The sequence below is a fragment of the Embleya sp. NPDC056575 genome (assembly GCF_042793325.1).
GTDB lineage: Bacteria > Actinomycetota > Actinomycetes > Streptomycetales > Streptomycetaceae > Embleya.
Window position 1 is genome coordinate 56,483 of the sequence record NZ_JBHTVA010000002.1, and the last position, 115,343, is coordinate 171,825.

The window sequence follows — 115,343 nt, forward strand, 5'->3', positions numbered from 1 at the left end:
TAGTGTCGCCGTTTTCGTCCAACCAGATGAGCGGACCCTTGACGATGAACATCGTCTTCATCGGTTCGTCGCTCTCGTAGGCCACGAGTGTGTGGCCCTCGCCCGGGGCCTCGTATACGAAGTCGCCGGCGGAGGCGGTCCACGGGCGCTCCAGGTAGCCCCACTTGCCGGAGATGGTGTACGCGAACACCTCGTGCGGGTGATAGTGCCGGTTGATCAGGCCGGCCTCCTTGGCGCGCAGGATGTCGCACCAGGAGTTGTCCTTGACGTTGATCCACAGCGGGCGGGACCCGACCGTCTCGGTGAACGGCGCGTAGTAGCGGTCGTCGTCGGTGGCGACCCGCGGCAGGTAGACCTCGGGAAGGGCGTCCGGCTTGAACGAGTTCTCGAGCGGCCCGAGTTCCTTCCGGAACTCGCCGCGGGGGTCCTCTGGCATCTCGATGTCCAATCGTGGAACGACGCGGTGGCGCGTGGCGCCGGCGAAGCGCCGGACGAGGGTCGAGACCACCCGTCCGGCGCTCGGTCGTGCGGTCGTGCGGTCGATCAGGGGTGCACCGTCCAGTGATGGTTCTGGGCGGCTCGGGTGAAGGTCAGCGACGGGCACAGGTAGTCGCTGCCGCGCGGGTTGGTGCTGGTCCACGGCGAGTCGGTGGGGGTGGCGAGTTGCCACGCGCCGCCCCGGCGGAGCTTGATGTCGGTGCTGTCGAACGTGGTATTGCGGGCCTCGGTGCAGTAGTAGCCCTTACCGGTGGCGGGGTTGACCGTGGCGTAGATCTCGAAGATGTCCCAGCCGTAGTTCAGTGCGCTCTGGTCGGTGCCGGACGAGCGGAACAGCGACTCCCAGGCCTGGGTCTTGTAGTTGTACAGGAACGACGACCACGCGTTGCCCGAGGTCGCGTCCTTGCTCAACTGCACGCTGTAGGACGTGATTCCGTTGACGGTGGTGGTGTACTTCGCCAGGAACGCGGCGTCCACCTTCACGGTCTTGGCGGGGCCGCTGGTGCCGCACCAGTCCCACGCCCAGATCTCGGCGCCCTGGCTCCAGTAGGCGGTGACGACCTCCATGCACGAGTTCAGTGCCTTGGTGGTCGGCGCGTAGGTGAAGTTCTGCGAGTTGCTCACCTTGTACGAGGGATCCACGCTGTGCGTCGCGGTGATGCCGTCGTGGGTGCCGGCCTGCGGGAAGACGCCCCAGAAGTTGTGCGTCGGCGCGAGGCTCGCGCCGGAGGCGGCGGTCGCGGCGTCGTTCGGGGTACTCGCAAAGTCCCCGGACAGGGTCGCGCGCAGCTTGGCGCGCTGCTCGACGAAGGCCTGAACGGCCCGGTCGCGCCCGGGAGTCGGCGTGTCGGAGGAGGTCTGCGCCACGACCCCTCGGTGCGGCGCGGTGGGGGAGGGAACGGCGCCGGACGGCCGCGAGCCGGACGCGCCGGCGGGCCCGGCCGGAGCCAGCGCGAGGAAGGCGACGAGCGCGGCGACCAGAGTGGTCACCAGGCCGATGGGGAAGGGGCGGGGACGTAAGCGTGGCGTGACGCGACGAGACATGCGTCTCCTCGGGAGGGGGGAAGGGGTGTGGAACCGGAGGACGGGCACCGCCGCAGGGTCCGAACCAACCACCGTCGAGCGGGACGTTCTCGTACAGCTCCGGTCGGACGGCCTCAAGGTAGGGGACGGTTCCGCTCCGGGGGTAATCACATCTGCCGATAGCATCACAAGAGCCGCGGGTCGTAGGGCTGTTCGGGACGGTGGCGAGGAGCGGGAGTGGTGGTCGTGGCGCTGCGATACTCGACGAACGGCGAGCAGTACGACTTCCCGGTGTTCGCCGGCCCGCCGCCGGTGCGCTACGTGCTGGCGTCGAGCCCGCGCTGCGGCAGCAACATGCTTGCCCGTGCGCTGTGGCATACCGGGGTGGCCGGCTTTCCCGAGGACTATCTGGCCGACGCCCACGTCCTCGACTACTTCGAACGCTGGGGATTCGACGCCGACGATCCGGACGGGCTGCCCGCCGCCCATGTCCGCGCCCTGACGCGGTGCCGGACCAGCCCCAACGGTGTCTTCGGCATCAAGGTGCACGCCGGCCACCTGGCCGCCCTGGAGGTCGACCCGCACGAACTGCTGTGCGCGCCGCGCTACATCCACATGGTGCGCCGGGACCGCCTGCGGCAGGCGATCTCGTACACCGTGGCCGAGCAGACCGGCGTGTGGATCGTCGACGGGACCTACCTGCCGACGGGGCGGGCGAGTTCGACCCCGCGCTACGACCACGACGGCATCCGCCGGCACCTGCGCATGCTCGATCACGACGCGGCGACCTGGGCGCGGTACTTCGACCGCCACCGCGTCACACCCCACGTCGTCGTCTACGAGGACCTGCTCGCGAAGTACGAGGACGGCGTGCGGGGGTGTCTGGCCTTTCTCGGCGTCGAGGCGCCCGAGCGTATTCCCGCGCCCGGTATCGCGCGCCAGGCCGACGAGACGACGAGCCGCTGGGTCATCCGCTTTCTCGACGAGGCCGACCCCGCCGAGCGCAACTTGCTTTTGCCGTACGGCTGTTGACACACCACCCCACACCGCTACCGTGAAGGCGTCAGCCACCATCGCGCGCCAGGGGAGGGATCATGAGTGTTGCACCGCCCGAGGTGACGGTCGAAACCGCCGCCGACGAGGCAGAGTTCGCCGAACTCGACGACCTCGAAGTGATCGAGACCAGCGAGTTGAAGGTCGGTGGGGCCTACCACTCCTACACCTACATTGCGGCGAACAACGAGGAAGACGTCTCCGTCTGAGACCCCGGACTGCCGAGGTGGGAATGTGCCGTCCGAACGGGCAGGCGGCGGGGATCGGGTCGACGTCCTTTTGATCTTTCCGCCGCAGACCGAGGCCAGGTTCTTCCCGTACCTGAGCCTGCCCTACCTGACCGGCCACCTGCGGCGTCGGGGTCGGCGCGTGCACCAGGCCGATCTCAACATCGGCCTGGTGCACGACGTGCTGCGACACCCGGAGACGTTGAACGCCGCGGTCGCGGCCCGCGGCGGCACCGGTCTGGACGGCTGGTACCGGCAGGCCATGGCCGACGTCGTGGTCCGGCACGCGGGCGAGATCCGCGCCCGGGTCACGAAGCGACCGGCCGACGTGCCGCGCGAGCTTCACGAGCCCCGACTGCCCCACGCGCCCGCCGCGTTCGACGCGCTTCGGCTCGCGCGCAACGCCGTCGAGTTGTTTGTCGGCGACACGCTCCTCACCCGGACCTGGCGCGACCTCGGCCGACTCGACGACGCCGTGCGCGTGGCCGCCGAGGCGCCGCCCGCCGCGTCCGGTGTCGCGGTCGAGCGGCTACACCGTCACGTCGTGGACCTGCTGGCCCGATACCGCCCCCGCGTGGTCGGTCTGTCGGTGGCGTTCTTCAGCCAGTTGGCACCGGCGCTGCTGATCGCCGCCTGGGTGCGGCGGCTGCGACCCGACACACACGTCTGCCTCGGCGGCCAGCAGGTGATGCTCCGTCACCAGGACCTGGCCGCGCTCGCCGGCGTGCGCCACACCGTCGACGCCCTGTGCCACACGGCGGGCGAGGAGCCGCTGGAACGCTGGCTCGACGCGCTGGACGGGACCGGCGCACAGGCCGACGTACCCGGCATGACCTGGCTCTCGCCCGACGGCGCCGCGCAGTGCTCGACACGCCCGGTACGACTGCGGTTCCGCGACCTCGGCCCGCCCGACTTCGCCGATCTGCCGATCCACGCCTACCTCTCGGAGACCACCCAACTGGCCATCGTGTCCTGCGTGGGCTGCTACTGGGGCCGGTGTGCCTTCTGCTCCTACGGCAATCGTTCCCTGGCCCGCGGCGGCTACCAGCAGGGCACCCCCGCGCAACTGGCCGACGCCGTCGAGTCGGTGGTCCGCGACACGGGCGCCGAACTGGTCGCGATCGCCGACGAGAACACCAACCTCCGGTTGATCGCCCGGGCGATGCGGCTGGCCCGGGCCCGCGGCGTTCGGGTGCGCTTCGATGTCCGTGCCCGGCTCGAACCCGGCCTGCTGGACCCGGAGTTCTGCCGCGAGCTGGCCGACCTCGGCTGCGCGCAGATCGCCATCGGCTACGAGGGCACCGCGCAGCGCCTGCTCGACCTGCTGGACCGGGGCGTGCGCGCGGCCGACTACCAGCGCATCGTCGACAACCTCGCCGACGCGGGCATCACCATGCGGCTGTCGGTGATGGGGCACGTCCTCGACGAGACGCCGGGCGAGTTCGAGGAATCCCTGCGTTTCCTGACGGACAACCAGGACCGGATCGGCATCGACGCGCTGGAACTGCTGATCGCCGAGCCCGGCAGTCGGCTCGCCCGGCACCCCGAGCACTTCGGCCTGGCGCTGGACACCTCCGGGCCGCTCACCGGCAATCCGGAACTCAACTACCTCGGCGGCCGGGTCGGTTATCCGATGGCCGTCGGCGGCGGCCCCGCCCGCGCCGAGGCGCTGGATCGACTGGAGCGGGTCTTCCGCACGGTCACCCCGGGCCGGGCCGGCCGGCTCTCGCCCCCGAGCAGCGCGGCGGGGACCGGCCCGCGCGAGGCCGAACTGGTCGGGCCACACCCGTGGGTGCGCATCGTCCCCACCGAACTCGACGGCGTCCACGACCGGATCGCCATCGCCGATCTGGTTCGGGAACGCTTCTACGCGCTGCCGCGCCGCGATGTCGTGCGGCGTGCCGACGGCCTGCTCGCCGCGCGTACCGCACGCGGCCGGCTGCTCCTGGGCCGCCTGGTCGGCGCGCTGGCCGGCCGACCCCATCCGGGCACCACCACCGAGGCGGACGTCGAGTACGCCGGGAGGCCGTCGTGACACCAACGTCAGCCACCACGACCAGGCTGGGTCTGGGCCTGGTCATGGACATGCCGTGGAGCGGAGGCACCCTGGGCAATCGGGGCATCGGCTTCGTCGAAACGCCCGACGGCGGCGACATCTCGCCGCGCGTGCGCGCGTTCCTCCGGCGCCACGGCCACGACTTCGCCTACGCCTGCCCCTCGTTCCAACCGCGTTCGCGAGCCGCCGTACGCATGGCCGACTACGCCCCCGCCTACGACCGCTTCTTCGCCGAACCGCCCGCCGGGACCCGCCGCGCACTGCACCAGACCGAGCTGAACATGGGCTCGCCCGAGCGCTACGACCGCGGCCCCACCATCGAGTTCACCAACGAACTCACCGCCCGCCACGACCTGTCCTGGGTCGTCGAAGACCTCGGGATCTGGAGCCTGCGCGGCTGCCCGCTCCCGTATCCACTGCCGCCGCCGCTGACCGAACGCGGCCTGGAGATCGCCACCGCCAACACGGCGGACACCGCCCGTCGCCTGGTCGCGCCGCTGCACGTGGAGTTCCCCGGCTTCACCGAGGGCGGATCCTTCCACCTCGGCGGCCTCGACGCGTTCGAGTACTTCGCCAGGCTGGCCGACGACGCCGACGTGTGGGTCACCCTCGACGTCGGCCATCTGCTCAGCTACCAGTGGCTGCGCGGGCGCACCGGCCGCCACATGCTCGACGGGATCGAGGCGCTACCCCTCGACCGCTGCCGCGAACTGCACCTGTCCGGCTGCCAGATCGTCGGCGGCAAGTTCCGCGACCTGCACCACGGCGTACTCCTGGACGAGCAACTACAGCTCACCGAATACCTGTTGCCACGCTGCCCGAACCTGCTCGGGGTCAGCTACGAGGACCCGATGTACCGCGAGGACGGCCGCCTGGTCGAGCGGTCCCGGCCCAACTTCGAGCGGCTGCGCGACCTGGCCGACGCATGGCGGCGCGGCGACGACCGCCTCGTCGGCACCTCCGCGCCACCGCGCGAGCCGACCTCCGCCCGGCCGGCGACCGGCACGGGGCTGACCGGCGGGCAACTCGCCGACCTGCTCATGCGTCTCCTGCTCGACCGCGACCTGCGCGCCCGCCTGACCGACGAAGGCGCCGCCGAGGTGGCGACGAATCCGGCCGAGCTGGAGTGTCTGGAGACCGTCGAACTCGACGAACTCGAAGCCGCCGCACGCAGGTTCCGTTCCCGAATCTGGCGGCTCGGTCGCGACGGCGGGCTCGCCGGCTCGTTCGCGCGCAGCCTGCACACGCTCCGCGCGGCCGGCCACGGCGACGCCGACCTGCTCGACGGGTTCCTGACCTCGACCCACTTCGGCGCCTTCCGGCTGGTCCCCCACCTCGGCCCCGGCCTGTCGGTGGAGGAGGCGTTCGCGCGATTCCTGCTCGACCTGCCGGAGGCGACCGCCACGACCGTGCGCGAGACCGTCGATCACGAGCTGATGCTCTCCCTGTTCACCGCGCTCTGCCACGAGCAGCCGCTTTCGTTCCTGATCGGGGTCGAGGGCGTCGTGCGCACCGACCGCGGCCACGCGGCGCTGCGCCGGTATACCCGGGCGGCCATCGCGGGCTGGGGCCCGGGCGTGGCCGGACCCCCGGAAGAAACGACGCTCTACGCGTACTTCGCCACTCCCGCCGGACTCGCGCACGGCCCGGTCTCCGCGCGGGTGGCCGCGGCGTTCGAGACCACCCCGACCCCCGCGGGCGACGCCGCCCGTGCCGCGCTGAGCCGGCGCGGGCGCTGGTGAGCGACATGCGCGTGGTACTCGTGGACATGCCGTGGTCGTCGATCGACATGCCGTCGTTGGCTCTGGGCATCCTGCGGCGCCGCGTCCTCGACGTCTTCCCCGACGCCCACGTCGAGGTCGTGCACGCCAACCTCGACTACGTCGACTGGCTGGTGGCGCACACCGGCTTCACCGCCGAGGAATACGAGTTCTGCGCCAACTCCTACTTCTCCGGGCTCAGCGAATGGATCTTCTCGGCCGCGCTGAACGACCGCCCACGCTGGCAGGTACCGGAGTTCACCGCCCGCCTGGCCGGTCGAGTGCCCGACGGCACGACCGCCAGGGCGCTGGAACTGCACGAACTCGCGCCGGGGTTCGTGCGCGAGACCGCCGCCCGGATCGTCGCCGAGGCGCCGGACGTGGTCGGCTTCACCACCACGTTCGCGCAAAACGCCGCGACGCTGGCGGCGGCGCGTACCGTCAAGGAGCTGGCACCGCACACGCTCACCGTGTTCGGCGGCGCGAACTGCGACGGCCCGCAGGGCGCCGCCCTGCACCGCAACTTCCCGTACGTCGACGCCGTCGTGCGCGGCGAGGGCGAGGCCGCGTTTCCACAACTGCTCGCCGCCACCATCGACGGCGACCGCGACGAGAAGGCACTGGCCGACATCGCGGGCCTGTGCTGGCGCACGTCGGACGGCGCGTGTGTGGTCAACCCGATGGAGGCCGCGCCGCTGCCTCCGGGCGCGCTCGTCGCGCCCGACTACGGCGACTACTTCGAACGACACGCGAGGTCGACCGCGGGCTCCTGGGTCGAACCCCGGCTCGTCGTCGAGAGTTCGCGCGGCTGCTGGTGGGGCGCGAAGCACCACTGCACGTTCTGCGGACTCAACGGCTCGTTCATGGAGTTCCGCAGCAAGGACCCGGGCCGGTTCGTCGCCGAGCTCCTCGCCCTGGTCGAACGACACCGCATCCTCGACGTGTGGGTCACCGACAACATCATCGACATGGCCTACCTCGGCTCGATGGCGCCGCGCCTCGCCGAGTCCGGATACGACCTGCGGATCGGCTACGAGATCAAGTCGAACCTGCGCCGGGACCAACTCGAAACCCTCTACGCGGCCGGGATCAGCCACGTGCAGCCGGGGATCGAGAACCTGAGCAGCAAGGTGCTGCGGCTGATGGACAAGGGCGTGACGGCCTGTCGCAACGTGCGGCTGCTCCGCGACGCGGAGACGGTCGGGATCGAGGTGAGCTGGAACCACCTCTACGGTTTTCCCGGCGAGAGTGACGAGGACTACGACGATGTGATCGAGCAACTGCCCGCGCTGCACCACCTGATGCCGCCCGCCGGTGCCACCCGGGTCAAGGTCGAGCGCTTCAGTCCGTACTTCGACCGGCCCGAACTGGGCTTCGGCCCACCCCGACCGGCCGCGCACTACCGGCACATCTACGACCTGCCCGAGACGGAACTCGCCGATCTCGTCTACATCTTCGATGTGCCCCGGCGCGGGATCTCGGCGGCGTGCCTGGACCGGTTGCGGCCGGCCATCGCCGACTGGATCGCCGCGCGTCCGCGCAGTCGGCTCACCCATCACGACCTCGGGGACCATATCGTCCTGGTCGACACCCGACCCGGCTTCGACTGGCGCCTGCTCGAACTCGTCGACCCGGTTGAGACGACGGTGTTCCGGCTGCTCGACACCCCGCACAGCCCGGCGGCGCTGCTGCGCAAGGCCGCCGCGCGCCTCGACGGCGTCACCGCGGCGGCCGTCGAGGACCTGCTCACCCGATGGCGCTCGCTCGGCGTGGTCTTCGTCGAAGGCGGCGAGGTCGTCCAGGTCGCGCCGGCCGCGCGCAACCCGGCGCCGATCCGGCCTCGGCGGCCGACGGCGCGACGGAGCGCACCGCTCGTGCCCACATCGGCCGCCGATGAGCACTGACCTCCCGCCGGTACGGCTGGCCCTGTGGCGCGACCGCGACCCGGAGGCCATGCGGATCCCGGGGATGTACCTCGGCGAGGCGGACGTCGCCGGCGACCCCCTGGACGAGGTCGCACGGCTCGCCGCGAGCGGTGCGTGCCTGGCCCGGCCGCACGCCGCGATCGACCTGTCCGACGGGGGGACCGGCGCCGCGGCCGTGGCGGGACTCGTGGTCGTCCGCGAACTCACCGCGCACGGCATCGCCGTCGACTGGACGCTCCGCCCGCCCGCCGGGCCCTGGGACTGGCGCCCGCTCGGCCACCTGCACCCGCCGACCACCGTGATCGACGGAGACGGCGACGGCGACCACCTCGCCGCAGCCTGGCGCGCCGACTTCCGCCCCGCGAAGTTCGGCTACCGCCACGGCCCCGGCTTCATCGAGGTCCGCGACCACCGCGCCGACCCGCTCCGCCGCCTGGTCATCCGCAACCCCCGCTACGCACAGGTCATCGAGCCGCTGCTGCGCGGCGTGGCCGCGACGGACCTGACCGAAGCGGTGACCGCGCGCTACCACGACGCGGGCCTGCTGCACCGGGTGGGCCGATACGTGTGGTGGACCCCGTACCGCGTCCGCCACAGCCCCCACGGCACGGGACCGCCGTAACCGGAGCCGTGGCCCCGGGGGCGGGCCCCTGCGCACAGGCCGCGCCCCGCGCCGACTACCGTGGCCGGCGACACCGCCGGGGCAGACACGCCGGTGGTGGTCGTGGCGCCCGGCGTCGGCGGGATGGTGGAGGCGACGGGCCGCAAGGACTGACGGAGTTGTACGTTCGGGTGTCGTCGGGCCTCAGAGCGTGTCGAGGGTGTGTGGGGCGAACACGGCGGCCATCGCGCTGCCGAGGGCTCCGTTGAGGACATGGTTACGGCCCATTCGCGACCCGTAGCCGATCACCCGCCCACGCAGAACGGCGACCTTCAGGTCGCGCATATATCGCCCCCCATCGGTGTCGACGCGCGAGGGCGCGACACGTTCCTGGACGAGCCACCCCCGGCGCGCCGGATCTCGCAGCAGATCCGTCCAGGTGTGCGGGTCCGTGTCGACCCCCATGTGTACGGCCTGGCCGCGGAATCCATAGGGGGCCTTGACGACCAGGTCGACACGACCGGCGATCGCCTCGGCCACGGAGACGCCGTCGCCGAGTTTGCGGCTCCAGGGCACGAGCGCGTGCAGCGCCGTGTGCTGCGCGGGGGTGAACAGGTGCCGGAACCGGGGATCGGACATCACGGCCAGGCATAATTTGTTCTCCGCCACCCAGCGCTCGGCCAACGCATTGGGCGCGACCAGGTCGCCGGCGGTCAACCGTGCGCACAACACGCCCCACCGCTCGACCTCGGCGGCGTCGGCCGGGACGTGCTTGAGGTAGGCCAACGCGAACTTCGACAGGGCGGCGTCGTCGTCGGCGTCCACCGGGATCAACGCACGGCCCCGCGCGGTGAACTGGGCCCGCATCACGTCGACTTCGAACCGCGACTGGCGCCGACCGCGGATCAGCGCGATCCGCCTGGTCCGTTCGTCGGGAACGCCGCGTTCACGACCGTGGGCGAGTACCCAGTCCGCGAACCAGGACGGCTGTTCCATCGGCGCGTCGGGAACGCCCCACTCGGCCAGGACGTCCCCCACGGGCGATCGCCGCCACGTGCGGTTGACCGTGCCCGTCACCATGACACCTCCCGGGCTGCTCGGGTTGAACTCCAACACTCGTACCGAACCCAGATCCGCGCCGACCAGGTCCGGCCGACAGAAGTCCACCCGAGGTCGCTCCCGACGGTCGTGCCGCATGATCCACCGGTGCAACACCGCCGGCACCTCCAGGAAGTCCCGCAGCGGGGGGTCGTCGCGATAACGCTCGACCACACGCTCCAGGCACTGCACCACCGTGAGGATTCGGCGGCGCAGGATTCGCTCCGCCTTGCGCTCCAACACCGAGACCGCAGGCAGCAGGGCCCCCGCTTTCAACGCCCGCTGCGCCCCCAGGCCCGCGTCCACCCTCTCGAAGGCCGCCCCCACCAGCCGTGCGTAAGGCCCTGAAGAGCCGGGCACGCCGGATATGGCCATCAGATCACGCTCGGGATCCCATATGGGAAAGGCATCATTCATTCGGGACATCAACACTCCGGTCGTTACGTCGTGACCGTTTGCCGAAAAGCCGCCGGCGGATGCGACCGGCGCCGATCGGATTTCCCCTTTCGAGGCTCGACATGCCCGGGATCGGTGTCCTACGGTGAAAACCGTCCTGGTATCCGACGGGAAATTCGGAGGTAGATCGTGATCGAAAGTCGACTGAAAGCCGCGGCCGAGCGGATCGCCCGGGAAATACCGACACCTTTTTACGTGGTCGATCCGAACGGGGTCGAGCGGGATTTTTCGGCGATGGGCAGGGCATGGCGCGAGTGGTTTCCGCGGTTCACCCTGGCGTATTCCTACAAGAGCAATCCCCTGACGGCGTTCACACGGCTGTTGTGCGCACTGGGCGCGGCGGCCGAAGTGGTCTCCGGCCCGGAACTCGAAACCGCCCTGAACGACGGTTTCCCGCCCGATCGCATCCTCTTCGACGGACCGGTGAAACAGGCCGCGGAATTGACCCGGGCGCTGAGCCTCGGGGTCGGCGTACAGATCGACTCGGCGGCGGAGATCGAACACGTCGCCGCCTGGATTCCCGAGGGCGGTCCACGACCGCGCGTGTGTTTACGCCTGGCCATCAGGACCGATTCGGGGGAGTGGTCGCGATTCGGGTTGATGCCCGACGAGGTGCCGCGGGCCCGGCACATTCTGGCCGAGGCGGGAGTGCGAGTGCGGGGCGTACATCTGGGCGTGGGAACCCTGGTCGGCGGCCCGCGGACATACCGCGCCGCGATACGACTGTGGCGCCAGACGTTGCCGGAATTGGCCCACGACGCCCCGGAGCCCTTCGTCCTGAATATCGGCGGCGGGTTTCCACCGCGCGCCGACACGGCCGATCCGGCGGCGCCGTGGGCGGAGTTCGCGGCCGAGGTCGCCGAGGAGTGCGAACTGCTCGGGCTGCGGCCCCGGGACGTGCACCTGGTCGTCGAGCCGGGGCGCAGCCTGGCGGAGGAACACGGCGTGCTCGTCGCCCGGGTGGCCGTCCGCAAACGCCGCGCCCAGGGCCCCGACCTGCTGGTGCTGGACGCCGGCACCAATCTCGCCCGGACGGTGAAGTCCCGCAACCACCCGATCGAGTTCGTGCCTTCGGGCCCCGACGACACGGGCGATACGCCGGGCGTGCCCGCCGCCGATTCCGCGCGGGAGCCGTACGCGGTGTACGGCAACAACTGCTACGAGGGCGACGTCTTCGCCCGAGCCGTCGACGGCCCCTCGTCGCTGCGCCCGGGGCAGCTGGTCCTGGTGGGCTCCGTCGGCGCCTACGACATGCCGTTCGCCCACGTGTGGGTCCGGCCGCGTCCCCCGGTGTACGCGGCGGCCGGCACCGGCCACGTCCTGGTGCGCAAGCCGGGGCGGGCCATCCGCTGAGGTGTCCGAGCCCCACCGACCGGTCCCGGGCGGTGGGTGGGGCTCGCACCGGTGTCCCCGGTGGGTCGTCGGGCGCGTCACGAGCGCGTCGACATCCGGTGGTAGTGGACGTAGCGGTCGAACACGTTCGCGTCGATGACGGGCGGTCGCAGGCCGATCCGCCGGGCCAGCCGCTCGGCGCGGGTGACGGAGAACAGCGCCGTGCCGTCCTGGAACACGTCGGCCAGCCGATTTCGGTGCGGTTGCGGATCCCCGTCGGGCGCCGGCAGTACGGCCAGCGCCCCCGCCAGGGTGCGGTCCCCGGGCGCGGCGAGCGAGGCGTCGTGCAGGGCCGCCCAGAACGTCTCGTAACCGACCGGCTCCAGTCCGAAGGCCGAGCCGAACGCGCCCAGCAGTCCGCCGAGTTGCACGGGCGTGGGATGCAGGAGGTGGAACCAGCCGCGTTCGTGGTGCGCCACGGCGGCGGCCAGCAGCGCGCCGACGGTGTCCAGGGGCGTGTAGTCCAGGAGCAGCGCGTTCGTGGGGTACACGCCCACCCGCAGGCACGCCCGGATCAACAGGTCCGTGCGGGAACCGGTGTTCGGGACACCCGTGTCGGTCGCGGGCATGACCTCGCCGAGCCGGTGCACCGCCGTCGGCAGACCGCGCTCCGCCGCCTGGAGGACGAGTTGTTCGGCCACCCATTTGGACCGCCCGTACCCGGTCGTGGCGGCGTCGGCGGCGGGCCACGGCGCCTCGGGCGCCCGGGAACCGGCGCCGTCGGGGACCGGCGCCCGACCGCGCGCGGCCAGGGTGGATACGAAGTGCAGCGCCTTGGGGCGGCTCCGCGTGGCGAACCGCAGGATCTCCACGGTGCCCTCGACGTTCGCCGGGCGATGCGCGGAGTATCCGCGCACGAGGTTGACCAGGGCGCCGGCGTGCACGATCGTGTCGACACGCTCGGCGAGGCGGCGCGCGTCCGCGTCGTCCAGGCCCAGGCCCGGGGCGGACAGGTCGCCGACCACGACGCGCAGGCGCTCGGCGTGCTCGTCGCGCCAGAGGCCGTAGTGGCGCAGGTTGTCCGCCACGCGCCCGCGGGCGGATTCCGCGTCGTCGGCGCGGACCAGGCAGTACGCGGTGACCCCGGGCAGGCGAAGCACGTCGTACAGCAGTTGTGCGCCGACGAAGCCGGTCACCCCGGTGAGCAGCACGTGCTCGACGCGCGGTTCCGTCGGCGCGTACGGGAGTCGGATGTCCGGAGGGAGCACCGGATCGTGGCCGAAGTGCTCGGCGTGACCCGGGCGGGTCCGCCGTGCGGCGGTCGAGGTGCCGGTGCCGGTGCCGGTGTCGTTTTCGCTGTCGTTCGCGCTGCCGTTTCCGTTGCCGTTCGATCCGGTTCGGCCGCGCAGCGCCGCGAGTTGGTCCGTCACGGTGGGGGCCGCGACCACGTCGCGTACGGAGAAGCGGGTCCGGAAGCGGGCCGCGATGGCCAGCGCGAGGCGTTGGGCGCTGAGCGAGTCGCCGCCGCTGTCGAAGAAGTCCCTGTCGGCGTGTATGACGGGTTCCGGGAGCACCTCGGCCCACAGGTCGAGCAGTGCCCGCCGCGCGTGTTCCGCGGTCGGCAGGGGCCGGGTCGGGCCGCCGGGGGCGCCCACCGGGAGCGGGGCGGCGGGGCCTTTGGCCTGCGTCGGGCGGTCGAGCAGTCGTTTCAGGGCGCCGCGATCGGCCTTCCCGTTGCCGTTGAGCGGCATGTTCTCCAGGATCACGAAGCGTTTCGGGGTCAACTCGGCCGGGAGCGTCGCGCGCGCGTGGCGGATCAGGTCGTCGGTCGAGGTGTCGCCGCCGACGGTGACGAAGGCGGCCAGGTACGTGGAGCCGCCGTGTTCGTGCGCCACCACCTTCGCCTCGCGGACGCGGGGGTGCGTGGCGATCGCCTGCTCCACCTCTCCCGATTCGACCCGCACCCCGCCGACCTTGAACTGCTGGTCGCGTCGCCCGCCGAAGAAGAGCACGCCGTCCGCGTCGTGATGCCCGAGATCGCCCGTGCGATACATGCGCGACCCGGGCAGCTCGGCGAACGGATTCGCGACGAACGCCGCGTCGGTGCGCCGCGGATCGCCCAGATAGCCGAGGCCCAGGCACTCGCCGCCGATGTGGATCTCGCCGATCTCACCCGGCGCGACCGGCCGATTGTGCTCGTCCAGGACGATCGCCCACGTGTTGTCGATGGGACGGCCGATCGGCAGCGGACTGCGCCGGTCGCGGGTCACGTCGTGGAAGACCGACCCGATCGCGGCCTCGGTGGGGCCGTACGTGTTGATCAGCGCGACGCCGGGCAACATCTCGTGGAACAGCCGCACGGCGCGTGCGTTGATCTCCTCGCCGCCGATCAGCAGCCGCCGCAGGGAACCGAGTCGTGGCACCAACTCCGGCTGTGAGTACAGCAGTTCGACCAGGCTGTTGAAGATCGTCGGGACGAAGTCGGTCATTGTGATCCGATGCCGCGCGATCACGTCGACGGTGGCGGCGAGGTCGAGCATGCCCCGGGGTTCCGGGATGACGACGCTTCCGCCGTGGGTGAGCGGCCACAGGAGTTGCCACAGCGACGAGTCGAACGTGTGCCGGCTGTTCTGGAGCACCCGCTCCGGGTCTTCGGTCACGAACCGGTGGGTCATGTAGAGGAATCGATTGAGCAGGCCGCGGTGCGTGTTGAGGGCGCACTTGGGTACACCGGTGGACCCGGACGTGTAGAAGCCGTACGCGAGGTCGTCGGGGCGGGCCGGCGGGCCGAAGCGGTCGGCGGTCGGGGCGCCGAGCCGGTCGAGGTCGACCGCGAGGGTCACGGGGGCGTCGCGGTCGCCGCCCCACGCCGGCCGGGCGTCCCGGCTCGTGCCGGCTCCCGCGTCCCGCGCCGCGTCCGGGCCGGCGACGGACAGTACGACCTTCGGGTCGCACGCGCGGATCATGCCGTGCAGCCGCTGCTCCGGCCAGGTCGCGTCCAGGGGCACGAACGCCGCGCCCGTCTTGAGGACGGCCAGCATGGCCACCGGCAGGCCGAGGCCGTTGCGCGCGGCGAGCGGTACGAGGTCGCCGGGTCCGGTGCCGTGTTCGTGCAGGTCACGGGCCAGCGCGCTCGCCATCCGGGTCATGTGCTCGTAGTCGAGGACCCGGCCGGCACATTCCACGGCCGGGACGTGCGGGGCTCGCGATGCCCAATCCTCGACGAGGTCCAGGACGGTCCGGTCGGGCGGGAGGGAGACGGCTCGGCCCAGGAATCGTGCAACCTGTGTCTCGCGCAACCTCTGCATGTCGATGAAGTCCCCTGTCGCATGGGTGCGAACAACTCGTGACAAGCGGCGGCCGCGACGCCGAAAAAGATGGGAAAGCCCTCGCCGATGGGTCGCCGAGGGCTTTCCCGTCAGTGATTTCGAAACGCCGGATCAGACCTCGGTCGCCACCCAGCTGATATACCAGCCGTGACTCACCGCGTATTCCACCGGCAGCGGCCGACCATCCTGCCAACGCACGTAGATGCGGAAGCCCTTGGCGGTCGGCGTGTAAATGGTATTTCCACCGGTGGTGGTCCACATGGAGTCGCGCCCGCACAGATTCGCCGTGTACACCGGGGTTTCCGAGAAGTTGCCCGCGGTGGTGTCCACGTCGATGTAGATCCCGGTGCCGTTGTCCTCCTCCACGTGCTGCTGCCAGTCGTCGATGGCGGTGTTGCCGGCGATAAACCTCGGATTGCTCATGTGATCTCCTCGGTCGCAGCGAAGACGCGTATCCGCACGTCGGCGTCGCGTTCGAGTGTTAGCGATCGGTTCCGTAGATCACAAGGCACCCCGGCAATCTTCATGGAATTCGACAGAATGATCTGTTCCGATTCCGGAGCACCGGAACGGAAGGATCAATTTCTGCTCGATCGATCGGTAGCGAACCTCGCACGGTCGCTTCCCGAACGAATCCTCGACAAGCCTTGACAGTCGCAGGCCCCGGCGTGAAGCATGATTGTTGGCCGATGGCCTGTAAAGATCAACCGGCGGTCGATAAAGATCACTCGGTGGTCGGTCGGCCGTAGGCCGCCGCAATTCGGCAATTCTCCCGTTCGGGTCGTCGCCGACACGTGCACCCCGAACTCTTTCGCATGCCTGCGAGGTGTTTTTGCCTGTGGATCAGAGCCGATCACGTGTCGACGGGTACGATTTTCGTGCGCCGGATTCATGGGACCAATTCGCCGACGTCGTCGCCCTCGCCTACGGCGGATACGACGCGGTTCCGGAATATCGAAAAATCATCGGCGACATATTCGAGCCGAAGCGCTCGCTGCTCGCGCACCGCGCCGGCGAGACCTGCGCCACGCTCGCCCTGTATTCGCTGGACATGAGCGTCCCGGGCGGTCGGCAGCCGATCGCGGGCATCGGCTACGTCACCGTGGACCCCACGCACCGCCGCCGCGGCCTGATGCGCGGCCTGATCAGGCGCACCCTGGCCGGCCTGCACGACCGCGGCGAGGAGGCGGTGGTCGCGCTGCACACCACGGAGCCGGCCATCTACGGACGCTTCGGATTCGGCTCCGCCACCCGCGCCGTCCGGATCCGAATACCCCGCTCCTCGCGCGAGTCGACCGCCCAGGGCGCCGACCCGGCCGCCGACCCGCCGTTGTCCGTGCGCGTCCTGGACCCGGCTCGATGCGGCGCGGACATCACCCGGATCTACGAGCACGCCATCGATGGGCGGCCGGGCATGCCCCGGCGCGACGGCACCTGGATGCGCCGGGCCGTGCTCGACCTGCCGGAGCGGCGCGGCGGCGCGGGACGGCTGTTGTGCATGCTGGCCGGGGCCGACGGCGAGCCGGCGAGGGGATACGCCCTCTACGCGCTGACCGCCCGGTGGGAGAACTCCTACCCGCGCTACGAGGTGCACGTCCGCGAGCTGTTCGCGAACGACCCGGCCGCGTACGCGAGTCTGTGGCGGGCCCTGCTCGACATCGACCTCGGCGGCGCGGTGATCGCCGACCGCCCGGTCGACGACGCGATCCTGGCCCTGCTCGACGACCCGCGCAGCGCCGCGCCCGTCGCGCGCGATCAGCTCTACACCCGCCCGGTGGACGTCGAACGTGCCCTCGCCGGACGCGGATACGGCGCCGAGGTCGATCTGGTGCTGGATGTCGCCGACCCGATCTGCCCGTGGAACGAGGGCCGTTGGCGACTGCGCACCGGCACGCACGAGGCCGAGTGCGCGCGTACCTCGGCCCCGGCCGATCTGGCCCTGACCGTACGCGAGTTGGGTGCCGTGTACCTCGGCGGCACCTCGTTGACGCAACTGGCCGCGGCCGGGCGGGTGGTGGAACACCGGGCGGGTGCGCTCCGGGCCGCGACCCGGGCGTTCCACCACGACCCGGCGCCGTTTTGCCCGACGGTGTTCTGAGTCCACCGCACCGGCCACGAACACGACGTGAGGAGGCGGTCGCATGCCCGGTCCCGGGTACGCGTCCTTCGGTGACGAGGAACGACGCAACATCGCGGAGGTCCTCGACGCCTGGCAGAACACGGTCGGAGTGCACTCCCAACCCGTGGCACAGGACTCGCAGTGCCGCCGGCTCGAACGGGAGGCGGCGAGCCGGCTCGCGTCCCCACACTGCCTGACGGTCAACAGCGGCACGTCGGCGCTGCTGACCGCCTTCGCCGCGCTCGGCATCGGACCCGGGGACGAGGTGATCGTCCCCGGATACATGTACGTCGCCTGCCTGTCCGCCGTGGCCTACAGCGGCGCGACGCCCGTGCTCGCCGAGATCGACGAATCGCTCACCCTCGACCCGGCGGACGTGCTCGCCAGGATCACCCCGCGCACCCGCGCGATCATGCCCGTGCACATGCTGGGCGCCTCCTGCGACATGGACGCCCTCACCCGCATCGCCCGCGAGCACGACCTGCTCCTGATCGAGGACGCGGCCCAGGCGTGCGGCGGCACCCACCGCGGCCGCCCGCTCGGCGGCATCGGCGAGGCCGGGGCCTTCTCGCTCAACGTCTTCAAGGTCGTCACCGGCGGCGACGGCGGTCTCCTGCTGACCCGCGACGCAGCCACGTTCCAGCGGGCCTACTCCTTCCACCACCACGGCTGGTTCCCCTACGCGCGCGAAACCGGTCCCGGCGACGTGCTGTTGGGTCTCAACCTGCGGATGGGCGAGTTCGGCGCGGCGGTGGCGCGCGCGCAACTGGCGCGCCTGGACGACGTCCTGGCCCGCACCCGCGCGCTCAAACGCGACCTCACCGACGCGATCGGCACCCGCGACGGCGTCGCCGAACGGGTCCTGCACGACGCCGAAGGGGACTGCGCCACCGTCGCGGTCTACGTCTTCGACGACTGTGAGGCCGCCGAGGAGGTCGCCTCCGGGCTCGGTTCCAAGACCCTGCTGCACTCGCCCAAACACCACTACGGGGGTCTGCCGGAACTGCGGGCCCTGGCCGATCCCGACCACCCGTCCTGCCCCTTCCGCCCGGTGGAACCCCCGGCCCGCGGACACACCTACCGCCCCGGCGCGCTGCCCCGTACCGACGACGTCCTGAGCAGGTCCCTGGCCCTGACGGTGGGGTTGACCGACACCTACCTGGGAGCCGACTTCGGAGTCGACGTCTTCAGCCGCCCGCACGACGTCGCAGCCGCCGCCGAGAAGTTCCGGGCGACGCGCGACGCCGTCCTGGGCTGAACCGGAAGGAGTCCGCACCGTGTCGCAGCGAAAGGCGGACGGACCCGCGCCGCACACGCCGCTGATCAGCGTGGTGGTGCCGTGCTACAACGAGGGAGAGGTGGTCGTCGAGGCACATCGCCGCATCTCCACCGTCATGCGGGCACTCGACGGATACGACCACGAGATCGTCTTCGTCGACGACGGCAGCCGGGACCACACCTGGGACGTCCTGACCTCCCTGGCCCGCACCGACAACCACGTGCAACTCGTGCAACTCACCCGCAACTTCGGCCACCAGCCCGGCATGATGGCCGGACTGCGCGAGGCCCGCGGGGACGCCGTGGTCACCCTCGACGCCGACCTCCAGGACCCGCCCGAACTGATCCCCGCGATGGTCGAACGCTGGGGCCAGGGCTGGCCCGTCGTCTCCGGTCGCCGCGTCGCGCGGCCCGGCGACACCCGCTTCAAGGTCGCCACCGCCTACGTCTACTACCGACTGCTCAAGTCCCTCGCCGACCACCCCATCGCCCTGGACACCGGCGACTTCCGCCTGCTCGACCGCTCGGTCGTGCAGACCCTGACCGAACTGTCCGCCGACCCGGGCTTCCTGCGCGGACTCGTGGGCTGGGCGGGCTTCGCCGAGACCAGCATCGAATACGGGCGGGCCCCGCGCTCGGCCGGCCGATCCAAGTACACGCTGCGCAAGATGGCGAGCCTGTCCCACCGGGGCGTGATGACCTGCACGGCCACGCCCGCCCGGCTCCCGACCGCCGTCGGCGTCGCCTGGCTCGGCGGCGTCGCGCTCACCTCCGCGGTGCGTCGGCGGCCGATGCCGGTCGCCGCGTGGACCTTCGGCGGCGAAGCGCTGCTCTTGGGCGTGCTGGGCGAATATCTGCGCCTGGTCCACCACGAGACGCGCGGCCGCCCGTCCTACGTGGTCGCCCGGCGCGACCGGCAACACGCGGTCACCCCCGTGACCGCGCTCGCCGAACCCGAGGAGCAGGCGTCGTGAGCCGCGACGACACCCGCTTCGACGTGGTGGTCGTCGGCGCCGGATTCACCGGCCTCGCCGCCGCGCACGAACTGGGACTCGCGGGTCTGAAAACCCTGATCGTCGAGGCGGACGACCGCATCGGCGGCCTGGCCGGCACCTTCGACGTCGGCGACGGACAACTCGAACGTTTCTACCACCACTGGTTCGAGTCCGATCACGACATGTTCCGGCTGTGCGCCGAACTCGGCCGCGGTCACCTGGTGGAGCGCCGGCCGGCCCGCACCGGCTTCTACCACGCAAACACCATCCACCGCCTGTCCAGCCCGCTCGACGTGCTGCGCTTCGCCCCGCTGCCGCCCGCCGACCGGGTGCGCCTGGGACTGATGGTGATGCGCGCCGCGCGGGTACGCCACTGGCGCCAACTCGAAGCGCTCACCGCCGAGGAATGGCTTGTGCGCATCGGCGGACGCCGGGTGTTCGACCTGGTATGGCAACCACTCCTGGAAGGCAAGTTCGGCGCCTACGCCCCCCAGGTCGGGGCCACATGGATGTGGACCAAACTGCACCTTCGCGGCGGCAGCCGCAGCAGATCCGGACGCGAGATGCTGCACTACCTGCGCGGAGGTTGCGGCGCTCTGCTCGACGCCTGGCGGCCCCGACTGTGCGAACTGGGCATCAGACTGCGGCTGCACAGCCCGGTCTCCGCCGTCCTGGTCGACCACGGCGGTGTCACGGGGGTCCGCGTCGGCGACGAAGTGGTCCGCGCCCGACGGGTGCTGGTGACCACCGCGCCGAGCGTGCTCGCCGACATGCTGACCGGTCAGGACGACGAACACCTCGCCGTACCCGCGCTGCGCCGCCAGTTGGGCAGCATCCCCTACCTGGCGAACATCTGCCTGGTGTTGGAGAACACCCACGCGCTCTCCGACACCTACTGGCTCAACGTCACCGACCCCACGTTCCCCTACGTCGGCGTCATCGAGCACACCAATTTCGACGATCCGGGCCACTACGGCGGCCGACACGTCGTCTACCTCTCCAAATACCTCCCCGAGGACTCGGCGCTGTACCGGATGAGCGACGAGGAGGTCCTCCGGTACAGCCTGCCCCACCTGCGCCGGATGTTCCCGCGCTTTCGCGACGAATGGGTGCGCGGCTACCACGTCTGGCGCGCGGATCACGCACAACCGGTGATCACCCGGAACTACTCGAGGATCGTGCCCGGCGTGGAATGCGCGGTACCCGGCCTGTACATGGCCGGCATGGCGCAGGTCTTCCCCGAGGACCGCGGCACCAACTACGCGGTGCGACACGGCAGAAACGCGGGCAGGCTCGTCGCCGATCGGGTGCGGGCCCACGAACGCACCGGTCTGGCCAGTCTACGAACGGGAGACGGGACGTGAGCGAACTGCTCGACGCCGAGGATTGCGAGCACCTGTCGATCGACGAGGTGCACGATCTCCACCGGCGCCACGTCAGCCGCAGCCAGGTCACCCTGATCGGCTCGTTCGGATTCGGCCGCGACCTCGTGGAACACGCGGAAGGCTGCTGGATCACCCTGCGCGACGGCCGCCGCGTCCTCGACTTCACCGGCGGGGTGGGCGTGCTCAACCACGGCCACAACCACCCGCGGATCCTGGCCGCACGCCGCCGCTTCGCCGAGCGCAAGAGCATGGAGGTACACAAGAACTACCTCTCCCCGTACGTCGCCGCGCTCGGCCACAACCTCGCGATGCTCCTGCCGGGCGACCTGAACATCGCCTACTTCCCCAACTCCGGGGCGGAGGCCGTGGAAGGCGCCCTGAAACTGGCGTACAAATACCACCGCGGCCGGCGGGGCACGGTGCTGCACACCGACATCGCCTTCCACGGCAAACTCCTCGGCGCGGGCAGCCTCACCGCGTCGCCGGAGATCCACTTCCCCTTCCCGAGCCTGCCCGGCACCGACCGCTTCGCCTACGACGACGTGGACTCCTTCGTCCTCGCCCTGGACCGACACCGCACCGGCGACGGCGGCAGCGACGTGTACGCGGTGGTGCTCGAACCCTTCAGCGCCTCCGGACTGCGCGAGTGCTCCGAGGAGTTCCTGCGCGCGGTGCGCCGAATGTGCGACGAACTCGACATCGTGCTCGTCTTCGACGAGGTCTTCACCGGATGGGGTCGCACCGGCTCGCTGTTCCACTTCATGCGCCACCGCGACCTGATCCCCGACGTGCTCGTCACCTCCAAGTCCTTCGGCGGCGGCAAGGCGTCCATCTCCGGCTACGTGGCCCGTGAACACGTCTTCCGCAGCGCGTACGACAACCTCGCCGACGCCACCCTGCACAGCACCACCTACCACGGCTTCGGCGAGGAGACCGTCACCGCCCTGGAAGCCGTCGCGATCGCGGTCGAGGACGACTACCCCGCCCGGGCCCGACACATCGGCGAACGCCTCGGAAACGGACTGGCCAAACTCGCCGAGACACACCACCGCCTCGTCGCCGCGACCGCCGGACGCGGCGCGCTGCACGGGGTGTTCCTCAACGCCGGCCCGGCCCGCCTCGACCGCGTCACGCGGCTGCTTCCCGGACCCTTCGCCCGGGACCCGCAACTGCGCGCGAAGCTGGTCACCGGAGCGGTGATCTCGGCGCTCTACCACGACCACGACGTGCTCACCTACTACGGCTCCAACCATGGACTGCCGCTGATCGCCGCACCGCCGCTGATCGCCGAGGACGAGGAGATCGACCTCTTCCTCACCGCCCTGGACCGGGTCCTGGACAAGGGCATCACCCGGCTGGTCACCGCCTTCGTGAAGGACAGGGTGACCGCGTGAGCGGCGGGGACGTCGCCCCCGACCCGGCGGCGGGCCGGCGCGCCCTCGCGCGAACCTCCCGGGCGTTGCGGGCGAGCGGCCTGGCGCGCGTGTGGGCGGTCCGGTATCCGCCGCTGCGCGAGCCAAAGGCCGCCGTGCTCGCCGACGAGCACGTCGCGGGCAGCCTGGCCGCGCTGGCGCCGCCCTATCGGGCCGCGTTCGGCGTGCTGCTGCGCCTGGTGCCGTCCGTCTTCCGGCTCGTGACGGGCCGTCGGCTCGATCTCGCGTCCGCGGAGGTGCTGTCGGTGGGCGCGGCGCGGCTGGAACGGCTGCCGGTGCTGGGCACCGTGATGCGGACCACCGGCGCCCTCGCGTGCTACGGGGCGCTGGACGGCGTGCGGCCGGCGGTGCCGGCGCGAGCCGCACGTACCGAACTCCGGGAGCCGGCATGGCCGAACGACCCGCGGTGATCGACTGCGACGCCCTCGTCATCGGCTCCGGCGCCGGTGGGGCCGTCGCCGCACTGGAACTGGCGCGCGCGGGCCGGCGACCGATCGTGCTGGAGGAGGGGCCCGAGGTGTCCGTCGCGGACATCGCCGCGGCGTCGCCCGCCGAGAACATGCGGCGGCTGTACCGCAACGCGGGGCTGTCCCCGATCCACGGGCGCCCGACGATCGCCTTCGGCGAGGGGCGCTGTGTCGGCGGCACGACCGTCGTCAACGGCGGCCTGCTGTGGCACCCGCCCGCCGACCTGCTCGACCGCTGGGCGCTGCGCTCGGGCATCGACGGATATCGGGCCGAACACCTCGACGCACACCTGCGCGGGATCACCCGCCGGTTGTCGGTGATCACGCACACGCAACGGCCGCCGGCCAACCGGGACTCGCGACTGCTCACGGTCGGCGCGGACGCCCTGGGGTGGCGCCGACAGGACGCCCGCCGCGCGGTGCGCGGATGCCGACACAGCAACCGCTGCGCCACCGGTTGTCCGACCGGGGCGAAGCAGAGCATGGCGCTCACCTACCTCCCGCAGGCCCGGCGGCGGGGCGCGCGCGTCGACGCCGGCATCCGCGCGGTCCGCATCGGGCACGACGGACGCACCGTCACGGCGGTATACGCGGTCGGCCCCGAGGGACGGCGGGCGACCTACCGGCCGAACGTCGTCTTCCTCGCCGCCGGCGCCCTGGGCACACCCGCCCTATTGCAACGCAGCGGCATCCACGCGCGCCGGGCCGGGCGGCACACCGCCATCCACGTCAACCTGCGGGTGAACGCGCGCTTCGCCGATCCCGTCGTGGCCCGGGACGGGACCATCTTCACCACCCAGCTCCACGAGTTCGCCGACCTGGGCATCCTGGTCATGCCCGCCAACCTCACCCCCGGCACCCTGGCCGCGAGCCTCATCGGGCATCCGCCGCACGTGCCGGCCCGGCTGCTCGCGGACATCGACCACGTCGGGACGTACACGGTGCAGGTCCGGGTGTCCGGCGGCGTCCGCGTCACCGCGTTGCCCGGCGGCGGCCTGCTCCTGCGGCATCATCTGCGGGCGGGCGACCGGGAGTTGTTGCGGTACGGACTGCGGCAGGCGGCGCGGGTGCTGTTCGCGGCGGGCGCGGTCGAACTGTACGCACCCGAGCGGCGCGTATTGCGCTCCGTCGCGGAGGCGGAGGCGTTCGTCCGGCGAGCCGACCCGAGGCGCTGGGACCTGGTCTCGGTGCACGCCATGGCGTCGTGCCCGATGGGCCTGCCCGAACGCGGCGGGATGTGCGACGGATACGGCCGACCGTACGGCCTGCGCGGACTGCACCTGTGCGACGCGTCGGTGCTGCCCGGCGCGACCGGGGTGAGCCCGCAGGGGACGATCATGGCGTTCGCCCAGGAGATCACCGCCAGGTATCTGGCACTGCCCGGGCTGCCCTGACCGCCTCCACTGTCCAGATTGCCCCGACGCGGAATCCGGGAAAGGAAATCACCCACGTGTCGAATATCCCTCCCGCACAGCTGCCCGGCCTGCTCGAACCGCGTTCCGAGGAGATTCGGTGCGATATCGCGATCATCGGCTCCGGCATGGGAGGCGCGACACTCGCCTACGCGCTGCGTGATCTCGGGGCCCGGATCACGGTGATCGAGCGGGGGGACTTCCTGCCGCGCGAATACGAGAACTGGTCGCCGAAAGCCGTTTTCACGCAAGGCCGCTATCGCAACGGCGAATGCTGGTACGACGGCAGGAACCGGCCCTTCCGACCCGGCGTGCACTACTACGTGGGCGGAAACACCAAGGTATACGGAGCCACACTGCCGCGATTTCGGGAAACGGACTTCGGTGCGGTCGACCTGCACGAGGGCGTCTCCCCGGCCTGGCCGATCGACTATCGCGACATCGAGCCGCACTACGCCCGCGCGGAGCGGGTCTACCGGGTGCACGGCACGCCGGGGCAGGACCCCACCGAGCCGTGGCGGTCGGGTGACTTCCCGTTTCCCGCGGTGGCCCACGAACCCGCCGTCGCGGAACTGGCCGACTCCCTGCGCGGCCAGGGACTGGCGCCGTTCGACATGCCGATCGGGGTGGATCTGCGTACCGGGGGAGGCTGCGTGCGCTGTGCCACCTGCGACGGGTTCCCGTGCCTGCTCGACGCCAAGAGCGACGCCGACGTGTGCGCGATGCGCCCCGCGCTGGCCGCCGGCAACGTCGAACTCCTGACCCGCACCACGGTCGTACGGCTGCGCACCGACCCGAGCGGCACCCGGGTGACCGAGGCCGTCGCCACCCGGGACGGCCGGGAACTGCGCGTCGTGGCCGAACGGTTCGTGCTGGCGGCCGGGGCGGTCAATACCGCCGCGTTGCTCCTGCGGTCCGGGTCCGGGTCGGGGCGCGGCCTGGCCGACGGCTCGGGGCGGGTGGGCCGCAACTACATGGTGCACAACAGCACGTTCGTGGTCGCGGTCGACCCGCGCCGCCGCAACGACACGGTCTTCCAGAAGACCCTCGGCTGGAACGACTGGTATCGCGACGAGGGTCCGCACGGGCCGCTGGGCAATGTACAAACGCTCGGGAAGCTCCAGGCCCCGATGGCCCGCGTGCTCGGGGATCGGGTACCGGCGCCGATCCTCGGCGCGCTGGCCGCGCACAGCGTCGACCTGTACCTCACCAGCGAGGACCTGCCCACGCCGAACAATCGCATCACCGTCGACGGGGCGGATCGGGTGGTCGTGCACTGGTCGCCGAACAACCTGGCGCCGCATCGGGAACTGGTGCGGCGCACCACGGACGCGATGCGGCGATCGGGGTACCCGATGGTCTTCACCCGACGCATGGGCGTCGCGGTCAACTCCCACCAATGCGGTACGGCGGTGATGGGTGAGGACCCGGCCACCAGCGTCGTCGACCCCTACGGCAAGGCGCACGAGCTGAGCAATCTGTGGGTGGCCGACGGCGCGGTGTTCCCGTCCTCGGCGGCGGTGAACCCGGGCCTGACCATCGCGGCGAACGCCTTCCGGATCGCCGCGGACGGCGAACTCGCCGGGTGAGGGCGGGTATCAGGCGTCGGACGGGGGATCGCCGGCCAGGAGGTCCCAGGCCAGCAGACCGGCGCCCAACGAGCCCGACTCGTCCTCGAAGCGCGCGCCTAGCAGCTGCGGCGGCACCTGGAAGGTCAGCCGCCGTTCGAGTGCCGCGCGCAACGGGCGCAGCAGCAGGTCACCCGAACGCCCGATCCCCCCGCCCAGCACGACGGCGGAGGGATCGAGCATCGTCACGGACGCCAGCAAGGTGTCGGCCAGGCCGTCGATCACCTCGGACCACACCCGGGTGGCGACCGCGTCGCCCTCGGCCGCCAGACGCGCGACGTCGGCGGCATCGACGGCCGACCCGTCGCCGGGGTCCGCGAGCTCGCGATGGCGGCGGGCGATGGCGGGCCCGCCGACCACGGTGCTCACGCATCCGCGCTGACCACAGCCACAGGCGCGGCCGTTCGCCCGCAGGATCGTGTGGCCCATCTCGCCGGCCCGCCAGTGCGCGCCGACGAACGGCCGTCCGCCGATCATGATCGCCGCGCCCACGCCGGTACCGATCGGCACGAACAGGAAGACGTCGTGGCCGACGCCGGCGCCGAGGCGGGCCTCGGCGACACCGCCGGCGCGCACGTCGTGCCCGAGCACCACCGGCAGGCCCAGCCGTTCGGCCACCCGGTCGCGCAGCGGCACGTCCCGCCACCGGAAGGCGGAGGAGAACACGGCCACGCCCGCCGCCTCGTCCACCACCCCGCAGGCGGCGACCCCGACGGCGCGCACCACGGCGCCGCGCCGGGTCGCCTCGGCCACCGAGGCGGCGGCGTGGTCGAGCACGTGGTCCACTACGGCGTCGGGGCCCACTTCGCGCCCGCTGCGGTGCCGGCCGACGAATTCGTGGGTGCCGTCGCGGCCGATCAGCGCCGACTTGAAGGTGGTGCCTCCGAGGTCGAGACCGAGCACGACGTCCTCGCCGGCATACGTCCGCACGACCGCGACTCCTCACTCGGGGCGGCCGTCCCGGCCCACCCGCGCGTCCCCGAGAGCGTCACGATACAAGGCGCCCGAGCCGCCCGGGCGCCCGATTCGTCCGGTTGCTCAGTCGGCGGGTCGCAGCCGCGCGGTGCTGAACGGAATGGTCACGCGGTGACTGACCAGGCCACCGTGTACGGGGTGGCCGTCCGGGTGCAGCAGGGAGTAGGCGTCGACGCGGGCGCGGTACAGCCGATTGGGCGACGCCCCGCGGAAGTCCTCCGCCGGGCGCTCGCGCTTGACCCGCACCTCCGGGTCGGGGTAGCGCCGCTCGTAATAGACGGCGCAGCCCTCGGCGACCTCGTCGTCGGTCAGCAGTCGGGCGGTTCCGCTGCCGAACAGGGCCTGGTCCGTCCCGGTCGTGCCGAGGTCGTAGGCCAGCACCGAAACGGCCGGATTCTCGTCGATGTTGCGCGAGTGCCGGGAGTCGGCGGCCGATATCCAGTAGAAGTGGTCCTCGAAGTCCCAGGCGTGCGCCAATGGGGTCATCCACGATTCACCGCTCCGAGAGGCGGTCCCCAGGGTGAGATAGCGAACAGATCGCAGAACGTCTCCGGCGATGACTCGAAGATCCTCATCGGACAACGACACGTGCACCTCCGTCGGTCGGCTGATCAGGCGAAGAGAATCCCCGCCCGGCTCGCTGCGTTTACCGTGTCACTCTAACAACGGGCGCGTATCGCCATAAGCCTGCCGAGGTCGTGGAATCCGGAACGCTTCCGCTCCGTTCCCGTGCATTGTGCAATCGATCAAGGGGCGGCGGTCGAACGGCCGAATTCCGAGGCGGCGTGTAAAACTCCCACAGGATGGGCGTGGCGTCGGCGACGATCCGTATCAGAGTGACTACTCTGGGTGTCCGGATGTGTCGCGGTGTCGGGGCTCCCGTCGCAGCTCACGTCGCAGCCTTCGTCCCATTTCCCGTAGCGGCTCATGTTGCAGCTCGCGTTGCAGCTCTCGTTGCAGGTTGCGTTGCAGGTTGCGATGCAACTCCCGCCGGGCCCGGTGGTGACGGTCGGCGCCGGACCCGAAGTCCCGGCGCGCAGGCTCACATGTCCATGGCACCGCGTGGGCGGCCGATTGCCAGGCCGGTTCGCAGCGGATTTCGGGCCCGTTCGGCAAGGGGGGCGTTGCCGATCGAACGTTCGCGTCTGTGCGGGGGCGGAGCAGCCGGGGTGGCTCCACCATCGCGCCGTGCGACCGGCGGGGTTCTACTCGTGGGCGCTGATCTCGCCGCCCGCGCTCAGCACGATGTATATGCCGTTGGCGACCGCGCCGGCGTCGTGCTGGTTCGCCTCCAATGTGCCGTAGTCCGCGCCCCCGTTGCCGAGGATCCGCGCACGGAACCGGAGTTCGCCGACCTTGGTGACCTCGGCCGTCCAGCCGCCGGGGAGTTGGAAGGTGCCCGGACCGGTGTGTTCGCCGCCCATCCAGGAGTGGATCGTGCCGTCCATCGAGAGCACGACGAACATGCCGTTGGCGTCGAGCCCGGCGTCCTTGTCATTGGTTTCGAGCGTGGCGAGGACCTGGCCGCCGTTGACGATCTTGGCACGGTAGCGCTGCGCGCCGAGGTTCTCGATCTGGGCGGTGCTACCGTCCACCAGGGTCTTGCCCCCGCTCGAGGAGCCGCCCTTGGGCGCCGTGGCCGGCGGGGTGCCGGTCTTCGGCTTGGTCGTACCGCCCGGCGCGCTCGTGCCGGGCCCGTTGGGTGTGGCGGCCGTCGCGGGCGGGGTGGCCGGGACGGGCGGCGGGGTGTTGTCGCCCGCCTTGGCCGTGGCGGCCGGCGCGGTGGTCTTGTCCTTGTCGTCCGAGTTGCACGCCGTTGCGGTGGGAATCAGCAGAGCCGCCGCCAGCATGGTGCCGGCCAGCGTACGGACGGTGTTCGTACGGCGGGTCGTTACGAGGGACATGCGATTGTTCTCCCGAGCAATTGGTGTCGAGGACGCGCACGTTGCCCACTGCCTCCGGTGTCGGGACGGGAGACGGTGGCGCGCCGTGCAAGATCGACGTTAGTCCGGAACACTCGACGAATCGGGTCCCGCCATGTCACCGGATTGCTACGCCTCGGACCGTGCGGCGGGCCCCACAAGTGACGCCGCACAAGCCCCACGCCCCTCGACCTCCGACGGAACGGTCGCCGTCGGTCGGTGGGCTTTGGTCGGGGGCGGGGCCCGGCCGCCGTAGGGTCTGCGCATGGCGAAGTATTTCGATGTGCATCCCGAGAACCCCCAGCAACGCACCATCGGCAGTGTGGTCGACCTGATCCGCGGAGGGTCGCTCGTCGTGTACCCGACGGATTCCTGTTTCGCACTGGGATGCCAATTGGGCAACCGCGAGGGCATCGCCCGGATTCGCGCGATCCGCGAGTTGGACGACCGGCACCACTTCACCCTGGTGTGCGAGAGCTTCGCCCAGCTGGGCCGGTTCGTGCACCTGGACAACGACGTGTTCCGGGCGATCAAGGCGTCGACTCCCGGCCCCTACACCTTCATCCTCCGTGCGACGTCGGAGGTGCCGAAGCAGCTGTTGCATCCGAAGAAGAAGACGGTCGGCGTGCGGATTCCCGACCACGTCGTCACCCAGGCCCTGCTCGCCGAACTCGGTGAGCCGATCCTGTCCAGCACGCTGCTCCTGCCCGGCGAGGAGGAGCCGCTGACGCAGGGCTGGGAGATTAAGGAACGGCTCGACCACGTGGTGGACGCCGTGGTGGACTCGGGCGACTGCGGCACCCAGCCGACCACCGTCATCGACTTCTCCAGCGACGAGGCCGAGATCGTCCGCCGCGGGGCGGGCGACACCGCGCGCTTCGAGTAGCGGCGCCCCGGCCGCCCCGGCGGCGGACCGGGCGGCACACGGAAAAGCCCCGGACGACTTGACGTCCGGGGCTTTTCGCGAGGTATATTTGGTGGTTCTGAATACCGATTCGGAATGGTATTCGGAAAGCTCAATGACGACATGATATCCGTCCGGGAGTCGAATTGTCAAACGCCGAATTGCGACACGAGCAGGAATTCGTCGATGTGCTGTACGCGCACCTCGCGGACCTGCGTGCCCGGACGGAGGTCGCCGTCAAGAGCGCGCTCGGGCGCGAGCACGACGGCACCCGGCAGGCACGCGTCGAGCGGGACATCGCGGTCTTCGAGCAGTCGGGTCTGCTGGCCGCGTTGGACGCCGGTGCGAACGGCCTGTGTTTCGGCCGATTGTTGTTCCGCGACGGCGCCGACCATCACATCGGACGTATCGGTATCCGCCGCGACGACGCCGAGCACACGCCGTTGGTCATCGACTGGCGTGCCGATGTCGCCCGGCCGTTCTATCTGGCGACCGGGCACACCCCGATGGGGTTGCGGCGCCGGCGGCACATCACCACGTCCGGGCGCCGGATCACCGCGCTGCACGACGAGATCCTGGACCTCACCGACGCCACCCGTACCGGCTTCGAGGGATCCGACGCCGACGCCGTGCTGCTCGCGTCGCTCGACGCGGCCCGCACCGGGCGCATGCACGACATCGTGCAGACGATCCAGGCCGAGCAGGACCGGATCATCCGTGCGCCGCACGGCGGGGTGCTCGTGGTCGAGGGTGGCCCGGGCACCGGCAAGACCGTCGTCGCGCTGCACCGCGCGGCGTACCTGCTGTACGCGAACCGCGAGCAGTTGACCCGCCGCGTCGTGCTCGTGGTCGGCCCCAACCCCGCCTTCCTCGGCTACATCGAGGACGTACTGCCCTCGCTCGGCGAGACGGGCGTGCAATTCGCCACCCCGGGCGAGCTGTTCCCGGGCGTGACCGCCACCGCCGTCGACACCCCGGAGGCGGCCGAGGTCAAGGGCCGCGCCGCGATGGCCGAGGTGCTGCGCCGCTTCGTGGCCGATCGGCAGACCGTGCCCGAGACGCCGTTGTTCATCGAGCACGACGACGGCGACCTGTACCTCGACGCGGCGATCACCGAGGCCGCCCGGAGCAGGGCGCGGGCGACGCCGCTGCCGCACAACCTCGCCCGCCCGGCGTTCGCGTCGCGCGTGATCGACGGCCTGACCGGGCAGTTGGTGGACCGGCTCGGCGCCGACCCGTTCGGCGGGCCGAACTTCCTCGGCTCGGACGAGATCGCGCAGTTGTCGATGTCGGTCGCCGAGAGTCCGGCCGTACAGGCGGCCATCGACGAACTGTGGCCGCGCCTCACGCCGCAGGAACTGGTCGCGGACTACCTCGCCGAACCGGTCTACCTGTCCGACGAGGACGCGGCGGCGATCCGCCGGCCGATCGGATACGACCCGGTCTTCGGGACCCGCGACGCCGTCGAATGGACCGTCGCCGACGTTCCGTTGCTCGACGAGGCCGCCGAACTGCTGGGCGAGGACGACTCGTTGGCGCAGGCCCTGGCGGCGGCCGAACGCCGGCGGCGGATCGCGTACGCGCAGGGCGTGCTCGACCTGTCGTACGGCTCGCGCACCCAGGAGTTCGAGGATCGCGACGACGAGGAGTCCGAGGTGCTGAGCGCCCACGACCTCGTGGACGCCGAACGCCTCGCCGAACGTCAGGAGGAACTCGACCACCGCACCTCCGCCGAACGCGCGGCGGCGGACCGCACCTGGGCGTACGGCCACATCGTGGTCGACGAGGCCCAGGAACTGTCCGCGATGACCTGGCGGTTGCTGATGCGGCGCAGCCCCACCCGGTCGATGACCCTGGTCGGCGATCCCGCGCAGACCTCGGAGCCGGGCGGGTGCGGCTCGTGGGAGCGCATCCTGGTGCCGTTCGTCGAGGGCCGCTGGGAGCGGGTGCGGCTGGGCGTGAACTACCGTACGCCGACCGAGATCATGGAGGTCGCGGCTGACGTCATGCGGGCCGTCGACCCCGCGTTCGAGCCGCCGGACTCGGTGCGCTCGACCGGCGTCAAGCCGTGGTCGCGGCACACCGCGGACCTGCCGGCGGCGGTGGCGTGGGCGGTCGCGCACGAAGGGGTCGCCCCGGAGGCGGGCCAGGGGGACGCGACCGGCGGCGCCGACGCGCGGGTTCCGGTCGACGGCCGCGTCGCCGTGATCGCGCCGCGCGAGTTGATCGACGCGCTGGCGACGGCGATCCCGCACGCAGAGCGAGGCGTCGAGCCGGACCTGACCCGGCCGTTGGTGCTGCTCGACCCCAAGCAGGCCAAGGGCCTGGAGTTCGACGCGGTGATCGTCGTGGAGCCGGCCGCGTTCGCCCTGGCGGACCTGTACGTGGCCCTGACGCGGGCGACGCAACGCCTCGGCGTCGTGCACACCCGCGACCTGCCGCCCGGCCTCACCGGCCTCGCCCAGGCGGGGTGACCGGGGCGGGGCGCCTGCCACGGGCTCGACCGGCGCGTGGCCGGCGCCCCGCCCGGCGCCCTCGGCCGTCAGGTCCGGCGGCGCAGGGTGTGCCGCAGGGGCCGCGGCAGCCGGCGCGGGGCTCGGAGGAGGCGGTCGGTGGGCGCCACCACACGCCGGATGCGCTCGCGCAGGACCGGACCGGGCCGGGCGACCACGGCCCGCAACCGGCGCTCCTCGGCCAGTCGCCGCCGCCGCTCCTCGATGCGCTGCGCCAGGTCGCCCGGAGTGCCCGCCGGGCGGGTCTCGTCGACGAGCTTGTCGACGGCGGTCAGCAGCGTGCCGTACAGCTCCCAGCGATCCGGGTTCTCGATCGAGTCGGCGAGCAGGATCGCCTCGGTGCGCGAGCGGTCCACCAGCGCCTCGGCCAGTCGTTCGCGCAGGGTGTTCTCGGCCCTGGCGGCCTCCTCCGGCAGCGCCCGCCCGTGCAGCACGACCAGATGGCCGTACGCCGCGAACAGCGCCGCGAGCGAGTGGAACAGGCTGCGCAGGGACTGCGCGGTGGCCAACGGGATCTCGGTGTACGCCGGCTCGCCGCGCTCACCCCGCGCGTAGAGCCCGCTCAGCGCCCGACACACCATGCGCAGCGCCACCGCGCTGATCTCGGCGGTGTCCAGGCCGCTGCGCAGCGCCAGCACCCGCACCGTGGCCCGCCTGCCGCGCGGGTTGAGCCGGGTGCCCTCCTCGGCCGTCGACAGCGTGGCGTCCACGCGCACGATGTCCCGGTCGATCCGGCGGGCCTCCTCCAGCCAGCCGTGCGCCCGGTCGTGGCTGACGTCGTCGCCGATCTCCCGGGCCATCGTGTCCAGAAGTCGTGTCAGCGCGTCGAAGGCCGACATCACCGCCTCGTTCGCGGGCCGGACGTGCACCGGCGGCGCCAGGACGAGGGAGAACACCATGCCGACCGCGGCCCCGATCAGGGTCTCCGCGATCCGGTCCCACGCGGTGTCGGCGACCTGGCTGACGCCCAGCACGATCATCGCGCTGATCGCCACCTCGTTGATCGAATCGCCGAGCCGGATCAGGTGCCCCAGACCGAGCGAGGCCAACAGCAGCAGGGTCAGACTCCACCAGTTGAGCCCGACCGCCTCGCTGAACACCACCGCGATCAGCACCCCGGACACCACGCTTGCCACTCGCTGCACACCCGTGGTGAACGTCGCGTACGAGGTGACCTGGACCACCAGGAGCGCGGTGAGCGGGGACAGGATCGGCTGTGGATCGGGGCCGGTCAACAGCAGCGCGGCGACGTACGAGGTCACCGCCGCCACAGTGGTCCGCAGCACCTGCGCGACCAGCGAGGTCTCGCTCTCCTTGACCCTGGACAGCGCCGCCGAGAGATCGACGTCGGACGGCATTCGGCTCCCTTCTCCACGTGCTCCACGCGGTCGGACGGTGATCTTTCGATCCCCCACGTATGCCCTGTCCGCGACCGTCACACCTGTCCCCCGACCCCAGGCGACGGGCGGGTCGCCGGTTCGGTGGGGTGGGTCAGCGGGGGTCTCGGCCGAGGAGTCGGGTCGTGTGGTCGCCGCCGGCTACGACGACGAAGCGGTGGCCGAGGGCGGTCGGCTCGGTGTCGAGGTGCAGGACGCCCTCCACGCCCGCCGCCAGGGCGGGTGGGCCGTCGATGACGGCGGTCCACCTGTGGGGGAGGGTGTCACCGTCGATCGGCCAGTCGTAAAGGTCGAGCGTGACCTCGACGTCGTCGCGGTCGGGGAGCGTCACGTGGCCGTGCGCTTGGTGGATCTCCATTCTTCGAGTCTGCGTCGATCGACGGGATCGCGCCGGCGAGGCGGCCGTCCCGCCCGCCGCCGAGGCCGCCGCCCGCCGCGTACCCGGGTGGGGTACGCGGCGGGAACGTCCCGCGGTCAGGTGTCCCGCGTCGCCGTTGCCGTGGTCAGCCCATGGTCACGACGGCGGGGGAGTTCTGGTACGACGCGAGCAGCCACCTGCCGTCCCGGCGGGTCAGGACCCACGTCGCGATCGCGGCGCGGTCGGCCGGTGCCTCGGTCTCGCCCGGGAAGACGACTTTCGACTCGCTGACCACGAGGGCGACGTCGTCGTTGAGGAAGCGAATGTTCAATACCTTGTTGTCGGTCGTCGAGCCCTTCAGGAAGCCGTCGAAGCTGGCCGCCATGCTCCGGCGGACGTCCTCGCGGGACGGGCGGTAGGAGCCCGGCAGGATCGCGCAGGCGTCCTCGGTGTAGTCGGCCACGAACGCGTCGGCGTCGTGCGCGTCCCAGGCGTCGTACACGCCCTCGAGAACCTGGAGGACGGCGGTCTCGTCCGCGGTTTGCGGGCGGTTTGCGGTCGCGGTCATGGTGTCCCTCGTTCCGGTCGTACTGCCGCGGATCGTCGCGCTCTGCGACGCACGGGGAGTCGTGTGTGGCTCCGCGGATACATACCGGCGGTGGGATCCGAACTCATCGCGCCCGGACGAAGTTTTTTCGGCGGGATCGAGGACAGGCCCTTCCGGCCGTCAGACCTCGAACCGCGGCGCGAGGTCGAACGACGCGAACACCTCGGCGTCCCGGAACACCGTGTTCCTGCCGATGCCGGAGGCGGTGACGGTGAACACCTGGAGCGTGTGCAGCTCGAACACGCCGTCGGCGCCGAGGTTGTAGGCGGCGAACCCCGGCTGGCCGTTGGCCGCGACGGGGACCAGGTGCCATGTGGTGCCCGCCTTGTCGAACACCCAGTCCATGAACCGCCCGTAGTTGTCGCGCCCGACGAACCAATTGAGCATCGGCGGCATCTCCATCAGCACGTCGTCGGTCAGGAGCCGCTTGAGCCCCTCGACGTCGGCGTTCGCGAACGCCGTCATGTAGCGATCGACGCAGGCCCGCTGTTGCGCCTGCGAGGGCTCGCCGACCTGGTCCTCCAGGACACCCGCCTGGTTCAGCCGCGCCCGCGCCCGCTGCAGCGAACTGTTGACCGAGGCGACCGAGGTACCGAGGATGTCCGCGGTCTCGGCGGCGGAGAACGCGAGCACCTCGCGCAGGATCAGCGCGGCACGCTGCCGCGCCGAGAGGTGCTGCAATGCGGCGACGAAGGCCAGTCGCAGGCTGCCGCGATCGACGGCCGCGCCGGCGGGATCCCCCAGGTGCAGCAGCGCGTCGGGCATCGGTTGCAGCCAGGTGACCTCGCCGCCGTGGACCAGCGGATCGAGCGGCCGGCTGTCGGCGACCATTCCCGAGGGCAGCGGTCGGCGACCGCGGCTCTCCAACGCCGTCAGGCAGGCATGCGTCGCGATCCGGTACAGCCAGGTCCGCAGCGAACCGCGGGCCGGGTCGTACCGATCGCGTGCCCGCCAGGCCCGCAGGCAGGTCTCCTGCACCAGGTCCTCGGCGTCGTGGACCGAACCGAGGATGCGGTAGCAGTGGGCGAGCAGTTCCCGCCGATACGGCTCGATCCGCCGGCCGAAGTCCTCCACCATGCTCGCCCCCCGGCCGAAGTCCCCGCTGTTCCCGGCCGCGAACCATATCGCAATCACCCGGCCCTCCCGGCGCCGGCCACCACGCGGGTTCGGGATGGGGGTCGGGGCCCCGGAAGCAGTGTGTGCCTCCGGGGCCCCGGGGGTCAGCGCCGGTTGCCGGCGTCCGGACGGGTCAGTCGGAACCTGGCCGTGTTCTCGTCGGTGGTCCAGTGGCGGAAGCCGGCCTTCTCCAGCACGCGGACCGAGGACGGGTTCGACAGTTCCACGGTGGCGGACACGGTGTGGACGCCGGGTGCTCCGAGGGCGAACTGCGCCAGGGCCGAAGTGGCTTCGGGGGCGTAGCCACGGCCGCGGCGGGAGGGCACGATGCCGTACCCGATTTCGAGCGTTCCCTCGTGGGGCGGCGGGAACAGGCCGATCGAGCCCACCACCAGGCCACCGTCTCGCTCGATGATCAGGCGGTGACCGTATTCGCCGAGCCAGGCGGGGTTGTCGTCGAAGAGGCCCGCGATGACGCGGTCACCGTCGGCGGGGAAGTCGTCGGCCCAGTGGGCCGATCCGGTGCCGTCGAGGACGGCGCCGGCTTCGGCCGCGGTCCAGGGCCGAAGGACGAGGCGGTCGGTGGTCAGCCGCGTGCGGGCCGATGAGGCGGAGGAAGTCACGTGTCACTCCTGGTCGTTGAACGACCCGCCCCGCGCTCTGTCAGTACGCGGGACGGACGAGGGCATGCCGAAGAGAGCCGACGGCGGCCATATTCATCAACCTCCCTGTCCCGCTGATCGCGCGCCTCCCGCGCGGGGGGTGACGGTAGCAACCCTGGCCGGCTCGGGCAAAGGCCTTTCGATCGGAGGCGGCCTTCGGGTGGCGGCGACGGTTGTGTGTCGGGGGTCCCGTGGGGCTGCACGGAACGTCATGATGGACCTTCGTACCGTGATGGAGGGGAAGAGTGCGGAGGCGGCGGGGAACCGCCGTGAGTGGGCGAGTTGTTGTCGTGCTCGATGTGTGGCTCGGATGGTTCGGGCGTTCGGAGGCGATGGTATGAACGGTGATTCCCGCGAGTCGGGTGCGGAGGCCGCGCGGCGCAGTGCCGCCCTTGTCGTCGAGGAGGCCCTGGGGTTCCTGTATCCGGCCGCGTTGCGCGCGGCCGCGGCGGTCGGGGTCGCGGACCATCTGGCCGACGGACCCCTCGGTGTGGCGGAACTGGCGCGACTGACGGGCACTCGGGAACAGAACCTGTATCGGCTGCTGCGACTCCTGGCCACCCGGGGGTTGTTCGAGGAGGACGACCGGGGCCGGTTCCGGCTGACCCCGGCGGGGGACTCGTTGCGTTCGCACGCGCCCGTCTCGGCACGCGCGGCGGTCCTGATGCTGACGGATCGCACGATGTGGCTGCCGAGCGGGGAGATGACCCGCTGCCTGGAAACGGGTTCCTCGGCCTTCGAGGACATCTTCGGCGTGCCGTTCTTCGAGCACTTCGCCCGGGACGAGAAGACCGCCGCCGTCTTCCACGCGGGCATGGACTCCATGTCGGAGGCGGAGAACGTGCCGATCGCCGCCGGCTACGACTTCCCCGAGGCGGCCACGCTCGTGGATGTGGGCGGCGGCTACGGCGGCTTCCTGCTGGCCGCGTTGCGGGCCGGCCCGCGGCTGCGGGGCGTCCTGTACGACCATGCCCACGTCCTGGCCGGCCACCGACTGGACGTCCCGGAACTGGCGGACCGCTGGGCCACGGAGGAGGGCGACTTCTTCGCCTCGGTTCCCGCCGGGGACGTGTACCTGATCAAGCGCATACTGCACGACTGGGACGACGAGCAGTGTGTGCGGATTCTGCGCAACTGCCGCCGGGCGATGGCTCCCGGCGGTCGGGTCCTCGTCGTCGACGCGGTGCTGCCGCAGGGCAACGAACCGCACCAGGGCAAGGCACTGGACCTGATGATGATGGCGTCCCTGGTCGGCCGCGAGCGCACCGAGGCGGACTTCGCCCGACTGTTCGACGCGGCGGGCCTGCGGTTGGTCCGGGTCGTGCCCACCCCGACCGTGCTGTCGATCGTGGAGGGGGCGGCCTCCGAGGGCGCGTAGGCGGCGGCCGGCCATCGACGTGGGCCGGCCGCGAGGGGGACGCCGGTGCGGCGGGACCGGCCGGTGTTGTGACTCGGCGGCCCCGTCGCGCGGTCGCGAGTCCGGGCACAATGTAAGGTCGATGTCGGGTCCGGAGTGTGCTCGTTGATAGATTCACCGGTGGAGGTGGATCATGTCCGAGCCCCAACCGGCGTTGTTCGACGCCGTGGACGCGTTGTTGGCCGAGGCGCCCGGTGACCTCCCGTCGCCGGCCGAGCGGGCGAGGTTGCGCAAGGCCGCCGGGTTCACGCAGCAGCGGGTCGCGGACGCGCTGGGGGTCCAGCGGGTGACGGTCGTGGCCTGGGAGGCCGGGCGCAGTGACCCGCGCCCGCCGCAACGCCAGGCGTACGCCCGCCTGTTGGCGGGACTCGCCGAGCGCTACCCCGCGCCGCGACCTGCCCCGGGCGGGGCCGACGCGGCGGAGGACGCCACCGGGTCGGCCGACGAACTCGACGGGTCCAACGCGGCCGGGCCCGCGGCGGACACCGCCGCCGCCACGCACACCACCTCCACGCCGGCGCACGGCCCGGGCGGGGCCGGGGCGTGGACGGCCGCCGCGCCGTGGGTGCGTAGCGCGCCGCCGTCGCCGGCCGTGCCGCAGACGCCCGCAGCGCAGACGCCCGCAGCGGAGTCGCCCGCCGTCGACAAGCCGCTCGCCGCGTCCGCGCCGCCCGCCGCCCGGCGGCCCTCGCGCTCCGCCCCGCCTGCGGCGGCTCGCTCCGCCCCGGCCCCCTCGGCCGCGTCTCCCAAGTCGCCGCCCCGCACCCGTGCGGTCGCCAAGACCGACACTCCCCCCTCCGACGCGCCGCCCGCCGCCCGGTTCCCCGCCGGCCCCCTCGCCGTCCTCGACGCCGACAAGGGCCGGCTCGTGGCCTACCTGGTCGACGGTCGGGTCCTGCCCGGTCCCGCGAAGTCGCTGCCCGCCGTGTTCGCCTGGGCCCTGGACATCGGCCTCGGCGCCGAGCGCCTGCACCGCGCCGGCCGCGACGCCGACCCGCTCGTGGTGGTCACCGCCGCCGCCGCCGAGCGCCTGGGTGTACCCGCCGACCTGGAGGACCGCCGCAACCTGCGCCTGCCCGACGACCACAAGCTGGTCAAGCAGGTCACCCAGGACGGCCGGCGGCTGACCCGGCGCGGCTTCGGCCCCTGGACCAAGGTCTACCGACCGCCCGCCGACGGTGGCCGCCGGCAGTGCGTGCAGTTCGCCTTCCTCGGCTGGGACGCGCTCGACACCCGTTCCTGGGCCGACGCCGCCGACCTGCCCGCACCGCGACTGGCCGAACTCCTGGGCACCTACGCCACCCGTGTAGTCACCCCCCGCGGCTCCACCGCCGTCGCCGGCCTGACCCTGATGACCGAGCTGCGCCCGCCGACCCAGGCCGTCAAGGACGAGAGCACCGGCAGCTGGCGCTCCGGCCCGGTCGGCGGCTCGCTGACCGAGGCCGTCGACCCGGCGCCGCCGGAGGCCCCGGACGAGCACCCGGTCGCGCAGAACCGGGGCGGCGCCGACGTGCTGGTGGAGGAGGCGTACGACTGGCACCGACCCATCCACCTGGTCGGCGACGACGAGGGCAACCGCGAGTACGCCGTCGGCCTCGACGTCAACACCGCCTTCCTCGCGGCCGCGTCCCGCCTGCCGGTGGGCCTCGGCGCCCCGGTCCACGTCGAGGCCCCCGCCTTCGACCGCAAGCTCCCCGGCTGCTGGTACGTCGACCTCTCCGGCATCGAACTCGACCCCCGCCTGCCCAGCCCGTTCACCCCGACCGGCCTGCCCCCGACCGGCCCCGGCTGGTATGCCACCCCCACCGTCGCCTACGCCGCCGAACTCGGCGCCGAGATCGACCCGTTCGAGGCGTGGATCCGTCCGGAGCACGGCGCCTACCTCGACCCCTGGTACACCCGCCTGCGGGACGCCTACCTGGCCACCATGGCCGACCTCGGCGTCACCCCCGACCTCGACGACACCGCGTTCCTGGCCGCGATGGCCGAGCACAAGCGTGCCGACCCCACCCGCGCGATCGTCCTGGCCGCGATCAAGGCGACCGTCAAGGGCGGCATCGGCAAGCTCCGCGAACGCCCCCAGGGCGCCCGCTACCGCCCCGGCGACCGCTGGCCCGCGCTGGAGCGACCGACCTGGCGTCCCGACATCCGCGCCGCCGTGATCGCCAACGCCCGCGTCGGCATGCACCGCAAGATCCGCAAACTCGCCATCACCGCCGACCTGTACCCCATCGCGGTGCTCTCCGACTGCGTCGTCTACCTCTCCGAGGGGCCCTCCCCCCTGGACGTCCTGCCGCGCACGGCCGACGGCAAGCCGATCCCGGGCGGATTCCGCCTCGGGGTCAGCCCCGGCATGGTCAAACACGAGGGCACCCGCCCCCTCGAATGGGCCCTGCGCATGCTCGTCGAGGGACAAAACCCCGCCCGCCACATCAAGGACGGCGTCGACGCCGTCGCCGAAGGCGAATAGGAACCCGCATGGGCAAGATCGGCGACGGCCTGGACCAGGCCGCCCAACACGTCCTCACCCGCAAACCGCCCCGGTCCACCAAGGCCCGCGTACGGTTCCTGATGAGCAGGAACCACAACCGCACCCGCATCGTCGCCGCGCTCCTGGGCGTCAGCCAACGCACCGTCGAGCGCTACCTCAAGGGCGACCGCAAGAATCCGCCCGCCCCCGTCAACGCCCGGATCGACGCGGAGGTCCGCCGCCTGTGGCAACCCCGCGTCCGCCGCCGCGCCGAACAACGCGCCGCCGCCGCGGGCGCCGTGATCGTCGAGACCAGGGCCCGATTCGGGTTCTCCTCGGCCGTCGGGTCCACCGACGACCCCCGCATGCGCCGCATCACCCAACCCCTTCCCCCCGACCGCGCCCGGGAGTTGTTCGACGCCCACCACGCCGGCGCCCCCGAACGCGACCTGGAGCGCATCGTCGCCGCCGGCCTGCACCAGGCCTACTTCCAGGAGAGCGGCACCCGCGCCCAAGACCTGGAGGTGGTCGAACTCACCGACGTCGACTACTGCGAGTTCGACATCCGAGGCTGACCGAGCCGAACCCGTGCCGAGCCGAACGCCGTCCGCGACCGAGCGCCGTCGCGCCGAGGCACACTCGTGGTCGAGCGTCGGTGGCTCGGCGTACGGTCCGGGCATGGATGATCACCGGAATCCGGCTCGCTCGATCGACGACTTCGCGACCTGGGAGCCCGTGTTGCGCCTCGTGCGGGCGAGCCGGGAGGAGCGCTTCGCCGCCCCGGGCGCCCACGTGGCGGGCCACATCGGACGGGGCGGCTGGAGCGTACCGATCAAGCAAGGGGTGTCGCGGACCCATCGGGACGAGCACGACGCCGTGGAGCGGGTGCGCGACGCCTTGGCGCAGGACGGCATCGACACCGTTTCGTTCACCGTGAAGGTCGATCCGGCGGGACGGGCGCTGCTGCGCATACTCGACTACGGCCCGGCCGTGGAGCCCGGCGTCGGCCCGCATCCGGGAGCGCTCGTCCTGGTCGAGGGCTCGCTGCCGCAGCCCTGGCATCGCCTGCCCGACGCGGTGCCGGGGGCGCTGCCGGCGCCGTCTGCGGACCCCGAGCTGCTGGAGCGCACACTTCGCGAACGACTGCCCGGCGCGGTCGGTGCCACGGAGGCCGAGATCGCCGCCGCCGAGACGCGCCTGGGCATCGCCCTGCCCGACGAACTCAAAGCGCTCTATCGGGTGACGCGGTCGCATTGGGAGGATTGGCAGGACGACGAAGAAGCGGCTCGGCGCCAGGCCGAGGCCGTCCGCTGCGAACTCTTCGGCCTGGCGGACCTGTACGTCGCCGAGGCGGCAACCCGCTACTTCCTGTGGCGGTTCGCGGCGATGGACGCGGTCGACAACCGGCCCGACGCCGCCGTACAGGGGCTGGTCGGTTCCCCGGGCTGGATCGTCTTCGGGGACAACGGCGGCGGCGACCGGTTGGCCGTCGATCTGACCCCCGGCCCCCGCGGCCACACCGGACAGGTCATCATCCTCTCCCACGAGGAGAGCGTGGGCGCCGGGCTCGTCGCCGACTCCCTCACCGACATGATGCTCGATCGACGCCGGCGGGCGGAATCCGGGCTGCGCGGAGCGGGGCGGCAGTCACCGGCGGTGGCATGGGTCAACGCGTCGAGCCTGCGCAGCCTGGAGGCCGCCGCCGATCCCGGCCTGGAAGTCGTGTCCATCGGTGTGTGGAACGACCCGCCGCTCAGCCTCGCACCGCTGATCGGCCTGCCACGGCTGCGGACCCTCACCGCCTACCCAGGCACGATTGCCGACCCACGGGAGATCGCCGAACTCACCGGGCTGGAATACCTCGAACTCGCGCCGCGGGACTGGCGTGTCCTCCTCGACGCCGGAGCCGTCCCGCGTGGTCTGCTGGCGGCCTCGATCAAGGCGGGTCACGACGACGACCCACTACCCGTCGCGGCCTTGGCCGACGAACTCCTCGCCCTGTGGGGCCGCCCGCCGATCACCCGAACCGCCCTCACCGGCGACCTCGGCCCCGTGGCCGACGGCCTCGGCGATCTGTAGCGCCGCCTCGGTGGGGGTGAGGTGTGTGGTGTCGACGACCTCGGCCTCGGCGTGCAGCCAGGTGCGGGCCGCCTCGGCGTAGGGCTCCAGGTACTTGAAACGGAAGGGGGAGGGGCCGAGGAGGGTGTCGCCCTCGATGCGCCGGCGCAGGGTGTCCTGGTCGGCGTGGAGGACGAAGTGCCGTATCGGGACGGCGTGTCGGGCGAGGCCCGTGCTGATCTCGCGCCAATACCGCTCGACCAGGACGGTCATCGGCATGACCAGGGTGCCGCCGGTGTAGTCGAGTATGCGGTAGGCGGTCTCGACGACCAACTCGCGCCACGGCGGCCAGTGTTGGAAGTTGTCCGTTGCCGGCAGCCCGGGCTTGACGTCCATGAGCGTCTCGCCGACCTTCTCGGCGTCGAACACCCGTGAATTCGCGAGAAGTGGTTGCAGGAGCGCACTGGTCGTCGTCTTGCCGGCGCCGTGTGTGCCGTTGAGCCATACGATCATGGGCTCGACGCTATCGAAGTCGGTCGCGCCACCGCGGTTCGCGGATCAGGGCCGCCGCGCTTGTCCGACTCGCGGGCCTCGCGCGACCGGGAGGCCCGGTCGGAGTCGTGCGGTGGAGGAGCGCCGGATGCCGGGTCGGCCGAACCGGCGGGCGTGCCGGCGTGGCCTTCGCCGTGCGGTCCGGTTTGTCCGGCCGCCCCGCGGAATCAGCGCCCTCGCACGGCTCCCGTAGGGTCCAGTACGCCCACCGCGGCGTCGGCGAGTTCGGTCAGCAAGTCCTCGAACGGCAGGGGGAGTTCGGCGCCCCGATCGAGGCGGCGTTCGCTGTCGGCGAGGGTCGCGGTGACCAGGAGCAACATCAGCCGCAGTCGGGTCGCGTGCACGGCGGGCGGGGTGTCCGGCTCGGCCGCGGCGAGGGTGTCCTCGATCAGCGCGGTGACGGCGCGCACGCCGCCGGCGACGTCGGAACCCAGCGGCGGGGACAGCACCTCGCCTTCGAGCGTGAAGCGATGTACGAACCGGGCGTAGTGGCTCTCGCGCGCACCGTCGCGCATGGTCTCCGCGAGCGGTCGCAGGTGGATGTCGACGAGCGCCGAGAGATCGCCGCGGCGTTCGTCCGGGAGGGCGGCGAGCAGGTCGAGGCGGCGCAGGTTGAGCGGCGCGAGGCGGTCCTCGTACAGCGCGCGGACCAGTGCCTCGCGGGTGCCGAAGTGGTACTGCACCGCGGAGTTGTTGCGCTGTCCCGCCGCGGCGCCGATCTCGCGCAGCGACACGGCGGCGATGCCGCGCTCGGCGAACAGACGCTCGGCGGCGTCCAGGATGCGGGCGCGGGTTCGGGTCTTGACATCCACGGGAGGAGTGTAAGACATTCCGTCTCAGTCGTTGATTAAGACAATCTGTCTCACAAGCTCGATCGCATCGATCGCCGAACAACAAGACCCTGGAGTACCCGTGTTCGACATCCGCCCCCTGACACCCGCCATCGGCGCCGAGATCGCCGGGATCGATCTGAGCCGCGATCTCGGCGCGGACGCCTACGCCGGCCTCGCCGACGCGCTGCACACCCACCAGGTGCTGTTCTTCCGCGACCAGGACATCTCCGCGCGCCGCCAGCGCGACTTCGCGGCCGGATTCGGGGCGCTCCAGCGCTTTCCGTTCGGCGAACCGCCCGAGGCCGATCTGCCGGAGGTCATGGTGCTGGCCACCGACGGCGACGCGCCCAAGGTCTCCAACGCCGACATCTGGCACAGCGACGCCACGTTCCTGGCCCGCCCGCCGATGGGCACGATGTTGCGGGCGGTGTCGCTGCCGCCGCTCGGCGGCGACACGCTGTGGGCGGACATGGAGAGCGCGTACGCCGCCCTCTCCGCGCCGATGCGCGCGCTGTTGGACGGCCTCACCGCGGAGCACGACGTCACCAAGTCGCGCTCGCACCGCGGCGGCGACCCGCGGGCGTTGCCGCCGGTCGTGCATCCCGTGGTGCGCACACATCCGGTGACCGGTCGCCGATGCCTGTACGTGAACCGCATCTTCACCACCCGGATCGTCGAACTCGACGAACGTGAGAACGAGTTGCTGCTGCCCCACCTCTTCGAGCACGTGACCCGGCCCGACTTCCAGGTGCGGTTCACGTGGCGGCCGGGCGACATCGCGCTGTGGGACAACCGCAGCACGCAGCACTACGCGGTGTACGACTACCGGGGCCCGCGTGTCATGCACCGCATCGTCATCGAGGGCGACGAGCCGCGCTGAGCCCGGCGGAACGAGGCGTGGTCGGCCGATCCGGTCCGGGCTTGGGGTATCGTCGGCCGGGTACCGCATCGCATGGCGGCTTCTCTGTCGGATCGTCAACGGAGTTCTCCGCATGCCTTCGTCCGCTCCCACGGTGCGCCTCTTTCGTCGCGACGACCGCGACCAGCTCACCGATCTCGTCAACGCCCACGTGGCCGCCGTGGTCCCGGGTGTCTCCGTGTCCGTGAACACGGTGCTCGACTGCCTGACCCGGCGGCCCGCCGAGTTCGTCACCGATCCGTGGGTCGTGGAACGGGTCACGTTGGTGGCCGAACACCACCGGTGCGTGGTGGCCGCGGCGCACCTGCTGCGCTATCGCGACGATGCCGAGGTCGGCGCCGACTACCGGGACGCGAGTGTGGTCGACTGGTTCGTCTGTCGGCCGGCCGGCTCCCTTCGGCCCGATGCCGAGCGGGCCGCCGACCTGCTGATGCAGGCGTGCCTGGCGCAGTCGGCCCGTTGGGGCGTGCGGACGCGGTACGCGGACGGCGCGCTGCCGGCACCGGGCGTGTACGGCCTGCCGCGGCCGTGGCCGCACGTCCGGGCCGTCTTCGAGCGCGCCGGGTTCCACCACACGGGCGACACCGAGGCCGTCCTGATCGCGGAGGTCGCCGATCTCCGCCGAGCCCTCGCCGACCCCTCGGCACGCTTCGTCGTGCGTCGATCCGTCGGCGAGTGCGGTACCCGGCTGACCGCCCGAGACGGCGACCGCGAACTCGGCTTCATCGAGGTCGACACCATGCTCGATCGGCCCGAACGCCGCGCCCGAGGCGGCGGCCTGGCCGACATCGGCAACCTGCACGTCGTGTCGGACGCCGACGCGGACGACCTGACCGCTCACCTGCTCGCCCACGCGGCCGAATGGCTGCACCTCGCCGGTACGGACCGCGTGCTCGACTACGAATCCGCCGCGGACACCACGTCGATCGCCCGGCTGACCGCGGCCGGCTTTCGCGAACTCGCCCGTACCGACCGAGGCTGGGAACACCGGCCACACACCGGCTCGCACACGCACCCGACCTGACCGTCGCCGTACCTCGATACCCCGGTCGCGGCCGGTGGCACGGCTCGTGGCATGCTCGGCTCGTGCTTGTGACCCGGCGGCTGACCATGGACGACGTACCCGCGCTGACCGGGTTGGTGGTCCACAACCGCGAGTTCCTGGCCCCCTGGGAGCCGCTGCGCGCCGACGACTTCTTCACTCCGGACACACAGGCGGCGCAGATCCGCGACGCGTTGGCCGAGGAGTCGGCCGGCCGGGTGCACCTGCGCGTGATCGTGGACGAGGCCGGGGACGTGGTCGGCCGGATGACGCTGAGCGGCATCGTGCGCGGAGCGCTGCAGTCGTGCGCCATGGGCTATTGGGTGAGTGCGCACGCCAACGGCCGCGGCCTCGCCACGGCCGCGGTGCGCGAGACGTTGCGGGTCGCCTTCGACGAGCTGCGGCTGCACCGGGTGCAGGCGGAGACGCTGACGGACAACGTCGGGTCGCAGCGGGTGCTGGAACGCAACGGCTTCACGCGGTACGGCCTGGCGCCGGAATACCTCAGGATCGCCGGACGCTGGCAGGACTTCGTGATGTACCAGGTGATCAACCGCGCGTTCGATCACGACGTGCCCGAGGGCGGGTTCCGTGTCGCCGAGACCACGACCGGGCCGGCGACCGGATCGTCCTGATCGTCGAATCGCGCAGGAGAACCGGTTCGAGGAGACCGTGCACCTGGACCACGCCCCTCGGGACGGCATCCGACGTACCATCGCGTCCCACCGCCTGGAGGGGGGTCGGGTCAGGGGAAGTGTTGGGTGCGGGGGGTGAAGGTGGATTCGGGGCCGGTGGCTCGGCCCGTGGACCAGATGGTCGTGGTGTTGGGGACCGGCGTCAGGTGGAGGGTGGTCGAGGCACCTTCGCCCGGGACGGCGGGTTCTTTGTACTCGGTGAAGGACTGGCCGGTCCAGGCGAGGAAGTCCGGGCCGGGGATCAGGGGTGGGGAGTTGCCCGGTGGGGCCCATTTCTGTGAGCGGATCACCGAGATCCAGGCCAGGGCGCCGGAGGGGGCGGGGGCCAGTGAGGTGATGGCTCCGAAGTCGGTGGGTACGGCGACCCGGTGCCACGTCAGACCGTCCCAGCGGACCAGCAGGGGTGGGATCGGGCGGCCGGGCGGGCCGCCGATGAATCCGGCGGTGCCGCCCGCCCATACCTCCGTCGGCGAGACCGCCAGTACGCTGCCGACGCCCGAGCGGGGGAAGCCGTCCACGATCGTCTGCTGCCACACCCGACCGTTCCAGTGCGACACCGTCGCGCCCGAGGCGCCGGCGCCCGCGGCCCACACGTCGTCGGCCGCCAGGATGTGCAGGCCGTACACGGATCCGGGCGGCACCGGTAGGTCCCGCCACGCGCGCCCGTCCCAACGCAGCAGCGCCTGAGCGTCGCCGCGCGTGCCGATCAGCCAGACCCGGCCGCCGCCGGCGACGACTCGGGTCGGCGCGACACCACGCGGCGACCGGCCCTCGTACCAGGCGGAGCCGTCGGAGCGGAGCACGTGGCCGCCGCCCGCCGTGTCGCGGCCGACCGCCCAGATCGCGGTCGGGGAGGTCGCGGCGATGGACGACAACTCGCCCTGCCAGGTGATCCCGGGCAGGCTGCGGCGCTGCCACGCGGTTCCGTCCCAGCGCAGCACCAGCGGGAAACCGGGCGCCTCACGCCCGACCGCGTCCGCGCCCACGGCCCACACACGATCCGGTCCGAACGCCACGGCCTCGTTCAGGGTGGCCTGCGGGCGTACCTCCGCCGAGACCGGAACGTGCTGCCAGGCCGGGGGTTCCGCCGAGGCCGAGGCCGAGGCCGAGGTCGGCGGGACGAGGGTCATGCCCGTCATGGCGACGGCGACGGCCACGACCACAAGTCGGCGTGTCATGGTCGACCTCCCAGTCGCTCGCTCATCAGGTTCGGTTTCGAGCCGTAGATCTCGACGGTGCCGAAGGACAACAGAGCGGATCCGACGGTCGCCAGTGCGCGCGGTTTCACGTCGATCGCGTTCGTGCGCTCCGGGCCGTAGGAGAACGTGGTGCGGAGGCCGTCGACCCGCGCGTACTTCGACTGGAACGCCCGGTCGCCGCGCACCGGCAACCACAGCGCGCCGTCCGGGCCGCGCACCATGGCCTCCGTGGAGGTGTCCCCCAGTGGGGGGTAACGGGTGTGCCAGGTAAGCCCGTTCCCGGTCGTCAGGTAGGTGCGGGCCACACCGTCGGTGTACCTGCCGCCGCCGATCGTGATCCGGCCGGACGGTTCGAGGACGATCGTGTGCACGTTGCTGTTCGGCGGCAGCGGTACCTTCGCGTCCCGCCACGAAGTGCCGTCCCAGCGCAGGATGGTGGTCCCGTCCGCGGTGTCCGCCCAGGCCCAGACGTCGTCGGCGGTGCGCGCGGTGATCCCCATCACGAACAGCACGCCGTCCGGGGTGGACTGCGTGCTCCAGCCGGAACCGTCGTAGCGCAGCACCTTCGGTCCGGTGTCGTCCTCGCCGACGACCCACGCGGCACCCGGTACGGCGGTGAAGTCCTGGTAGGTCCACAGGGTTTGCGGCAGCGGGACGGCACTCCACCCGACCGCCGACCGGCGCAGGATCTCCGCGATCCCCACGCGGTAGTGGAAGATCCACACCTCGTCGCCGACGAACTGTATCCGGCCGAGCGAGCCCGGCTCGTCGGCGCCGGGAAAGGAGGTGTCCCGGCTCCACGCCGTGCCGTGCCGGTGGTACAACGTCGGCCGGGATCCGTCGGCGGCGTTCTCGGACCCGGTCGCCCACGCGTCCCCCGGTCCGCGGGCGGCGAGATCGGCCACGCTCACCGGCGGGGCCGCCGCCGGCACGGGCAGCGCCGACCATCTCGTCGATGGGGATTCCGATGTCGATGTCGACGCCGGTGCGGCGGGCGACACCACCGCCGTACACACGATCACAAGGCAGACGACGACCGCACGAAGACCGTTCACGAGACCTCCCGAGAACGTGAGGACCGCTCAGCTTATGGGCATGAGCCGGGCCGTGAACAGACGGCATATGGCCGATCCGAGGCATCGTCTCGACGCGGTGGTCGTGGCCGGTCGGTCCCGGTGTTCGGCTTACCCGGCCGCGTCGATCGTGGTGAGTTGGAACCCGTATCCGATCACCACGATGCCCGCCGCGGCGGTCAGGATCGGGCCGGCGCGCTCCCCGGGAGGCCGTACCGGGAACGGGTGTTTCCACCGGGTCGTTCCGGTCGTCGCCTCGACCGCCCACAGTGTTCCGGTGCTGTCCGCGACGTACACGTTGCCGAAGTCGTAGCGGACCATGGGGCCTTGCGTCCCGAACGTGGGTCGACTCGCGGAGCCGCCGGGTATCGAGCTGCGCCAACGCAGCGTGCCCTTCCTCGCGTCGAGGCAGTAGAGCGTGGTCTGCGTGGTGGCGAAAACCGTGTCGCCGTCGGTGTTCGAGGCGCAGTCCGTGAAGGTCTCGCCGGCGCCGGCGGCGGGGAAGTCCCACACCGGCTTTCCCCGGTCCGGTTCGACCAGGTGGACCCGGTCCGCGCAGTAGACGAAGCCGCCGGTGGTCCAACAGACGGGGATCGGGGGCCGGGTCACGGGGACATAGCCCTGCGTCGACACGGGTGGTACGTCGGTGGTCCAGCCGCGGGCGCCTCCGCGCGTCGCGTCGAGCATCACGAGGCGCCCGTCCGAGCCCCGGTCACGGTCGCCGTGCGACAGCAGGTTCGGGCCGCGTGGGGGGACGAACAACCCGTCGACGTCCGCGCCCACGGTCTCCCATACGCCGGTTCGGGTGCGCAGGTCGACGGCCCACACGAACCCGAAGGAGGACGGCGTCGTCGTCGTACCGGTAATCCCGCGGCCGGTGACGAAGGCGATGTCGTCGACGATGCCGGCCACGCCCGTGGGGGTCCACCCGACATGTGGAAGCGGGAGCGTCCACAACTCCCTTCCGGTACCGGGCTGGACCGCGCTCAGCACGTCCTGCCCGACGGCGGCCCCGGTGCCGGTGAGGTAGGCGACCCGGTCGTCCCCGGCGACCGTGCCCGCGTCGTTCCAACCCACGGTCAGGGGCAGCGTCCACCGCGGTCGGCCCGCGCCGGCGTCGAACGCGTCCCGGCCGTTCTTGCCGGTGGCGATGACCGAACCCCCGTACACGGCCACGTCGGTGACGGGTCCACTCGCCTTGGCCGTCCACGACGTCGCGGCCGCGGGGCCGTCGAGGACACCCCTGCGGCCGGTGGGCGCGGGCAGCGGCGCATGCGGGACGACCGGCGGCGGGGTCGGGACGGTGGCCGGGGGCGGGGATCCCGGTACGCCGGCGGGCGGCGTCGCGGCCGCGCCCCGGGCCGAGTCGGCTTCGCCCCGCAGCAGGACCGCCGCCACGCCGCCGGAGACGGCCGCCGCCGCGCCGGCGGCGAGCCCGAGGAACAGCCGCCTGCGCAAGACCTGTTGCCGAGCCTGCCCCGGCGGGCCCGAGTTTGCGGGACGGGCGGACGCGCCGAACGGCGACCCCGCCCCGGGCAGTGCGGACGCCTCGGGCGGCGACCCCGCCCCGGGCAGTGCGGAGCCCCCGGGCGATGCCGACGTCTCGGGCAGCGCCGCGATCCCGGGCGGCGACCCCGCCCCGGGCGGCGCGGCGATCCCGGGTGGTGCCACCGTCTCGGGTGATGCCGATGTCTCGGGCGGTGGCCATGTCCCCGGCGACGCGGCGATCCCGGCCGGCGCGGAGGCTCCAGGCCGCGCGGCGGTCCCGGGCAGCGCCGACGCCTCGGCTGATGCCGAAGTCTCGGGTGTCGTCGACGCCCCGGACCGGGTGGGGGTTCCGGACCCGCCGGACGCCCGCGCCGGCGCCGGCGGCGTGGGCCGGGCGTCCATGCCCGTCGTGGGCGGGGTCTCGTGCCCGCTCGCCGCGTCCCGCGTCGCCGGCAGGCCCGTCAGGACGTCGGCCGCACGGCTCACGTCGCGCGTCACCGCGTCCGGCAGCCAACTTCCCCCGCCCGACCCGTCCTCGTCCCGGCTGACGAAGTCGATCAGCGCTCGCGGGGTCGGACGTCGTACGGGGTCCTTGTGCAGACACGCCGCCACCACGTCCCGGATGGAGGCCGGCAGCGCGCCGACATCGGCCGGTTCGCCGACGACGCGCCCCAGCACGGCGGCGGGCGGCCCGTCCCCGAACGGCCGCCGCCCGGACGCCGCGTACACCATCGTCGAGCCCAGCGCGAACACGTCGCTCGCCGCACTCACCGACCGCCCCAGGGACTGCTCCGGCGACATGTACCCCGGCGACCCCACGACGGTGCCCTCGCGAGTGAAGGACGTGCCGTCCAGCGCGTGGGCGATGCCGAAGTCGATGACGTGGGGACCGTCCAGCGCCAACAGCACGTTGCCCGGCTTGAGATCGCGGTGGATCACCCCCGCCGCGTGGATCCCGACCAGCGCCTCGGACACCCCGGCCAGCAACATCCGCAACGAGGCCTCGGGCAGCGGCCCGTGCCGCCGCACGGCGTCGTACAGCGACAGACCCGAGACGAACGCCGTCGCCATCCACGGCGGATCGCCGTCGGGATCCGCGTCCACGACCGGCGCGGTGAAGGCCCCGGACACCCGCCGCGCGGCCGCGACTTCGGCCCGGAAGCGGTCGCGGAAGTGCTCGTCGGCGGCGAAGTCCGCACGGATGACCTTCACCGCCACGGCGCGTCCGGCGGCGGAGCGGCCGAGGTAGACCTTCCCCATGCCGCCCGAGCCGAGCGGCAGGAGCAGCACGTACGGGCCGACCCGCCGAGGATCCGAGGCGTCGAGCTGTTCCATGGCCTGCCGCCGTCATCCTTTCATTGATGAACGCCCCGACTCGGAGCGGAAGTTCGGACATCGACCGGGCATCGTCCGGGCCGGTCGCGCGTGTCGTGGCGATTGTGTGGGCGGTTCGGCGGCTACGCCCCGCTCGCGGCGACGACCACGAGCGAGGTGCGGTTGGCGCCCCACACCCGACCGCCGCCCACCGCGGTGAGCAGGACGTTAGTCGCGTTCTGGGTGGGGTCGCTGTACTTCCATCGCCCCTTGCCCGTCTCGGCGTCCACCGCCCAGAGGTTCGCCCTGTCGTCCGCGACGTAGACGTTGCCGTCCGCGATCCGGATCCCGGCCGAGTCGGATTCGCGGAGCGAACCCTCCTGCGGCGCGGTGGCCCACTTCGGCGCGCCGGTGGCCGCGTCGAGGGCGATCAGGCCGACGGAGCAGGTGATGTACACCGTCTTTCCGTCCGGGCTCGCGACCGGTTCCCCGAAGCCGTCGCCGCCGTTGCGGCCGGTCCGGAACGTCCAGCGTTGCCGGCCGTCGAGTGGGTCGACCGCGGTGACCGAGGATCCGGCGTACACGTACGCGCCACCCGCGAAGCACGCCCGCGACCGTGCGTAGGAGCCGAAGGAGCCGCCGGGTACCGGATTGCGCCAGCCGCGGTTGCCGGTCGTCGGGTCGAGCACGACGACCTCGCCGTCTCGGCCGATTCCGCCGCCGCCCGCGAGGATCATCGACTCGGTCGTGGGCGGTACCAGCAGCACCGCCGTCACGTCCGTGCCGGTTTCCTGCCACAGCGTGGCGCGCTTTCGGATGTCCACGGCCCACACGAAACCCCGCATGGAGGTGCCACCGAGGAGGTCGCCGGAGACGATCACGGTGTCGCCCAGGATTCCGGCCACGACCCGCAGGAGCCGATCGCCGGGCGGCTCCGCCACCGACCACAGGAGTCTTCCGGTCGAGACGTCCATGGCGTGCAGGCCCCTGACGGAGCCGGCGCCGCCGCAGAAGTAGAGGACGCCGTTGCGCACGATGCCCGGCCGATGCCTGGCCGACGTGGCTTCGATCTGCGCGGTGGTCGGCCCCCAACGGGTCTTGGCGTCCAGGTCCAGGCCGTTCGCGTAGAGCAAGCCGAATGAGACCAGGACGTCGCCGCTCAGGACGAGACCCGCGCACGGTTCGCCGAGGTCGCGCATCCTGCGGACGACGGCGTCGGGAGCGGTCAGGGGCGTGGTCGGGACGGCGGCCGGGGCGGGTGGGGCACCGGTCGGACCGGGGCGGACGGACTCGCCCTCGCGGCCGGCGTTCTCGACGTCGCCCCCGCCCCGGTTCGACAGCGCGACGGCCGCGGTGACGCCGCCGGCCACCGCGACGGTGCCCGCGACGCCGACGAGCAGGGCGCGGCGACCGATCGTCCGGGCGGTGGGCGGTGCCGGCGGCTCGGGCGGGGTTCGCGGGGACGGCGGGGTCGGGGGTATCGACGCGGGCGGGGGAGCGGTGAGGGTCGACGCGCGGACCGCCATGATGTCGGCGGTCAGCGGCCCGGGCAGCCAGCTCCCGGCCGCCACGTCGACGCCCTGGCGTTCGATGTCCTCGACCACCTCGGCCGGTTCGGGCCGCTCGGCGGGGTCCTTGGCGAGGCAGCGCAGGATCAGCGCGCGCAGCGGCTCGTCGAGCCCGGCCAACGGCGCGTGGTCCGGCTCGGTGCCGGCGACGCGGAACATCAGCGCGGCGGCGTTGCCGGTCCCGAACGGCGGCAGCCCGGTGGCGGCGAAATACGCGGTGGCGCCCAGCGAGAACACGTCGCTGATCGGGGTGAGCAGCCGCTCCAGGGCCTGTTCGGGAGACATGTACCCCGGCGAGCCGACCACCGCGCCGCTGCGGGTGTGCGAGGTTCCCTCCACGGCCCGGGAGATCCCGAAGTCGATGACGTGCGGTCCGTCGAGCGCGACCAGGACGTTCGAGGGTTTGAGGTCGCGGTGGATCAGGCCGGCGGCGTGTACGTTGCCGAGCGCCTCCGCCAACCCGGCGACCAGCATGCGCAGCGCCGCCGCGGGCAGCGCCCCGTGCCGGGCGACCGCGGTGGACAGGGGTAGGCCGGGCACGAACGCCGTCGCCATCCAGGGCACCGGAGCGTCGGGGTCGGCGTCCACGACGGGCGCGGTGAAGGCACCGGAGACGCGGCGGGCGGCGGCGACCTCCTGTCCGAAACGAGCCCGGAACACGGGGTCGTCGGCGAGTTCGGGACGGACGACCTTGACCGCGACGGTACGCCCGCCGGGCGAACGACCCAGGAACACCTTGCCCATGCCGCCCGCACCGAGCACGCCGAGCACGGCGTACGGTCCGACCCGCCGCGGATCGGCGGCGCCCGACAACTCCATGGTTCCCCTCTTCTGCGGCGATGGCCAGGATACCGACCACAAGATCACGCCGCGGCGGGCCGTTGGCGGCTCGGGGGAGGGGGTCGGGTCGGGTGCACCGGATATCCCGCGGGTGGGGTGGCGGGGGCGGACGGCTCAGAGGAAGACGCGGGCGTTGTCCAGCCACGCCTGCGCGTCCCCACCGACCGCCGTGAGGTCGGTCGCGGCGGGGGGCCTGCGCCGGGTGACTCGGAGGCAGAAGTCGAGGGCGCCGCCCTCCATGCGCTGCGCCGCATCCGCCGGGCCCCATGTCCAGGCTCGGCCGTCGGGGCCGGCCAGTTCGACCCGGAACGGCTCCGTCGGAAGAGGCAACCCGGCTGCATGGAACGAGAGTTCGCGTCCGATCACGCCCAAGGCGGCGATCTGCCGGAGTCGATCCGTGGGGCGGCGTGCGGCGCCCACCGCATCGAAGACGTCCTGCCCGTGGGCCCACACCTCCATGAGCCGAAGCGGCGCCATGAGCGTCGCGGTCAACTGTGAGCCGTACCAGGGAAATCCGTGCTCCGTCGGTATGTCGCGGAGCGCCGCCGCCACCTCGGCGCGACCGGCGCGCCACTCGTCGAGCAGTACCGATCGTGGTTTGGCGGCTCCCGCGGCGGCTTCGAGATCGGCGTGTCCGCTGCCCGCGGCCTCCGTTTGTTTCAGTACGGCGTCGAACGCCTCCGGGGTTCGTATGGCGATGACGACGTTCGCGTCGGCCGCGGCGAGATGCGCGATCTGGTGGGCGATCGTCCACCCTGCCGCCGGCGTGGGGTCGGCCCAGTCGGCGTGCGCCGATACCAGGGCGTCGAGTTCGTCTCCCTCGGCCACCAGGTCGGACAGGGCGACATCGCGTTCCAGACCGGACACGTCAAGGCCGTAGTTCAGCATCCGACGTCACCTTTCGGTTGTTGGCATGCGTCCACCGAAACATCGTAGATGTCGATCGTTCTCGTCCGGCGGCGACGGTGACAGCGGCGACGGCGCGACGGCGTGTGCGTCCCGCGTCAACCCCGACGGGAGTCGTTTCGGGTGGTTCCGTTCAGCAGGTCGGGTGCATTCGGGGGCGGATCGGCGTGGCGACAGGGACGTCGATGGGAGGCTTTCGGTGCAATCGATTCCCTCGCTCGGAAGGTTGGTGAGCCGTGTCCCCGTCATCCGCGACGTGCGACCGGGACGCCTTAGCGCCCGGCGTCCCGAAGCCCGCCGATGTGGTGGCGCAGGACGCGCAGTTGCGCGCCGCCGTGCCCATCCCCTCGGTCGGCGCCGCGTTTCGGGATTCCGCCGACAGCCTGGTGCGGAGCGTCGCGCTGCTGATGAAAGCCTACGCCCGACGTCCCGCCGTCGGTCGGCGCGCGACACGCACGGTGCTCGATCCGGTGTCGGGCCGCACCACACTGGAGCTGCTGCCGCGGTTCGACACGATCACCTACGCCCAGTTGTGGGAACGGGCCGGCGCGGTCGCGGCCGAGTGGACGCGGGACGCGGGGCGTGCGGTCGGTGCCGGGGATTTCGTGGCGGTGTACGGCTTCGTCGGCGTCGACTACACGGTCCTCGACCTGGCGTGCCTGCGGTCGGCGGCGGTGTCCGTGCCGTTGTCGTCGAGCGCGCCCGTGGCCCGGTTGCGCTCGATCGTGGACGAGGTCGGGCCGCGGGTCCTGGCGGCCGGCGTCGAAGTCCTGGACAGTGCCGTCGAGTTGGTGTTGGCGAGCACGTCGAAGCCCCGGCTCGTGGTGTTCGACCACCACCCGGAGGTCGACGATCAGCGCGAGCGCTTCGAGGCGGCGCGCAGGCGCTTGGCCGAGGCCGGAGTCACCGGGACCGACACCCTTACCGTCGTCACCGAGCGAGGGCGCACGCTCCCACCCGCCGCCCCGGCGCGCCGGCCGGCCGCTGCGGACGAGGACGAGGACACGAACGCGGACGCGGACACGATGCGGCTGCTCGTCCACACCTCCGGCAGCACGGGCGAGCCGAAGGGCGCCATCTACACGGAGCGTATGCTCCGGCGACTGTGGATGGGCAGCATCCCGGCGGATGACGGGCTGCCGTGGATCACCGTCCAGTACCTGCCGCTGAGCCATGTGGCGGGCCGTACCACCCTCTTCCACACCCTGGGCCACGGTGGCACGGCGTACTTCCCCGCGAAGAGCGACACCTCGACCCTCTTCGACGACATCGGGCTCGTCCGCCCGACCCAACTGATGCTGGTGCCGCGCGTCTGCGACACGCTCTATCGGCGCAATCGCCACGAACCGCATGGGCCGAAAGAGGAGTCGGACCGCGAATCCCGCCTCGGCGGCCGGGTGTTGCGGGTGATGTGCGGCAGTGCGCCGTTACCCCCGGAACTCGCCCGCTTCATGGAGTCGTACCTGGGCCGGACCGTGCACGACAGCTACGGGTCGACCGAGGCCGGCGTCGTCTTGTTCGACTCCCGCGTACAGCGGCCCGCGGTGCGCGACCACAAGCTCGTCGACGTACCGGAGTCGGGCTACCGCACCACCGATCAGCCCTACCCGCGCGGTGAGTTGCTGATCAAGTCGGAGTTCGTCACCCCCGGCTACCACAGGCGGCCCGAGACGACCGCCGAGGTCTTCGACGAGGAAGGGTTCTACCGAACCGGCGACATCATGGAGCGGATCGGCCCGGACCGGCTGGTGTACGTGGGCCGCCGCAACGACGTGCTGAAGTTGGCCCAGGGGGAGTTCGTCGCACTCTCGCGGTTGGAGGGCATCTTCGCCACCGCGTCGCTCGTGCGGCAAATCTACGTGTACGGCAACGGCGAACGCGCCCATCTGCTCGCCGTGATCGTGCCCACCGAGGAGGCGATGGCGCGGGCCGAGGGGGACGACCTGCGGCGGGCGCTGGGTGAGTCGCTGCAACGGGTCGCCAGGCGGGCCGAGTTGGAACCCTACGAGATCCCCCGGGACTTCCTGGTGGAGACCGAGCCCTTCGGCATCCGGAACGGCCTGCTGTCGGAGCTGCGCAAGAACGTCCGACCCCGGTTGAAGGAGCACTACGGGGATCGTCTGGAACGGCTGTACGAGCAGACGGTGACGGGGCGGCCGGACGAACTGCGCGCCCTGCGCGAGGCCGGCGCCGATCAACCGGTGCTCGCGGCCGTCCGCCGGGCCGCCGGCGCGTTCCTGGGGCTGTCGGTCGCGGAACCGGGGCCGGCCGCGCGGTTCACCGACCTGGGGATCGACTCGCTGTCCGCGCTGGCGTTCGCCGAACTGCTCCGGGACGTCTTCGGGGTGGAGGTCCCGGTCGCCATGCTGCTCGGCCCGTCGTGCTCGCTGCGAGCGATCGCGGAACACATCGAGGCGGGGCGCGAGTTCGGCGAGGCACGACCCTCGGCGGGCTCCGTGCACGTCGCGGGCGGCGAGGTGGTGCGGGCCGTCGACCTCACGCCGGATCGGTTCATCGACGCCGCCACCCTGGAGGCCGCCCGTTCGCCGGCGGCACCGGCACGGCCGACGGCGACCGGGACCGTGTTGCTGACCGGCGCGAACGGCTACCTCGGCCGGTTCGTATGCCTCGACCTGCTGGAGCGCCTGGCCGGCACCGGCGGCCGGCTGGTCTGCATCGTGCGCGGCCGGGACGACGCGGAGGCCCGCCGCCGGCTCGATGCCGCCTTCGACGACGGTGACGACGGGGAACTCTCGCACCGCTACCGGGACTTGGCCGCCGGGCGGCTCGTCGTGCTCGCCGGGGACATCGGCCGGGAGCGGCTCGGCCTCGACGCGGATACGTGGCGGCGGCTGACCGAGGACGTCGATCGGGTCTTCCACCTGGCCGCGCTGGTCAACCACGTGCTGCCGTACGACCAGCTCTTCGGCCCCAACGTGGCCGGCACCGCCGAGCTGATCAAACTGGCGCTCACCGGGCGGATCAAGCCGTTCACCTACCTGTCCAGCGTCGGCGTGGCCGCCGGAGTCGAACCGGCACGGCTCGACGAGAGCGCCGACATCCGCGAGGCGAGCCCCGAGCGCCGCCTCTCGGACGCGTACGCCACCGGCTACGCGGTCGGCAAGTGGGCCGGTGAGGTGTTGCTGCGCGAGACACACGAGCGGTACGGCCTGCCGGTGACCGTGCTGCGCTCGGACATGATCCTCGCCCACCCCCACCACGCCGGTCAGCTCAACGTGACCGACGTGTTCACCCGGCTGATGCTGAGCCTGCTCGCCACCAAAATCGCGCCGGCCTCCTTCTACCGGAGGCACGTCGGGGCCCCACGGCCGCGCGCGCACTACGACGGTCTGCCCGTCGACTTCGTCGCGCGGGCCGTCGACACCCTCGGCGCCCGCGACGGAGACGGCTTTCGCACGTACAACGTCGTCAACCCCCACGACGACGGCATCTCGCTGGACACCTTCGTCGACCGGCTCGTCGCGATCGGCCACGACATCGAACGCGTCGACGACCACGGCGTCTGGTTCACCCGCTTCGAGGCCGCGCTGCGGGCGCTGCCCAAGACGCGGCGTCGGTACTCCGTACTGCCCGTGCTGCACGTCTTCCGGCAACCGGCCGAACCCGTGGCCGGCTCGTGTCTTTCGGCCGGACGGTTCGCGCGGGCCGTGCGGGCGACGGGGATCGGCGAGCCGGGGATTCCCCATCTGTCCGCCGGGCTGATCGACAAGTATGCGGCGGATCTGCGCCGGCTCGGGCTGATCTGATTTCACGTCGATAATTGTCCGGCCCGGCCGGAACTCAGCCATACGGGCGCCTTTTCACACCCGATACTCTGAATGTGATTCGTGTTCCGCGACATACCGACATGTCCTTGCAGAGCTTTATGGGATCGTGAGTGAATAGCCGCTCCGCAGTTTCATCAATTCCTGTGCAAGGACCGGGAGCGCATCCTGATTATGTCTACCATCGAATTTTCTCCGTCCCGATTCCTCGCGGACATCCAAACCACCGCCGACCTCCTGGGCGCCGACTACTGCGCGGCGATGACCCGCCGGGTGCTGGACGTGTTCGAGGAGAGCTTCCACCGGGGGGCGGTGCTGTGGCGCACCACCGACCGGCCCGGCGGTGCGCTGAACTATCGCTTCTACGAGCGCAGGCCCGTCGACACCGTGCACATCGCCGAGCGGGCCGGATTCATCCCCGCCCGCAGCCCGGCCATCGGCCTGATCCGCGCCTGGAGCGCGCTGTACGCGGGATCGAGGGAGCTGTGCGACTTCGACTCGGCGCAGGGCCTGGTCAAGACCTGGGTGTATCTGAACGGGAGGCGGCCCCTGGGGGAGGTATTGGGGCCGCGCGAGATCCCGGACTCGATCCGCCGGCACGAGAGCCGTTTTTGCGAACTGGGCCTGACGGTGGTGCGGAATGTGGCGGTGGACTATCAACAGGGCACCGCGAACCTGTACTTCCGTACCGGGGAAGGCATCGACGCGAAGTCGACGCAGCGACTGCTCGCGCTGTCCGGGAGCGCCGGGCCGAACGCGCGGACTTTCGCGGACATGCGCGCCTTCACGGCGCCGGGCGGGTATACGTTCTCGGTGACGCTGCGGATCGACACCGGGCGGATCGAGCGCGTCGGCTTCTACGCTCTTCGGCTTCCCGTCGGGCGATTCCCGCACATCGCCGACCGACTGGCCACATTCTTCGAGCGGGTTCCCTCCCACGACGAGGCCGAGATGAATGCCGTGGCCTGGTCGTTCGGCGCGGGAAATCGCCGCTATATGAAGGCCGAGCGCAGCTACTGCGGCCGGCTGGTCGCACTCATGCACGACTGCGACAGCCCGATGACCGTCCCCGTCATCATGGGTGTATGACCGAGCGCGAAACCTCCGGCCGTTCCGCCGCGGCGACGTTGGCCAGGGTGCTGGATCTGATCGACCCCGGGATCATCGACGTCGTGGTGGCGCCGCGTGGGACCGACGTGCCGGTGCGCGGGGTCACCCTGTACGACCCGGGCGACGAGGACGCCGACGGCGCGGCGCTCGCCGGGACGATCCTGCTCGGCGTGGGCGTGGACCCGCGCGGGCGCGACGCGGTGGAGGCCGTGCGGGCGGCCCGCGACGCGGGGGCGAGCGCGCTGGTGCTCCGGCGCGGGGCGGCCGGGGTGGATCCCGCGGTGGTCGAGGCGGCCGAACACGGCGGCACCGCCCTGCTCACCCGGCATCCCCGACGCGGCTGGACCCACGTGCTCGGCCTGCTGCGCAACGCCTGCGCGCAGAGCGGCACCTTCGAACTCGCCGCCGTCGACAGCCTGCGCCCCGGGGACCTGTCCGGCCTGGCCAACACGGTCGCCGACCTGGTGGGTGGCGCGATCACGATCGAGGATCCGCAGTCGCGGGTGCTGGCCTACTCCCGGATGGACCACGAGCCGGATCCGATGCGCCGGGCGACCATCCTGAACCAGGAGGTGCCGCGCTGGCGGGTGGCGGAGCTGCGCGAGAGCGGCTTCTTTCGCACCCTGTGGGGCACCGACGACGTGGTGCGACTGCCCGCCGACGAGCGTTACGCGGAGCGGCTGGTGATCGCGGTGCGCGACGGGGGTGAGGTGCTCGGGTCGATCTGGGCCGCGGCCGACGGGCGCCCGCTCGCGCCGGACGCGACGGCGGCGCTGCGTACCGCCGCCCGGGCGGCGCTGCCGCACCTGGTCCACCACGAGACGCGCGGTCGCGAGGCGGCGCGGCGGCGGGAGGAGGCGGTTCACACCCTCCTCGACGGCGGCGCGGGCGCGGAACAGGCGGCCCGGACGGTGGGGGTGCGCCCGGATCGGCCGTACACGGTGATCGTGGTCGAGGCGTACGAGCGTCCCGCGACGCAGGCCGCGGCCGACCCGCCCACGCACGCCGAGCAGCGGGTGCTCGACGTGCTCGCGTTGCAGGCGACGGCGCTGCGCCCGGAGTGTGTGACCGCGCGGGCCGGGCGGCGGTTGTTCGTTCTGACGCCGGCGGGCGACGCGCACGCGGACCCGGCGCGGGACCTGGTCGCCACCGCGCGGTCGGTCCCGGGCACGGTGGTCTTCGCCGGGGTCGGGCCCACCGCCGGGCGGCCGGACGAGTTGCCCGGTGCGCGCGAGGAGGCCGAGATCGTCGTACGGGTACTGCGTGCGCGGGCGGCGGCGTCGGCCGGGGCGCACGCGTCCGCGTCGGCGCTGTCCGCCGACGTGGTGTCCGAGGTGGCCATGGTGCGCCTCCTCGACCGGCTCGCGTCGTTGTGGCCGATGGCCGGACCGGTGCACGAGATGGTCGAGCACGACCGCCTGCACGGATCGGAGTACTCCGCGTCGGTCGGCGCGTACCTGGGCGCCTTCGGCGACACCGCGGCCGCCGCGCGCGGGCTGAGTGTGCACCCGAACACCCTGCGCTATCGGCTGCGCCGGGCCAAGGAGCTGTTCGGGGTGGACCTGGAGGACCCGACGGGCCGACTGCTCGCGGACCTCGGGCTGCGGTTGGCGCACCGGGCGCGCCCATGAGTCAGGGGTGCGGCGGACCGCATTTCATGATCATTTTCTTGTCATACCAGACAACCGATGCCTCCGTCTTTGGTCGCCTGTGCCGCTGACCCTCGCCCCCGCCCGGATCCAAGCTGTGCATGCGACTCGAACGGGTCGCGAACACTCGACATCTCCGAGGTGTGGTGCACGTGACTTCCACAGCGGCCCGACGGCGTCGATCGGCCCGAGAGGCGGCCCTGGCCCGAGTGGTCGAGCAGGGGCTGCTGGGCCCGGAGCAGCCCCTGCTGGGACTGCTCGACGTGGACGGCATCCGGGCGTCGGTCGACGCGCTGGCGGCGGCGTTCGGCGACACCCCCGTACTGCACACCTTCGCCGCCAAGGCGTGCGGCCTGGTCCCGGTGCTGCGCCTGCTCGCCGACGCGGGCATGGGCTGCGAGGTCGCCTCGCCGGGCGAACTCGAACAGGCACTGGCGGCCGGGTTCACCCCCGACCGGCTCGTCCTGGACAGCCCCGCCAAGACGGTCGAGGAACTGCGGTACGCCCTCGCGCACGGCATCGCCGTCAACGTCGACAACTTCCAGGAACTGGCGCGCGTCGACGCGATCGTGGCCGAGCGCCCGGCGACCGGACCGATCGGGATCCGGGTCAACCCGCAGGTCGGCGCCGGCACGATCGGCGCGATGAGCACCGCGACCAGCACGTCCAAGTTCGGCGTCGCGCTGCGCGACCCGGGGGCCGTCGAGGCCGTCGTCGAGGCGTTCGCCCGCCGGCCGTGGCTGAACCGGCTGCACGCGCACGTCGGCTCCCAGGGCTGCCCGCTGTCGCTGATCGCCGCCGGCCTGCGGGCCACCTACGAACTCGCCGAGCACGTCAACGCCGTCCTGGGCCGCCGACAGATCACCGGCCTGGACATCGGCGGCGGCCTGCCGGTCGACTTCACCGGCGACGAGGACGACCCGACCTTCGCCGACCATGTCGCCGAACTGCGCGCGGTCGTGCCCGAACTCCTGGACGGCCGCTACGAGTTGGTCACCGAGTTCGGCCGCTCGCTGCTCGCCAAGAACGGCACGATCGCCTCGCTTGTGGAGTACACGAAGAGCGCCGGCGGCCGACGGATCGCGATCACCCACGCCGGCGCACAGGTCGCCACCCGGACCGTGTTCATGCCCCGGGCGTGGCCGCTGCGCGTGGGCGCCTTCGACGCGCACGGCCGACCCAAGCACACGCCGGAGGAGATCCAGGACGTCGCCGGCCCGTGCTGCTTCGCCGGCGACCTGACCGCCGTCGGCCGCCCGCTGCCGCTGCTCGAACCGGGCGACGTGGTCGCGCTGTACGACACCGGCGCGTACTACTTCTCGTCCCATTTCGCCTACAACTCGCTGCCCCGACCGGCCGTGTACGGCTACCGGGTCGTGGACGGCGAGGTGCGCCTGGCCACGGTCCGCGAGGCGCAGACCATCCGCGAAGTGGTCCTGGAGAGCGGGGCGGCGCATGTGCACGCCCTCGTGGACCTGGGATCCGCGACCTCCTCGGGGTACCCGTCCGAGCACGACCGTCCCGACCCCGAGGAGGTGGCGGTATGACCCGCGTCCTGATCTCCGCCGACATGGAGGGCGCCACCGGTACGGTGCTGCCCGCCGACGTGCGCGCCGGCAACCCGCGCTACGAACGTTTCCGGCGCCTGCTCACCGGTGACGTCAACGCGGCGGTGGCCGGATTCCTGGACGGCGGCGCCGACGAGGTGATCGTCAACGACGCGCACTGCGGCATGGACAACGTGCTCCTGGAGGAACTCGACCCGCGCGCGGTGCTCATCGTCGGCCGCAACAAACCCCTCGGCATGCTCCAGGGCCTCGAACTCGGGGTGGACGCGCTGGCGTTCGTCGGCTACCACACCGGCGCGGGCGAGGCCGGAGTGCTCGCCCACACCTACCTCTCGCACAGCGTGCTCGGCGTGCGCGTCGACGGCCGCGCGGTCGACGAGGGGAGCTTCAACGCACTCGTCGCCGCCGAGGCAGGGGTGCCGGTGGTGCTGGTCACCGGTGACGACGCGACCTGCGCCGAGGCCGCGCGCTACGCGCCGGGCTGCCGTACGGTCACGGTGAAGACGGCCATCTCCCGGCATGCGGCGATCTGCCGTACGCCCGCCGCGACGGCGGCCGACATCCGCCGCGAGGCCGCCGCCGCGCTGGCGAGCCCGATGGATCGGGGCCCCGCGATGCCGGCCCCGCATGTGGTCGAGGTCGACGTGGACAGCCCCTACCTCGCCGAACGGGCGAGCGCGATGGGCGGGGTCGACGTGATCGGCCCGCGCACGGTGCGCCTGGCGGCCCCCGACGCCCGTGCGGCGCTGCGCCGGTTCCGGGCCCTGACCTGGGTGATCGGCGCCGGCCGCGAGGACGACTGGACCTGACCGGTCGCGCGCCCGCCCGTCCCCTCTCACCTCTCTCGTTCCCCGCCCCCGCAGGAGTCTCCATGTCGTCGCAGCCGCAGCCCACATCCCCGACCGAACAACCACGACTCAGCCGTTCGCTCCGCAACCGACACATGGCCATGATCGCGATCGGCGGGGCGATCGGGGCCGGTCTGTTCGTCGGCAGCGGCAGTGTGATCAAGACCGCCGGGCCGGCCGCGATCGTGTCGTACTGTCTCGCCGGCGCGCTGGTGTTGTGCACGATGCGCATGCTCGGCGAGATGGTCGTGGCGAGGCCGTCGTCGGGCTCGTTCTCGGACTACGCGCGCGGTGCCATCGGGCCCTGGGCGGGATTCACGATCGGCTGGCTGTACTGGTACTACTACGTGATCATCGTGGCCGTGGAGGCGGTCGCGGGCGCGGCGATCCTGCACGCCTGGATCGATCTGCCGCTGTGGGTGCTGGCGATGGCCCTGATGGCGGTGATGACGGCGACGAACCTGTTGTCGGTGAAGTCCTTCGGCGAGTTCGAGTTCTGGTTCTCCTCGGTCAAGGTCGCCGCGATCATCGCGTTCCTGGTGGTCGGGGGGCTGCACGTGTTCGGCGCGTGGCCGGGCAGTTCGTTCGACTTCGGCAACCTCACCTCGCACGGCGGCTTCGCGCCGAACGGCTTCACCTCGATCTTCTCCGCGATCGTGGTGGTCATCTTCGCCTTCGGCGGCGCCGAGATCGTCACCATCGCCGCCGCCGAGAGCAAGGAGCCCGAGCGCTCCGTGGCCAAGGCGACGACCGGCATCATCTGGCGGATCATCCTGTTCTACGTCGGCTCGATCTTCCTGGTCGTCACGATCGTCCCGTGGGACGGCGCCGAGGTGCTGGCGAGTCCGTACGTCGCCGCGTGGGACATCATCGGCCTGCCCGGCGCGGGAACGGTGATGGACATCGTGATCCTCACCGCCGTGCTCAGCGTGCTCAACTCGTCGGTGTACGTGTCCTCGCGCATGCTCTTCGCGCTGGCCTCGCACGGCGACGCGCCCAAGTGGTCGGTCCGGACCAGCAGGCGCAACGTCCCGGTGCGGGCGATCCTGGCGGGTACGGTCGTCGGCTGGGTCTCGGTGGTGTTGGCCTACCTGTCGCCGGACACCGTGTTCACGTACCTGGTCAACTCCTCCGGCGCGATCGCCATCTTCATGTACGTCATGATCGGCGCCTCGCAACTGCGCATGCGCCGCCGGTTGGAGCGTGAGGCCCCGGAGCGACTGACGCTGCGGATGTGGCTGTTCCCCTACCTCACCTGGATCGTGATGGCGGGCTTCGTCGCCGTGCTGGTGGCGATGGCGGTCATCGACGACCAGCGCACCCAACTGTTCACCAGCCTGGGCAGCCTCGCCGTCGTGCTCGCCGCGTACGGGCTGCGCCGGGTGTACGGCCCGCGCCCGGCGACCGGGTCGGGCGAGCCCCGGGACCCGAAAGCCGCCCCGGAACCCATCGCCACCCCGTAGCGGGCCGGCGCGGCGCCGCTCGCGCTCTGCTTCCCGGCGCCGCCCTCGCCCCTCTTCTCCCGGTGATCAGACGCCGATGACGGTGAGGGAGAGCCACAGCGCCGGCACCGACAGCAGCAGGCCGGCGGGCACGGTCCACAGGCCGAGTCGGGTGAATCGGCCGAGTTCGACCTCGCCGTCGTGTTCGTGCACGATGCGCCGCCACAGCAGGGTGGCCAGGGAGCCGGCGTAGGTCAGGTTGGGTCCGAGGTTGACGCCGAGCAGCACCGCGAGCACGGCGCCGGGCCCGGACGGTGCGGTCAGCGGCAGCAGCACCAGTACGGCGGGCAGGTTGTTGACGATGTTGGCGAGCAGCGCGGCCAGTGCCGCGATGGCGAACAGGGCCGCGAGGCCGGTGCCGTCCGGGACCAGTCGGCCCAGGGCGCCGGCGAGGCCGTTGTCCACGACGGCGCGGACCACGATGCCCAGGGCCAGGACGAAGGCCAGGAACGGGATCGCGGCGGCGCGCACGATGGCGGTGGGCGTGGTGCGCCGCCGGACCAGGGCCCGCACGGCCAGGACGAGGGCGCCGGCGAGGGCCGCCCAGGCGGGGTCGACGCCGACCGCGGAGGTCAGCACGAACCCGGCCAGCGTGCAGGCCACGGTGACCAGGGCGAACAGCGGCACCTCGCGGGGTTCGGCGGTGGGCGGAGCCTGCGCGCCGGCGTCCAGGTCGGCGGCGAAGAAGCGCCGGAAGACCAGGTACTCGGCGGCGATGGCGACCAGCCAGGGCAGGGCCATCAGGGCGGCGAAGCGGGTGAAGCTCAATCCGCTGGCCGCGAGCGCGAGCAGGTTGGTGAGGTTGGAAACCGGCAGCAGCAGCGAGGCGGTGTTCGCCAGGTGCGAGCAGGCGTAGATGTGGGGTTCGGGGCGGGCGCCGAGCCGGGCGGCGGTGACGAACACCACGGGGGTGAGGAGCACGACGGTGGTGTCCAGACTGAGCACCGCGGTGATCCCCGAGGCGGCGACGAACACCTGCACCAACAGGTGACGCGGGCGTCCTGCCGCGGTTCGGGCCATCCACGCCCCGCAGGCGTGAAACAGTCCCTCGTCGTCGCACAGCCGAGCCAGGACCAGCACGGCGGCGAGGAACCCGATCACCGGCCCGAGCCGCGCCGCCTCGTCACCGGCATGCGCGGGCGAGATCGCCCCGACGGCGACCACCACCGCGGCGGCCGGCACGGCGACAACCGCCTCGGTTATGCCGAACGGGCGAACGACGGCGCACGCGAGCACGCCCAGAAGCAGTACGACGGAGACGACCTCCGCCAACGAGGAATCCACCCGCCCGATCTTCCCCCACCCGAACCAACCGACATCCGACCCCTCCGCGCGATCGGGACACCCCCGGAGGCCGAATCGGTCGTCCCCCTCGTCCTCGACGTCCCGAAGGCGTGACGCATCGCCGCTCGCCGGGTGGCCGAACCCGGGGGTCAGTCCACGACGTACCACGCGTTGTCGATGAAGCGCAGGGTGGAATCGCCCAGGTCGCCGCTGGTGAACGTGGTGGTGGCCCTGATCGCGCGGGCCGGGATGTCGACTCGGTCGGTTCCGCGCACGGAGACCAGCGCGGGGTCCACGGTGGCGGTGGTCAGGGCCTTCTTCCCGGTGGCGGACATCATCCGGAACATGCCCGTGAAGGACGTGGCGCACGGGCCGGCGCCCTCGTTCTCGGCCTGCTTCGCGGCCGGCCCGGCGATCTCGCAGAGCGTGGCGATGTCCTCTCGCCCGAGGCCGTGCAAAAACTCCTCGAAGCGCCGGATCGCCGCCTCGGGCGACGCGCCCTGTGGCGCTCGTGCGTCGGTGGTGGCCGAAGGGGCCTGTGACCCGGCGGCGGCCGGTGTCGAGGTCCCCGAGGCCGGCGACGTCGAGGATCCGGTCGTGGGCGCGCCGGTCGACGGCGGTGCCGAAGCCGTCGGCGCCGGCCGGTCCGCGGTCTGCTTCTTCGGGGAATCGCCGTCGTTGCACGCGGTCAGCAGGATCAGGGTGGATACGGTCACGCCCACGATTGTCCGCACGTGGTTCTCCCGTCGATGAGATCACGAACGGCCGATGGTACTTGCGCCGTTCGTCGTCGGGTGGGTCTACCGGTCGGGTTTGCCGGGGGGTTCGGTGGGTTTGGCGCGCTTTTCCCCCTTGGGCTTGGTGTCGCCCCTCGGCTCCCTGCCCGAGTCTTGGGGTGGGGCGTCGGTGGCGGACGAGGGGACTCGGGCGTCGACGGTGACGATGACGGTCCTGGCCGGGGGCGGAGGGGGAGTGGTCGCGCGTGTGGGGGGTGCCGAGGGCGGTGGGGCGGACGTGGTGGGCGGCGGTACGACGGGTGGGGTCGTGGGCCGGGTGAGCGGGGGGAGGGGGGCGGTGGTCGGTGCGGGGCGGCTGTTGTCCGCGTCCGGGCCGGCCCGGTGGTGGAGGAGCGCCAAAGTCGCGCCGGACGCGCCCAGGACGATGCCGACGACCAGGCCCGCGGTCGGCAGGTGACGTCGTCTCCGGCGCCGCACCCGTGTGGCCGACGTGGTGATGGTCGCGTTGCCGGTCGCGACGACCGGCGGGCCCGACGGGCGCGCGCACGATGCCGCGGCCGCGTCGAGCAGGCGGGCGCACTCGGCGGCGTCGGGCCTGGCGGCCGGGTCCACACGTGTCATCGCCTCGATCGTGGCGGCCAGTTCGCCCGGCACGTGGGACGGGATGTGCGGTGATCGCCGCGAGCGGTCCAGGGCCGCGTCGAGCGAGGATCCCGGATATTCGCGTTCGCCCTTCAGCGCCTCCAACAGGACCAGGCCGAGGGCATGGACGTCGCACGCGGGCCCCGAGCCGTGCCCGAGGATCTGCTCGGGCGCGAGGTAGGAGACGGTGCCGATGATCGTGCCGGGTGTGGAGCGGGTGGGCTCGTCGACGAGACGCGAGATGCCGAAGTCCGCCAGGTACGGCGTGTCGCCGGGGCCGATCAGCACGTTGGACGGCTTCACGTCCCGATGCACGATGCCGGCCGCGTGTACGTGTGCCAACGCCGAGGCCAGTCGCACGCCGATCCTCGCCACCCGGTCGGCCGTCAGGGGGCCGTCCACGATGTGCTGCCGCAGGGTGACGCCCCGGATCAGGCGCATCACCACATACGTGCAACTCTCGTGCCAACCGACGTCGTGCACCGTGACCAGGGACGGATGGGTCAACCGGCCCAGTAACACCGCCTCCTGGCAGAACCGTTCCGCCGTCACCGCGGGCACGCCGGGGCGGAAGATCTTGACCGCGACCTCCCGCCGCAGCCGCAGATCGACGGCCCGGAAGACATCGGCGGTGCCGCCCGCGCCCAGCAGTTGCCCCAGGCGGTATCGACCGTCGAGGATGCCGCCGCTGCGCGGAAGGGGACGCCGTATTCGGCGCGGCAATGCCGTCATGCACTCTCCCCGATCGGTCCCGACAATGCCCGGGTTCCTACCCACCGTTCGTCCCGCCATACCGAAACGCGCCCGCACGCCGAAAACGGAGGTATTCCGGGTGTGTGCATACGACTTGGGCTTCGGGACGTCGGCCGACGCGCCGCGGGCGCGCCCCTACCGCGCCGGTTCGTCCGCGTCGATCAGCGCCGTGATCACCCGGTCCAGCACCGCCAGGTCGGCCGCGGGCAGGTCGCGCAGCGTCGCCGGGGGGTCGTCCAGGATGTCGCGCGCGATCCGGGCGAGGCGCCGGCCCTCCGGGGTCGCCGCCAGCATGCGCTGCCTGCGGTCGGTGGGGTGCACGGTGCGTTCGATCAGGCCGCGCCGTTCGAGGTCGTCGACGACCAGCGTCGTGTACGGCTTGTCGGTGGCGAGCCGGGTGGCCAGTTCGCGCATGGACATCGGACCGGCGGCGATCCGCCGCAGTGCCTTGACCCGGACGAAGCTCAGCCCGGTCGCCTCGGTCACCGCGCGCCGGCGATCGTGCCGTTCCACGACGAGCACGCGCATCCCCCGCCAGATTCGCCCGGCGGCATCCGAAGGGGCGTCGCTCGTCGCGTCGTGCGCGGGGGATGCGGTCATTGCCTCACGTCCGTCGTCTCCTGCGTGCCGGCGGGCGGCGCCGCGGGCATGAGTTCCGCGCCCGTACGCTCGGCCGTGCGCAGGGCCCGGCGGCCCGTGGTGAGCATACCGAGGACGGCGACGGCACCCGCGCAGCCCAGCACGATCCACCACCCGGTGTGGGTCGCGGCGGCCAGGTCGGCGCCGCCGGGTGTGCCCGGCACGGAGGCGATCGTGGTGCCCACCACCGCGACCCCGAGGCACTGGCCGAACTGGCGGCTGGTCGAGGCGATCGCGGAGGCGACGCCCGCCTGGGCACGCGGCATTCCGGACACGGCGGTATTGGTGATCGGCGCGTTGACCAGCCCGAAGCCGACGCCGAAGACGCCGTACGCGGCGACCATGCGCAGGGTCGAGGTGTCCTCGGCCAGCCCGACCAGCAACGCCGCGCCCGCCGCCATGGCGACACCGGCCCCGACCAGCGGTATGCGCGGGCCGACCCGCGCGACCAGCCGCCCGGAGATCGGCGCGAACACGACCGTCATCACCGCCATCGGCAGCGTACGCAGGCCCGCCTCGGTCGGCGACCAGCCGCGCGCGTCCTGGAGGTAGAGCGTGTTCAGGAACAGGAATCCGGACATCGCGGCGAATGTGCACACGGCCGTCACGGTCGCCCCCGCGAACGGCACGCTGCGGAAGAAGCGCAGATCGATCAGCGGTTCCACGCGCCGCGGCGACCGGTACACCAGACCCGCCAGGCAGCCGGCGGCGAGGGCGAACAGGCCGAGGATGAGCGGCGAGGACCATCCCTGGGCGCGGCCCTCGATGATCGTGTAGGTGAGCGACAGCAGGAACACCAACACCAGTACCTGACCGACCGGATCCGCCCGCCGGGGACGCGCGGCCTTGGACTCGGGCACGTACAGCGCGGTGAGCACGATGGCGACGAGCGCGACCGGCAGGTTCATCCAGAACACCGACCGCCAGCCGGCCGAGTCGACCAGCGCGCCGCCCACGATCGGTCCGAGCGCCATGGCAACGCCGATCACCGCGCTCCACGCGCCGATCGCGCGGGCCCGTTCGCGGGGTTCGGTGAAGGTGTTGGTGATGATCGACATCGCGACCGGGTTGAGCATCGACCCGCCGACCGCCTGCACCACGCGGAACGCGATCAACCATCCGAGCCCCGGCGCCACGGCGCACAACGCCGAGCCGACGGCGAACACCACCAGTCCGGTCTGGAACACCCGACGCCGGCCGATGCGATCGGCCGTCGAGCCGGCCACCATCAACAGTGCGGCCAGCACCAACGTGTAGGCGTCGATGGTCCATTGGAGCTGCGACACCGAGGCGTGCAGATCGCCCCGGATCGACGGCAGCGCCACGTTCAGGATGGTGTTGTCGAGCCCGACGATGAACAGGCTCAGGCAACAGGTCGACAGGACGAGAAGCTTCTCGCGGCGGCCGATCCCGGTGGGCGACGACATGTACCACCCCATCAATCGTTACTGATCTACAACCATTATAGTTGTACAACGATCTGGGTCGACGGTCAACCGCTCCACCGCGGCCGTTTGTCGCGGGGCCCGGGTCCGGGCGAGTGCGGTCTTGTCCTGTCGGCAGGACGGTGAAATCGCGTCACGCGGTGAATTCCCGGTCCTTGAAAGGGCCCCTCGACCGCTCTACGTTGATGCGGTGGTGCTCGACGTCCCGATATCGCCGGCGTTTCTCCCGCATGGCCGGTCGAAAAGTGCGCGATACGAGGTGTGAGGTACGAGGCGCGAGCCTCTGGATTCGCCACGCCGGACATTCCCGGCCGCAGTCGACCCGGGTCGGAGGCGAATCGTCGTGCCTGTCGTTCAGTGGATTCACAACCGGGGGAGAGCCGACCTTGTCCGAACCCCATTTCCTCGCCGCCCGTTCCGCCGACGCGATCACCGGGAGCATGTTCGCGGGGCTCGCCCTGATCCTCGCCGCGGCCTTCGTCTTCGGCCGACTGGCCGGGCGCGTCGGACAACCGGCGGTGGTCGGCGAGATCGTCGCGGGGCTCGCCCTGGGGCCGAGCGTGTTGGGCCTGCTCCCGGGCGATCCCACCGCCGCGCTGTTCCCGGCGGACACCCGGCCGCTCCTCCAGGCGCTGTCGCAACTGGGCCTGGTGCTCTTCATGTTCGGCATCGGCCATCGGCTGGACGCCGCGCACCTGCGCGGGACCGGTCGCCGGGTCACCGCGGTGTCGCTCGCCTCCGTGACCCTGCCGTTCCTGCTGGGAACCGGGCTGGCGGTGTTGCTCTACCCCTGGTACGACAAGTCCCGGCTCGACACCGACGGCATGCTCGCGCCGGCCCTGTTCCTCGGCGCGGCGATGTCCATCACCGCCTTCCCCGTGCTCGCCAGGATCATCGAGGAACGGGGTATGCAGCACAGCCGCATCGGCGCGATGTCGCTCGCCTGTGCCGCCATCCAGGACTTCCTCGCGTGGTGCGTGCTGGCCGTGATCGTCATGGTCGCGACCGCCGGCGGGTCCTGGCCGCTGATCCGAATGGCGCTGGAGACCGCGCTGTTCCTGCTGGTCCTCGGCTACATCGTGCGCCCCGCACTGCGCCGGCTGACGGCCTCTCGGCGCGGTTCGGCCGGCGGCGCGCTCCTGCACGCCGTGCTGGTCACCGGTGTGTTGCTGTCCGCCTGGGCCGGCAACGCGATCGGGCTGCACGCCGTGTTCGGCGCCTTCGCCTTCGGTGTGGTCGTACCGCGCCGCGAGGTCGGGGAGCGGGCCCCCGGGGTCGCCGAACGCATCGACCAGACCGGCCTGTTCCTGCTGCCGGTCTTCTTCGCCGTCACCGGCCTGTCGGTGGACCTCGGCAGCCTCGGCCGGCGCGGCCTCGTGATGGTCGCCGCCGTCGTCCTGGTGGCGTGCGTGGGCAAGTTCGCGGGAGCGGCCGTCGCCGCCCGGCTGTCCGGCGCGTCGGGGCACGAGGCGCTTACCTTCGGCGTGCTGCTGAACGCCCGCGGACTCACCGAACTGGTCATCCTGAACGTGGGTTTGGGGCTGGGCGTACTCGACACGCGCATGTTCACCGCCATGGTGATCATGGCCCTGGTGACCACGCTCATGACCGGACCGCTGCTGGGACGCCTGGGCTTTCAACCGGATCCGCGACCGGTCGGCATCCGTCCGACCGTGGACATTGTCAATGTCGATACCGTCCCGTACGGTCGATCCCCATCACCGCGGGACACGCCATTGTCCGGCCGTTTTCACTCCCCGGGGAAAACCGAACCCGAACGATGAGACGGGTAATTCGGCGGTAACCCCAAGACTGCGACGCGAAGACGGCACCGGAGGAAAGGAGGGCGTCGTGACGATCGAATCGGTGCACGAGCACGGTCTATTCAGCGACCGCTATATGCAGGATCCCTACCGCGTATTCGCCGAGCTGCGCCGGGTGGGTCCGATACATCGCGCGAAAACTCCGAGCGGCATTTCGGTGTGGGTCGTCACCGGCCACGCGGAGGTCTCCGCCGCGCTCGCCGACCGGCGCCTGTGCAAGGACTCGGCCCGGCTGCGGGCGATCATCGACCGGGCCACACCGCCCGGGCTCGACGGATCGCACGTGGGCGAGATGGTCGCCACCGACATGCTCAACAGCGACCCGCCCGAGCACACCAGGCTGCGCAAGCTGGTGGCCCAGGGCTTCAGCGCGCGCCGCATCGAACGTTTGCGACCGCTGGTTCGGCAGCTCACCGACGAACTGCTGGACGCCATGGTCGTGCGGGCCGCGGACGGGAGCGTCGACTTCATCGACGCCTTCGCCTTCCCGCTGCCGCTCACCGTCATCTGCGAACTGCTCGGCATTCCGCGCGCCGACCAGCGCTCCTTCCGCGCCTGGTCGACCGTCGTCGTGGGCTCCTCCTCGCGCGACCAGCTGCGCCGGGCCACCACGGCCATGGGCGGCTACCTCGCGCAGACGATGGCCGCCAAACGCTCCGCGCCGGGTGACGACCTGCTCTCCGACCTGGTCGAGGCCAGTGACACCGGCGACCGGCTCACCCCGCTGGAACTGGTGTCGATGGCCTGCCTGTTGCTGATCGCCGGCCACGAGACGACGGTGAACCTGCTCGGCAGCGCGCTGCTGGCACTCCTGGAGCACCCGGACCAGTTCGCGCGACTGCGCGAGCGGCCGGAACTGGTGGACGCGGCGGTGGAGGAAACGCTGCGCTACGACTCGCCGGCCCCGGTCACCACCTGGCGATACGCGGCGGAACCGATGAGCATCCACGGCTCCCCGATCGCGACGAACGACCTCGTGCTGCTGGCCCTGGGCGCGGCCAACCACGACGCGCGCATCCCGGACCCGGACGCCTTCGACATCGAACGGCGGATCACCGGCCACCTCAGCTTCGGGCACGGCACGCACTTCTGCCTGGGAGCCGCGCTGGCCCGCATGGAGGCGCAGGTCGCCCTCGGCCGGTTGGTCGAACGTTTCCCCGACATCACGCTCGCGGTCCCCGTCGGCGAACTGCGCCGGCGCCCGAGCGTGGTCATGCACGGCCTGGTGGACCTGCCCGTACGCCTGGGGCGGCAACCCACGACGAGCGCCGTACCGGGCACCGGTACGGCCGGATGACGGCAAACCCGCCCGCGGCGGGGGCCGGGACGGAAGAGGGGCACACATGGACGACGAACGCCGGGGCCAGGTCGCGGACCTCGTCTGCGAACTGTTGGAGCTGGACCGGTCCGAGGTCACCGAAACGAGCAGATTCGTCGACGACCACGAGGCCGACTCGCTGAATCTGATCGAGATCCTCGCCGGACTGGAGAAGCGATTCGACGTGGTGATCGCCCAGTCCGAAGTGCCGCGCATGGTCAACCTGCGCGGTGTGTACGAGGTACTCGACGCGACGCCGGGCTGGTAGCGACCGGCCGACCGAGGGGGCGCACATGGCAACAGGAGCAGCGGCGGACCACCCGCCCGCCGGGCGGCGGCGCGTGGTCGTCACCGGCGTCGGGGTGCTGTCCAGCATCGGCATCGGCGCCGACGAATTCGCCCGGGCACTCCGGGAGGGGCGCAGCGGGGTCCGACCGATCACCGTGTTCGACACCGACGGCTTCGAGCACCGCAACGGGTGCGAGGTGGTCGGATTCGACCCGACCGAGTGGATCCGCGAGCTGGACGTCGACACGCTGGGCAAGGCGACCGGGTTCTCGGTCGCGGCCGCCCGAATGGCCGTCGAGGACGCGGGCCTGCCGCTCGACCGGTTGCGGGACGAACCCGTCCTGGTCGCGATCGGTACCACCGACGGCGAGGCGTACGACCTGGACCGGCTCGTGGAGAGCGAACTCGCCGACGGACCCGAGAAGTACGACCCGGTCACGGTGCGGCGGGTGTCCGCGATCCGGCTCTCCACCGCCGTCGCCCAGGAACTCGCCCTGAACCGCGCGGAGGCGTCCACCGTGGCCACCGCGTGCTCGGCGGGCAACTACGCGATCGGAACCGGCCTGGACGCGATCCGCTCCGGAGAGGTGGACGTGGCCCTGTGCGGCGGCGCGGACGCCATGTGCCGCAAGACGTTCGCCGGCTTCTACCGCCTGGGCACGATCGCGCCCGACCGGTGCCAACCGTTCGACGTGGACCGCAAGGGGATCCTCACCGGCGAGGGCGCCGGGGTGCTGGTCTTGGAGGAACTGGGCTCGGCGCTGCGCCGCGGGGCCCGGATCTACGCGGAGATCCTCGGATTCGGGCTCAGCTGCGACGCCTTCCACCCCGTCGCGCCGAACCAGGCGGGCGTCGCCCGCTGCATCGACCTGGCGCTGCGCGACGCCGGCGTCACCCCCGACCAGGTCGACCTGATCTCGGCGCACGGCACCGGCACGATCCCCAACGACGTCACCGAGAGCATGGCCATCCGCGAGGTGTACGGCGAACGCCCGCCGCGCACCGTCGCATTGAAGTCGATGCTGGGGCACTCCATGGGCGCGGCCAGCGCGCTGGCCGCCATCGGATGCGCGCTGGCGATCACCCACGGCTTCATCCCGCCCACCATCAACCACGAACGCACCGACCCCGAATGCGCGATCGACTGCGTTCCCAACACGTCGGTCGAGGCGGACCTGCGGATCGTGCAGAACAACGGGATGGCCTTCGGCGGCAACAACGCCGTGGTGGTCCTCGGCAGATACCAGTGAGGAATCGTCGCATGGGCATCGCCATCACGGCGTGGGACGCCGTATCACCGTTCGGTGTGGGTCGGGACGCCTTCACCGAGGGCCTGTGGTCCGGCGCCCGGCCCGTCGCCGCGCCGACCCCCACACCCCCGCCGGCGCCGGGCTCGCGGGCCTGCCTGGTGCCCGACTTCTCGCCGCGGGAAGCGCTCCGCGGCAAGACCCGGTCCATGGACCGGGTCACCGCACTGGCCGCGGTCGCCGTCGGACGGCTGCTGGCGGAGGCCGACCCCGATCCGGCGCCGGACGCGCCGGAGCAGACCGGACTCGTGCTCGGCACCGCCACCGGCAGCGTGCAGAGCATGACCGACTTCACCCGCGAATCGTTCCAGGGCGCGCGCCCGTATCACGTCGACCCCGCACGCACTCCCAACACCGTGATGAACTGCGCCGCCGGGCAATGCGCGATCCGCTACCGGCTGCGCGGCCCCAACGCCACCATCGCCGGCGGGCGCGCGGCCGGCCTGCTGGCCCTGAGCTACCAGCGGCGACTGCTGTCCTGCGGTCGGGCGCGGCGTGTGGTGTGCGGCGCGGCGGAGGAGTATTCGGTGACCCGCTCCTGGCTGGAACACCACGCCCGGGAGGACGACACCGATCCGATGCCGCTCGGCGAGGGGTGCGCGGTGATCCTGGGTGATGGCGCGCCCGGCGCTCCCGTGCTCGCCGAAGTGCTGTCGGTACGCAGCCGGGTTCACCACGGCGACGATCCGGCCGATGCGATTCGGCAGGTGGCGCTGGAGACGCTGGCCTCGGCGGGAGTGGCCGCGGACGAGGTCTGGGCGGTGTCGCCGAGCCGGCCGCCGGGGCCCGCGGGGGAGCGGGAATGGGCGGCGCTGACACGGCTGTTCGCTCCCGGCGCGCTCGACCGGCTTCCGCTCCTGCCGTTCGGCGACACCGGCGCGGCCTCCGCCGCCTTCCAACTCGTTTCCGTGCTCAGCGCATCGGACCGGCTGCCCTCGGCCGCCGGGCGGGCGGCGCTGGTCAGCTCCGTCGACCGCGACGGCACCGTCGCCTGCGCGCTGCTGCGGCTGGGCGAGTGTCACTCGGCCGCCCGCCGGCCACGAGCCTGAGGAGAAAGACGATGCCGGACGACGATCGCCGGGTGGCGCTGGTCAGCGGCGGCTCGCGCGGGATCGGCCGCGCCACCGTGCTGCGCCTGGCCCGGGAGGGTTTCGACACCAGCTTCTGCTACCGCTCCGACGCGGCCGCGGCGCACGAAGTCGAGTCGCTGGTCGAGGAGGCGGGTGCGCGCTGCCTGGCCGTACCGGTCGACGTGGCGGACGGGGACGCGGTCCGGGCCTGGGTGACGGAGACCGAGGCGCGCCTCGGGCCGGTCGAGGTGGCGGTCACGTGTGCCGGCGTGACCCGCGACCAGCCGCTCGTGCTGATGTCCGACCAGGAGTGGCGCAGCGTCCTGGAGACCAACCTGACCGGCGTGTTCGAGGTCTGCCGGGCCGCGGTGTTCGCGATGATGAAGCGGCGACGGGGCAGCGTGGTCACGCTGTCCTCGGTCGCCGGGGTGCACGGCAACCCCTCGCAGACGAACTACTCCGCGTCCAAGGCGGGCATCATCGGCTTCTCCAAGGCGCTGGCCAAGGAGGTCGGCCGGTTCGGGATCCGGGTGAACACGGTGGCGCCGGGACTCGTCGACACCGACATGATCCGGGCGATGCCCGAACGCGCGCGCAAGAAGCTGCTCGACGCGGTACCGCTGGGCCGATTCGGCCGCGCCGATGAGGTCGCGGACCTCATCGGCTACCTCGCCTCCGACCGCGCCGCCTACATCACCGCGTCCGTCTTCGAGATCGACGGCGGAATCACCATCTGACCGCAACCCCAGGGAACCGAAGGAACAGGAAACGGAGCGAGATGGAACCGGGTGCCACGGCCGCGACACTGCCCCTCACCGCGGCGCAGCGGGAAATCTGGCTCGCACAACAGTCGGCCCCCGCGAACCCCGTCTACACCATCGGCGGCTACATCGAGATCCTCGGCCCGGTCCGGCCCGAGGTGTTCGAATCCGCGCTGCGCCACGTGGTCGACGAGATCGACGCGCTGCGCCTGCGGTTCGTCGAGGTCGACGGCGAGCCGCGGCAGATCGTCGGCGCACAGCCGGACTGGTCGCTGCCGTATCTCGACATCGGCGCCGCGCCCGATCCGCGCGCCACCGCCCTGGAGCGGATGCGCGCCGACCTGCGCGAGCCGCGCGTGATCGAGCGGGCGCCGCTGTTCTCGTTCGCGCTGTTTCGCGAGGGTCCCGACCGGTTCCTGTGGTATCTGGCCAACCACCACCTCCTGCTCGACGCGTACAGCGTCGGGCTGCTGGTGCGCCGCGTCGCCGAGGTGTACCCGGCGCTGCACGACGGTGCGCCGGTCCCACCGTGCGGCTTCGGCACGCTCGCCGAACTACTGGCCGATGAGGAGGAGTTCCGCGCCTCGGCGGCGTTCGGGCGGTGTCGGGACTTCTGGCTGGAGCGCATGCGCGACGCCCCCGAGCCGGTCCGACTCGGCGAACCCCCCAGCGCGCTGCCCACCGATTTCCTGCGTGAGACCAGGCGGCTCTCGCACGCCGCGCTGCGCGGCATCGCGGCGTCGAACCGACCGCCGGCGTCGGGCGCGCCGGCCCACCTGGTCGCCACCGCGGCGGCCTACCTGCACCGGATCACCGGCGCGTCGGACGTCGTCGTCGGGCTCGCCGTCGGCGGGCGCGACAGTCGGCGACTGCGGCGGATCCCCGGGATGTCGGCCCAGGCGGTGCCGCTGCGCATGACGGTCGCCCCCGCGATGACGGTGGCCGAGCTGCGCGCACAGGCGGCCGAGCGCCTGCTGGAGGCGCTGCGCTACCAGCGGCTCGGCAGCGGCGAACTGAGCCGAAGCCTGCAACGCGGCACCGGCGACCGGGAGTTGTTCGGCCTGGTGGTCAACGTGACGTCCTTCCCGCGTGATCTGCGCTCCGGCGGGCGGACCTGGCGGGTACACAGCCTGACCAACGGGCCCGTGGGCGACTTCGCCGTGGCCGCCGAGGATCTCGGCGAGGGCGAGGGATACGAGCTGAACTTCGACGCCAACGCGGCGCTGTACGGGCGCCCGGAGTTGGCCGCGCACGGCGACCGGCTGTTCCGGGTGTTGCGCCAGGTGGTCGATGCCGATCCCGAACTGCCGGTCATGGGGCTGGAGTTGACCACGCCCGCCGAGCGCGATCGGCTGCGGGCCCTGGCCGCCGGGCCGGCGCACGAGGACACCGCGACCGCCACGGTGCCCGAGTTGCTGGCGCCGTGGGCGCACGCCGACGCCCCGGCCGTGCACTGCGGTACGGACACGGTCACCTACCGGGAACTGCACCGCCGCGCCAATCGGCTGGCCCGCCACCTGATGCGCCGCGGGGTCGGCCCGGAGCGGCTGGTGGCGGTGGCGCTGCCGCCCTCGGTGGAGCTGATCGTGGCACTGCTCGCGATCCTCAAGGCCGGCGGCGCCTTTGTGCCCCTGGACGTCGAACACCCGGTGGAGCGGCTGCGGTTCCTGCTCGCGGACGCCGCGCCGCACCTGGTGCTGACCGACCACGAGCACCACGCCGCACTCCCGGACGGCCCGGCCGCATCCACCCTCGTGCTCGACGACGCGCACATCGCCCGCCGGCGGGCGGCCCTGCCCGACCACGAACCGGCCGACACCGAGCGCAGCCGGCCGCTGTGCCCGGCGCACCCCGCCTACCTGATCCACACCTCGGGCTCGACCGGCACGCCCAAGGGCGTGCTCGTCACCCACGCCGGTGTGCCGAGCCTGGCCCGCTGGCAGCGCGAGACGTTGGGCGTCGGCCCCGGCAGCCGGGTCCTGCAGGCGGCGTCGATGGGTTTCGACGCGATGTTCTGGGAACTGTGCCAGGCGTTGACCTCGGGCGCGGCGCTCGTCCTGCCCGAACCCGGGCGCCCGCGCATCGACGCCATCGTCGACGCCCTGGCCGGCCGACCACCGGTGACCCACGTGACGTTGACCCCGGCGGTGCTCGCGAGCATCCCCGCCGACACGATCCCCCCGGGCACCACGGTGGTCGTAGCCGGGGAGGCGGTCTCCGGCACGCTGGTGGCCGAGTGGTCGCCGGGACGCACCCTCCTCAACGCCTACGGGCCCACCGAGTACACCGTCTGCGCCACCGCGAGCGCCGCGCTGCACGGCGACCAGGCACCGCCGATCGGGACGCCGATTCGCGGCGCGCAGGCGCATGTGCTCTCGCCGGACCTGTCCTCGGCGCCGATCGCGGTGCCCGGCGAGCTGTACCTCGCGGGGCCCGGAGTGGCCCGCGGCTACCGGGATCGGCCGGGGCCGACCGCTCTGCGGTTCGTGGCGAACCCGTTCGGACCCCCCGGCTCGCGCATGTACCGCACCGGGGACCTGGCGCGCCGGCACGACGACGGCGCCCTGCGGTTCTTGGGCCGCGCGGACGACCAGGTGAAGGTGCGGGGGTTCCGGGTCGAACCCGCCGAGGTGGAGGCGGCCGTCGCGGAACGGCCCGAGGTCGGTGTCGCGGTGGTGATCCCGCGCGAGGACCGGCCCGGTGACCGCAGGCTCGTCGCCTACGTCGTCGCCGAGCCCGGACGCACCGTCGAACCGGTGGCGCTGCGCCGCTCGCTGGCCGCCCGACTGCCGCAACACATGGTGCCGGCGGCCGTGGTGGTGCTCGACGCGCTGCCGCTGACCGGCAACGGCAAGCTCGACCGCGGCGCGCTGCCGGCGCCCGAGACCACCGGCGCGGGCGACGGACGGCGGCCCGGCTCGCCCACCGAGCAGACCCTGTGCGAACTGGTCGCCGAGGTGCTCGGGGTCGAGGCGGTCGGGGTCGACGACGACTTCTTCGACCTCGGCGGCCACTCGTTGCTGGCCACCCGACTGCTCGGCCGGGTGCGTGAGGTGCTCGGCGTCGAACTGTCGGTCCGGCATGTGTTCGAGTCGCCCACCGTGGCCGGCCTGGCGGCCCGATTGGCCCTGGGCGAGCCGGCCGGCGGCCAGGAGACCCCGCCCGAGGCGATCGATCCGGCCGACCTGGCGGAGTTGGGGCCGATCCTGGCCGAGCATCCCGATGTGGCCCGCGCCGCCGTCACGTTCACCGACGGCCGGCTGGTCGGCTACGCCGTCCCGGCGCCGGACCGCCGGATCGACCCGGGAGCGCTGCGGGCGTACCTGGCCGGCGCCGCGTATCTGGGCGGAACCCTGCGCGAGCGGCCCGTGCCGACCGCGGTGGTCGTACTCGACGAACTGCCGTCGACCGCCGACGGCGAACCCGACCGGCGGGCGCTGCCGGCCCCGCGCGTCGAGCCGAACCCGGCCGGTCGCGGCCCCCGCACACCCCGCGAGGAGGTGCTGTGCCGGCTCTTCGCCGAGGCGCTGGCGCTGCCGTCGGTGGGCATCGACGACTCGTTCCTGGACCTCGGCGGCCACTCGCTCCTCGCGGCGCACCTCGTCGAGCGGGTGCGCGACGTCCTGGGCGCCGAGCCGTCGGTGCGGGACGTGTACGAGGCGCCGACCGTGGCCGCGTTGGGCGAGCGGCTCGGCGAGGGCGGCCGGCGCGACGCGCTGGGCGTACTGCTGCCGCTGCGCACCCGGGGCGAGCGGGCACCGCTGTTCTGCGTGCATCCGGGCATCGGGCTGAGCTGGTGCTACGCCGGGCTGTTGCACAGCCTCGGCGACGACCAGCCCGTGCACGGCATCCAGGCACGCGGCCTGGACGGTCGCGAGCCGCTGCCGGCGACCGTGGCGGAGATGGCCGCCGACTACCTGGAACAGATCCTGAAGGTGCGGCCGAACGGCCCGTACCACCTGATGGGTTGGTCCTTCGGCGGGCACGTCGCACACACCCTCGCGACCATGCTGCGGGCGCGCGGTGAGGCCGTCGCGCTGCTGGCCGTGCTCGACAGCTTCCCGGGCGTCGGTCCGGCGAACGGCCACGTGCCGTCGGAGCCGGAACTGCTCGCCGAGCTGCTGGACTTCGTCGGCGGCGCCCCGGACCCGACGCACGCGCCGCCGGACCGGGCCCGGGCGGTGGCGGCCCTCGGCCTCGAGGGCGGCCCGTTGTCCGCGCTCGACGCGGCGAGCCGGCACGCCGTCGTGGACGTCTTCCTCAACAACGCCCGGCTGATGCGCCGGCCGCCCGCGGCGGTGTTCGACGGAGACTTGCTGCTGTTCCGCGCGACGAAGGGCCGCCGGACCGACTCGGCGAACCGAGAGGTCTGGCGGCCCTGGGTCACCGGGCCGATCGAGGTGCACGACATCGGGTGCGAGCACCGGGAGATGACTCAGCCGGAGCCGCTGGCCCGGTTCGCCGAGGTCATCCGGCCTCGGCTGCGGGCTCGCTGAGCGCGGACCCCGGCGCGGGCTCCTCCCAGTACATGCCGTCCGTCGACACGGTCAGCCGGTCGGGTCGGTCCCGCCACCCGGCGGCGATGGTGTCGAGCAACCGCCGGTGGTTGTCGCCCTCCAGCCGCAGGTGGTTGGGGTCCGGGTGGTTCTCGGTGGTGAACTCCTGGGTCCGACCCTCCCAGAACGCCCGCATCCCGGCGTCCTCGTCGGGCCCGCGCCCCCGCGTGCGCGACGCCGGGGTCGCGGACCCACCGTCGAGCGGCGTGTACTCGCCGGCGCCCAGCCCCGCGGTGAGGTAGCTGAACGAGTCGGCCTCGGAGGCCGCGGCGCCGGTCAGCTTCTTCGCGGCCCAGAAGTACGAGGTCTCGTCCTGGTGCGTGTCGTAGACCGCCTTGAGGAACTCGTAGTACAGCTCGTATTCGCGGCGGTGGCGGAACTCGGCCTCGGCGAACGCGCGTTGCTCGTCGAGCCGGCCCGAGAGCACGCTGTTGATCGAGCGGGCCGCCAGCAGGCCGCTGTAGGTGGCCAGGTAGACGCCGGTGGAGAACAGCGGGTCCACGAAGCAGGCGGCGTCGCCGACCAGGGCCATGCCGGGCCGCCAGAAGCGGGTGTTGCTGTAGGAGTAGTCCTTGCGCACCCGCACCTGTCCGTACGGACCCTCGGTCACCCGGCGTGCGTCGCGGAGGAAGTCGCTGATCATCGGCGACTCGGCGATGAACCTCTCGAGCGCGCCCTCGCGGTCCTGCTGGATCTTGTCGGCCATCTCGGCCGGGACCACGGCACCCACGCTCGTCAGTTCGTCGGTCAGCGGGATGTACCAGAACCAGCCGCCGCCGAACGCCGCGCACAGGATGTTCCCTCGTCGGGGCGGGTCCATGCGCTTGCCGCCCTCGAAGTACCCGAATACGGCGATGTTGCGGAAGTATTCGGCGAGTTCGCGGGTGCCGCCGACATGCCGGCGGATCCGGCTGGTGTTGCCGGAGGCGTCGACGACGAACCTCGCGGTGACCTCGTGCTCCACCCCGTCGGCGTCGGTGTACCGCACGCCGCGCACCCGCTCCGGATCGCTGAGGACATCGCGCACGGAACACCGCTCGCGCACGTCCACGCCGACCCGGCGGGCGTTGTCCAGCAGTATCTTGTCGAACTTCATCCGCTCGACCTGGAACGCGTGGCGGCCGCGGTGGGTGTCGGTCGCGAAGGTGAACGACCACGGCTCGGGACTGGCGCCCCACAGGAAGGTGCCGCCCGTCTTGGTCTGGAAGCCGGCCGCCTCCACCTCGTCGGCCACGCCGAGCAGTCCGCAGATCCACTCCGTGGTCGACGGCAGCAGCGACTCGCCGATCTGATACCGGGGGAAGCTCTCCTTCTCCAGCAGCAGCACCCGGCCGCCCCGCATCGCGACGAACGAGGCGACGGTCGAGCCGCCCGGCCCACCGCCGACCACGACGACGTCCACGTCCGTGGACTCCCGATCGGTTGTGTTCATGGTTGGTCTCCGTTTCGAGATGGGTCAGGCCGCGGCGGTCGCGTGCGGTTCCGGGATCAGGCGTACCGGCAGGGATTGCATGCCGGAGAGGATGCTGGAGTAGATCGGCTGCGGCGGCCCGAGCGGCTCGATGTCGGCTACCAGGCGGCGCAGTCCGTCGAGGACGGCCTCGACCTCCAGCCGCGCCAGGTAGTGGCCGAGGCAGAAGTGCGAGCCGTACGCGAAGGTCAGGTGTTTGTTGGGGGAGCGGTTCAGGTCGAAGCGGTCCGGATCGGCGAAGACCTCGCCGTCGAAGTTGGCCGAGGAGATCCACACGCTGACCGCGTCGCCGGCCGCGAAACGGTGGCCGTCGACCGTCACGTCGGAGGTGACCGTACGGCCGCCGTGCAGCGACGGGTGGGTCCAGCGCAACACCTCCTCCACCGCGGTGGACATGTCCACTTCGCCCTTCTTCAGGGCCGCCCACTGGTCGGGGTGCTCGACGAGGGCGAGCAGGCCGCCGGTGATGGCGTGCCGGCCGGTCTCGTCGCCGCCGATCATCAGGCCGTAGCAGTTGGCCATCAGCTCGGCGTCGGACAGGTGTTCCCCGTCGATCCGGCTGCCGGCGAGCAGGCTCACCACGTCGTCGTGCCTGCTGTCCCGGCGGGTCTCGGCCAGGTCGGAGAAATACAGCAGGATCTCGTTCTTCGCCGTCCAACTGTCCTGGTACGGGGCATCGGCGTAGTCGGAACTCCACGCGTGCGAGGTCAGATCGAGCAGCTGCCGCCGGTCTTCCCGGGGAATCGCGAGCAGGTCGCAGATGGCGCCCAGCGGCACGTTCCCCGACACGTCGTGGGCGAAGTCGCAGGTGCCCTTGCGGATCGCCTCGACCAGCAGCTGATCCACCGTCACCCGCAGCGCCTGCTTGATCTCCTCCAACATCCGGGGAGAGAAGGCCCGCATCAGGATGTTGCGGATCTGCGCGTGCCGTTTGCCGTCGGTCACCGCCAGCATGGTGCCCGACGCCGAGTCGCCGCCGGTGAGGATCGTGGCCAGCGCGTTGCCGCCCTCGGTGGTGAAGTGGTCCTTGCCGCGATAGACGGTCATCGCGTCGGCGTAGCGGCTCACCACCCAAAAGCCGGGGCGCGACTCGCGCGGGGTGTGCCAGTGGATCGGCCGGTGCGCGCGCAGGTGGCGCCACACCTCGCGCAGGTCGTACTCGGCGTGCAGCCGAGCGTCGGCCAGGTCGATGTCGTCGATGTCGTCGGGGGAGATCACGGGTCGGGTGTTCACGCCTGGCTCCTCTGATGCCCGTTCGCGCGGTTCAGCCGGTTGGTTTCGGCCACCGCGGCGAGGGCCTCGATCGTGGGGTGGTCGATCAGGTCCCGTGGTGAGATCGACAGTCCCGCCCGGCGGGCCTCGCGGATCAGCACGATGGTGAGCATGCTGTTGCCGCCGAGCTTGAAGAAGTCGCCGTCGATGTCCACCGCGGACAGGTTGAGCGCCTTCGCGAAACACGCGACGAGCGCGGCCTCGGCCGGGTTTCGCGGCGCCCGGCCCGGGGCGGCGGGCGCCTCCTGCGGCGCCGGCAGCGCGGCCCGGTCGAGCTTGCCGCCGGGCGTGAGCGGGAACTCGGCGACCTCCACGAAGGCGGCGGGCACCATGTACGCCGGCAGGAACCGCTCGACGTGCTCGCGCAGGGCGGCGGGATCGAGCGCGGCCTCGCCCGCCGGCACCGCGTAGGCCACGATCCGCGGGCCGCCCGGCGTGTCGTCGCGGACCACGGCGACCGCGCGGGCGACATCCGGGTGCTCGGCCACCGCGGCGGCCACCTCGCCCGGTTCGATGCGATACCCGCGGACCTTGACCTGGTCGTCGGCCCGACCGTGAAAGGTCAGGCTTCCGTCCCGTCGCCAGGACATCAGGTCCCCGGTCCGGTACATGCGCCCCCCGGGCGAGAACGGGTCGGCCACGAACCGCGCGGCGGTCGGACCCGGCCGCCGCAGGTAGCCCCGGGCCAGACCGGGACCGGCGATGTACAACTCGCCGACCACCCCCGGCGGCACCGGGCGCAGCCCGTCCGCGAGTACGTAGACCGATCGCCCGGCGATCGGCCCGCCCACCGAAGGCCGTCCCGAACCCGACAGCGGCTCGCTCATGGTCGCGCACACGGTGGCCTCGGTCGGGCCGTAGGCGTTGATCGTCCGGTGGTTGCCCGACCAGGCCGCGGCCAGTTCGGCCGGGCACGCCTCGCCCGCCATCACCAGGGTGCGCAGGCCCGGCAGCCGAGGTTCGGCGAGTCCGGCCACCGCGACCGGCGGCAGGACCGCGTGGCTGATCCGCTCGTCGACGAGCACCCGTTCCAACTCCTCGCCGACCAGCGGCCCGGCGGGTGGGACGACGAGGGTGGCGCCGGCGGTGAAGGCGGCCAGCAGTTCGGTGATCGACGCGTCGAAGCTCGGGGAGGCGAACTGCAGGACACGGCTGTCCGGCGCGACGGCCATGCGCGCCACCTTCGCCGCCGCGAGCGAGGCCAGGCCGGCGTGGGTGACCACGACCGCCTTGGGGCGTCCGGTCGTTCCGGAGGTGTAGATGACGTACGCCGGATCGGCCGTCCGGTACGGGGGTCGGTCGTTCGCGGCCTCGGGTTCGGTGTTGGCTACGGCGGCGGTCTCGGTCTCGGTTTCGGCGTCGAGTGTGTCGAGCGCGGTGCCCGTCTCGGCCTCGTCCAGCACGATCCGCTCCGGCCCGACACCGGCCGGCGGCGCCGCCCCGGTGGTCGTCACCAGCAGCGTGGGCCGCGCGTCGCCGAGCATGAACGCGACGCGGTCGGCCGGGTATTCGGGATCCACGGGCAGGTAGGCGGCGCCGGCCCGGCCGACCGCGACGATCGCGACGACCATCGCCACCGAGCGGGGCAACACGAGCGCGACGATGTCCTCGGGACCGTGACCCCGACGCCGGATCAGCCGGCCCAAGCCGTCGGCGCGGCGGTCGAGTTGGGCGTAGGTGAGGGTCTCCCCGGCGCCGACCAGCGCGGTCCGGTGCGGGTTGGCCCGGGCCTGGCGCCGCACCACCTCCGCGAGCGAGATCGCGGGCGGGTCCGCGCCGTTGTCGTTCCACTCGGTCAACATCCGGTGGTGTTCGTCGCCGCTCAGCAGGGCGATCGTGCCGAGCGGGCGATCCGGATCGTCGGCGAACGCGTCGAGGAACCGCACGAGCAGGTTCGCCGGCAACTCGGTGGCGGTACCGTCCGCCGCGCGCACGCACAGCCGCACCCGCCGGCCCGGACGCACGGTGCAGCGGATCGGCACCGCGTCGGCGGGCGAGCCGACGGGGTCGGTGCCGGCCATGTACACCGCGCTGTCGAACAATTCGCCGGCCGAGTGGTCCCGGCCCGGATCACCCTCGGCCGGTCCGGGCCGCGCCTCGGCCTGCCGGGCCGTCGCGGCCAGCGAGGCGGCCGGCCGGTACCGCAGGTGGACGGGACGTATCGCCCCGCCGAAGACCACGTGTTCGTTGCCGGTCAGCAGGCTCGACACCGCGCCCCAGGCGGCCCTCACCACCGATTCCAGGGTCAGGCCCCGGGCCTCGCAGTGCGCGGTCAGCCGAGCGCTCGCCGCCTCGGACAACTTCCGCTCGGTGCTCGCCGGCGCACCGGTCTCGGCGGCCCCCGCGAGCGCCGGCACCAGCAGGGTCGGTTCCGCCGGCGCGGGCGGGTACACGCCGCCCCGGGCGTGCTCGGCGGGAGGGGTGTCCAGGTCGCCGGCGTATGTGGTGTGCAGGGTCATCTCGTCTCCGATGCGTTGTGGGCCGGCGCTGCGCCGGCGGCCTCGGCCTCCGCGCGCAGCCGCATCCGGTCGGGTTTGCCGAGGCCGAGCACCGGCAACTCCGCGCGGAACGTCACGACGGCGGGGGACTGGTTCGGCGACAGGACTGCGGCGACGTGCTCGCGCAGTTCCTCGGCGGTGACGTGCCGGCCGTCGCGCACGACCACGGCGGCATGCACGCGCTCCACGCGGTCGGCGTCGGCGACCCCGAACACCGCCGCCTGCGCCACCGCGGGGTGCCCGGACAGGGCCTTCTCCACGGCCGCCGGATACACCTTGATGCCCTTGGTCTTGACGACGTCCGCGAGCCGGCCGCGCAGGTGCAGATATCCGTGCTCGTCCAGGTGTCCGATGTCGCCGGTGTGCAGCCGACCACCGCGCAGGGTCCGCGCGGTCGCCTCCGGGTCCCGCCAATACCCGGCCATCACCAACGGCGTATGCACACACACCTCGCCGACCTCGCCGGTGGGCAGTTCACGCTCGTCGAGCGGGTCCCGGATGCTCAGCGTCACCGGTACGACGGGCCGGCCCACGGTGCTCAGCAACTCCGGACGGGTGTGGTCGTCACCGGTCAGCCGGCAGATCAGGCCGCACTCGCTGCTGCCGTAGATCTGGCCGAGCACCGGGCCGAAGACCTTCACCGCCTCGGCGAGTCGGTCGGCGGAGGCCGGGCTGCCGGTGTAGCCGAGGTCGCGCAGGCTGGAGAGGTCGGTGGTGCCGACGTCGGGATGGTCCGCCAGGGCGTACACCTGCGGGGCGGACAACATCACCCGGGATATCCGGTGCCGGCCCACCGCGCGCAGCACCGCCGCCGCGTCGAACCCGTGGTGCAGCACGACCGTGCCGCCGGACACCAGGACGTTGTCCGAGGTGAACGCGGCCGTATGGGTCAGCGGCGCGGTGACCAACATCGTCTGCCGGTGCCCCAGGGCGGCCATCCGCGCGGTGACGTCGTTGCGCACCTCGAACGACCAGCACACCCCCTTCGGTCGACCCGTCGAACCGCTGGTGTAGGTGACGACGGCGAGTTCGCCCTGTGCGGCGTCGGCCGGATCGAAGGCGTCGGGCAACGGCAGGCTCAGGTCCGTGACATCGGCACCGAGGTCGCCCAATCCCACCAGGAGCACCGGCCGTTCGAGCCGGGAGCGCAACTCGCGGGCCCGGGCGGCGTTGTCCGCGTCGATCGCGAACACGGTCGCCCCGGTGCTCGCGACCATCTCGAACTGCTCGCCGGCGCGCAGTACATCGCCGGGGTCGACCGCGTTCACCGTGCCGACGTGCACCACGAGGGCGCCGACGAGGCCGGCGGCGTAGCGCAGGACGAGCGTCGCGGGGGTGTTGTTGACCGTCATCACCGCGACCACGTCGCCGACGCCGACGTCGTGCGCGCGCAATCCGGCGGCGGCCGAGCGGACCGCGGCGGCCAACTCGCCGGCGCGGGTCGGGATGTCCTCGTGGACCAGGCTGATCCGGTCCTCGTCGACGGATAACGACTCCAGGATCTGTCGGACGTAGTGGTCGTTGCCGGGCATGGCGTACTCCCATCCGATGTACGGCTGCAGGGTGCGGCGCCGCCGCGTGATCACGGGCGGGCCTGCGGGATTCGTGGGTATTCCGTCGCGGTGCCGGGCTTCGGGCCGGCACGCGGCGCCGGACCGGGTTGCCGCGGTGGGCAGGGCAGAGACTGTCGGATCGGCGCTCGAAGCGGAACCGTGCCGCTGCGGGATCCTGCTGGAATTCGCCGAGTCTAGGCAGGGTCGGCGACGGGGTCCAGACCGATGCGACCCGCAGGCGTCACGGTGCGCACGGCGGGTCGGTCGTCGGGGAACCGACCGGTGGACAGCGCCATTTGCCCTGCTAGGCTCCCGCCTCCGAACTGTTGGGGGGAGGCCGCCGTGGCCGCAGTAGCCATCATTTCCGGGGCGGCCCGGGCCGGCGACCCGCTCGCCGCCGGGCTGGCGGACGCGGGATTCGATCTCGCCGTGTTGGGTCCGTCCGCGGATGCCTGTGCCGCGGCCGTGGAGTGCGCGCGGCGGTCGGGTCGGCGGGCGCTGGCCGTGGAGGTACGCGCGGGCGAGGCCGATTCCGTGCAGGGGGCGGTGGATCACGTCGACGTGCACCTGGGGCCGCCTTCCCTGCTGCTGCACGTCGTCGGGGCGCCGCCGAGCGGGCCGCCGGGCGGCGCGGTGGCCGGCCCGGTGGCGGACTGGGACGGGCAGGTGGGCGGGCCGCTGCGGGAGACGTTCCTGATCAGCCGGGCGGTGCTGGACCCGATGATTCGGGAGGGGTGCGGGCGCATCGTCACCGTGGTCGACATGCCGGACGCCGCCGACGGGCGGGAGAACGCCACCGTGCGGGCCGCGTTGGAGGGGTTCACCCGGACGCTGGCGCTTGAGGCCGACGCGTTCGGCGTCACCGCCCACCTCGTCGTCGTGGGTCGGGGCGTACGGGCGGCGGGGGAGATCCTGCCGCCGGCGCCCGGTCCGCACGCACCGGGCGGGCGCGCACCGGCGGCCGAACTCGCGGCCACGGTGGCGTTCCTGGCCGGCGACGGGGCCGGCATCGCCTCGGGGGAGGTCGTCCACGTGGCGGCTGCCGGCGGGATGCCCTGAGCGGGGCCTCGGACACGGGCTCGGACAGCGCCCCGCGCCGGGCCCCGAACAGGGCCTCGGACAGCCTCAGTCGCGCCGCCGATCCGCCCCGGCGAACTGCGCCGCGTGCAGCCGCGCATAGGCGCCGCCCGCCGCGCACAGTTCCTCGTGCGTGCCCTGCTCGACGAGCCGACCCGCCTCCATCACCAGGATCAGGTCCGCGTCGCGGATCGTGGACAACCGGTGCGCGATGACGAAACTGGTCCGCCCGGTGCGCAGCGTGTTCATCGCCCGCTGGATCAGCACCTCGGTACGGGTGTCCACGGAACTGGTCGCCTCGTCCAGGATCAGGATTCCCGACCCGCCCAGGAACGCGCGTGCGATGGTGACGAGTTGCCGTTCGCCGACGCTGAGATTGGTACCCGCCTCGTCCAGCATCGTGCGGTAGCCGTCGGGCATGGCGCGCACGAAGTGGTCGACGTGCGCCGCGCGCGCCGCCTCCTCGATGTGTTCGGCCGTCGGGCGGTCCGCGCCGTACCCGATGTTGTCGGCGACGGTTCCCCGGAACAGCCAGGTGTCCTGCAACACCATCCCGATGTTGCGCCGTACGTCCTCGCGGGTCATCGTCGCGATGTCCACGCCGTCGATGGTGATCCGGCCCGAGGTGAGGTCGTAGAAACGCATCAGGAGGTTGACCAGGGTCGTCTTCCCGGCGCCCGTGGGGCCCACGATCGCCACCGTCTGCCCCGGCTCGGCGGTGAACGACAGGTGCTCGATCAGCGGTTCGTCCGGCGTGTACCGGAAGCAGACGTCCTCGAAGACGATGCGGCCCCCGAGTGCCACCGGCCGTACCGGCCGCGCCGGATCGGGCGACTGCTCCTCCGCGTCGAGGAGTTGGAAGATGCGCTCCGCCGAAGCGATGCCGGACTGGAGCAGGTTGCTCATGGTCGCCATCTGGGTGATCGGCTGGCTCATCTGGCGGGAGTACTGGACGAACGCCTGGACGCCGCCCAGGGTGACCATGCCGGCGGTGGCGAACAACCCGCCGCTCACCGCGACCAGGACGAAGTTGGCATTGGCCAGGAACAGCATGGTGGGTTGGATCGTCCCGGAGACGAACTGCGCCCGGAAGCCGACCCGACGCAACTCCCGGTTGTGCATGTCGAAATCCCGCCGAACCTCCTCCTGCAGCCCGAAGGTCCGAACCACCGAGTGGCCCGCGTAGGTCTCCTCGATGTGCCCGTTCAGCCGGCCGGTCGTGGCCCACTGCTCGACGAAGTGGGGTTGTGCCCGGCGGCCGATCCGGGCGGCGCCGATCAGACACAGCGGGACCGTGGTCAGCGCGACCAGCGCGAGCAGCCACGACACCCAGAACATCACCGCGACCACCCCGGCGATGGTCAGGACCGACGTGAGCAACTGGCTCAGCGTCTGCTGCAGGGTCTGGGTGAGGTTGTCCATGTCGTTGGTCGCGCGGCTGAGCACGTCCCCGCGCGACTGCCGGTCGAAGTAACTCAGCGGCAACCGGGAGAGTTTCGCCTCGACATCCTCACGCAGCCGGAAGCCGATTCGCTGCACCAGTCGGGCGGTGCACCGGGCCTGCACGATGCCGAACACCCCGGAGAAGAGGTACAGCAGCAGGGCCGCGAGCAGGACCCAGCCCAGCCGGGTGAAGTCGATGCCGTGGCCGGGCGAGACCGGCAGCGGGGACACCAGGTCCGCGAGCCGGTCGTGCCCGGTCGCCCGCAGGTGGGCGACGGCGTCGGCCTTGCCGACGCCGGGCTGCAATTCGGCGCCGATGTGTCCGGTGACGATGACGTCGGTGGCCTTGCCGAGCATGAGCGGTCCGAGCACCGCCAGGGTGACGGCGACCACCGCGCAGCCGGCGGTCGCGGCGATGAGCAGGCGGTCCGGACGCAGGGTGTGCGCCAGGCGGCGGATCGAGCCGCGCAGGTCGAGCACCTTGGCCGGCGGCATCCCGCCGCCCATCGCCCGCCCGGCGCCGACCGCACCGGCCAGGGGCGCGCGCGGCACGGTGGGCCGCGCCGGGTCGCCGGGCTTCCCGATACTCACGCCGCCTCCTGGTCGTCGGGCTGGGACAGGGCGATCTCCCGGTACGTGGCGTTGTGTTCGAGCAGTTCGGCATGCGTACCGGCGCCGACCACACGTCCCTCCTCCAGTACGAGGATGTGGTCCGCGTCCCGGATGGTGCCGACCCGCTGCGCCACGACGAGCACGGTCGCCTCGGCGGTCTCGTCGGCGAGCGCGGTACGCAGCGCCGCCTCGGTGGCGTGGTCGAGGGCGGAGAACGAATCGTCGAACAGGTAGATCGCCGGCCGACGGATGAGCGCCCGGGCGATGGCCAGCCGTTGGCGCTGCCCACCGGACAGGTTCGAGCCGCCCTGGGTGACCGCCGCCTCCAGCCCCCGCGGCAGCCGTTCGACGAACTCCCGGGCCTGCGCGACCTCCAGGGCGTGCCACATCTCGGCCTCGCCGGCATCGTGCCGGCCGTGCCGGAGGTTGTCGGCGATGGTGCCGGAGAACAGGAACGGCCGCTGCGGTACGTAGCCGACCTGTGCCGCGAGCAGCGCCGGAGCCAACTCCCGTACGTCGGCGCCGCCGACGCGGACCGTGCCCGCGCTCGCCCCGATCAGCCTCGGCACCAGGTTGAGCAGGGTCGTCTTCCCGCTGCCCGTACCGCCGACGATCGCGGTGACGGTGCCCGGTCGGGCCACCAGGTCGATGCCCTGCAGGACGGCCGAATCGGCGCCGGGATAGCGGAACTCCACTGCGGACAGCTCGACTTCGCCGGATCGGGGCAGTGCGGTCGAGGGGCGCTCGGGCGCCCGCAACATCGGTTCGGTGCCGAGTACGCCCTGGACGCGTTCGGCACTGACCTCGGCCCGGGGAATCATGGTGAACATGAAGGTGGCCGACAGAATCGACATCAGGATCTGCATCAGATACGACAGGTAGGCGGGCAGCGCGCCGATCCGCATCGACCCGCCGGAGATCCGATGCCCGCCGAACCACAGCACGGCGACACCGGACACGTAGATGACCAGCATCAGCATCGGGAACATCACCGCCGTGAGCCGGCTGACGCGCAGCGACACCTCGGTGAGCTCCTCGTTGGCGGCGGTATACCTGCGGCGCTCGCGGTCGTCGCGGACGAACGCCCGGATGACCCGGACGCCGGTGATCTGTTCGCGCAGGATGCCGTTGGTGCGGTCGAGCCGCCGCTGCGCCACCCGGTGCAGCGGAAGCATCCGGCCGACCAGGACACCCACGATGACGACCAGTACCGGGATGACGACCGCGAACAGGCCGGACAGCGGCCCGTCCAGGCGCAGCGCCATGACCACGCCGCCGACGCACACGATCGGCGCGGGCACCAGCAGGGTGCCGGTGAGCAGCGCCAGCAGTTGCACCTGTTGCACGTCGTTGGTGGTGCGGTTGAACAGCGACGCGGTGCCGATCCGGTTCACTTCCTGGGCGGAGAAGGACAACACCCGGTCGAAGACCGCTGCCCGCAGGTCGTAGCCGAGGGCGGTGGCGATCCGGGCGGCGAGATAGGCCGCCGTGATCGAACAGAGGATCTGGCCCAGCGCGACCGCCGCCATCACGCCGCCGATGCTCAGGATGTATCCGTTGTCGCCGGTGAGCACGCCGTTGTCGATCAAATCGGCGTTGAGGCTGGGCAGTTGCAGTGCGGCGACGGCCTGACCGACCTGTAGGAGCAGGAGCAGGATCAGGGAACGGCGGTAGGGGCGCAGGTGGTTGCGTAACAGGCGCAATAACATCAGCGTCGCGCCCGCTTGGTCGACCGGGGCGGTTGGCGCGTCGGGTCGAGGGTCGGGGTGGGTGCGGGGACTGGATCGGGGGCTCGATCGGGGGCTTGCTCGCGCACGAGCAGGCCGTCGAGGAGCAGCGTGGCGATCTCGTCGGTGTCGAGCGCGTCGCCGAGGCCGAACGTGCCGCGGGTGGTGGCGAATACCATCGCCACCACCAGTTGCGCGACCATGGTCGGCGGGCGGCGCAGCGTGTCGCGGTCGGGCTCGACCACCTCGGCGACCGCCGCGACGAGGCGTTGCCGGTAGCGCGCCACCTCCGCCAGGAACGGTTGCCTGACCTCGGCCGGCACGCTCTGGCTGCGCAGCGCGGCCACGAGCGGTTCGGTGGCGACGAGTTGGTCGGCGATGACGCGGATCACCGCGCTCAGCCGGTCGCGCAGGTCCGGGTTCGGATCGATCGCGGCGATCGCGGCGACGATGGGTGTCGGCTCGAAACCGCTCAGCACGGCGGCGTGGACGAGCGAGTGTTTGTCCGGGAACACGCTGAAGATCGTGCCCTCGGCGACGCCGGCGGCTCGGGCGATCTGCTGCGTGGTCACCGATACGCCGCGTTCGAGGAGGAGGGGGAGGGTGGCGGCGATGATGGCGGCGCGCCGCTCCTCGGGTTCGAGGGAGGGCGCGCGCCGCCGCCGAGTCGCCCCGCTTGTGGTGTCCGTCACGTGCACGACGCTAATGAATGAGTGCTCACTCAGTCAAACAAGGCCGCACGCCCTAGCATCGAGACCGTGCCGCGCCGACCCGACGGAAGGAATACGATGATCTCCACGCCACCCGACCTGTTGGACGAACTCGCCGAGGTGTACCGGGACTTGCACCGACACCCCGAGTTGGCCTTCGAGGAGCACCGCACCGCTTCCCTGGTCGCCGCACACCTGCGCGCGCTCGGCTGCGACACGGTCGAGGGGGTCGGCGGCACCGGCGTGGTGGGCGTGTTGGCCCGGGGGGAGGGGCCGACCGTGCTGCTCCGCGCCGACATGGACGCGTTGCCGGTCACCGAGAAGACCGGCCTGCCGTACGCGTCGACGACGGACGGGGTCGCCCACGCCTGCGGCCACGATCTGCACACGACGTGGCTGATCGGTGCCGCGACCGAGTTGGCCGGTCGATTCGCCGACTGGTCGGGCCGGGTGTTACTGGTCTTCCAGCCCGCGGAGGAGATCGGCCGCGGGGCCCGGGCGATGCTCGAGGACGGCCTGTACGCACGATTCGGCACCCCGGCGGTCGCGTTGGGGCAACACGTGGGTCCCGGGCCGGCCGGCCGGATCGGGTACCGCGACGGGGTCACGATGGCCGCCGGCGACGCCATCCGGGTCCGGCTGCGCGGCAAGGGCGGCCACGGCTCGCGGCCGGAGGCGACGGTGGACCCGGTGGTCCTGGCCGCCGCGACGGTGATGCGCCTGCAGACCGTGGTGTCCCGGGAGGTGGCGGCGACCGACCCGGTGGTGCTGACCGTGGGGTCGATGCACGCGGGTACCAAGGAGAACATCATTCCCGACGAGGCCGAACTGGGCCTGACCCTGCGCTCGTTCGACCCCGCGGTCCGCGACCGGGCACTGGCGGCGATCGAACGGATCGTGCGGGGCGAGGCGGCCACGTCCGGGGCGCCGGAACCGGAGGTCGAACTGCTCTACAGTTTCCCGGCGTTGGTCAACGACGAGCAGGTCGGCGAGGCGGTACTCGCGGCGTTCCGCGCGCAGTTCGACCCGGCGCGCGTCGTCGCGGCACCGCTGATCCCGGCGAGCGAGGACTTCGGCCTGCTGACCGACGGCGGCCGCATCCCGTCCGCGTACTGGTTCGTCCGAGGCACCGACCCGGCGCTGTACGCGGAGGCCCAGGCGGCAGGCCGGATCGCGGAGAACATCCCCACCAACCACTCCCCCCACTTCGCCCCAACCCTCGACCCCACGCTGGCCACCGGAGTACAAACCCTGGTATCCGCCGCCCACACCTGGCTCACCCGCTAGCACCCGGTTCCAGCCGCCGCGGTCGTGCGATCTCCACTGTCCCCGCCCGCGCTCTCGACCTTCCCGCCCCCGCCGCACCGCCGAAGCAACTACGAAGGCACCAACGGCCGCGCGCGGCGGGACTGCGTGCGGGAACGGTCTGTCGTAGCGTGGGGGCATGGTCGATGTGTTCGAGTATCCGCCCATGGAGTTCGGCTTTCCCGGGGCGTTGCGGGATGCGCTTGTTGCCGCGGTGCTCGATGGGACGAAGACCAGTACCACCGGTGTGCTCGCGGACTACGAGCATGCGGGGGAGGAACTTCCGCGGGTCGGGGATCGGTACACGGTCGTCGACTCGGAGGGATGTGGTGTCGGCGTCGTCGAGATCACCGAGGTCCGTGTGTTGCGGCTGGCGGATGTCGACTGGCCGCATGTTCGCGACGAGGGTGAGGGCGATACCTCGATCGCGCAGTGGCGGGCCAATCACGAGAAGTTCTGGCACGGACCCGAGATGCGGGCGGCGATGGACGATCCCGGGTTCACCGTCGATGACGACACCCGGGTCGTTGCCCAGCGCTTCGAACTCCTCCCGCGCGGCGAAGACACGCGCTAGGCGCGATCGCGAGGAGGGGTCGGAAGATTTTTCGGAGAATCCGTGGCTCGATGTCGAGAACGAGACGTGGGCTCCGACCCATCCGTGAAACGGACGCGCAGGCCTGAGGGCATCACAGGAGGAAAACGTGTCTCAGCTGTTGAGGGTTCAGAATTTCAACGTGTCGAGTGACGGCGTGGGTGCCGGTGAGGATCAGAGTCTCGAACGGCCGTTCGGATATGATCATCCCGAAAGACTGTTCGCCTGGGCGGGGGCGACCGCCAGTTGGCCGATGCGTACCGATCCCGGGGGCAGTCGGGGGCTCGACGACCACTTCACGCGGGACTACGACCGCAATATCGGTGCCGAGATCATGGGCCGCAACAAGTTCGGGCCCCAGCGTGGGCCCTGGCGGGATCACGAGTGGCTTGGCTGGTGGGGGGACGAGCCCCCGTTCCGGACGCCGGTGTTCGTGATGACCCACCACGAGCGTCCCTCGTTCACGCTCTCCGACACCACGTTTCACTTCGTCGACGACGACCCGGCCACGGTTCTCGACAAGGCGCGCAAGGCGGCGCAGGGCAAGGACGTGCGGCTGGGCGGCGGGGTCACCGTCATTCGGGAATTCCTGGAGGCCGACCTCGTCGACACGATGCATGTGGCGGTCTCGCCGCTGAAGCTGGGGGGCGGACTGCGCCTGTGGGAATCCCCCGACGAGCTGCTCGACCGGTTCCACCTCGATGTCGTGCCCAGCCCGAGCGGCGTGGTGCACCACCTGTTCTGGCGCAAGTAGCCACGGCCGCCGACCGCGCTTCGGGGGTGGGGAATGATTCCGGGGCGGTGTCGGTTGTGATGGTCGTCGGTGAGGGTGTGCCCCCGGGCCCAACCATTGCCTCCGTGGAATACCGCTCGGCTGGAGCCACGGTGTGCCTTCCGCCGTGAGGCGGCCCCCTCACCGGCCCTGACGCTGCACTCGGCGCCGCTCCCCCCACCCGGGAGCGGCGCCGTCGTGCTTCGAGGCGAACGCCGGGCCGCCGCATCACCTCCATCCGTGTGCTCGGCGACTCCGCGCGCTCGCGGCCCGGGTTCGCGCCACCGGAATCGTGTGCGCTCCGGCGCCCGCATTTCGCATTGCTTTCTTCCCGTGAACATCCGAGCGTTTCGGCGTAGGACGGGGTCCGGCGGGACAAGGATCGATCCGACCCGTTTTCCCAGTGACCCTGTGGAGGACCACTGTGCGCACGAGGCTGACCGTCTCCGCCGCCGCAGGCGCGCTCGCCCTGCTCCTGTCCGTCCCCGCCTCCGCCTCGGCCGCCGCCCAGGCCGGCCCGGGAGCCCCGGGCATCGGCGACCCCTACTACCCGACCGCCGGCAACGGCGGCTACGACGTCTCGCACTACGACATCCGGCTCAAGTACCAGCCCGCCACCGACGACTTAGAGGGCGCCACCACCATCCTGGCCACCGCGGGCCAGGACCTCACCCGCTTCAACCTCGACTTCGTGCTCAAGGTGAACGAGGTGCTGGTCAACGGCCGCCCCGCCACGTTCGCCGCCACCGGTGAGCACGAACTGGAGATCACCCCCGCCCGGGTGATCACCAAGGGCAGCCCGATCACCGTCGTCGTCCGCTACGCCGACCGCCCCGGCACGGTCCTGCGCGGCGGCGTGTCGGGGTGGTTGCGCACCCCCGACGGCGGCATCGCCGCCAACGAGCCCGAGGGCGCGGCCTGGTGGTATCCGAGCAACGACCACCCGACCGACAAGGCCACGTTCGACGTCTCCGTACTGGTGCCCGACGGCACCCAGGTGATCAGCAACGGCACCTCGACGCAGAGTTCGCGGGCCGGCTGGACCCGCTACAACTACCGGCAGACCAAGCCGCAGGCCACCTACCTGGCCACGGTGGCGATCGGCAAGTTCGACATCCGCACCGACACCACCCCCGGCGGACTGCCCGTCATCACCGCCTACAGCAGGGACCTCGGCGACAACGCCGGCGCGGCGCAGGCCAGTGTCGAGCGGACCGGCGAGCTGGTCGACTGGCTCAGCGGCCGATTCGGCCCGTACCCGTTCGGCACCGTCGGCGGCTACGTGCCCAACGTGCCCACCGGCTACGCGCTGGAGACGCAGGGCCAGATCTTCTACAGCCCGGCGCAGTTCGCCCGCGGTGCCAACACCTCCGTCGTGGTGCACGAACTGGCCCACCAGTGGTACGGGGACAGTGTGTCCGTGCGGCGCTGGAGCGACATCTGGCTCAACGAGGGCTTCGCCCGGTACTCGCAGTGGTTGTGGTCCGAGCACGAAAACGAGGGCACGGCCCAGGAGTTGGCCGACTACGTCTACAACCTCTACCCGGCCGACAACGTGTTCTGGACCATCAAGCCGGGCGACCCGGGCCCGGACCAGCAGTTCGCCGGCGCGGTATACGACCGGGGCGCGGTGGCGGTACAGGCGCTGCGCAACGCCGTCGGGGACGAGAAGTTCTTCCAAATCCTGAAGGGCTGGCCGACCGAGCGCAGGTACGGCAACGCCACCGTCCAGGACTTCCAGGCGTACGCGGAGCGGATCTCCGGCAAGCCGCTGGCCGAACTGTTCACCACCTGGCTGTTCACGCCGTCGAAGCCCGCGGCGGGGTCGGCCGGAGCGGCGACGCCGAGCACGGCGAAGCCGAGCCTGACGCCGAGGGCCACCGCGGACGCGGCGCCGGAGCCGAAGTCCTGGAAGAAGATCCAGGAGACCAACACCGTGCACGATCACAAGGATTGACGATCCGTCGCACGTGAAGCCCGAAAACGGCCCGGCCGGCCGCCCGGAGCGGCCCGCCGGGCCGCGGCGCGAGCCGCACATGCCGGAGGCGACGAACCAGCGTCATGCGCGGGGCGGTTCGGGTCGGGCGAGGTGATTGCCGGACCATGCTCCGAGGGCGACGGAAGCCACGGATACGAGGCCGGCCCTGTGCGCTTCCTCGGCGACTTCGCCCGGGTCGAGGCAGCCGGGTTTGCCCGTCGCGGGGGTGAGGACCCAGATCGCGCCCGTGTCGGCCAGAGCCCTTGCCGCATCGGTGAGTTCGCAGGCCAGATCGCCGTCACCGGCTCGCCACCACAGCAGGACGGCGTCCACGACCTCATCGGTTTCGTCGTCCACCATCGCGCCGCCGATCGTGTCCTCGATGTCGGCGCGGATCCGGTCGTCGGTGTCGTTGTCCCAGCCCGGTTCCCGAACCAGCGCATGGCTCGAACGAGGCCCATTCGCCGCGCGTGGTTGGGCGCGTCCGCGGCAGCCCCCATCACAACCTCTGCTCTCGACACCCGTCCGTACGCCCGTGCACGCGGGCGCTACCAGCCGATCGTCGGGTGGAAGCCGATGCAGTCGGGGTCTTGCAGCGGGCAGCTCGGATGCGGCTCGCGCTCCTCCTGCGGGGGCGTCGCGGCCGGCATGCGCGACCGGGCGACGGCTTCGGCCGCGTACACGTACTCCGCACACGTGCAGGTCCGGCACCCGCCTCGACGTTCGGGCGGCCCGCTGTGCCGGGAACGTCCGTGACCACACAGGCATTCGAACCCTGCCATCCGGACCTCCGCGCCTCGGCAGCACTCCGTCCACCACGATAGCGCGGCCCTCGGGCGTCGCGTTCGTCCGTCGGGTGCGGGTGGGTGGCGGACCCCCCGGACGGCGCGTTGGCCGGGCGGTACGCCCCGCCGGGGGACGGTGACGGTGACGAAGGCGCCGCCGACGAGAGCACGTGTCATGCGGGCCGCCCCGATCCCTTCAGCGGCGGTGACCGACCTCGACGTTCTCCAGGATGCCGAGCGCGTCCGGGACCAGGATCGCGGCCGAGTAGTAGGCGCTGACCAGATACGAGATGATCGCCTGCTCGTTGATGCCCATGAAGCGCACCGACAGGCTCGGTTCGATCTCGTCGGGGATGCCCTCCTGCCGCAGGCCGACGACGCCCTGGTCGTCCTCGCCGGTGCGCATGCACAGGATCGACGTGGTGCGCTGCTCGGTGAGCGGGATCTTTCCGCACGGGAAGATGGGCACGCCGCGCCATGCCGGAAGCCGGTGCCCGTTGAAGTCCACCGAATCCGGAACCAGACCGCGCGCGTTGCACTCGCGTCCGAAGGCGGCGATCGCCTTGGGGTGGGCGAGGAAGAACTTGTTGCCGCGGCGGCGGGAGAGCAGTTCGTCCATGTCGTCGGGACCGGGGACGCCGTCGTGGGGTTGGATGCGCTGGCTGTGGTCGCAGTTGGCGAGCAGGCCGAACTCGCTGTTGTTGACCAGCTCGTACTCCTGGCGCTCGCGCAGCGCCTCCACGGTCAGGCGCAACTGCTGTTCGGTCTGGTTCATCGGCTCGTTGTACAGGTCCGCGACCCGGGTGTGGACCTTGAGCACGGTCTGGGCCACGGAGAGTTCGTACTCGCGCGGCGCCAACTCGTAGTCCACGAACGTGTGCGGGATGACCGCCTCGCCGACGTGGCCGGCGACCATGTCGATCGCCGCCTCGCCGTACTTGTTGGTCCGCTGCTTCGGGATCCGCGCCACGCCGTCGAGGTGGGCGCGCAGCGACTCGGCCCGCTCGGCGAGGTTCCGCACGTCGGCGAGGGTCAGTTCCAACACCGTGCACGGCGTGCTCGCCCGGAACGTGCACGGCCAGGTCGGCTCCGCCGCGGTCAGACACTCGTCGCCGAAGTACGCGCCGTCCGCCAGCGCGCCCAGAACCGTTTCACCGCCGTACGGCCCCGACCCCACTCGGTCGACACGTCCGTGCGCCAGCAGGAACACCCGCTCGACGCTCGCCCCGGACTCGGCCAGCACCGCGCCCGCCGGGTATTCGCGCTGCTCGCAACGCCGGGCCAGCTCCGTCAGCACGGCCTCGTCGGGATAGTTCCGCAGTGCCGGCAGCTCACCCAGTTCGGCCGGGATCACCTCGACCCGGCCCGCGGTCTGCACGAAGGTGACCCGCCCGTCGCCCACCGCGTAGCTCAGCCGCCGGTTCACCCGGTACGTACCGCCCTGCACCCGCACCCACGGCAACATCCGCAGCAGCCACCGGGAGCTGATCTCCTGCATCTGCGGGACGGACTTGGTCGTCGTCGCCAGATTCCGCGCCGCCGCGGTGTCAAGGCTCTGTTGTTCCCGTTCCCGATCCGCGGATGGCCGCGAATTTGCGTCGACCGACATGAAGCGCCTCTTCCTCCCGAGCTTGGAGCGGACAGGAACAGCCTGACAACAACGAGGGTAATTCTGCTACTACACGAAAGAGTGAATGCGTGCCCGGCATGCGGCAATTGAACGGGATTTCGGTCGATAAGACACGACGACATCGTCCGTGGAAAGGATTCGGGTTTCGCCTCGGCGCGAAGCAGGAAAGCGGAATCACTCGTCGCACTTCCGGATCACGGTGCATCGCCCGTTTTCCACCGGATCGGAACCGGCGGATCCCCGGCGGCCATCCGGGTCCGCCCGTGCGCCCGCCGAGGCCCCGTCGGACCGGATGCCACCCGCTCGCAGACGTGTGATGCACAGGTCATCCACGGTGTGCGCCCGGCAAACATGCGACAGGAAGTTCACTATATCGAATGACAATCGACCCCTCCTCCTTGCCGAATCGGGGCGTCGCCCTAACCTGTTTCCCGGATGCGAGAAGGACGCTCTCCGACCATCCTTACTTTCGACCCGCCGCAGACGAGACGCACCGCCACAATCACATCGCCCCGACGCCACGGGCGGCCCCACCCACCGGATACGGGAATTAGCTCCCCGTCGTTTTCCCGGACCACCGGGCATGTATTCCCCTGCCCTCCGAGTCCGGAAATGCGCGCCCGGATTCCGCCTATCCCGACTTTCGGCGAAACCGCTCCATCCGATCACCGCCCCATCCGATCACCCAAGGAGTCACGGATGCCCGATCACTCGCTCCCTCCGGTGCCGACACCGGACGCACGGGCCGCGGCGGCGCCCGCCGCGGTCCGCGCCGCGCCCGAGGACGGCGTCCGGGGTGATCCCGATCCGGCTCGCGAGGTCCTGAAGCGGGTGTTGCGCGGTCCGAGCGGCCTGGGTACGGCGGGTCTGTACCTGGCGCGGCGTGCGCGACCACCGGCGCCCTGTCGGGAGATTCCGGGTCTGTACTACCACCCCGTGGCCGAGCCGGACGAGGTCCGGGTGGCGGAGGTCGGTCGCCGGATCAAGGACTGGGCGGTGGACGAGGTCGCGCTGTTCCCGCCCGAGTGGGAGGACCAGTTCGACGGTTTCTCGCTGGGCCGGTACATGGTGGCGTGTCATCCGGACGCGCCCACGATCGAGCACCTGATGGTCGCCACCCGGTTGATGGCCGCGGAGAACGTGCTCGACGACTGCTACTGCGAGGACCACGGGGGTTCACCGGTGGGCCTGGGCGGGCGTCTGCTCATGGCGCACACCGCCCTCGACGCGGTGCACACCACGCCGGAATACCAGGATCCCTGGGCGCGGTCGCTGCACGGTGACGCGCCGCGGCGGGCGTACCGCTCGGCGATGGACTACTTCCTGCGGCTCGCCGCCGGCCCCCGGGCGGATCGGTACCGGCACGACATGGCGCGTCTGCACCTGGGTTATCTCGCGGAGGCCGCCTGGGCGCAGACGGAGTACGTGCCCGAGGTGTGGGAGTACCTGGCGATGCGGCAGTTCAACAACTTCCGTCCGTGTCCCACCATCACCGACACCGTCGGTGGGTACGAACTGCCCGCCGACCTGCATGCCCGGCCGGACATGCAGCGTGTCATCGCGCTGGCCTCCAACGCCACCACCATCGTCAACGACCTGTACTCGTACACGAAGGAACTCGCCGCCCCGGGGCGGCACATGAACCTGCCCGTGGTGCTCGCCGAACGCGAAGGTCTCGACGAGCGCGAGGCGTTCCTCAAGGCCATCGAGGTGCACAACGACCTGATGCGCGCCTTCGAGGCGGAAGCCGCCGCGGTGGCTCTCGCGTGTCCCGTGCCCCAGGTGGCCCGCTTCCTGCGCGGGGTGGCGGTGTGGGTCGACGGCAACCACCACTGGCACCAGACCAACACCTATCGCTACGGCCTGCCCGACTTCTGGTAACCAAGAGGAGATCCATCGTGACCCAGACAGCCCAACCCGCCATCTCGGTGACCATCCCCGGCCCGGCGACGCCCTACCAGGGCGACATCGCCCACTACTGGGATCACGAGGCGCGGCCGGTGAACCTGCGCCTCGGTGACGTGGACGGCCTCTACCACCACCACTACGGCATCGGGGCGGTCGACGACTCCGCGTTCGCCGGCTCCCAAGGCGGCGACCGCGAGACCAAGCTCATCGCCGAACTGCACCGACTGGAGTCCGCGCAGGCCGATCTGCTCCTGGACCATCTGGGGCCGATCGGGCGCGAGGACCGGCTGGTGGACGCCGGTTGTGGGCGCGGCGGCTCCATGGTGATGGCCCACCACCGCTTCGGATGCTCGGTCGACGGGGTGACCCTCTCCGCCAAACAGGCCGAGTTCGCCAACCGGCGCGCCCGCGAGCTGGGCATCGACGCCTCGGTGCGGGCGCACGTGTGCAACATGCTCGACATGCCCTTCGCGAGCGGTCGGGCGCGGGCCTCGTGGAACAACGAGTCGAGCATGTACGTCGACCTGAACGACCTGTTCGCCGAACACGCCCGCATCCTCGCCCCCGGCGGCCGGTACGTGACCATCACCGGCTGCTGGAACCCCGTCTACGGCCAACCCTCCAAGTGGGTCTCGCAGATCAACGCCCACTTCGAATGCAACATCCACTCGCGCCGCGAGTACCTGCGGGCGATGGCCGACAACCGCTTCGTGCCCCAGGCCGTCATCGACCTCACCCCCGCGACCCTGCCCTACTGGGAACTGCGCGCCACATCCTCCCTCACCACCGGCATCGAGGAAGCCTTCCTCAACTCCTACCGCAACGGCTCCTTCCAATACCTCCTGATCGCCGCCGACCGCATCTGACCGCATCCGACCGCCGGGCGGTGATCGCCGCCCGGTCCCGGAACCGTTCCCACGCCTGACGGCGCGTCCGCTCTTCCCACCTCTCTTCCCGCCTCCTCGCGACGACCGTAGCACCGGTTTTCTCCGAATGGAGAAAACTTTGCCGAGGAACTAAGGTGGCCCCCATGTCCACTCCCGTCCGAGCACCCCGATCGGCCGGCGGCGCGGCGCGGCGCGAGGCCCTTCTCGACGCCACCGTGCGGTTGCTCGCCCGGGACGGCGCCCGGGCGGTGACGCACCGCGCCGTGGCGGTCGAGGCGGGCACCACCCACGGCTCCACCCGCTACTACTTCGGCACCCGTGAGCAGCTGCTCGACGAGGCCCTGCGCCGACTCGCGGGCCGGCAGATCGACGAGATCCGCACCGTGCTGCGGCGCTCGGCCACCGCCGACCCGCAGGAGTTCGCCACCCGGCTCGCCCGCTACATGACGGACACCGTCGCCGGCGATCGGGACGCGAGCATCGCCCGATACGAGCTGTTCCTGGAGGTCGCCCGCCGACCCGAGCTGCGCCCCGCCCTGGCGGAGTGGGGGGCGGTACAACGCGAGGCCCTGGCCGCCCGGTTGGCGGCCGTGGGCGCGGCCGAGCCCGAGGCCGCCGCCGCCGACCTGCTGACCCTGCTCAACGGCCTCGTCCTCGAACAACTCGCCACACCCGACGACGACTTCGAGCACACCCGCCTGCGCCCCGCGATCCTGCGCCACTGCGCCGGCCACGGATAGGCCCTGTCCGGGCCCGCCGTCAGCGCGCCGCCCGATCCGCAGGCCGGTCCCGCAACACGTGGGCCAGGAGCCGGCCCCGGGACCGCAACCCCGTCTTGTCGAAGATGTGCTGAAGGTGACTCTTGACCGTCGGCACGCCGATCGACAACACACGGCCGATCTCGGCGTTCGTGGCGCCGTCGAGCAGCAGGGCGACGACCTCGGCCTCGCGCGCGGTCAGCTCCCAGGCCGCCTCGGGGGCCGGATCGACCGCCGGCTGCTGCCACGCCCCGAACGCGTACTCCACGTACGGGTGCGCCTTGCGCAGAAACCGCAGCTCGCGCGCGGTGAAATCGCCCTCGCGCGCGTCCCGCAACAGCGACACACCCCCCACGAGCCGGCCCTCGTGACGCAGGTACAACTCGGCCTCGTAGCGGATCCCGAGCGGACGCATGAAGTGCCGGTAGTAGTCCGACGCGTCGAATCGTTCCCCCAGGTCGAACAGCGTCGCCAGCGGGGTGTCCGACGCGGCGAACCGCCTGGGGTGGAACGGATCGAGCAGATGGAAATGGCTCAGGTAGCCGACGTTGCGCACCGGCGGGATGGCCCGGAAGACGTGGCCGACCGCGTTCAGGCCCGCGTCGACGGAATAGAAGACCATTCCGGTCGCCGAGACCGACTCGGCCAGGAAGTCCATCGTCTGCGCCTTGAACTCGGCGACGCTTCGCGGGCCGACGCTCGATCGTGTGCCGCTGGGATGCATGGGGTGCATGGGAGGCCGCCCGCTTCGTCCGAAGGAAGGGTCGAGGAGAGGTCGACCGAGGCGGCCGACCGGAGGAGATCGACACGAGGAGGTCGAAGGGAGGCAGGAGGAACCTAACCGCGCCCGAGGCCGGGGGTCAAGGTCGGGTGTCAACCGTTGGATCGATGTGCCCCACCGCGTCCACGCCTACCTTCACCCGATGACCGGACCCGCCGGTCGGAGCGGAGGCAGCGGATGGCCAGGACACTCATCACCGGTGGCAACGTACTGACCCTCGATCGGTCCGCGCCGGACGCCGAGGCGCTGGTGGTCGAGGCGGGACGGGTGCTCGCCACCGGCGGCGCCCGCGACATGGCGAGCCTCGCGGGCCCGGGCGCGCGGAGGATCGACGTCGCCGGGGCGACCGTGCTGCCCGGTCTGATCGACACCCACCCGCACGTGCTGCACTTCGGTGGCCTGGCCGCGGGCCTGGTCGACCTGACCGACGCCGTCGACCACGCCGACATCGTGGCCCGGATCCGCGAGCACGCGGCACACACACCCCCGGGCGAGTGGATCATGTGCACGCCGGTCGGGGAACCGCACTACTTCGTCCGGCGCTCGTCGGCCGACCTCGCCGAACGGCGCCTGCCCGACCGGCACACCCTGGACGCGGCGACCGCCGATCACCCCGTGCTGATCCAGGCATGGGCGCCGCGCATGCCGAACGTGGTGGCGTTCAACAGCGCGGGACTGCGCGCCGTCGGGCTGAGCGCCTTCATCCCCGACCGCGTCTGCGACGTCGAGATCGACAAGGACGACGACGGCGCACTCACCGGCATCCTGCGCGGACCGGTCACCAACTACTACACGTACGACCCGTTCTGGTCCCAGATCCTGAGCAAACTGCCCCCGCTCGACCCCGCCCGCGCCGTACAGGGCACCCTCGACGAGATGGCCCGCTTCACCGCGCGCGGGGTGACCACGGTGTACGAGGGCCACGCGATGGAACCCGAACACATCGACGTCTACCGGCACTTGCGCGCCCAGGGCCTGCTCACCTTCCGCGTGCTGACCGCGCCGGACATCGAATCGGTCATCTTCAGCCCGTTCGAGCCGCTGACCACGGCCGACTTCGGGGCCCGCCTGGAGCGGCTGACCGCACAACCCTCCGAGCGGGACGACGAGTTGTTGCGCGTCGACGGCATCACCATGAGCCCGGGCGGGCCGTGCTTCTCCGGCTATTTCGCGACACACGAGCCCTACCCCGACCCGTTCGGGCGGCCGACCCGCGGAGTTCGGTTCCTGTCCCTGGAGAAGGAGGAACTGTTCGTCCGGTTCTGCGCCGAGCGCGGCATCCGCGCGAACATGTGCATGGGCGCCTTCCGCGAGCACGACGACTTCCTCGCGATCGCCGAACGTGTGGTCCGCGAACACGACTTCCGCGATCGGCGCTGGATCCTGCAACACGCGATCACCATCACCCCCGACCAGGTCCGCCGCTACCGCGCGCTCGGATTCCAGGTCACCACGTCGGTCGGCTTCGCGTGGGGCAAGGGCCGGATGTACGGGGAGCGGATGGGCGAGCACGTGTGGCGCGATCTCGTCCCCCTGCGCCGACTGCTCGACGCGGGCTTCGACCTCGGCGGCGGCACCGACTGGGGACCGAAGAACCCGTGGGAGCAGATCAAACTCGCCCAGACGCACGAGTTCGCCGGCTCCGGTCACCGCAACGCCGGTCCCGACCAGGTACTCACCCGCGCGCAGGCACTGGAGATGTGGACCACCGGCGCCGCCCGGGTGCTGGACTGGCCGGACATCGGGGCATTGGTACCCGGTCACCACGCGGACATCGCGATCGTCGACCGCGACCCCTCGCGCTGCGACATCGACGACCTCGCGGGCACCCGGGTGCTGCGCACCCTCCTGGGCGGACGCACCGTGCACGACAGCGGCGACCTCGCGGACGCCGGCGACGAACCCGAAACGGAGAACGGCCGATGACCGCACACGAGCAGGTGCTCACCCGAATCGACGGCCTGCGCGAGGAGTTGCTGGCCACCGTCGCCGCGGCCATCCGCATCCCGAGCGTCACGCCGACCTTCCCCGGCGAGGACTACGCCGACGTGGTGGGCGCCGAGGGCGCGGTCTCCCGCCTGCTGGCGGGCGTGTACGCCGACGCCGGCGCCGAGGTCGACGTGTTCGCGGTCGACCCCGGGCGGGACAACGCGGTCGGGGTGATCCGCGGTACCGGTGGCGGCCGTTCGTTGATTTTCAACGGTCACGTCGACGTCGTCCCACCCGGCGACCCCGCCGCCTGGCGCTCCGGCGACCCGTTCGACGGGGCGGTCGAGGACGGCTGGATCCACGGCCGCGGCTCGGCGGACATGAAGAGCGGCCTGGTCGCGCAGGCGTTCGCGGCCCGCGCGCTGCGCGAGGCCGGGGTGCGGCTGCGCGGCGACCTGATCCTCCAGGCCGTGGTCGGCGAGGAGAACCTCGAACACCACATGGGCACCTCGGCGGTGCTCGCGCGCGGCTACACCGCCGACGCCGCGATCGTGGCCGAACCCACCGGCGCGGCCCGGCCGTTGACCGTGATGGCCGCGACCCCCGGCGTGCTGGTGATGCGGGTCGACGTGGTCGGCAAGAGCGCGCACTCGTCGATGCGCGGGCGCATGTTGCGCGGGCAGGGCACGCGGGACCCGATCGCGGTCAGCGCCATCGACCGGGGGCTGGTGATCCACGAGGCCCTGCGACGCCTCGAACACGACTGGGCGATCACCAAGTTCGACCCGCTCTTCGAACCCGGCCAGTTCACCATCGCCCCCGGCGCCCTCGACGGCGGCGCCCGGCACTCGCGCAGCGGTGCGTTCATCCCGGACCAAATGAGCATGGTCTACGCGGTGTTCCACCCGCCGGCCGAGGAACAGGACACGATTCGGGCGGAGATCGAGAGTCACATCGCGCACGTCGCCGCCACCGACCCGTGGCTGCGCGACCACCCGCCCGTGGTCACCTGGCAACTGTGCTACCCCGGCTCGCGCGTGGACGCGACCCATCCGCTGTGCAACGTCGTGGCCGGCGCGCGCGAACTGGCCGGGCACGACAGTCGATACGCGGCCCGGCCCGGCATCGAGGCGTTCCCCTCCGCGACCGACGCCACCTGGCTCTGCCGGGCGGGTATTCCGACCGTGGGCCTGGGTCCGGGTGAACTGGCCATGGCGCACGCCTACGACGAACGTTGCGCGGTCGACGAGATCATCTGCGCGGCCCGCACCTACGCGCTCGCGGCGATCGACTGGTGCGGCGCATGAGCGGTCCCGAACCGATCGCGCCGTACATGGCCGTCGGACTGTCGACCATCGTGCACGGCATCGGCGCCCGGAGGCACATCACCCGCAACCTCGACACCATCGAGGACGCCATCCACGCCGCGGTCTCGACCATCGGGATCAACATGCCGGTCAAGCTGATCGCGCTCGCCGAGGGCGCGCTCACCGGCTTCACCGACGAGATCTTCGACCTCCCGCACGTCCGGGCCGCCCGGGACCTGTTCATCGACATCCCCGGCCCCGAGACCGACCGCCTCGCCGCCCTCGCCCGCCACTACGGCACCTACCTCGTGGTCCAGTGCAAGGCCCGCTGGCCCGAGATCGTCGCCGACCGCTACTTCAACGTGTTGTTCGTGATCTCCCCCGACGGCGAGATCGTGCACCGCGCCGCCAAGAACCACGTCTGGTGCCGCGAGCGCTCGTGCACCCCGCACGACGTCTACGACCGCTGGGTCGAGGTGTTCGGCGACGGGATCGACGCCTTCTACCCGGTCCTGCGCACCCCGGACATCGGCAACATCGGCACGATCTGCTGTAGCGACGGCGAATACCCGGAGGCGGTAAGGGCGTTGGCGCTGAACGGTGCCGAGGTGGTGTACCGCCCCAGCGAGGCGGTGCCGATGACCCAGGCCGGCCCCGACCCCGGCGGCACGTGGCTCCTGCAGAACCGGGCCCACGCGCACTTCAACTCCCTGTACATGGTCTGCCCGAACGTCGGCCCGGTGTACGTGACTCCCGACGCCCGGCACCCGTACGACATCGCCGGCGGGCACTCGCACATCGTCGACCACCTCGGCGCCGTGATCGCACACACCGTCTCCGGCACGAACAGCTTCGTCGCCGGCATCGTGGACATCGAGGCGCTGCGCCGATTCCGGACGATGAACCTCAACTCCAACTGGCTGAAGGACCTGCGCACCGAACTCTTCCGCCGGATGTACGACCATCCCGTACACCCGGCCAATCTGTGGCTCGACCACGATCCGACGGGCCATGCCGACGTCGACGAGATCTACCGCGCCAACATCCACCGCCTGATCGATCGCGGCTCCTACACACCACCCGCGCACGCCGCCCCGGGCGCGCGGTACATCCCACCGCCCGGCGGCGACGACCCGGCCACGCTTTTGGACCGGTGGGCGGACGAGGACGAGTGAACGTCGACCCGGTGAACCCGTGCCGCCGGCGTCCGTGTAGGTGACGAAGACTCCAGGGCCCCGGCCCGGCGCCTCGGGCGGGGCCGCGTCACTTCGCTCGACGCGTCGGTCGGTGGAGGTCGTCGAGGCGCAGTGGGGCCGGGGCGGGCAGGGGAGTGTCGGCCGATGGCCGGCAGGACTGGAGGAAGTAGGCGAGCAGGCGGCGGGACGCGGCGACGGAGTCCGCCGGGGAGTCGCGCAGGACGCCGTTGTTGGCCAGGAGCAGGAGGGTGATGTCGCTGGTGTCGAAGTCCCGGCGCAGTTGTCCGGCGTCCTTCGCCCGCTGTACCAGCCGGGCCAGTCCCGCCTCGGCGCGGACACGTTCGCGCCGGACCTCGGGCGCGTCGGGGAATTCGGCGAGGACCGCGGCGCTGAACCCTCGGTCCCGGGCCTGCATCATGCAGACCTCGGTGAGGGCGGTGCGCAGTCCGTGCCAGGGATCGTCGTCCCGTATGGCCTCGTCGACGGCGGCGAGGCACTGGGCGAGCTGTTCGGAGAACGCGGCGGCGATCAGTGAGCCGCGGGTGGGGAAGTGCCGGTAGAGGGTGGCGGCGCCCACGCCCGCTCTGCGGGCGATCGCGCTGGAGGACACCCCGGGGCCGTCGAGGGCGTACGCGTCGCGGGCGGCGCGGAGGAGCCGGGCACGGTTGTTCCGGGCGTCGGCCCTTTGGCCCCTGGCGGGGGTGCCGGAGGCAGTGGGAGGGGGGTTCCGAGACAGTCGGGCAGGCATGTCTCCCACTTAAGCACAAACGGAAGGGGTCGTCCGTTTGGCGGGTTAGCGTGACGTGGTGCCGCGGTGTTTCGCGGCCGACCGTCGGCCGCGAAGGCGCGCGGCCGTCGAAGTCTCCCGCCGAACGACGGGCGTGTGTACGGAGGTTGACCGTGTTCGCTGTGCAGTACCACCGCTATGGCGGTTCCGAGGTTTTCGCCGTCGAGGAGGTCGAGGAGCCGCACGCGGGGCCCGGGCGGGTCCGCATCGCGGTGCGGGCCGCCGGTGTCACCCCTGCCGACTGGTACCTGCGTTCGGGGAGGCTGCGGGACTTCGTCTCGCTGGACTTCCCCCATACACCGGGCATGGATGCCGCGGGAATCGTCGACGAGGTGGGGGAGGGGGTGATCGGCACCGCCGTGGGAGACGCGGTGTTCGGTCTCGTTCCGTTCGTGGATCAGGGCGGCGCCGCGGCCGAGTACGCCGTGCTGGAGGCGTGGGCGCCCAAGCCTCGGTCGTGGTCCTTCGCGGAGGCGGGTGGCGCGGCGGGCAACATCGACACGGCCACGCGGGTATTGGAGGCCTTGGCCGCCGCCGAGGGCATGGTCTTGTTGATCGAGGGCGCCGCCGGGGGCGTCGGCACCATCACGGCGCAGCTCGCCCGGGCCCGGGGCCTTGCCGTGATCGGCACCGCGAGCGAGGGCAACCACGGTTTCCTGGAGCGGTTCGGGGTCGTACCGGTCACCTACGGGCCGGGGCTGGCCGATCGGGTTGCCGCGCTCGCTCCGCGCGGGGTCGATGTGGTGCTGGACGCGGCCGGCAAGGGCTCTCTCGCCGACCTTGTGGCCATCGCCGGCGACCCGGACCGTGTGGTGACCATCGCGGACTTCGACGCGGCTCGGCACGGTGTGCGCTTCTGCCGCTCCGAGGTGGGGCGGTCGCCGGGCTGGGCCGGACTGCCCCTGGCGGCCGAACTGGCCGACGCGGGCCGCCTCACCGTCCCGCTGCACGCGGTGTTCCCGCTGAAGGAGATCGCCACCGCGCACGACGTCAGCGCCCTCGGCCACGCCCGCGGCAAGATCGTCGTCACGGTGCCTTGACGCCCGGCGGCGGGTTTGCGGATGGGCGGTCCGGAAGCACACCGGGGCCGCGCACGATTCCGGTCGCGACGACCCGGCTCCGGCTTCGCCGTTGATCTCGGCGCGGACGAGCGGGGTGGAGGTCGCGCCGGGTACGCCCTGCCGGCCCGCGCGTCGAGCGTTGCCCGACCCCGACCCGCTGCTCCGTCGCGAGGGGTTCGCGATCGTCCCCACCGGGCCCGGAGGGCTTGGCTGCCCGGTGCCTCCCTCCCGGGGGCATGAGGACAAGCACGGCTCCGGGCCGAGGCATGGGTGGTGCCTCGGCCCGGGCGGCCGCCCCGCGGATCGGGCGCGGCATCACACGAGGTGGCGATTCGTGTCTGCCGCGGGTCGAGGACCCGGGCGCGTCCGAGGGCGTCTTGATGTTCATGACCGGTCGCGGGCGCCGGTCCGTTCGCCGGGGAGGCCGGACCGGCGACACGGGCGCGGGCAGCGCCCTCCCCCCGGTGCTGCCCGTCCCCCGTCGACGGGCAGCCGGTCGGTCGAAGCGGCGATATCGGTACTTCTTCGTCCGTCCGCAGCCCGCCCCGCGGCCGATTCGCGGCCGATTCACGACCGAGGAGCCGGCGGTGCGGGATCGCCGTGCCCGAGTCCCAGATTGGCGGGTTCGAGGGCGCGTGTATTGCACGAATACGTCACGGTGGGGGCTGCGGCGCGTTCCGGCGGTCAAACGGTCCGATTCCGGGCTCGTCGGCGCCGTGACCGACACGCTACTGTGCGTCGATATGCGAGAAGCCGGTCGACCGTCGGGGGACAGGCGCCGTGAAGCGCGCGGTGGTGGGAGCGCGACGAGTGCCGTCCGCGCCGAGGTGAGCCCTGCGGCAAACGGTGCGGAGGCAGGGGAGTTCGTGGCCCGAAGGGCGAGTCCGGCATTGCGCGGACAGGTGTTGGGCCTGCGTGGATTCCGCCTCCGAGCCCGTGGCACCAGACACCGGTTCGTCGTGCCTGACGGGGTCGTCAGGGTGATGATCGGGTTCGGCGAACCGGTGCGGGTGGTCGACGCGATCGACCCGAGGCGTGCCGTGTCCGGAACGTCGATGGTCACCGGGGGTTGTACGAAGACCGTGATCGGCGAGCACACCGGTGTCCTGGCGGGCGTCACCGTGCTGCTGACGCCGCTCGCGGCCTACCGGATCTGCGGCCTCCCGATGGCCGAATGGGTTGACCGGCCGCTGGACCCCGTACACCTGCTCGGCTCGCGGGAGCGGCACTTCGACGAACGCCTGGCCGAATGCCCGGACTGGTCGGGCCGTTTCGGCTTGGTCGAGGACCTGCTTGCCGCCCGGCTCCGGGACGGTCCACTTTGTTGTCCCGAAGTCGTGGACGCCTGGCGGGAGTTGGTGCGAGTGGACGGATGCGCGCGAGTGGACGAGCTGGCCGACGCGGCCGGCTGGAGCGTACGGCGCCTGGAGCGGCGCTTCCGCGAGCAGATCGGCACGTCGCCCAAGACCATGGCCCAAGTCCTGCGCCTGCGCGCGGCGTTGCAACTGCATGACGCGGGGCTGTCGTGGACGGAGGCGGCCACGGAGACCGGCTACCACGATCAGCCCCACTTCGTCCGCACCTTCAAGGGTCTGATCGGGTGTACGCCCGGCCGATTTCGGTCCGACCAGGAGGTGCGGCGAAGTGTGGGCGAGGCGGGGTGGGTCGATTCGTGACCGGGTCGATTGCGGGATTACCCGGCCGGAGGCGGGTCACGACAACAGTCGGTCGACCAGCCCGTCGATGTAGTCCGGAGTGAGCGCGCCGATCCCGAGCAGGACTCGGATGTACATCGGGGCCATGACGTGGTCGAGTACGTCGAGCGCGTCGGGTGGGTTTTCCCCGCGCTCGGTGGCGCGGTCGAGCATCGACTGCAGTTGCCGGGAGCGTTCGGCGAGGAAGTCGTCGCGCGCCCGCAGGCCCTGTTCGTCCATGTCGGACAGCGCGATGGTCAGGCGCAACACCGCCGGGCCGTCGGGGCCGGTGATTTCGCGGGCCACGTTGGCCGCGTAGGTGTGGAGGTCGCCGGACAGGCTTCCGGTGTCGGGCATCGGCGACCGTGCGGTGAGGCGGGAGTTCGTCACGTCGGCGAGCAGATTCTCCAGGCTGCCCCACCTGCGATAGATGCTCGTGTCGGCCACACCGGCGCGGGCCGCGACCTCGCCGATGGTGAAGCCGCTGTAGCCGCGTTCGCCGACCAGATCCGTGACGGCCTGGTGTACCGCCGCGCGGACGCGGGCGCTGCGCCCGCCGGGCCGCCGGGCTCGTTGTGGCTCATCCACCTGCGGCTCGTTCATCCGTGGCTCGTCCATCCGCTCACCTTAACGCAGCTGGCGCTTGCCTTAGTGGATGGATGCGCTTTACAGTCCTCTCTAACGCAGTATTCACCTGCGTTTGTGAGTCTTGTCGGGCTGTTTTGTGCCGGCAAGTCGGCTATTCCCGGTCTTACCGGGCGAAGGAGGGGGACGAGCATGGCCGCATTGCCTGTGGCCGCAGGCGGTCGATCGAGCCGGACGGCGTTGCTCGCTTCGACCTGCGTGGGCCAGTTCATGGTGCTGCTCGACAACACGATCGTCGGCGCGGCGCTGCCCGACATGCAGGAGCGCCTGCACACCGAACTGACCGGCCTGCAATGGATCGTCGACGCCTATGTGCTGCTGGTGGCCATGTTGCTGCTGTCCGGCGGCGTGTTCGCCGACCGCTTCGGCCGAAAACGGGTGTTCCTGTCCGGCGTGGCGGTGTTCACCCTCGCGTCGTTGATGTGCGCCATGGCGCCCTCGGTCGGCTGGTTGCTCGCCGGACGGGTGCTCCAGGGCGTCGGCGCCGCCGCGCTGAGCCCGGCGTCGTTGGCCCTGCTCGTCGCCGCCCATCCCGTTCCGCGGGAACGAGTGAAGGCGATCGGACTGTGGGCCGGATTCAGCGGCATCGGCATGGCCGCCGGCCCACCGGCGGGTGGCCTGTTGGCCGATGCCTTCGGGTGGCCCGCCATCTTCCTGATCAACGTGCCCATCGGCGTGCTGCTCCTGGCGGCCGGGCTGCGCCTCCTGGACGAATCCCGCAATCCGAACGCGCCCGCGATCGACGTCCCCGGGACGGTGTTGTCCGTCCTCGGCGTGGGGACGCTGACGTATGCACTGATCGAGGGCGGCAGCCGCGGCTGGACCTCGCCGCCGATCCTGGGCGGTTTCGCCGCCGCGGTCGTGGTCCTCGCCGCCTTCGTCGTCGTGGAGGGGCGCCGCGCCAACCCCGTGCTGCCGCCGCGGTTGTTCCGCCGGCGACTGTTCACCGTGTCCAACACCGCCATGGTCGTGGTGGG

The 115,343-nt window shown here is 71.8% G+C and carries 88 protein-coding genes and 1 pseudogene (2 of these 89 running past the window's edge); 51 read left to right on the forward strand and 38 right to left on the reverse strand.

Going from position 1 to position 115,343, the window contains the following annotated elements; genetic code table 11:
• Positions 1 to 436: the 5' portion of a 2,4'-dihydroxyacetophenone dioxygenase family protein gene (locus ACFRCG_RS01590; protein ID WP_380027547.1), read on the reverse strand. The gene continues 98 nt to the left of window position 1, outside the view; 436 of the gene's 534 nt are visible here — the first part of the coding sequence; it begins with the start codon at positions 434 to 436; its stop codon lies off the left edge, out of view.
• 107 nt (positions 437 to 543) lie between these two features.
• Positions 544 to 1,488: a carbohydrate-binding protein gene (locus ACFRCG_RS01595; RefSeq protein WP_380027549.1), complete on the reverse strand. Its 945-nt coding sequence runs from the start codon at positions 1,486 to 1,488 to the stop codon at positions 544 to 546.
• Between the two features lie 279 nt (positions 1,489 to 1,767).
• Here ACFRCG_RS01595 and ACFRCG_RS01600 point away from each other — a divergent pair, with 279 nt between their 5' ends.
• From ACFRCG_RS01600 to ACFRCG_RS01625, 6 genes are all read left to right on the forward strand, one after another.
• A complete protein-coding gene (locus tag ACFRCG_RS01600; protein WP_380027551.1) occupies positions 1,768 to 2,553 on the forward strand; it encodes a Stf0 family sulfotransferase in 786 nt (261 codons plus the stop codon).
• Between the two features lie 62 nt (positions 2,554 to 2,615).
• Positions 2,616 to 2,783: a hypothetical protein gene (locus ACFRCG_RS01605; RefSeq protein WP_380027553.1), complete on the forward strand. Its 168-nt coding sequence runs from the start codon at positions 2,616 to 2,618 to the stop codon at positions 2,781 to 2,783.
• Positions 2,784 to 2,808: 25 nt separating this feature from the next.
• Complete coding sequence (locus tag ACFRCG_RS01610; protein WP_380027555.1) at positions 2,809 to 4,836, forward strand: B12-binding domain-containing radical SAM protein; 2,028 nt, start codon at positions 2,809 to 2,811, stop codon at positions 4,834 to 4,836.
• Complete coding sequence (locus tag ACFRCG_RS01615; RefSeq protein ID WP_380027557.1) at positions 4,833 to 6,599, forward strand: DUF692 family multinuclear iron-containing protein; 1,767 nt, start codon at positions 4,833 to 4,835, stop codon at positions 6,597 to 6,599. The genes ACFRCG_RS01610 and ACFRCG_RS01615 overlap by 4 nt, the downstream gene beginning before the upstream one ends.
• A gap of 5 nt (positions 6,600 to 6,604) precedes the next feature.
• Positions 6,605 to 8,521, forward strand: coding sequence for a RiPP maturation radical SAM C-methyltransferase (locus ACFRCG_RS01620; RefSeq protein ID WP_380027559.1), 1,917 nt, complete (start codon positions 6,605 to 6,607; stop codon positions 8,519 to 8,521).
• Positions 8,511 to 9,164, forward strand: coding sequence for a DUF5825 family protein (locus tag ACFRCG_RS01625; protein ID WP_380027561.1), 654 nt, complete (start codon positions 8,511 to 8,513; stop codon positions 9,162 to 9,164). Before ACFRCG_RS01620 ends, ACFRCG_RS01625 begins: the two co-directional genes overlap by 11 nt.
• A gap of 183 nt (positions 9,165 to 9,347) precedes the next feature.
• On the opposite strand, the gene ACFRCG_RS01630 is transcribed toward ACFRCG_RS01625, so the two are convergent.
• On the reverse strand, positions 9,348 to 10,568 hold the full coding sequence (locus tag ACFRCG_RS01630; RefSeq protein WP_380027563.1) for a hypothetical protein: 1,221 nt from the start codon (positions 10,566 to 10,568) through the stop codon (positions 9,348 to 9,350).
• 324 nt (positions 10,569 to 10,892) lie between these two features.
• On the opposite strand from ACFRCG_RS01630, the gene ACFRCG_RS01635 reads away from it, so the two are divergent.
• A complete protein-coding gene (locus tag ACFRCG_RS01635; protein WP_380027565.1) occupies positions 10,893 to 12,050 on the forward strand; it encodes a hypothetical protein in 1,158 nt (385 codons plus the stop codon).
• 77 nt (positions 12,051 to 12,127) lie between these two features.
• Here ACFRCG_RS01635 and ACFRCG_RS01640 read toward each other — a convergent pair whose 3' ends face one another.
• Together ACFRCG_RS01640 and ACFRCG_RS01645 are read right to left on the reverse strand one after the other, a co-directional pair.
• The gene (locus ACFRCG_RS01640) at positions 12,128 to 15,337 is read right to left on the reverse strand and encodes an amino acid adenylation domain-containing protein (protein ID WP_380027567.1); all 3,210 of its coding nucleotides are present in this window, start codon (positions 15,335 to 15,337) and stop codon (positions 12,128 to 12,130) included.
• A gap of 132 nt (positions 15,338 to 15,469) precedes the next feature.
• Positions 15,470 to 15,781 (reverse strand): hypothetical protein, encoded by a 312-nt coding sequence (locus tag ACFRCG_RS01645; RefSeq protein ID WP_126635094.1) that lies wholly within the window; start codon positions 15,779 to 15,781, stop codon positions 15,470 to 15,472.
• A 415-nt stretch (positions 15,782 to 16,196) separates the two neighbouring features.
• On the opposite strand from ACFRCG_RS01645, the gene ACFRCG_RS01650 reads away from it, so the two are divergent.
• From ACFRCG_RS01650 to ACFRCG_RS01685, 8 genes are read left to right on the forward strand one after another with little or no spacing between them, the layout of a single operon-like run.
• Positions 16,197 to 17,456, forward strand: a complete 1,260-nt coding sequence (locus ACFRCG_RS01650; protein ID WP_380027569.1) for a GNAT family N-acetyltransferase — start codon at positions 16,197 to 16,199, stop codon at positions 17,454 to 17,456.
• A gap of 43 nt (positions 17,457 to 17,499) precedes the next feature.
• Entirely contained in the window at positions 17,500 to 18,735 is a 1,236-nt protein-coding gene (locus ACFRCG_RS01655; RefSeq protein WP_380027571.1) for a DegT/DnrJ/EryC1/StrS family aminotransferase, read from the forward strand.
• A 19-nt stretch (positions 18,736 to 18,754) separates the two neighbouring features.
• Complete coding sequence (locus ACFRCG_RS01660; protein WP_380027573.1) at positions 18,755 to 19,729, forward strand: glycosyltransferase family 2 protein; 975 nt, start codon at positions 18,755 to 18,757, stop codon at positions 19,727 to 19,729.
• A complete protein-coding gene (locus tag ACFRCG_RS01665; RefSeq protein WP_380027575.1) occupies positions 19,726 to 21,114 on the forward strand; it encodes an NAD(P)/FAD-dependent oxidoreductase in 1,389 nt (462 codons plus the stop codon). Before ACFRCG_RS01660 ends, ACFRCG_RS01665 begins: the two co-directional genes overlap by 4 nt.
• Positions 21,111 to 22,529: an aspartate aminotransferase family protein gene (locus ACFRCG_RS01670; protein ID WP_380027577.1), complete on the forward strand. Its 1,419-nt coding sequence runs from the start codon at positions 21,111 to 21,113 to the stop codon at positions 22,527 to 22,529. Before ACFRCG_RS01665 ends, ACFRCG_RS01670 begins: the two co-directional genes overlap by 4 nt.
• Entirely contained in the window at positions 22,526 to 22,978 is a 453-nt protein-coding gene (locus ACFRCG_RS01675; protein ID WP_380027579.1) for a hypothetical protein, read from the forward strand. Before ACFRCG_RS01670 ends, ACFRCG_RS01675 begins: the two co-directional genes overlap by 4 nt.
• Entirely contained in the window at positions 22,957 to 24,429 is a 1,473-nt protein-coding gene (locus tag ACFRCG_RS01680; protein WP_380027581.1) for a GMC family oxidoreductase N-terminal domain-containing protein, read from the forward strand. Before ACFRCG_RS01675 ends, ACFRCG_RS01680 begins: the two co-directional genes overlap by 22 nt.
• 56 nt (positions 24,430 to 24,485) lie before the next feature.
• Positions 24,486 to 26,036, forward strand: coding sequence for a GMC oxidoreductase (locus ACFRCG_RS01685; protein WP_380027583.1), 1,551 nt, complete (start codon positions 24,486 to 24,488; stop codon positions 26,034 to 26,036).
• A gap of 9 nt (positions 26,037 to 26,045) precedes the next feature.
• On the opposite strand, the gene ACFRCG_RS01690 is transcribed toward ACFRCG_RS01685, so the two are convergent.
• The 3 genes from ACFRCG_RS01690 to ACFRCG_RS01700 all read right to left on the reverse strand — a co-directional run bounded on the left by ACFRCG_RS01690 (position 26,046) and on the right by ACFRCG_RS01700 (position 28,954).
• Entirely contained in the window at positions 26,046 to 27,005 is a 960-nt protein-coding gene (locus tag ACFRCG_RS01690) for an ROK family protein (protein WP_380027585.1), read from the reverse strand.
• A 108-nt stretch (positions 27,006 to 27,113) separates the two neighbouring features.
• Positions 27,114 to 27,644, reverse strand: a complete 531-nt coding sequence (locus ACFRCG_RS01695) for a pyridoxamine 5'-phosphate oxidase family protein (protein ID WP_380027587.1) — start codon at positions 27,642 to 27,644, stop codon at positions 27,114 to 27,116.
• 611 nt (positions 27,645 to 28,255) lie between these two features.
• Positions 28,256 to 28,954: a hypothetical protein gene (locus tag ACFRCG_RS01700; RefSeq protein ID WP_380027589.1), complete on the reverse strand. Its 699-nt coding sequence runs from the start codon at positions 28,952 to 28,954 to the stop codon at positions 28,256 to 28,258.
• 283 nt (positions 28,955 to 29,237) lie between these two features.
• Between ACFRCG_RS01700 and ACFRCG_RS01705 the strand changes: the two genes are divergently transcribed.
• Positions 29,238 to 29,858 (forward strand): L-threonylcarbamoyladenylate synthase, encoded by a 621-nt coding sequence (locus tag ACFRCG_RS01705; RefSeq protein WP_380027591.1) that lies wholly within the window; start codon positions 29,238 to 29,240, stop codon positions 29,856 to 29,858.
• Between the two features lie 179 nt (positions 29,859 to 30,037).
• Positions 30,038 to 32,350 carry a HelD family protein gene (locus tag ACFRCG_RS01710; RefSeq protein WP_380027945.1) on the forward strand — a complete coding sequence of 771 codons (2,313 nt, stop codon included), beginning with the start codon at positions 30,038 to 30,040 and terminating at the stop codon, positions 32,348 to 32,350.
• Positions 32,351 to 32,418: 68 nt separating this feature from the next.
• Here ACFRCG_RS01710 and ACFRCG_RS01715 read toward each other — a convergent pair whose 3' ends face one another.
• The 5 genes from ACFRCG_RS01715 to ACFRCG_RS01735 all read right to left on the reverse strand — a co-directional run bounded on the left by ACFRCG_RS01715 (position 32,419) and on the right by ACFRCG_RS01735 (position 36,490).
• The gene (locus tag ACFRCG_RS01715) at positions 32,419 to 33,747 is read right to left on the reverse strand and encodes an aromatic acid exporter family protein (RefSeq protein ID WP_380027593.1); all 1,329 of its coding nucleotides are present in this window, start codon (positions 33,745 to 33,747) and stop codon (positions 32,419 to 32,421) included.
• Positions 33,748 to 33,880: 133 nt separating this feature from the next.
• The gene (locus ACFRCG_RS01720) at positions 33,881 to 34,144 is read right to left on the reverse strand and encodes a hypothetical protein (RefSeq protein ID WP_380027595.1); all 264 of its coding nucleotides are present in this window, start codon (positions 34,142 to 34,144) and stop codon (positions 33,881 to 33,883) included.
• Between the two features lie 145 nt (positions 34,145 to 34,289).
• Complete coding sequence (locus tag ACFRCG_RS01725) at positions 34,290 to 34,712, reverse strand: SgcJ/EcaC family oxidoreductase (protein WP_380027597.1); 423 nt, start codon at positions 34,710 to 34,712, stop codon at positions 34,290 to 34,292.
• Positions 34,713 to 34,871: 159 nt separating this feature from the next.
• Positions 34,872 to 35,885, reverse strand: coding sequence for a sigma-70 family RNA polymerase sigma factor (locus ACFRCG_RS01730; RefSeq protein ID WP_380027600.1), 1,014 nt, complete (start codon positions 35,883 to 35,885; stop codon positions 34,872 to 34,874).
• An 86-nt stretch (positions 35,886 to 35,971) separates the two neighbouring features.
• Positions 35,972 to 36,490, reverse strand: a complete 519-nt coding sequence (locus tag ACFRCG_RS01735; RefSeq protein WP_380027602.1) for a GNAT family N-acetyltransferase — start codon at positions 36,488 to 36,490, stop codon at positions 35,972 to 35,974.
• A gap of 376 nt (positions 36,491 to 36,866) precedes the next feature.
• Here ACFRCG_RS01735 and ACFRCG_RS01740 point away from each other — a divergent pair, with 376 nt between their 5' ends.
• From ACFRCG_RS01740 to ACFRCG_RS01755, 4 genes are all read left to right on the forward strand, one after another.
• Entirely contained in the window at positions 36,867 to 37,907 is a 1,041-nt protein-coding gene (locus tag ACFRCG_RS01740) for a methyltransferase (protein WP_380027604.1), read from the forward strand.
• Between the two features lie 172 nt (positions 37,908 to 38,079).
• Positions 38,080 to 40,416 carry a telomere-associated protein Tap gene (gene tap / locus ACFRCG_RS01745; protein ID WP_380027606.1) on the forward strand — a complete coding sequence of 779 codons (2,337 nt, stop codon included), beginning with the start codon at positions 38,080 to 38,082 and terminating at the stop codon, positions 40,414 to 40,416.
• 8 nt (positions 40,417 to 40,424) lie between these two features.
• A complete protein-coding gene (tpg, locus tag ACFRCG_RS01750; protein WP_380027608.1) occupies positions 40,425 to 40,991 on the forward strand; it encodes a telomere-protecting terminal protein Tpg in 567 nt (188 codons plus the stop codon).
• Between the two features lie 103 nt (positions 40,992 to 41,094).
• Positions 41,095 to 42,495 (forward strand): SMI1/KNR4 family protein, encoded by a 1,401-nt coding sequence (locus tag ACFRCG_RS01755; RefSeq protein ID WP_380027610.1) that lies wholly within the window; start codon positions 41,095 to 41,097, stop codon positions 42,493 to 42,495.
• Here the strand turns inward: ACFRCG_RS01755 and ACFRCG_RS01760 are convergent.
• Positions 42,475 to 42,987: pseudogene (locus ACFRCG_RS01760) on the reverse strand (ATP-binding protein); the annotation flags it as partial. The gene ACFRCG_RS01755 and the pseudogene ACFRCG_RS01760 sit on opposite strands and share 21 nt — an antisense overlap.
• Before the next feature lie 206 nt (positions 42,988 to 43,193).
• Positions 43,194 to 43,838 carry a TetR/AcrR family transcriptional regulator gene (locus tag ACFRCG_RS01765; protein ID WP_380027613.1) on the reverse strand — a complete coding sequence of 215 codons (645 nt, stop codon included), beginning with the start codon at positions 43,836 to 43,838 and terminating at the stop codon, positions 43,194 to 43,196.
• 100 nt (positions 43,839 to 43,938) lie between these two features.
• Here ACFRCG_RS01765 and ACFRCG_RS01770 point away from each other — a divergent pair, with 100 nt between their 5' ends.
• The 3 genes from ACFRCG_RS01770 to ACFRCG_RS01780 all read left to right on the forward strand — a co-directional run bounded on the left by ACFRCG_RS01770 (position 43,939) and on the right by ACFRCG_RS01780 (position 46,455).
• Positions 43,939 to 44,739, forward strand: coding sequence for a TauD/TfdA dioxygenase family protein (locus tag ACFRCG_RS01770; protein WP_380027615.1), 801 nt, complete (start codon positions 43,939 to 43,941; stop codon positions 44,737 to 44,739).
• A gap of 112 nt (positions 44,740 to 44,851) precedes the next feature.
• Positions 44,852 to 45,802, forward strand: a complete 951-nt coding sequence (locus ACFRCG_RS01775; RefSeq protein ID WP_380027617.1) for an N-acetyltransferase — start codon at positions 44,852 to 44,854, stop codon at positions 45,800 to 45,802.
• Between the two features lie 62 nt (positions 45,803 to 45,864).
• Positions 45,865 to 46,455 carry a GNAT family N-acetyltransferase gene (locus ACFRCG_RS01780; protein WP_380027619.1) on the forward strand — a complete coding sequence of 197 codons (591 nt, stop codon included), beginning with the start codon at positions 45,865 to 45,867 and terminating at the stop codon, positions 46,453 to 46,455.
• A gap of 110 nt (positions 46,456 to 46,565) precedes the next feature.
• Here ACFRCG_RS01780 and ACFRCG_RS01785 read toward each other — a convergent pair whose 3' ends face one another.
• The 5 genes from ACFRCG_RS01785 to ACFRCG_RS01805 all read right to left on the reverse strand — a co-directional run bounded on the left by ACFRCG_RS01785 (position 46,566) and on the right by ACFRCG_RS01805 (position 54,885).
• Entirely contained in the window at positions 46,566 to 47,693 is a 1,128-nt protein-coding gene (locus ACFRCG_RS01785; protein ID WP_380027621.1) for a hypothetical protein, read from the reverse strand.
• Positions 47,690 to 48,769: a hypothetical protein gene (locus tag ACFRCG_RS01790; RefSeq protein ID WP_380027623.1), complete on the reverse strand. Its 1,080-nt coding sequence runs from the start codon at positions 48,767 to 48,769 to the stop codon at positions 47,690 to 47,692. Before ACFRCG_RS01790 ends, ACFRCG_RS01785 begins: the two co-directional genes overlap by 4 nt.
• A gap of 129 nt (positions 48,770 to 48,898) precedes the next feature.
• The gene (locus ACFRCG_RS01795) at positions 48,899 to 51,610 is read right to left on the reverse strand and encodes a protein kinase (RefSeq protein ID WP_380027625.1); all 2,712 of its coding nucleotides are present in this window, start codon (positions 51,608 to 51,610) and stop codon (positions 48,899 to 48,901) included.
• 122 nt (positions 51,611 to 51,732) lie between these two features.
• A complete protein-coding gene (locus tag ACFRCG_RS01800; protein WP_380027628.1) occupies positions 51,733 to 53,976 on the reverse strand; it encodes a PQQ-binding-like beta-propeller repeat protein in 2,244 nt (747 codons plus the stop codon).
• A gap of 135 nt (positions 53,977 to 54,111) precedes the next feature.
• Positions 54,112 to 54,885, reverse strand: a complete 774-nt coding sequence (locus ACFRCG_RS01805; RefSeq protein WP_380027630.1) for a TIGR03084 family metal-binding protein — start codon at positions 54,883 to 54,885, stop codon at positions 54,112 to 54,114.
• 320 nt (positions 54,886 to 55,205) lie between these two features.
• Between ACFRCG_RS01805 and car the strand changes: the two genes are divergently transcribed.
• The 6 genes from car to ACFRCG_RS01835 all read left to right on the forward strand — a co-directional run bounded on the left by car (position 55,206) and on the right by ACFRCG_RS01835 (position 65,326).
• Positions 55,206 to 58,670 carry a carboxylic acid reductase gene (gene car / locus ACFRCG_RS01810; RefSeq protein ID WP_380027633.1) on the forward strand — a complete coding sequence of 1,155 codons (3,465 nt, stop codon included), beginning with the start codon at positions 55,206 to 55,208 and terminating at the stop codon, positions 58,668 to 58,670.
• Positions 58,671 to 58,862: 192 nt separating this feature from the next.
• The gene (locus ACFRCG_RS01815) at positions 58,863 to 59,777 is read left to right on the forward strand and encodes an aromatic prenyltransferase (RefSeq protein ID WP_380027635.1); all 915 of its coding nucleotides are present in this window, start codon (positions 58,863 to 58,865) and stop codon (positions 59,775 to 59,777) included.
• A complete protein-coding gene (locus ACFRCG_RS01820; protein WP_380027637.1) occupies positions 59,774 to 61,429 on the forward strand; it encodes a PucR family transcriptional regulator in 1,656 nt (551 codons plus the stop codon). Before ACFRCG_RS01815 ends, ACFRCG_RS01820 begins: the two co-directional genes overlap by 4 nt.
• Before the next feature lie 170 nt (positions 61,430 to 61,599).
• Complete coding sequence (locus ACFRCG_RS01825; RefSeq protein WP_380027639.1) at positions 61,600 to 62,994, forward strand: diaminopimelate decarboxylase; 1,395 nt, start codon at positions 61,600 to 61,602, stop codon at positions 62,992 to 62,994.
• The gene (locus tag ACFRCG_RS01830; protein WP_380027641.1) at positions 62,991 to 63,824 is read left to right on the forward strand and encodes a M55 family metallopeptidase; all 834 of its coding nucleotides are present in this window, start codon (positions 62,991 to 62,993) and stop codon (positions 63,822 to 63,824) included. Before ACFRCG_RS01825 ends, ACFRCG_RS01830 begins: the two co-directional genes overlap by 4 nt.
• Positions 63,825 to 63,886: 62 nt before the next feature.
• Positions 63,887 to 65,326: an amino acid permease gene (locus ACFRCG_RS01835; RefSeq protein ID WP_380027643.1), complete on the forward strand. Its 1,440-nt coding sequence runs from the start codon at positions 63,887 to 63,889 to the stop codon at positions 65,324 to 65,326.
• A gap of 66 nt (positions 65,327 to 65,392) precedes the next feature.
• Here ACFRCG_RS01835 and ACFRCG_RS01840 read toward each other — a convergent pair whose 3' ends face one another.
• The 5 genes from ACFRCG_RS01840 to ACFRCG_RS01860 form a co-directional block, all read right to left on the reverse strand.
• Positions 65,393 to 66,649, reverse strand: a complete 1,257-nt coding sequence (locus tag ACFRCG_RS01840; RefSeq protein WP_380027646.1) for an SLC13 family permease — start codon at positions 66,647 to 66,649, stop codon at positions 65,393 to 65,395.
• Between the two features lie 149 nt (positions 66,650 to 66,798).
• A complete protein-coding gene (locus ACFRCG_RS01845; RefSeq protein WP_380027648.1) occupies positions 66,799 to 67,365 on the reverse strand; it encodes a hypothetical protein in 567 nt (188 codons plus the stop codon).
• Between the two features lie 84 nt (positions 67,366 to 67,449).
• Complete coding sequence (locus tag ACFRCG_RS01850) at positions 67,450 to 68,760, reverse strand: serine/threonine-protein kinase (protein ID WP_380027650.1); 1,311 nt, start codon at positions 68,758 to 68,760, stop codon at positions 67,450 to 67,452.
• A 156-nt stretch (positions 68,761 to 68,916) separates the two neighbouring features.
• Entirely contained in the window at positions 68,917 to 69,381 is a 465-nt protein-coding gene (locus ACFRCG_RS01855; protein ID WP_380027652.1) for a MarR family winged helix-turn-helix transcriptional regulator, read from the reverse strand.
• Positions 69,378 to 70,847 carry an MFS transporter gene (locus ACFRCG_RS01860; RefSeq protein WP_380027654.1) on the reverse strand — a complete coding sequence of 490 codons (1,470 nt, stop codon included), beginning with the start codon at positions 70,845 to 70,847 and terminating at the stop codon, positions 69,378 to 69,380. The genes ACFRCG_RS01855 and ACFRCG_RS01860 overlap by 4 nt, the downstream gene beginning before the upstream one ends.
• A 404-nt stretch (positions 70,848 to 71,251) precedes the next feature.
• Here ACFRCG_RS01860 and ACFRCG_RS01865 point away from each other — a divergent pair, with 404 nt between their 5' ends.
• The 7 genes from ACFRCG_RS01865 (at position 71,252) to ACFRCG_RS01895 (ending at position 81,928) form a co-directional block, all read left to right on the forward strand.
• Positions 71,252 to 72,649: a cation:proton antiporter gene (locus ACFRCG_RS01865; RefSeq protein ID WP_380027656.1), complete on the forward strand. Its 1,398-nt coding sequence runs from the start codon at positions 71,252 to 71,254 to the stop codon at positions 72,647 to 72,649.
• Between the two features lie 67 nt (positions 72,650 to 72,716).
• Positions 72,717 to 73,985 (forward strand): cytochrome P450, encoded by a 1,269-nt coding sequence (locus tag ACFRCG_RS01870; protein ID WP_380027658.1) that lies wholly within the window; start codon positions 72,717 to 72,719, stop codon positions 73,983 to 73,985.
• A 46-nt stretch (positions 73,986 to 74,031) separates the two neighbouring features.
• A complete protein-coding gene (locus ACFRCG_RS01875; protein ID WP_380027661.1) occupies positions 74,032 to 74,274 on the forward strand; it encodes an acyl carrier protein in 243 nt (80 codons plus the stop codon).
• A 25-nt stretch (positions 74,275 to 74,299) separates the two neighbouring features.
• Positions 74,300 to 75,544, forward strand: a complete 1,245-nt coding sequence (locus ACFRCG_RS01880; protein ID WP_380027663.1) for a beta-ketoacyl-[acyl-carrier-protein] synthase family protein — start codon at positions 74,300 to 74,302, stop codon at positions 75,542 to 75,544.
• 11 nt (positions 75,545 to 75,555) lie between these two features.
• On the forward strand, positions 75,556 to 76,650 hold the full coding sequence (locus tag ACFRCG_RS01885) for a beta-ketoacyl synthase N-terminal-like domain-containing protein (RefSeq protein ID WP_380027665.1): 1,095 nt from the start codon (positions 75,556 to 75,558) through the stop codon (positions 76,648 to 76,650).
• Between the two features lie 11 nt (positions 76,651 to 76,661).
• The gene (fabG, locus tag ACFRCG_RS01890) at positions 76,662 to 77,408 is read left to right on the forward strand and encodes a 3-oxoacyl-ACP reductase FabG (protein WP_380027667.1); all 747 of its coding nucleotides are present in this window, start codon (positions 76,662 to 76,664) and stop codon (positions 77,406 to 77,408) included.
• Between the two features lie 41 nt (positions 77,409 to 77,449).
• Positions 77,450 to 81,928, forward strand: coding sequence for an amino acid adenylation domain-containing protein (locus ACFRCG_RS01895; protein WP_380027669.1), 4,479 nt, complete (start codon positions 77,450 to 77,452; stop codon positions 81,926 to 81,928).
• On the opposite strand, the gene ACFRCG_RS01900 is transcribed toward ACFRCG_RS01895, so the two are convergent.
• From ACFRCG_RS01900 to ACFRCG_RS01915, 4 genes are read right to left on the reverse strand one after another with little or no spacing between them, the layout of a single operon-like run.
• Complete coding sequence (locus tag ACFRCG_RS01900; RefSeq protein ID WP_380027671.1) at positions 81,900 to 83,420, reverse strand: tryptophan 7-halogenase; 1,521 nt, start codon at positions 83,418 to 83,420, stop codon at positions 81,900 to 81,902. The genes ACFRCG_RS01895 and ACFRCG_RS01900 overlap by 29 nt on opposite strands.
• 24 nt (positions 83,421 to 83,444) lie before the next feature.
• Complete coding sequence (locus ACFRCG_RS01905; protein WP_380027673.1) at positions 83,445 to 84,692, reverse strand: cytochrome P450; 1,248 nt, start codon at positions 84,690 to 84,692, stop codon at positions 83,445 to 83,447.
• Positions 84,689 to 87,190: an amino acid adenylation domain-containing protein gene (locus tag ACFRCG_RS01910; protein ID WP_380027675.1), complete on the reverse strand. Its 2,502-nt coding sequence runs from the start codon at positions 87,188 to 87,190 to the stop codon at positions 84,689 to 84,691. Before ACFRCG_RS01910 ends, ACFRCG_RS01905 begins: the two co-directional genes overlap by 4 nt.
• Complete coding sequence (locus ACFRCG_RS01915; RefSeq protein WP_380027677.1) at positions 87,187 to 88,761, reverse strand: AMP-binding protein; 1,575 nt, start codon at positions 88,759 to 88,761, stop codon at positions 87,187 to 87,189. Before ACFRCG_RS01915 ends, ACFRCG_RS01910 begins: the two co-directional genes overlap by 4 nt.
• Before the next feature lie 363 nt (positions 88,762 to 89,124).
• On the opposite strand from ACFRCG_RS01915, the gene ACFRCG_RS01920 reads away from it, so the two are divergent.
• Positions 89,125 to 89,841: an SDR family oxidoreductase gene (locus ACFRCG_RS01920; RefSeq protein WP_380027679.1), complete on the forward strand. Its 717-nt coding sequence runs from the start codon at positions 89,125 to 89,127 to the stop codon at positions 89,839 to 89,841.
• A 66-nt stretch (positions 89,842 to 89,907) separates the two neighbouring features.
• Here ACFRCG_RS01920 and ACFRCG_RS01925 read toward each other — a convergent pair whose 3' ends face one another.
• The 3 genes from ACFRCG_RS01925 to ACFRCG_RS01935 are packed head-to-tail and all read right to left on the reverse strand — an operon-like array spanning position 89,908 to position 94,333.
• On the reverse strand, positions 89,908 to 91,893 hold the full coding sequence (locus ACFRCG_RS01925) for an ABC transporter ATP-binding protein (protein ID WP_380027681.1): 1,986 nt from the start codon (positions 91,891 to 91,893) through the stop codon (positions 89,908 to 89,910).
• Positions 91,890 to 93,623 (reverse strand): ABC transporter ATP-binding protein, encoded by a 1,734-nt coding sequence (locus tag ACFRCG_RS01930; RefSeq protein WP_380027683.1) that lies wholly within the window; start codon positions 93,621 to 93,623, stop codon positions 91,890 to 91,892. The genes ACFRCG_RS01925 and ACFRCG_RS01930 overlap by 4 nt, the downstream gene beginning before the upstream one ends.
• Positions 93,623 to 94,333 carry a TetR/AcrR family transcriptional regulator gene (locus tag ACFRCG_RS01935; RefSeq protein ID WP_380027685.1) on the reverse strand — a complete coding sequence of 237 codons (711 nt, stop codon included), beginning with the start codon at positions 94,331 to 94,333 and terminating at the stop codon, positions 93,623 to 93,625. Before ACFRCG_RS01935 ends, ACFRCG_RS01930 begins: the two co-directional genes overlap by 1 nt.
• Positions 94,334 to 94,429: 96 nt before the next feature.
• Between ACFRCG_RS01935 and ACFRCG_RS01940 the strand changes: the two genes are divergently transcribed.
• The 4 genes from ACFRCG_RS01940 (at position 94,430) to ACFRCG_RS01955 (ending at position 98,977) form a co-directional block, all read left to right on the forward strand.
• A complete protein-coding gene (locus ACFRCG_RS01940; RefSeq protein WP_380027687.1) occupies positions 94,430 to 95,638 on the forward strand; it encodes an amidohydrolase in 1,209 nt (402 codons plus the stop codon).
• A 157-nt stretch (positions 95,639 to 95,795) separates the two neighbouring features.
• On the forward strand, positions 95,796 to 96,230 hold the full coding sequence (locus ACFRCG_RS01945) for an ASCH domain-containing protein (protein ID WP_380027689.1): 435 nt from the start codon (positions 95,796 to 95,798) through the stop codon (positions 96,228 to 96,230).
• Positions 96,231 to 96,357: 127 nt separating this feature from the next.
• Positions 96,358 to 97,002 (forward strand): dihydrofolate reductase family protein, encoded by a 645-nt coding sequence (locus ACFRCG_RS01950; RefSeq protein ID WP_380027691.1) that lies wholly within the window; start codon positions 96,358 to 96,360, stop codon positions 97,000 to 97,002.
• 442 nt (positions 97,003 to 97,444) lie between these two features.
• On the forward strand, positions 97,445 to 98,977 hold the full coding sequence (locus ACFRCG_RS01955; protein ID WP_380027693.1) for a M1 family metallopeptidase: 1,533 nt from the start codon (positions 97,445 to 97,447) through the stop codon (positions 98,975 to 98,977).
• Between the two features lie 102 nt (positions 98,978 to 99,079).
• Here ACFRCG_RS01955 and ACFRCG_RS01960 read toward each other — a convergent pair whose 3' ends face one another.
• From ACFRCG_RS01960 to ACFRCG_RS01970, 3 genes are all read right to left on the reverse strand, one after another.
• On the reverse strand, positions 99,080 to 99,601 hold the full coding sequence (locus ACFRCG_RS01960) for a DUF3052 domain-containing protein (protein WP_380027947.1): 522 nt from the start codon (positions 99,599 to 99,601) through the stop codon (positions 99,080 to 99,082).
• On the reverse strand, positions 99,547 to 99,780 hold the full coding sequence (locus ACFRCG_RS01965; RefSeq protein ID WP_380027695.1) for a hypothetical protein: 234 nt from the start codon (positions 99,778 to 99,780) through the stop codon (positions 99,547 to 99,549). The genes ACFRCG_RS01960 and ACFRCG_RS01965 overlap by 55 nt, the downstream gene beginning before the upstream one ends.
• A 199-nt stretch (positions 99,781 to 99,979) precedes the next feature.
• Positions 99,980 to 101,392 (reverse strand): family 2B encapsulin nanocompartment shell protein, encoded by a 1,413-nt coding sequence (locus tag ACFRCG_RS01970; protein WP_380027697.1) that lies wholly within the window; start codon positions 101,390 to 101,392, stop codon positions 99,980 to 99,982.
• Positions 101,393 to 102,025: 633 nt separating this feature from the next.
• Here ACFRCG_RS01970 and ACFRCG_RS01975 point away from each other — a divergent pair.
• The 3 genes from ACFRCG_RS01975 (at position 102,026) to ACFRCG_RS01985 (ending at position 104,948) form a co-directional block, all read left to right on the forward strand.
• Positions 102,026 to 103,294, forward strand: a complete 1,269-nt coding sequence (locus tag ACFRCG_RS01975) for a family 2 encapsulin nanocompartment cargo protein terpene cyclase (protein WP_380027699.1) — start codon at positions 102,026 to 102,028, stop codon at positions 103,292 to 103,294.
• A 17-nt stretch (positions 103,295 to 103,311) separates the two neighbouring features.
• Positions 103,312 to 104,187 (forward strand): geranyl diphosphate 2-C-methyltransferase, encoded by an 876-nt coding sequence (locus tag ACFRCG_RS01980; protein ID WP_380027701.1) that lies wholly within the window; start codon positions 103,312 to 103,314, stop codon positions 104,185 to 104,187.
• A 164-nt stretch (positions 104,188 to 104,351) separates the two neighbouring features.
• Complete coding sequence (locus tag ACFRCG_RS01985) at positions 104,352 to 104,948, forward strand: TetR/AcrR family transcriptional regulator (RefSeq protein WP_380027703.1); 597 nt, start codon at positions 104,352 to 104,354, stop codon at positions 104,946 to 104,948.
• A gap of 19 nt (positions 104,949 to 104,967) precedes the next feature.
• On the opposite strand, the gene ACFRCG_RS01990 is transcribed toward ACFRCG_RS01985, so the two are convergent.
• Positions 104,968 to 105,690 (reverse strand): response regulator transcription factor, encoded by a 723-nt coding sequence (locus ACFRCG_RS01990; RefSeq protein WP_380027705.1) that lies wholly within the window; start codon positions 105,688 to 105,690, stop codon positions 104,968 to 104,970.
• Positions 105,691 to 105,924: 234 nt separating this feature from the next.
• Between ACFRCG_RS01990 and ACFRCG_RS01995 the strand changes: the two genes are divergently transcribed.
• Genes ACFRCG_RS01995 through ACFRCG_RS02005 form a run of 3 tightly spaced genes read left to right on the forward strand, consistent with a single transcriptional unit; the run spans position 105,925 to position 110,158 of the window.
• On the forward strand, positions 105,925 to 107,673 hold the full coding sequence (locus ACFRCG_RS01995) for an amidohydrolase (RefSeq protein ID WP_380027707.1): 1,749 nt from the start codon (positions 105,925 to 105,927) through the stop codon (positions 107,671 to 107,673).
• On the forward strand, positions 107,670 to 108,983 hold the full coding sequence (locus ACFRCG_RS02000; protein WP_380027709.1) for an ArgE/DapE family deacylase: 1,314 nt from the start codon (positions 107,670 to 107,672) through the stop codon (positions 108,981 to 108,983). The genes ACFRCG_RS01995 and ACFRCG_RS02000 overlap by 4 nt, the downstream gene beginning before the upstream one ends.
• Complete coding sequence (locus ACFRCG_RS02005) at positions 108,980 to 110,158, forward strand: nitrilase-related carbon-nitrogen hydrolase (protein WP_380027711.1); 1,179 nt, start codon at positions 108,980 to 108,982, stop codon at positions 110,156 to 110,158. Before ACFRCG_RS02000 ends, ACFRCG_RS02005 begins: the two co-directional genes overlap by 4 nt.
• 88 nt (positions 110,159 to 110,246) lie before the next feature.
• On the opposite strand, the gene ACFRCG_RS02010 is transcribed toward ACFRCG_RS02005, so the two are convergent.
• Complete coding sequence (locus ACFRCG_RS02010) at positions 110,247 to 110,927, reverse strand: TetR/AcrR family transcriptional regulator (protein WP_380027713.1); 681 nt, start codon at positions 110,925 to 110,927, stop codon at positions 110,247 to 110,249.
• Positions 110,928 to 111,079: 152 nt separating this feature from the next.
• Here ACFRCG_RS02010 and ACFRCG_RS02015 point away from each other — a divergent pair, with 152 nt between their 5' ends.
• Positions 111,080 to 112,006, forward strand: coding sequence for an NADP-dependent oxidoreductase (locus ACFRCG_RS02015; protein ID WP_380027715.1), 927 nt, complete (start codon positions 111,080 to 111,082; stop codon positions 112,004 to 112,006).
• A gap of 980 nt (positions 112,007 to 112,986) precedes the next feature.
• The gene (locus ACFRCG_RS02020) at positions 112,987 to 113,703 is read left to right on the forward strand and encodes a helix-turn-helix domain-containing protein (protein WP_380027717.1); all 717 of its coding nucleotides are present in this window, start codon (positions 112,987 to 112,989) and stop codon (positions 113,701 to 113,703) included.
• 36 nt (positions 113,704 to 113,739) lie between these two features.
• On the opposite strand, the gene ACFRCG_RS02025 is transcribed toward ACFRCG_RS02020, so the two are convergent.
• Positions 113,740 to 114,309 (reverse strand): TetR/AcrR family transcriptional regulator, encoded by a 570-nt coding sequence (locus tag ACFRCG_RS02025; RefSeq protein ID WP_380027949.1) that lies wholly within the window; start codon positions 114,307 to 114,309, stop codon positions 113,740 to 113,742.
• Between the two features lie 189 nt (positions 114,310 to 114,498).
• Between ACFRCG_RS02025 and ACFRCG_RS02030 the strand changes: the two genes are divergently transcribed.
• Positions 114,499 to 115,343, forward strand: partial view of an MFS transporter gene (locus tag ACFRCG_RS02030; protein WP_380027719.1) — the 5' portion only. Its footprint extends 628 nt past the window's final position; 845 of the gene's 1,473 nt are visible here — the first part of the coding sequence; it begins with the start codon at positions 114,499 to 114,501; the stop codon falls past the right edge of the window.

Excerpts from the sequence above, each read along its gene's own strand:
- ACFRCG_RS01940 (WP_380027687.1), top strand. The coding sequence starts at position 94,430 with ATGATCTCCACGCCACCCGACCTGTTGGACGAACTCGCCGAGGTGTAC.
- ACFRCG_RS01990 (WP_380027705.1), bottom strand. The coding sequence starts at position 105,690 with ATGCATCCCAGCGGCACACGATCGAGCGTCGGCCCGCGAAGCGTCGCC.
- ACFRCG_RS01605 (WP_380027553.1), top strand. The coding sequence starts at position 2,616 with ATGAGTGTTGCACCGCCCGAGGTGACGGTCGAAACCGCCGCCGACGAG.
- ACFRCG_RS01885 (WP_380027665.1), top strand. The coding sequence starts at position 75,556 with ATGGGCATCGCCATCACGGCGTGGGACGCCGTATCACCGTTCGGTGTG.
- ACFRCG_RS01965 (WP_380027695.1), bottom strand. The coding sequence starts at position 99,780 with ATGGCAGGGTTCGAATGCCTGTGTGGTCACGGACGTTCCCGGCACAGC.
- ACFRCG_RS01755 (WP_380027610.1), top strand. The coding sequence starts at position 41,095 with ATGGATGATCACCGGAATCCGGCTCGCTCGATCGACGACTTCGCGACC.
- ACFRCG_RS01800 (WP_380027628.1), bottom strand. The coding sequence starts at position 53,976 with ATGGAGTTGTCGGGCGCCGCCGATCCGCGGCGGGTCGGACCGTACGCC.
- ACFRCG_RS01910 (WP_380027675.1), bottom strand. The coding sequence starts at position 87,190 with ATGACCCTGCACACCACATACGCCGGCGACCTGGACACCCCTCCCGCC.
- ACFRCG_RS01900 (WP_380027671.1), bottom strand. The coding sequence starts at position 83,420 with ATGAACACAACCGATCGGGAGTCCACGGACGTGGACGTCGTCGTGGTC.
- ACFRCG_RS01915 (WP_380027677.1), bottom strand. The coding sequence starts at position 88,761 with ATGCCCGGCAACGACCACTACGTCCGACAGATCCTGGAGTCGTTATCC.
- ACFRCG_RS01855 (WP_380027652.1), bottom strand. The coding sequence starts at position 69,381 with ATGACCGCATCCCCCGCGCACGACGCGACGAGCGACGCCCCTTCGGAT.
- ACFRCG_RS01715 (WP_380027593.1), bottom strand. The coding sequence starts at position 33,747 with ATGCCGTCCGACGTCGATCTCTCGGCGGCGCTGTCCAGGGTCAAGGAG.
- ACFRCG_RS02010 (WP_380027713.1), bottom strand. The coding sequence starts at position 110,927 with ATGCCTGCCCGACTGTCTCGGAACCCCCCTCCCACTGCCTCCGGCACC.
- fabG (WP_380027667.1), top strand. The coding sequence starts at position 76,662 with ATGCCGGACGACGATCGCCGGGTGGCGCTGGTCAGCGGCGGCTCGCGC.
- ACFRCG_RS01795 (WP_380027625.1), bottom strand. The coding sequence starts at position 51,610 with ATGGAACAGCTCGACGCCTCGGATCCTCGGCGGGTCGGCCCGTACGTG.
- ACFRCG_RS01680 (WP_380027581.1), top strand. The coding sequence starts at position 22,957 with ATGGCCGAACGACCCGCGGTGATCGACTGCGACGCCCTCGTCATCGGC.
- ACFRCG_RS01820 (WP_380027637.1), top strand. The coding sequence starts at position 59,774 with ATGACCGAGCGCGAAACCTCCGGCCGTTCCGCCGCGGCGACGTTGGCC.
- ACFRCG_RS01705 (WP_380027591.1), top strand. The coding sequence starts at position 29,238 with ATGGCGAAGTATTTCGATGTGCATCCCGAGAACCCCCAGCAACGCACC.
- ACFRCG_RS01785 (WP_380027621.1), bottom strand. The coding sequence starts at position 47,693 with ATGACACGCCGACTTGTGGTCGTGGCCGTCGCCGTCGCCATGACGGGC.
- ACFRCG_RS01640 (WP_380027567.1), bottom strand. The coding sequence starts at position 15,337 with ATGCAGAGGTTGCGCGAGACACAGGTTGCACGATTCCTGGGCCGAGCC.
- ACFRCG_RS01655 (WP_380027571.1), top strand. The coding sequence starts at position 17,500 with ATGCCCGGTCCCGGGTACGCGTCCTTCGGTGACGAGGAACGACGCAAC.
- ACFRCG_RS01985 (WP_380027703.1), top strand. The coding sequence starts at position 104,352 with ATGTCCACTCCCGTCCGAGCACCCCGATCGGCCGGCGGCGCGGCGCGG.
- ACFRCG_RS01835 (WP_380027643.1), top strand. The coding sequence starts at position 63,887 with ATGTCGTCGCAGCCGCAGCCCACATCCCCGACCGAACAACCACGACTC.
- tap (WP_380027606.1), top strand. The coding sequence starts at position 38,080 with ATGTCCGAGCCCCAACCGGCGTTGTTCGACGCCGTGGACGCGTTGTTG.
- tpg (WP_380027608.1), top strand. The coding sequence starts at position 40,425 with ATGGGCAAGATCGGCGACGGCCTGGACCAGGCCGCCCAACACGTCCTC.
- ACFRCG_RS01860 (WP_380027654.1), bottom strand. The coding sequence starts at position 70,847 with ATGTCGTCGCCCACCGGGATCGGCCGCCGCGAGAAGCTTCTCGTCCTG.
- ACFRCG_RS01740 (WP_380027604.1), top strand. The coding sequence starts at position 36,867 with ATGAACGGTGATTCCCGCGAGTCGGGTGCGGAGGCCGCGCGGCGCAGT.
- ACFRCG_RS01700 (WP_380027589.1), bottom strand. The coding sequence starts at position 28,954 with ATGTCCCTCGTAACGACCCGCCGTACGAACACCGTCCGTACGCTGGCC.
- ACFRCG_RS01830 (WP_380027641.1), top strand. The coding sequence starts at position 62,991 with ATGACCCGCGTCCTGATCTCCGCCGACATGGAGGGCGCCACCGGTACG.
- ACFRCG_RS01930 (WP_380027683.1), bottom strand. The coding sequence starts at position 93,623 with ATGTTATTGCGCCTGTTACGCAACCACCTGCGCCCCTACCGCCGTTCC.
- ACFRCG_RS01850 (WP_380027650.1), bottom strand. The coding sequence starts at position 68,760 with ATGACGGCATTGCCGCGCCGAATACGGCGTCCCCTTCCGCGCAGCGGC.
- ACFRCG_RS01805 (WP_380027630.1), bottom strand. The coding sequence starts at position 54,885 with ATGCTGAACTACGGCCTTGACGTGTCCGGTCTGGAACGCGATGTCGCC.
- ACFRCG_RS01975 (WP_380027699.1), top strand. The coding sequence starts at position 102,026 with ATGCGCGCCCGGATTCCGCCTATCCCGACTTTCGGCGAAACCGCTCCA.
- ACFRCG_RS01875 (WP_380027661.1), top strand. The coding sequence starts at position 74,032 with ATGGACGACGAACGCCGGGGCCAGGTCGCGGACCTCGTCTGCGAACTG.
- ACFRCG_RS01880 (WP_380027663.1), top strand. The coding sequence starts at position 74,300 with ATGGCAACAGGAGCAGCGGCGGACCACCCGCCCGCCGGGCGGCGGCGC.
- ACFRCG_RS01720 (WP_380027595.1), bottom strand. The coding sequence starts at position 34,144 with ATGGAGATCCACCAAGCGCACGGCCACGTGACGCTCCCCGACCGCGAC.
- ACFRCG_RS01970 (WP_380027697.1), bottom strand. The coding sequence starts at position 101,392 with ATGTCGGTCGACGCAAATTCGCGGCCATCCGCGGATCGGGAACGGGAA.
- ACFRCG_RS01895 (WP_380027669.1), top strand. The coding sequence starts at position 77,450 with ATGGAACCGGGTGCCACGGCCGCGACACTGCCCCTCACCGCGGCGCAG.
- ACFRCG_RS01725 (WP_380027597.1), bottom strand. The coding sequence starts at position 34,712 with ATGACCGCGACCGCAAACCGCCCGCAAACCGCGGACGAGACCGCCGTC.
- ACFRCG_RS01945 (WP_380027689.1), top strand. The coding sequence starts at position 95,796 with ATGGTCGATGTGTTCGAGTATCCGCCCATGGAGTTCGGCTTTCCCGGG.
- ACFRCG_RS01995 (WP_380027707.1), top strand. The coding sequence starts at position 105,925 with ATGGCCAGGACACTCATCACCGGTGGCAACGTACTGACCCTCGATCGG.
- ACFRCG_RS01625 (WP_380027561.1), top strand. The coding sequence starts at position 8,511 with ATGAGCACTGACCTCCCGCCGGTACGGCTGGCCCTGTGGCGCGACCGC.
- ACFRCG_RS02000 (WP_380027709.1), top strand. The coding sequence starts at position 107,670 with ATGACCGCACACGAGCAGGTGCTCACCCGAATCGACGGCCTGCGCGAG.
- ACFRCG_RS02005 (WP_380027711.1), top strand. The coding sequence starts at position 108,980 with ATGAGCGGTCCCGAACCGATCGCGCCGTACATGGCCGTCGGACTGTCG.
- ACFRCG_RS01815 (WP_380027635.1), top strand. The coding sequence starts at position 58,863 with ATGTCTACCATCGAATTTTCTCCGTCCCGATTCCTCGCGGACATCCAA.
- ACFRCG_RS01775 (WP_380027617.1), top strand. The coding sequence starts at position 44,852 with ATGCCTTCGTCCGCTCCCACGGTGCGCCTCTTTCGTCGCGACGACCGC.
- ACFRCG_RS01620 (WP_380027559.1), top strand. The coding sequence starts at position 6,605 with ATGCGCGTGGTACTCGTGGACATGCCGTGGTCGTCGATCGACATGCCG.
- ACFRCG_RS01645 (WP_126635094.1), bottom strand. The coding sequence starts at position 15,781 with ATGAGCAATCCGAGGTTTATCGCCGGCAACACCGCCATCGACGACTGG.